109 protein-coding genes, 1 tRNA gene and 1 riboswitch (2 of these 111 running past the window's edge) are annotated in these 110942 nt (G+C 72.0%); of the genes, 57 read left to right on the forward strand and 53 right to left on the reverse strand.

The genetic code is table 11. The annotated features are described in order from the left end of the window. From ACGH7X_RS11820 to ACGH7X_RS11835, 4 genes are all read left to right on the forward strand, one after another. Positions 1-50, forward strand: the final stretch of a protein-coding gene (locus tag ACGH7X_RS11820; protein WP_399884431.1) for an ABC transporter ATP-binding protein. It extends 922 nt beyond the left edge of the window; 50 of the gene's 972 nt are visible here — the last part of the coding sequence; its start codon lies beyond the left edge, outside the window; the stop codon is at positions 48-50. A gap of 8 nt (positions 51-58) precedes the next feature. Beyond that, positions 59-778, forward strand: coding sequence for an ABC transporter permease (locus ACGH7X_RS11825; protein ID WP_399896952.1), 720 nt, complete (start codon positions 59-61; stop codon positions 776-778). A 68-nt stretch (positions 779-846) separates the two neighbouring features. Further along, complete coding sequence (locus ACGH7X_RS11830; RefSeq protein ID WP_399884433.1) at positions 847-2061, forward strand: sensor histidine kinase; 1215 nt, start codon at positions 847-849, stop codon at positions 2059-2061. Positions 2062-2139: 78 nt separating this feature from the next. Further along, positions 2140-2772, forward strand: a complete 633-nt coding sequence (locus ACGH7X_RS11835; RefSeq protein WP_399884435.1) for a response regulator transcription factor — start codon at positions 2140-2142, stop codon at positions 2770-2772. 244 nt (positions 2773-3016) lie between these two features. Here ACGH7X_RS11835 and ACGH7X_RS11840 read toward each other — a convergent pair whose 3' ends face one another. Beyond that, a complete protein-coding gene (locus tag ACGH7X_RS11840) occupies positions 3017-4480 on the reverse strand; it encodes an MFS transporter (protein ID WP_399884437.1) in 1464 nt (487 codons plus the stop codon). A 242-nt stretch (positions 4481-4722) separates the two neighbouring features. Between ACGH7X_RS11840 and ACGH7X_RS11845 the strand changes: the two genes are divergently transcribed. The 5 genes from ACGH7X_RS11845 to ACGH7X_RS11865 all read left to right on the forward strand — a co-directional run bounded on the left by ACGH7X_RS11845 (position 4723) and on the right by ACGH7X_RS11865 (position 9720). After that, positions 4723-6480 (forward strand): MFS transporter, encoded by a 1758-nt coding sequence (locus ACGH7X_RS11845; RefSeq protein WP_399884439.1) that lies wholly within the window; start codon positions 4723-4725, stop codon positions 6478-6480. Between the two features lie 118 nt (positions 6481-6598). Continuing rightward, entirely contained in the window at positions 6599-7267 is a 669-nt protein-coding gene (locus ACGH7X_RS11850) for a class I SAM-dependent methyltransferase (protein ID WP_399884441.1), read from the forward strand. Between the two features lie 23 nt (positions 7268-7290). Further along, positions 7291-8286, forward strand: a complete 996-nt coding sequence (locus ACGH7X_RS11855) for an N-acetylmuramoyl-L-alanine amidase (protein WP_399884443.1) — start codon at positions 7291-7293, stop codon at positions 8284-8286. Between the two features lie 158 nt (positions 8287-8444). Beyond that, positions 8445-9317 (forward strand): hypothetical protein, encoded by an 873-nt coding sequence (locus ACGH7X_RS11860; protein ID WP_399884445.1) that lies wholly within the window; start codon positions 8445-8447, stop codon positions 9315-9317. Positions 9318-9426: 109 nt separating this feature from the next. Beyond that, complete coding sequence (locus ACGH7X_RS11865) at positions 9427-9720, forward strand: hypothetical protein (RefSeq protein ID WP_399884447.1); 294 nt, start codon at positions 9427-9429, stop codon at positions 9718-9720. A 49-nt stretch (positions 9721-9769) separates the two neighbouring features. Here the strand turns inward: ACGH7X_RS11865 and ACGH7X_RS11870 are convergent, their stop codons facing one another. Genes ACGH7X_RS11870 through ACGH7X_RS11880 form a run of 3 tightly spaced genes read right to left on the reverse strand, consistent with a single transcriptional unit; the run spans position 9770 to position 12989 of the window. Beyond that, positions 9770-10867: a prenyltransferase/squalene oxidase repeat-containing protein gene (locus tag ACGH7X_RS11870; RefSeq protein ID WP_399884449.1), complete on the reverse strand. Its 1098-nt coding sequence runs from the start codon at positions 10865-10867 to the stop codon at positions 9770-9772. After that, positions 10864-11598, reverse strand: coding sequence for a methyltransferase domain-containing protein (locus ACGH7X_RS11875; protein WP_399884451.1), 735 nt, complete (start codon positions 11596-11598; stop codon positions 10864-10866). Before ACGH7X_RS11875 ends, ACGH7X_RS11870 begins: the two co-directional genes overlap by 4 nt. Then, a complete protein-coding gene (locus ACGH7X_RS11880) occupies positions 11592-12989 on the reverse strand; it encodes a glycosyltransferase family 4 protein (RefSeq protein ID WP_399884453.1) in 1398 nt (465 codons plus the stop codon). Before ACGH7X_RS11880 ends, ACGH7X_RS11875 begins: the two co-directional genes overlap by 7 nt. Before the next feature lie 188 nt (positions 12990-13177). Between ACGH7X_RS11880 and ACGH7X_RS11885 the strand changes: the two genes are divergently transcribed. Next, positions 13178-13882 (forward strand): TetR family transcriptional regulator, encoded by a 705-nt coding sequence (locus tag ACGH7X_RS11885; RefSeq protein WP_399896955.1) that lies wholly within the window; start codon positions 13178-13180, stop codon positions 13880-13882. Between the two features lie 13 nt (positions 13883-13895). Here the strand turns inward: ACGH7X_RS11885 and ACGH7X_RS11890 are convergent, their stop codons facing one another. Continuing rightward, entirely contained in the window at positions 13896-14567 is a 672-nt protein-coding gene (locus tag ACGH7X_RS11890) for a phosphotransferase (protein ID WP_399884455.1), read from the reverse strand. Positions 14568-14665: 98 nt separating this feature from the next. Further along, positions 14666-14755, forward strand: a riboswitch (cobalamin riboswitch). A gap of 128 nt (positions 14756-14883) precedes the next feature. Between ACGH7X_RS11890 and ACGH7X_RS11895 the strand changes: the two genes are divergently transcribed. The 5 genes from ACGH7X_RS11895 to ACGH7X_RS11915 are packed head-to-tail and all read left to right on the forward strand — an operon-like array spanning position 14884 to position 20542. Beyond that, positions 14884-16155, forward strand: a complete 1272-nt coding sequence (locus tag ACGH7X_RS11895) for a prenyltransferase/squalene oxidase repeat-containing protein (protein ID WP_399884457.1) — start codon at positions 14884-14886, stop codon at positions 16153-16155. Further along, positions 16152-16808 carry an SCO2322 family protein gene (locus tag ACGH7X_RS11900; RefSeq protein ID WP_399884458.1) on the forward strand — a complete coding sequence of 219 codons (657 nt, stop codon included), beginning with the start codon at positions 16152-16154 and terminating at the stop codon, positions 16806-16808. The genes ACGH7X_RS11895 and ACGH7X_RS11900 overlap by 4 nt, the downstream gene beginning before the upstream one ends. Beyond that, on the forward strand, positions 16795-17979 hold the full coding sequence (locus ACGH7X_RS11905; RefSeq protein ID WP_399884460.1) for an energy-coupling factor transporter transmembrane component T: 1185 nt from the start codon (positions 16795-16797) through the stop codon (positions 17977-17979). The genes ACGH7X_RS11900 and ACGH7X_RS11905 overlap by 14 nt, the downstream gene beginning before the upstream one ends. Next, positions 17976-19664 carry an ABC transporter ATP-binding protein gene (locus tag ACGH7X_RS11910; protein WP_399884462.1) on the forward strand — a complete coding sequence of 563 codons (1689 nt, stop codon included), beginning with the start codon at positions 17976-17978 and terminating at the stop codon, positions 19662-19664. Before ACGH7X_RS11905 ends, ACGH7X_RS11910 begins: the two co-directional genes overlap by 4 nt. Then, a complete protein-coding gene (locus tag ACGH7X_RS11915; RefSeq protein ID WP_399884464.1) occupies positions 19661-20542 on the forward strand; it encodes an ECF transporter S component in 882 nt (293 codons plus the stop codon). Before ACGH7X_RS11910 ends, ACGH7X_RS11915 begins: the two co-directional genes overlap by 4 nt. Positions 20543-20644: 102 nt before the next feature. On the opposite strand, the gene ACGH7X_RS11920 is transcribed toward ACGH7X_RS11915, so the two are convergent. The 4 genes from ACGH7X_RS11920 to ACGH7X_RS11935 form a co-directional block, all read right to left on the reverse strand. Beyond that, positions 20645-21031, reverse strand: a complete 387-nt coding sequence (locus tag ACGH7X_RS11920; protein ID WP_399884466.1) for a hypothetical protein — start codon at positions 21029-21031, stop codon at positions 20645-20647. Next, a complete protein-coding gene (locus tag ACGH7X_RS11925) occupies positions 21028-21291 on the reverse strand; it encodes a hypothetical protein (RefSeq protein WP_399884468.1) in 264 nt (87 codons plus the stop codon). The genes ACGH7X_RS11920 and ACGH7X_RS11925 overlap by 4 nt, the downstream gene beginning before the upstream one ends. Positions 21292-21413: 122 nt before the next feature. Next, a complete protein-coding gene (locus tag ACGH7X_RS11930) occupies positions 21414-22316 on the reverse strand; it encodes an aldo/keto reductase (RefSeq protein ID WP_399884470.1) in 903 nt (300 codons plus the stop codon). A 14-nt stretch (positions 22317-22330) separates the two neighbouring features. After that, positions 22331-23269 (reverse strand): NAD-dependent epimerase/dehydratase family protein, encoded by a 939-nt coding sequence (locus ACGH7X_RS11935; protein WP_399896958.1) that lies wholly within the window; start codon positions 23267-23269, stop codon positions 22331-22333. 79 nt (positions 23270-23348) lie between these two features. Here ACGH7X_RS11935 and ACGH7X_RS11940 point away from each other — a divergent pair, with 79 nt between their 5' ends. After that, positions 23349-24269 (forward strand): LysR family transcriptional regulator, encoded by a 921-nt coding sequence (locus ACGH7X_RS11940; protein ID WP_399884472.1) that lies wholly within the window; start codon positions 23349-23351, stop codon positions 24267-24269. Positions 24270-24343: 74 nt separating this feature from the next. Here ACGH7X_RS11940 and ACGH7X_RS11945 read toward each other — a convergent pair whose 3' ends face one another. Continuing rightward, entirely contained in the window at positions 24344-24760 is a 417-nt protein-coding gene (locus tag ACGH7X_RS11945) for a MarR family winged helix-turn-helix transcriptional regulator (protein WP_399884474.1), read from the reverse strand. Positions 24761-24826: 66 nt separating this feature from the next. Between ACGH7X_RS11945 and ACGH7X_RS11950 the strand changes: the two genes are divergently transcribed. Continuing rightward, positions 24827-25612 carry an alpha/beta fold hydrolase gene (locus ACGH7X_RS11950; protein ID WP_399896961.1) on the forward strand — a complete coding sequence of 262 codons (786 nt, stop codon included), beginning with the start codon at positions 24827-24829 and terminating at the stop codon, positions 25610-25612. An 89-nt stretch (positions 25613-25701) separates the two neighbouring features. Then, positions 25702-27420: a hypothetical protein gene (locus tag ACGH7X_RS11955; RefSeq protein ID WP_399884476.1), complete on the forward strand. Its 1719-nt coding sequence runs from the start codon at positions 25702-25704 to the stop codon at positions 27418-27420. Here ACGH7X_RS11955 and ACGH7X_RS11960 read toward each other — a convergent pair. Beyond that, positions 27374-29512, reverse strand: a complete 2139-nt coding sequence (locus tag ACGH7X_RS11960; protein ID WP_399884478.1) for a bifunctional glycosyltransferase 87/phosphatase PAP2 family protein — start codon at positions 29510-29512, stop codon at positions 27374-27376. The genes ACGH7X_RS11955 and ACGH7X_RS11960 overlap by 47 nt on opposite strands. Before the next feature lie 409 nt (positions 29513-29921). Here ACGH7X_RS11960 and proP point away from each other — a divergent pair, with 409 nt between their 5' ends. Beyond that, the gene (gene proP, locus ACGH7X_RS11965; RefSeq protein WP_399884480.1) at positions 29922-31322 is read left to right on the forward strand and encodes a glycine betaine/L-proline transporter ProP; all 1401 of its coding nucleotides are present in this window, start codon (positions 29922-29924) and stop codon (positions 31320-31322) included. Between the two features lie 97 nt (positions 31323-31419). After that, positions 31420-32091 (forward strand): O-methyltransferase, encoded by a 672-nt coding sequence (locus ACGH7X_RS11970; protein ID WP_399884482.1) that lies wholly within the window; start codon positions 31420-31422, stop codon positions 32089-32091. A 16-nt stretch (positions 32092-32107) separates the two neighbouring features. Here the strand turns inward: ACGH7X_RS11970 and ACGH7X_RS11975 are convergent, their stop codons facing one another. Continuing rightward, positions 32108-32500, reverse strand: coding sequence for a hypothetical protein (locus tag ACGH7X_RS11975; RefSeq protein ID WP_399884484.1), 393 nt, complete (start codon positions 32498-32500; stop codon positions 32108-32110). Positions 32501-32606: 106 nt separating this feature from the next. Between ACGH7X_RS11975 and ACGH7X_RS11980 the strand changes: the two genes are divergently transcribed. Continuing rightward, positions 32607-33014, forward strand: coding sequence for a DUF1992 domain-containing protein (locus tag ACGH7X_RS11980; RefSeq protein ID WP_399884486.1), 408 nt, complete (start codon positions 32607-32609; stop codon positions 33012-33014). A gap of 248 nt (positions 33015-33262) precedes the next feature. Here the strand turns inward: ACGH7X_RS11980 and ACGH7X_RS11985 are convergent, their stop codons facing one another. Both ACGH7X_RS11985 and ACGH7X_RS11990 read right to left on the reverse strand, forming a co-directional pair. Further along, entirely contained in the window at positions 33263-33724 is a 462-nt protein-coding gene (locus tag ACGH7X_RS11985) for a hypothetical protein (RefSeq protein WP_399884488.1), read from the reverse strand. Between the two features lie 5 nt (positions 33725-33729). Next, a complete protein-coding gene (locus tag ACGH7X_RS11990) occupies positions 33730-34431 on the reverse strand; it encodes a hypothetical protein (RefSeq protein ID WP_399884489.1) in 702 nt (233 codons plus the stop codon). 165 nt (positions 34432-34596) lie between these two features. Between ACGH7X_RS11990 and ACGH7X_RS11995 the strand changes: the two genes are divergently transcribed. Further along, positions 34597-35097, forward strand: a complete 501-nt coding sequence (locus ACGH7X_RS11995; protein ID WP_399884491.1) for a GNAT family N-acetyltransferase — start codon at positions 34597-34599, stop codon at positions 35095-35097. A 28-nt stretch (positions 35098-35125) separates the two neighbouring features. Here the strand turns inward: ACGH7X_RS11995 and ACGH7X_RS12000 are convergent, their stop codons facing one another. Beyond that, positions 35126-37192 (reverse strand): DHA2 family efflux MFS transporter permease subunit, encoded by a 2067-nt coding sequence (locus tag ACGH7X_RS12000; protein WP_399884493.1) that lies wholly within the window; start codon positions 37190-37192, stop codon positions 35126-35128. A 213-nt stretch (positions 37193-37405) separates the two neighbouring features. Between ACGH7X_RS12000 and ACGH7X_RS12005 the strand changes: the two genes are divergently transcribed. Then, complete coding sequence (locus ACGH7X_RS12005; RefSeq protein WP_399884495.1) at positions 37406-38662, forward strand: peptidoglycan-binding protein; 1257 nt, start codon at positions 37406-37408, stop codon at positions 38660-38662. A 384-nt stretch (positions 38663-39046) separates the two neighbouring features. On the opposite strand, the gene ACGH7X_RS12010 is transcribed toward ACGH7X_RS12005, so the two are convergent. Together ACGH7X_RS12010 and ACGH7X_RS12015 are read right to left on the reverse strand one after the other, a co-directional pair. Then, a complete protein-coding gene (locus ACGH7X_RS12010) occupies positions 39047-39721 on the reverse strand; it encodes an HAD-IA family hydrolase (RefSeq protein ID WP_399884497.1) in 675 nt (224 codons plus the stop codon). 207 nt (positions 39722-39928) lie between these two features. Continuing rightward, complete coding sequence (locus ACGH7X_RS12015; protein WP_399884499.1) at positions 39929-40510, reverse strand: TMEM165/GDT1 family protein; 582 nt, start codon at positions 40508-40510, stop codon at positions 39929-39931. A gap of 421 nt (positions 40511-40931) precedes the next feature. Here ACGH7X_RS12015 and ACGH7X_RS12020 point away from each other — a divergent pair, with 421 nt between their 5' ends. The 4 genes from ACGH7X_RS12020 (at position 40932) to ACGH7X_RS12035 (ending at position 44974) form a co-directional block, all read left to right on the forward strand. Next, a complete protein-coding gene (locus ACGH7X_RS12020) occupies positions 40932-41576 on the forward strand; it encodes an HNH endonuclease family protein (protein WP_399884501.1) in 645 nt (214 codons plus the stop codon). 90 nt (positions 41577-41666) lie between these two features. Then, entirely contained in the window at positions 41667-43301 is a 1635-nt protein-coding gene (locus ACGH7X_RS12025; protein WP_399884503.1) for an alkaline phosphatase D family protein, read from the forward strand. 304 nt (positions 43302-43605) lie between these two features. Then, on the forward strand, positions 43606-44061 hold the full coding sequence (locus tag ACGH7X_RS12030; protein ID WP_399884505.1) for a DoxX family protein: 456 nt from the start codon (positions 43606-43608) through the stop codon (positions 44059-44061). 274 nt (positions 44062-44335) lie between these two features. Further along, complete coding sequence (locus ACGH7X_RS12035) at positions 44336-44974, forward strand: DedA family protein (protein WP_399884506.1); 639 nt, start codon at positions 44336-44338, stop codon at positions 44972-44974. A gap of 263 nt (positions 44975-45237) precedes the next feature. On the opposite strand, the gene ACGH7X_RS12040 is transcribed toward ACGH7X_RS12035, so the two are convergent. Both ACGH7X_RS12040 and ACGH7X_RS12045 read right to left on the reverse strand, forming a co-directional pair. Then, positions 45238-45471, reverse strand: a complete 234-nt coding sequence (locus tag ACGH7X_RS12040; RefSeq protein WP_399884508.1) for a DUF2277 domain-containing protein — start codon at positions 45469-45471, stop codon at positions 45238-45240. Between the two features lie 4 nt (positions 45472-45475). Beyond that, positions 45476-46009: a GNAT family N-acetyltransferase gene (locus tag ACGH7X_RS12045; protein ID WP_399884511.1), complete on the reverse strand. Its 534-nt coding sequence runs from the start codon at positions 46007-46009 to the stop codon at positions 45476-45478. Between the two features lie 115 nt (positions 46010-46124). Between ACGH7X_RS12045 and ACGH7X_RS12050 the strand changes: the two genes are divergently transcribed. Continuing rightward, positions 46125-46481, forward strand: coding sequence for a hypothetical protein (locus tag ACGH7X_RS12050; protein ID WP_399884513.1), 357 nt, complete (start codon positions 46125-46127; stop codon positions 46479-46481). 103 nt (positions 46482-46584) lie between these two features. Here the strand turns inward: ACGH7X_RS12050 and ACGH7X_RS12055 are convergent. Then, a tRNA-Val gene (locus ACGH7X_RS12055) sits at positions 46585-46659 on the reverse strand. Positions 46660-46880: 221 nt separating this feature from the next. Here ACGH7X_RS12055 and ACGH7X_RS12060 point away from each other — a divergent pair. From ACGH7X_RS12060 to ACGH7X_RS12070, 3 genes are all read left to right on the forward strand, one after another. Continuing rightward, positions 46881-47651 (forward strand): DUF4097 family beta strand repeat-containing protein, encoded by a 771-nt coding sequence (locus ACGH7X_RS12060; RefSeq protein ID WP_399884515.1) that lies wholly within the window; start codon positions 46881-46883, stop codon positions 47649-47651. Positions 47652-47722: 71 nt separating this feature from the next. Continuing rightward, entirely contained in the window at positions 47723-49126 is a 1404-nt protein-coding gene (locus tag ACGH7X_RS12065) for a hypothetical protein (RefSeq protein ID WP_399884517.1), read from the forward strand. Between the two features lie 22 nt (positions 49127-49148). Next, positions 49149-49373: a zinc ribbon domain-containing protein gene (locus tag ACGH7X_RS12070; RefSeq protein ID WP_399884519.1), complete on the forward strand. Its 225-nt coding sequence runs from the start codon at positions 49149-49151 to the stop codon at positions 49371-49373. A 22-nt stretch (positions 49374-49395) separates the two neighbouring features. Here ACGH7X_RS12070 and ACGH7X_RS12075 read toward each other — a convergent pair whose 3' ends face one another. Next, a complete protein-coding gene (locus tag ACGH7X_RS12075) occupies positions 49396-50040 on the reverse strand; it encodes a response regulator (protein WP_399884521.1) in 645 nt (214 codons plus the stop codon). Next, positions 50031-51173, reverse strand: a complete 1143-nt coding sequence (locus tag ACGH7X_RS12080; RefSeq protein WP_399884523.1) for a histidine kinase — start codon at positions 51171-51173, stop codon at positions 50031-50033. Before ACGH7X_RS12080 ends, ACGH7X_RS12075 begins: the two co-directional genes overlap by 10 nt. Positions 51174-51305: 132 nt before the next feature. Between ACGH7X_RS12080 and ACGH7X_RS12085 the strand changes: the two genes are divergently transcribed. Beyond that, entirely contained in the window at positions 51306-52145 is an 840-nt protein-coding gene (locus tag ACGH7X_RS12085; RefSeq protein ID WP_399884525.1) for a DedA family protein, read from the forward strand. Here ACGH7X_RS12085 and ACGH7X_RS12090 read toward each other — a convergent pair. From ACGH7X_RS12090 to ACGH7X_RS12100, 3 genes are all read right to left on the reverse strand, one after another. Continuing rightward, positions 52063-52875 (reverse strand): HAD family hydrolase, encoded by an 813-nt coding sequence (locus tag ACGH7X_RS12090; RefSeq protein ID WP_399884527.1) that lies wholly within the window; start codon positions 52873-52875, stop codon positions 52063-52065. The genes ACGH7X_RS12085 and ACGH7X_RS12090 overlap by 83 nt on opposite strands. Beyond that, positions 52875-55370: a phosphoribosyltransferase gene (locus ACGH7X_RS12095; protein ID WP_399896964.1), complete on the reverse strand. Its 2496-nt coding sequence runs from the start codon at positions 55368-55370 to the stop codon at positions 52875-52877. Before ACGH7X_RS12095 ends, ACGH7X_RS12090 begins: the two co-directional genes overlap by 1 nt. Positions 55371-55434: 64 nt before the next feature. After that, entirely contained in the window at positions 55435-56601 is a 1167-nt protein-coding gene (locus tag ACGH7X_RS12100) for an HpcH/HpaI aldolase/citrate lyase family protein (protein ID WP_399884529.1), read from the reverse strand. A gap of 208 nt (positions 56602-56809) precedes the next feature. Here ACGH7X_RS12100 and ACGH7X_RS12105 point away from each other — a divergent pair, with 208 nt between their 5' ends. After that, a complete protein-coding gene (locus ACGH7X_RS12105; RefSeq protein ID WP_399884531.1) occupies positions 56810-57736 on the forward strand; it encodes a TerD family protein in 927 nt (308 codons plus the stop codon). A gap of 60 nt (positions 57737-57796) precedes the next feature. Here the strand turns inward: ACGH7X_RS12105 and ACGH7X_RS12110 are convergent, their stop codons facing one another. The 6 genes from ACGH7X_RS12110 to ACGH7X_RS12135 form a co-directional block, all read right to left on the reverse strand. Then, positions 57797-58534, reverse strand: a complete 738-nt coding sequence (locus tag ACGH7X_RS12110; protein WP_399884533.1) for a Tellurium resistance — start codon at positions 58532-58534, stop codon at positions 57797-57799. Between the two features lie 152 nt (positions 58535-58686). Further along, positions 58687-59829: a DUF475 domain-containing protein gene (locus ACGH7X_RS12115; protein WP_399884535.1), complete on the reverse strand. Its 1143-nt coding sequence runs from the start codon at positions 59827-59829 to the stop codon at positions 58687-58689. Positions 59830-59878: 49 nt separating this feature from the next. Continuing rightward, the gene (locus ACGH7X_RS12120; RefSeq protein WP_399884537.1) at positions 59879-60454 is read right to left on the reverse strand and encodes a TerD family protein; all 576 of its coding nucleotides are present in this window, start codon (positions 60452-60454) and stop codon (positions 59879-59881) included. 137 nt (positions 60455-60591) lie between these two features. Beyond that, the gene (locus ACGH7X_RS12125) at positions 60592-61167 is read right to left on the reverse strand and encodes a calcium homeostasis/redox stress adaptation protein (protein ID WP_003976436.1); all 576 of its coding nucleotides are present in this window, start codon (positions 61165-61167) and stop codon (positions 60592-60594) included. 165 nt (positions 61168-61332) lie between these two features. Beyond that, positions 61333-61791, reverse strand: coding sequence for a peroxiredoxin (locus tag ACGH7X_RS12130; RefSeq protein WP_399884539.1), 459 nt, complete (start codon positions 61789-61791; stop codon positions 61333-61335). 124 nt (positions 61792-61915) lie between these two features. Next, on the reverse strand, positions 61916-62353 hold the full coding sequence (locus ACGH7X_RS12135) for a DUF3052 domain-containing protein (protein ID WP_007449195.1): 438 nt from the start codon (positions 62351-62353) through the stop codon (positions 61916-61918). Positions 62354-62729: 376 nt separating this feature from the next. Here ACGH7X_RS12135 and aceE point away from each other — a divergent pair, with 376 nt between their 5' ends. Further along, the gene (gene aceE / locus ACGH7X_RS12140; RefSeq protein WP_399884541.1) at positions 62730-65477 is read left to right on the forward strand and encodes a pyruvate dehydrogenase (acetyl-transferring), homodimeric type; all 2748 of its coding nucleotides are present in this window, start codon (positions 62730-62732) and stop codon (positions 65475-65477) included. 84 nt (positions 65478-65561) lie between these two features. Here the strand turns inward: aceE and ACGH7X_RS12145 are convergent, their stop codons facing one another. After that, positions 65562-65870 carry a small hydrophobic protein gene (locus tag ACGH7X_RS12145; RefSeq protein ID WP_399896967.1) on the reverse strand — a complete coding sequence of 103 codons (309 nt, stop codon included), beginning with the start codon at positions 65868-65870 and terminating at the stop codon, positions 65562-65564. Between the two features lie 240 nt (positions 65871-66110). Beyond that, complete coding sequence (locus tag ACGH7X_RS12150) at positions 66111-67721, reverse strand: MFS transporter (RefSeq protein WP_399884543.1); 1611 nt, start codon at positions 67719-67721, stop codon at positions 66111-66113. Between the two features lie 104 nt (positions 67722-67825). Here ACGH7X_RS12150 and ACGH7X_RS12155 point away from each other — a divergent pair, with 104 nt between their 5' ends. From ACGH7X_RS12155 to ACGH7X_RS12165, 3 genes are all read left to right on the forward strand, one after another. Then, positions 67826-68482 carry a TetR family transcriptional regulator gene (locus ACGH7X_RS12155; RefSeq protein ID WP_399884545.1) on the forward strand — a complete coding sequence of 219 codons (657 nt, stop codon included), beginning with the start codon at positions 67826-67828 and terminating at the stop codon, positions 68480-68482. An 83-nt stretch (positions 68483-68565) separates the two neighbouring features. Next, on the forward strand, positions 68566-69786 hold the full coding sequence (locus tag ACGH7X_RS12160; RefSeq protein ID WP_399884547.1) for an alpha/beta hydrolase family protein: 1221 nt from the start codon (positions 68566-68568) through the stop codon (positions 69784-69786). A gap of 66 nt (positions 69787-69852) precedes the next feature. Beyond that, positions 69853-70740: a DUF4429 domain-containing protein gene (locus ACGH7X_RS12165; RefSeq protein WP_399884549.1), complete on the forward strand. Its 888-nt coding sequence runs from the start codon at positions 69853-69855 to the stop codon at positions 70738-70740. A gap of 17 nt (positions 70741-70757) precedes the next feature. On the opposite strand, the gene ACGH7X_RS12170 is transcribed toward ACGH7X_RS12165, so the two are convergent. Further along, positions 70758-71774 carry an aldo/keto reductase gene (locus ACGH7X_RS12170; protein ID WP_399884551.1) on the reverse strand — a complete coding sequence of 339 codons (1017 nt, stop codon included), beginning with the start codon at positions 71772-71774 and terminating at the stop codon, positions 70758-70760. Then, positions 71771-72259, reverse strand: coding sequence for a MerR family transcriptional regulator (locus ACGH7X_RS12175; protein WP_399884553.1), 489 nt, complete (start codon positions 72257-72259; stop codon positions 71771-71773). Before ACGH7X_RS12175 ends, ACGH7X_RS12170 begins: the two co-directional genes overlap by 4 nt. A gap of 110 nt (positions 72260-72369) precedes the next feature. Here ACGH7X_RS12175 and ACGH7X_RS12180 point away from each other — a divergent pair, with 110 nt between their 5' ends. Continuing rightward, positions 72370-72840: a GNAT family N-acetyltransferase gene (locus ACGH7X_RS12180; protein ID WP_399884555.1), complete on the forward strand. Its 471-nt coding sequence runs from the start codon at positions 72370-72372 to the stop codon at positions 72838-72840. 19 nt (positions 72841-72859) lie between these two features. Continuing rightward, positions 72860-73681, forward strand: coding sequence for a serine hydrolase domain-containing protein (locus ACGH7X_RS12185; protein WP_399884557.1), 822 nt, complete (start codon positions 72860-72862; stop codon positions 73679-73681). Between the two features lie 6 nt (positions 73682-73687). On the opposite strand, the gene ACGH7X_RS12190 is transcribed toward ACGH7X_RS12185, so the two are convergent. Further along, on the reverse strand, positions 73688-74347 hold the full coding sequence (locus ACGH7X_RS12190; protein ID WP_399884559.1) for a pirin family protein: 660 nt from the start codon (positions 74345-74347) through the stop codon (positions 73688-73690). 62 nt (positions 74348-74409) lie between these two features. On the opposite strand from ACGH7X_RS12190, the gene fasR reads away from it, so the two are divergent. From fasR to ACGH7X_RS12215, 5 genes are all read left to right on the forward strand, one after another. After that, a complete protein-coding gene (gene fasR, locus ACGH7X_RS12195) occupies positions 74410-75615 on the forward strand; it encodes a fatty acid biosynthesis transcriptional regulator FasR (RefSeq protein ID WP_399884561.1) in 1206 nt (401 codons plus the stop codon). Positions 75616-75704: 89 nt separating this feature from the next. Then, on the forward strand, positions 75705-76631 hold the full coding sequence (locus ACGH7X_RS12200; protein WP_399884563.1) for an ACP S-malonyltransferase: 927 nt from the start codon (positions 75705-75707) through the stop codon (positions 76629-76631). Between the two features lie 16 nt (positions 76632-76647). Next, complete coding sequence (locus tag ACGH7X_RS12205) at positions 76648-77679, forward strand: ketoacyl-ACP synthase III (protein ID WP_399884565.1); 1032 nt, start codon at positions 76648-76650, stop codon at positions 77677-77679. A 103-nt stretch (positions 77680-77782) separates the two neighbouring features. Beyond that, a complete protein-coding gene (locus ACGH7X_RS12210) occupies positions 77783-78031 on the forward strand; it encodes an acyl carrier protein (RefSeq protein ID WP_052842858.1) in 249 nt (82 codons plus the stop codon). A 100-nt stretch (positions 78032-78131) separates the two neighbouring features. Next, positions 78132-79421 (forward strand): beta-ketoacyl-[acyl-carrier-protein] synthase family protein, encoded by a 1290-nt coding sequence (locus tag ACGH7X_RS12215; RefSeq protein ID WP_399884567.1) that lies wholly within the window; start codon positions 78132-78134, stop codon positions 79419-79421. A 74-nt stretch (positions 79422-79495) separates the two neighbouring features. On the opposite strand, the gene ACGH7X_RS12220 is transcribed toward ACGH7X_RS12215, so the two are convergent. Further along, positions 79496-79990: a DUF3145 domain-containing protein gene (locus ACGH7X_RS12220; RefSeq protein ID WP_399884568.1), complete on the reverse strand. Its 495-nt coding sequence runs from the start codon at positions 79988-79990 to the stop codon at positions 79496-79498. Positions 79991-80256: 266 nt separating this feature from the next. Between ACGH7X_RS12220 and ACGH7X_RS12225 the strand changes: the two genes are divergently transcribed. From ACGH7X_RS12225 to ACGH7X_RS12235, 3 genes are all read left to right on the forward strand, one after another. Continuing rightward, positions 80257-81168, forward strand: coding sequence for an SGNH/GDSL hydrolase family protein (locus tag ACGH7X_RS12225; RefSeq protein WP_399884570.1), 912 nt, complete (start codon positions 80257-80259; stop codon positions 81166-81168). A gap of 62 nt (positions 81169-81230) precedes the next feature. Then, positions 81231-82211: an aldose epimerase family protein gene (locus ACGH7X_RS12230; protein ID WP_399884572.1), complete on the forward strand. Its 981-nt coding sequence runs from the start codon at positions 81231-81233 to the stop codon at positions 82209-82211. A gap of 397 nt (positions 82212-82608) precedes the next feature. Further along, the gene (locus ACGH7X_RS12235; RefSeq protein WP_399884574.1) at positions 82609-83904 is read left to right on the forward strand and encodes a pyroglutamyl peptidase; all 1296 of its coding nucleotides are present in this window, start codon (positions 82609-82611) and stop codon (positions 83902-83904) included. Here the strand turns inward: ACGH7X_RS12235 and ACGH7X_RS12240 are convergent. After that, a complete protein-coding gene (locus tag ACGH7X_RS12240; RefSeq protein ID WP_399884576.1) occupies positions 83876-84712 on the reverse strand; it encodes an EI24 domain-containing protein in 837 nt (278 codons plus the stop codon). The genes ACGH7X_RS12235 and ACGH7X_RS12240 overlap by 29 nt on opposite strands. A gap of 134 nt (positions 84713-84846) precedes the next feature. Between ACGH7X_RS12240 and ACGH7X_RS12245 the strand changes: the two genes are divergently transcribed. Further along, positions 84847-85998, forward strand: a complete 1152-nt coding sequence (locus ACGH7X_RS12245) for a serine hydrolase domain-containing protein (protein WP_399884578.1) — start codon at positions 84847-84849, stop codon at positions 85996-85998. Between the two features lie 59 nt (positions 85999-86057). Here the strand turns inward: ACGH7X_RS12245 and ACGH7X_RS12250 are convergent, their stop codons facing one another. Together ACGH7X_RS12250 and ACGH7X_RS12255 are read right to left on the reverse strand one after the other, a co-directional pair. Next, on the reverse strand, positions 86058-86477 hold the full coding sequence (locus tag ACGH7X_RS12250) for an organic hydroperoxide resistance protein (protein ID WP_399884580.1): 420 nt from the start codon (positions 86475-86477) through the stop codon (positions 86058-86060). Positions 86478-86582: 105 nt separating this feature from the next. Further along, positions 86583-87605 (reverse strand): NADP-dependent oxidoreductase, encoded by a 1023-nt coding sequence (locus ACGH7X_RS12255; protein WP_399884582.1) that lies wholly within the window; start codon positions 87603-87605, stop codon positions 86583-86585. A gap of 100 nt (positions 87606-87705) precedes the next feature. On the opposite strand from ACGH7X_RS12255, the gene ACGH7X_RS12260 reads away from it, so the two are divergent. Further along, positions 87706-88152: a MarR family winged helix-turn-helix transcriptional regulator gene (locus ACGH7X_RS12260; RefSeq protein WP_399884584.1), complete on the forward strand. Its 447-nt coding sequence runs from the start codon at positions 87706-87708 to the stop codon at positions 88150-88152. A gap of 150 nt (positions 88153-88302) precedes the next feature. Here ACGH7X_RS12260 and ACGH7X_RS12265 read toward each other — a convergent pair whose 3' ends face one another. After that, the gene (locus ACGH7X_RS12265; RefSeq protein ID WP_399884587.1) at positions 88303-89010 is read right to left on the reverse strand and encodes a hypothetical protein; all 708 of its coding nucleotides are present in this window, start codon (positions 89008-89010) and stop codon (positions 88303-88305) included. A gap of 214 nt (positions 89011-89224) precedes the next feature. On the opposite strand from ACGH7X_RS12265, the gene ACGH7X_RS12270 reads away from it, so the two are divergent. The 8 genes from ACGH7X_RS12270 (at position 89225) to ACGH7X_RS12305 (ending at position 99643) form a co-directional block, all read left to right on the forward strand. Next, positions 89225-90391, forward strand: coding sequence for a mandelate racemase/muconate lactonizing enzyme family protein (locus ACGH7X_RS12270; protein WP_399884589.1), 1167 nt, complete (start codon positions 89225-89227; stop codon positions 90389-90391). Between the two features lie 5 nt (positions 90392-90396). After that, positions 90397-91413, forward strand: coding sequence for a zinc-binding dehydrogenase (locus ACGH7X_RS12275; protein WP_399884591.1), 1017 nt, complete (start codon positions 90397-90399; stop codon positions 91411-91413). Positions 91414-91533: 120 nt separating this feature from the next. Beyond that, the gene (locus ACGH7X_RS12280) at positions 91534-92505 is read left to right on the forward strand and encodes a hypothetical protein (RefSeq protein WP_399884593.1); all 972 of its coding nucleotides are present in this window, start codon (positions 91534-91536) and stop codon (positions 92503-92505) included. Between the two features lie 139 nt (positions 92506-92644). Beyond that, the gene (gene chvE, locus ACGH7X_RS12285; protein WP_399884595.1) at positions 92645-93754 is read left to right on the forward strand and encodes a multiple monosaccharide ABC transporter substrate-binding protein; all 1110 of its coding nucleotides are present in this window, start codon (positions 92645-92647) and stop codon (positions 93752-93754) included. A 32-nt stretch (positions 93755-93786) separates the two neighbouring features. After that, the gene (gene mmsA, locus ACGH7X_RS12290; RefSeq protein ID WP_399884597.1) at positions 93787-95355 is read left to right on the forward strand and encodes a multiple monosaccharide ABC transporter ATP-binding protein; all 1569 of its coding nucleotides are present in this window, start codon (positions 93787-93789) and stop codon (positions 95353-95355) included. Continuing rightward, the gene (gene mmsB, locus ACGH7X_RS12295) at positions 95352-96596 is read left to right on the forward strand and encodes a multiple monosaccharide ABC transporter permease (protein WP_399884599.1); all 1245 of its coding nucleotides are present in this window, start codon (positions 95352-95354) and stop codon (positions 96594-96596) included. The genes mmsA and mmsB overlap by 4 nt, the downstream gene beginning before the upstream one ends. Positions 96597-96663: 67 nt before the next feature. Then, a complete protein-coding gene (locus ACGH7X_RS12300) occupies positions 96664-97812 on the forward strand; it encodes an aldose epimerase family protein (protein WP_399884601.1) in 1149 nt (382 codons plus the stop codon). 157 nt (positions 97813-97969) lie between these two features. Then, on the forward strand, positions 97970-99643 hold the full coding sequence (locus ACGH7X_RS12305) for a pyridoxal phosphate-dependent aminotransferase (RefSeq protein WP_399884602.1): 1674 nt from the start codon (positions 97970-97972) through the stop codon (positions 99641-99643). Between the two features lie 18 nt (positions 99644-99661). On the opposite strand, the gene ACGH7X_RS12310 is transcribed toward ACGH7X_RS12305, so the two are convergent. The 12 genes from ACGH7X_RS12310 to ACGH7X_RS12365 form a co-directional block, all read right to left on the reverse strand. Beyond that, the gene (locus ACGH7X_RS12310) at positions 99662-100897 is read right to left on the reverse strand and encodes a lytic transglycosylase domain-containing protein (RefSeq protein WP_399884604.1); all 1236 of its coding nucleotides are present in this window, start codon (positions 100895-100897) and stop codon (positions 99662-99664) included. A 63-nt stretch (positions 100898-100960) separates the two neighbouring features. Beyond that, positions 100961-101776, reverse strand: a complete 816-nt coding sequence (locus ACGH7X_RS12315; RefSeq protein WP_399884606.1) for a hypothetical protein — start codon at positions 101774-101776, stop codon at positions 100961-100963. Positions 101777-101825: 49 nt separating this feature from the next. Then, entirely contained in the window at positions 101826-102374 is a 549-nt protein-coding gene (locus ACGH7X_RS12320) for a nuclear transport factor 2 family protein (protein WP_399884608.1), read from the reverse strand. Positions 102375-102400: 26 nt separating this feature from the next. Then, entirely contained in the window at positions 102401-103096 is a 696-nt protein-coding gene (locus ACGH7X_RS12325; RefSeq protein WP_399896970.1) for a hypothetical protein, read from the reverse strand. Between the two features lie 173 nt (positions 103097-103269). Further along, on the reverse strand, positions 103270-103785 hold the full coding sequence (locus ACGH7X_RS12330) for a hypothetical protein (protein WP_399884610.1): 516 nt from the start codon (positions 103783-103785) through the stop codon (positions 103270-103272). Further along, a complete protein-coding gene (locus tag ACGH7X_RS12335; protein ID WP_399884612.1) occupies positions 103782-105056 on the reverse strand; it encodes an MCE family protein in 1275 nt (424 codons plus the stop codon). The genes ACGH7X_RS12330 and ACGH7X_RS12335 overlap by 4 nt, the downstream gene beginning before the upstream one ends. Then, a complete protein-coding gene (locus tag ACGH7X_RS12340) occupies positions 105053-106264 on the reverse strand; it encodes an MCE family protein (RefSeq protein WP_399884614.1) in 1212 nt (403 codons plus the stop codon). Before ACGH7X_RS12340 ends, ACGH7X_RS12335 begins: the two co-directional genes overlap by 4 nt. Beyond that, positions 106261-107283 carry an MCE family protein gene (locus tag ACGH7X_RS12345; RefSeq protein ID WP_399884616.1) on the reverse strand — a complete coding sequence of 341 codons (1023 nt, stop codon included), beginning with the start codon at positions 107281-107283 and terminating at the stop codon, positions 106261-106263. Before ACGH7X_RS12345 ends, ACGH7X_RS12340 begins: the two co-directional genes overlap by 4 nt. Next, positions 107283-108335 (reverse strand): MCE family protein, encoded by a 1053-nt coding sequence (locus tag ACGH7X_RS12350; RefSeq protein WP_399884618.1) that lies wholly within the window; start codon positions 108333-108335, stop codon positions 107283-107285. The genes ACGH7X_RS12345 and ACGH7X_RS12350 overlap by 1 nt, the downstream gene beginning before the upstream one ends. Then, positions 108332-109396: an MCE family protein gene (locus tag ACGH7X_RS12355; RefSeq protein ID WP_399884620.1), complete on the reverse strand. Its 1065-nt coding sequence runs from the start codon at positions 109394-109396 to the stop codon at positions 108332-108334. Before ACGH7X_RS12355 ends, ACGH7X_RS12350 begins: the two co-directional genes overlap by 4 nt. After that, positions 109393-110676 carry an MCE family protein gene (locus tag ACGH7X_RS12360; RefSeq protein WP_399884622.1) on the reverse strand — a complete coding sequence of 428 codons (1284 nt, stop codon included), beginning with the start codon at positions 110674-110676 and terminating at the stop codon, positions 109393-109395. Before ACGH7X_RS12360 ends, ACGH7X_RS12355 begins: the two co-directional genes overlap by 4 nt. A gap of 1 nt (position 110677) precedes the next feature. Next, positions 110678-110942, reverse strand: partial view of an MlaE family ABC transporter permease gene (locus ACGH7X_RS12365; RefSeq protein WP_399884625.1) — the end only. The gene runs 542 nt beyond the window's last position; the window shows 265 of its 807 coding nt (coding positions 543-807); its start codon lies off the right edge, out of view; the stop codon is at positions 110678-110680.

The raw sequence follows: 110942 nt of genomic DNA on the forward strand, positions 1-110942 counted from the left end.
TGGACGTGATCGACGTGATGGACGTGAGGGACGGGGAGAGCGTGCGATGAAGGGCGCGATGAGGGACTATCTGCGGCTGGAGACCCGCCGTACGCTGCGCGATCCCGGCTTCGTCGTCGGGGGCGTCGCGATGCCGGTGCTCATGTACCTGCTGTTCACCAACCTCGGGGGCGGCGACGTGGGCGAGTGGAAGACCGGCGCGATGGTCGGCATGGCCGCGTACGGCGCGGTCGGCTCGGCCCTGAACACCGGGGGCGGGGTCGCCGAGGACCGGGCGATCGGCTGGCTGCGGCAGCTGAGGGTGACGCCGATGCCCTCGCACCAGGTGGTGATAGGCCGGGCCCTGACCGCCTCGGTCACCGTGCTGCCCGCGATCGCGGCCGTACTCGCCGCGGGCGGTCTGATCAACGGCGTACGGCTGGCGGCCTGGCAGTGGGCGGCGCTGGCGCTGCTGCTCTGGCTGGGGTCCGTCCCCTTCACGCTGCTGGGGCTCGGCAACGGCTACCGGCTGACCGGGCAGACCACGGGCGTGGCGAACATGGTGGCCAATCTGGGTCTCGCGGTGCTCGGCGGGCTGTGGTTCCCGCTCGCGCTGTTCCCGGAGTGGCTGCGCGCGGTGTCGGCGTACACCCCGACCAACCGCTTCGCCCAGCTGGGCACCTCGGTCGCCACGGGGCACGCGCCCCCGGCGGGTGGGATTCTCGTACTGACCGCGTGGCTGCTGGTGTTCGGGGCGTACGCCGTCCTGTCCTACCGCCGGGGCGCGGGCACCGGGTGAGCGACGGACGAGCGACGAGAGACGAGAGACACGGAAGTGGGAGTGGACGTGGAAGGGAGGCGACGGTCATGACCGGGACCCGAGGGCGGCTGCGCAGGATCTCGTGCCGTCTGGACGCGTGGCAGCTGGCGCGGCAGTCCGAGCCGGCCGGGGACGGCGAGCGGCCGGAGCGGGCCGGTCCGCCGCCCACCGGCTTCACGCTGCTGCCGTGGCTGCTGATGGGCCTGGGCAGCCTCGCGAACATCTTCCAGGGGAACAGCGCCAACCCCTGGATCGGCGGCGCGGGCCTGCTCGTCTTCAACTCGCTGTACGTCTACGTCACCTTCCGCTCCTTCCACAAGGAGTTGCGCGAGTCGCTCTCGACGCGGCTGGCGCTGGCCACCATGGCAACGGTGACCGGCGGTCTGGCCCTGGCGTACGGCGGCAGCTGGCTGCTGTTCTTCCCGCTGCTCGGCCTGGCGGCGGGGGCGGCGCTGCGCGGCCGGTGGCTGGGGCGGTGGGGCTGGTCGCTGGCGGTGGTGGCGGGTGCCGTGGCCGGGGTCAAGGACGGCTGGACCGGCCTGAACATCGCCTACGGGACGTTCCTTTCGACGATGGTGACGGCCGCGATCCTGAGCCTGTCCGACGCCGTACGGCAACTGCGCACGGCGCGGGAGGAGCTGGCCACGCGGGCGGTGGCGGAGGAGCGGCTGCGGTTCTCCCGGGACCTGCACGATCTGCTGGGGCACACCCTGTCGGTGATCGTGGTCAAGTCGGAGGCCGCCCGCCGGCTGGCGCACCGCGACCTGGACGCGGCCCTGACCCAGATCACGGACATCGAGTCGGTGGGCCGCCAGGCGCTGACCGAGGTTCGCGAGGCGGTCACCGGCTACCGGGAGGGCAGCCTCGGCACCGAACTGGACCGGGCCCGTTCCGCGCTGAGCGCGGCCGACGTGGAGCCGGTGGTCCGCCGGTCGGGACCGCCGCTGCCCCCGCAGGCCGAGGCGCTGCTGGGGTGGGTGGTGCGGGAGGCGGTCACCAACGTCGTACGGCACAGCGGGGCGAGCCGGTGCGAGATCGCGGTGTCGGGCAGCGGGGAGCGGGTCCGGCTGACGGTCACGGACAACGGCACGGGCGTCGCCGGCCCCACCCAGGGCCCGGGCACGGGCCTGACCGGCCTCACGGAACGCCTCGCCACGGCGGGCGGTTCGCTGAGGGCTGGGGTGGAGCCGCGGGGCGGCTTCTCGGTGACGGCGGAGCTGCCGGTACGGGAGGAGGGGGCGCCGGTGGGCGCACCGGCGTAGTCCCCGCGTCGCGCCGTTCCGCCTCAACGCTGCGCCGTTCCGCCTCAACGCTGCGCCGTTCCCCCCTAATCTTGCCCCGTGACCGACGAGAAGCCCCGCGCCCGCCCCGTCCGCGTCCTGCTCGCCGAGGACCAGGGCATGATGCGGGGCGCGCTCGCGCTGCTGCTCGGGCTGGAGGAGGACATCGAGGTCGTCGCGCAGGTGGCGGCCGGGGACGAGATCGTCGGCGCCGCGCTCGCGCACCGCCCGGACATCGCTCTCCTCGACATCGAACTGCCGGGCCTGAGCGGCCTGGACGCCGCCGCCGAGCTGCGGGAGCGGGCGCCCGGCTGCCGGGTGCTGATCCTGACCACGTTCGGCCGCCCCGGTTACCTCCGGCGGGCCATGGAGGCGGGTGCCGCGGGTTTCCTGGTGAAGGACGGCCCGGTGGAGGGGCTGGCCGAGGCGATCCGACGGGTGCTGGACGGCGAGACGGTCGTCGACCCGGCGCTCGCCGCCGCCGCGCTCAGTGCGGGTCCCAGCCCGCTCACCGCCCGGGAGTGCGACGTGCTGCGGGCCTCGGCGGACGGCGCGACCGTCGCCGACGTCGCGGCGGCCCTGCACCTCTCCGAGTCCACGGTCCGCAACTACCTCTCCGCCGCCATCGGCAAAACCGCCACCCGCAACCGCACGGAAGCGCTCCGCGCGGCGCGGGGGCAGGGGTGGCTCTAGACCGGCCCCGGCCGAGGGGGGTCCGTCGGCCGCGGGCCGGAGCGGGACCGTTCGTCGGCTGCGGGCCGGTGGGGGTTGCTCGCGCAGTTCCCCGCGCCCCTGAGGGGCGCTCTGGCGAGCCCCGGGGGAACGGAGATGACGCAAGCCGCTCGCGCCCCCGCGGCGGAGCCGCGCATGAACACCGCCCCGCGCCCCTGAGGGGCGCTCCGGGAACCCGGTGGCAGAGGGTGTCCCCTTGGGGCGATCAGTCCGTGCTGCCGGCTGTCGGGGTGGGCTTCGGGCGTCCTGCCGGGAGCCACGTCCGCATCAGCAGGGCCGCGGCGACCAGGACAACCGCCGCCGTGCGGAAGACCAGCGCGTAGCCGTCCGTCAGGGCCACCGGGCCCGCGTCCTCGCCCCCGGCCCTGGTGGCCGCGATCGTCGACAGCACCGCGAGTCCCAGCGAACCGCCCATCGTCCGGGAGGTGTTGATCAGCCCGGAGACCAGTCCGGCGTCCCCGGGCGCAGCGCCGGAGATGGCCAGCGACGCCAGCGGGGTCGCCGCCATGCCCGCGCCCAGCATCATCAGCACGCCGGGGATCATGATCGCGGCCAGATAGCCGCCGTCCGCGGTCATCGTCGACTGCCAGCCGAAGCCGACGGCCGCCACGACCGTGCCCAGTACGGCCACGTTCCGCGCCCCGATCACCGGCATGAAGCGCGGTGCCGCCTTCGACCCGAGGATCACCGCCAGCGAGCTGGGCACGAGGGCGAGACCGGCCTCGAAGGGGGAGTAGCCCAGGACGTTCTGGGCGTACAGCGTCATGAAGTACCACATCGAGAACATCGACGAGCCGGACACCAGCATCGCCACGTTCGCCGACGCCACCGACCGCAGCCGCAGCAGCCCCAGCGGCATCAGCGGTGTCTTCGTGCGCATCTCGACGAGGAGGAACAGCGCGAGCAGGGCGAGCCCGGCCGCCAGCGGCACCAGCGTCGCGGTCGCCCACCAGCCCTCCGACTCGGTCTGCGAGATGCCGTAGGCGAGGGTGGCAAGACCGACGGTCACCAGCAGCGCGCCCGGCAGGTCGAGGCGCCGCCGCCCCTCGCCGCGGCTCTCGGTCAGCCACAGCGCGGCGCCGGCCAGCACGACCGCGCCCACCGGCACGTTGATCAGCAGCACCCAGCGCCAGGACAGCCCGTCCACCAGGGCGCCGCCCACCAGTCCGCCCGCGGCCCCGCCACCGGCGCCCACGGCGGTCCAGGTCGCGATCGCCCGGGCCCGCGCCGCGCCCTCCGGCACCGCCGCGGTGAGGATCGTCAGCGTCGACGGCGCAAGGACGGCCGCGCCCAGCCCCTGCACGGCCCGCGCGGCCAGCAGCTGCCAGCCCTCCTGGGCGAGACCGCCGCCCAGCGAGGCCAGCGTGAAGAGCCCGAGCCCGATCAGGAACATCCGCTTGCGCCCGTACAGGTCGCCGGCCCGCCCGCCCAGCAGCATGAACCCGGCGAAGGCGATGGCGTAGGCGTTGACCACCCACTGCAGCCCCTGCGCGCTCAGCCCGAGGTCGGTCCGCATCGACGGCAGGGCGACGTTGACGACGGACACGTCGAGCACGACGAGGAACTGTCCGGCGCAGGCCAGCGCCACGACGAGCCAGGTCGGTGGTGTGCGGGGCGGGGATATTCGGGCGGCGGTGGAGGTACCGGGGGCTTCGAGCATGAGCGTCATGGTCTCAACCCGGCGGCGCCCCTTGCATCGGAATTTGGTCCCGGCCCAGTCCCAGTCCGTCCTAGGACCAGCGACCTAGGGGGTGTCGGCCGGTGAACCGCACGTAGGCGCCTCCCCAAGAGAAGGTCAAGAATTAGTTAGGGACTCGAAGCAACGGAATAGTTGCCCGGGCGCACGAGGTTCAGCCTGCACACACCACGACACACACGCATTCGCCGACTCCGGCCTGGAGGCCCCACCCCATGTCCCACACGACGACCGACGAACCCGTCCGGAAAGCGAGCGGGGCCACCGTCCCGGTGCTCGCCTTCGCGGGCATCGTCGTCGCGGTGATGCAGACCCTGCTCGTCCCGGTCATCAAGGACCTGCCCCAACTTCTGGACACCACGCCCAGCAACGCCACCTGGGTCCTGACCTCCACGCTCCTGTCCGGAGCCGTGGCCACGCCGATCATGGGCCGCCTCGGCGACCTGTTCGGCAAGCGCCGCATGCTGATCGCCAGCCTGTCGGTGATGGTGGTCGGCGCGCTGGTCAGCGCGTTCACCGACGCCCTGCTTCCGATGATCGTCGGCCGTACGCTCCAGGGCTTCGCGATGGGCGCGATACCCCTCGGCATCGGCCTGATGCGCGACATGCTGCCCCGTGAGCGGCTCGGCTCGGCGATGGCGCTGATGAGTTCCTCGATCGGCGTCGGCGGCGGCCTGGCGCTGCCCGCCGCGGCCCTGGTCGCGCAGCACGCCGACTGGCACGCCCTGTTCTACGGAGCCGCCGGCCTCGGTGTCCTCTCCATCGCCCTGACCCTGCTGGTCGTACCGGAGTCCCCGCTGCGCGCCAAGGGCTCCTTCGACCTGCCGGGCGCACTCGGCCTGGCCGCCGGTCTGATCCTCTTCCTCCTGCCGATCACCAAGGGCAGCGACTGGGGCTGGTCGTCGCCCACCACGCTCGGCCTGTTCGCCGCCGCCGTCGTGGTCCTGCTGCTGTGGGGCCTGATGGAGCTGCGGGTCAAGGCTCCGCTGGTCGACCTGCGCACCACGGCCCGCCGCGAGGTGCTGCTCACCAACCTCGCCTCGATCATGGTCGGCGTCTCCTTCTACGTCATCTCCCTCGTCCTGCCGCAGCTCCTCCAGCTGCCCTCCGAGACCGGCTACGGCCTCGGTCAGTCGATGGTCGTCGCCGGCCTGTGCGTGGCCCCGCTGGGCCTGACGATGATGTTCACCGCGCCGGTGTACGCGCGCCTGTCGGCCCGCTACGGCCCGCGCACCACCCTGATCCTCGGCCTGGTGATCATCGGGATCGGCTACGCCGGCGGCCTCGGCCTGATGAGCGCCGCCTGGCAGACCATCGTCACCTCGGTGCTGATCGGCGCGGGAATCGGCCTCGCCTACTCCTCCCTGCCCGCGCTGATCATCGGCGCGGTCCCGGCCTCGGAGACGGGCGCGGCCAACGGCCTCAACACCCTGATGCGGTCCATCGGTACGTCGGTGTCGAGCGCCGTCATCGGCATGGTGCTCGCCAACTCGGCGAACGACGTCGGCGGCGTCGCCGTCCCCACCATGCACGGCTTCCGCGTCTCCTTCCTGATCGCGACCGCCGCGGTCGCCGTCGGCCTGGCGCTGGCCTTCTTCCTCCCCCGCCGCACCCCGTCGACCGTCACCCAGCTGCGCGCGAGCAGCGAGGAGGACGCGAACCTGGCCCGTGCCGAGCAGGCGCTCGCCGGTGTTGCGGAGGGGCCGCACGGCTTCCGCGGCCGGGTGCTGGCCGCCGACGGCGCCCCCGTCGCCCGCGCCAAGGTCACCCTGATCGACCGGCACGGACGCCAGGCCGGCGCGACCCTGTCCACCGGCGACGGCAGCTACATCCTCGCCGTCCCCACCGAGGGCCCGTACGTGCTGGCCGCCCGGGCCGCCGGCCACGGCCCGCTCGCCCACTCGGCGACCCACGGCGGCGACCGCCCGGTCGACCTGGACCTGTTCCTGCCGGGCGAGACGGTCCCCGCCTGACGGGTCCTGCCCGACGCTCCGGCCCCGGCCGGTCCCGCACCCCCCTGTCGCACCCACGCGGCGGGGGGTGCGGCAGCATGGGGCGCCGGCACACCCGCACCACCACCGAAAGGCCCCCATGACCGCGGCCCCCGCCCCCGACCCCGCTCCCGCCCCTGACGTCCTGGCCGCCTTCGAGGCCGCGAAGGGGTTCATGCCCGCGCACGAGGGCCGCGCGCTGTACGCCGCCGCCGTGGCGGCCGGCGGGCTCGGGCTGCCGCTGCTGGAGGTCGGCACGTACTGCGGGCGCTCCACCGTCCTGCTCGCCGACGCGGCCCGCCGCTGCGGGGTGACCGCGCTCACCGTCGACCACCACCGGGGCAGCGAGGAGCAGCAGCCGGGCTGGGACTACCACGACCCGGAGACCGTCGACCCCGAGCTGGGCGTGATGGACACCCTGCCCACCTTCCGCCGCACCCTGCACCGGGCCGGCCTGGAGGAGCACGTGGTGGCCCTGGTCGGCCGCTCCCCCCAGGTCGCGGCGGTCTGGAACTCCCCGCTCGGCCTCGTCTTCGTCGACGGCGGCCACACCGACGAGCACGCCAACGCCGACTACGAGGGCTGGGCCCCGCACGTGGCCGACGGCGGCCTCCTGGTGATCCACGACGTCTTCCCGGACCCGGCCGACGAGTTCACCGGCCAGGCCCCGTACCGCGTCTACCTCAAGGCCCTCGCGTCCGGCGCGTTCACCGAGGTCTCCGCGACCGACTCGCTGCGCGTCCTGCGGCGAACGGGCGCGGGGATCTGAGGGCGCGGTTTAGAGTCGCTGACGTGTCGTACACAGGCCCGGACTTCGAACCTCCCCAGCCCCGCCGCTCCCCGCTGCGCCGCCCCCTGACCGTGGCGGTCGCCGCGCTCGTGCCCGGGGCGCTGCTCGGGTGGGGGGTGTACGCGGCGGTCGGCGGCTCGGACGACGGAGGCGGGAGCGGCACCGACCGCGCGGTCGGCGTACGGACGTCGGCGGCGCCGTCCTCCGGTGCTCCCGCATCCCGCGCTCCCGCGTCCCCGGGCGGCGACGACGCCAAGAAGCCCGCGGGCTCCTCCCCCGCCCCCACGTCGAAGAAGCCGTCCGCCTCCCGACCCGCTGTCTCGGGCGCCCTCAAGGGCAAGGTCGTCGTGATCGACCCGGGACACAACACGGCCAACTTCCAGCACGCCGCCGAGATCAACCGCAAGGTGAACGTCGGCACGCACTGGAAGGAGTGCGACACGACCGGCACCGCCACCAACGCGGGCTGGGCCGAGGCGAAGTTCACCCTCGACGTGGCCCACCGGCTGCGCACCCTGCTGGAGAAGCAGGGCGCCACGGTGAAACTGACGCACGACGGCGACCGTTCGTTCGGCCCCTGCGTGGACGAGCGCGCCCGGATCGGCAACGAGGCGAAGGCGGATGCCGCGATCTCGATCCACGCCGACGGATCGGGGGCGGGCAACCGGGGCTTCCACGTGATCATGCCCGGCCCGGTGCACGACGGGGCCGCCGACACCCGCGCGATCGTGGCGCCCTCCGCCGAACTGGGCGAGCGCGTCGCGGGCAGCTTCGTGCGCGTCACGGGCACCGCGCCCTCCAACTACCTCGGCGACGGCACCGGCCTGGTCACGCGCACGGACCTGGGCGGTCTCAATCTGTCAACGGTTCCCAAGGTGTTCATCGAGTGCGGCAACATGCGCGACGCCAAGGACGCGGCGCTGCTGACCAGCGGCAGTTGGCGGCAGAAGGCGGCGCAGGGAATGTCTGAGGGAATCGTGAGTTTCCTGCGCGGGTAGCGATCAGCGCCCCGATCCCTGCGGACAGCGCCGAGGTACGGACGATAGTGTCGTCCGTACGATGAGGGGCCACCCCCGCGCTTCACACCGGAACCTTTCGGCGCCATCGTGACAGCGACGCCTCTACCGACGACGAGACGACCTACGAAGGACCTGAAGTGAATATCCGCTCCCTCACTCGAGGCGACGGCGTGGTGATCGGAGCAGCGGTGTTGCTGTTGATCGCGTCGTTCCTCGACATCTACTCGATCGACGGTGCCCCGGACAGCGCCGAAATCCCCAGCCTGTGGGGCAGTGGCTCGGTCGTGCTCGGTGTCGTCCTGGCGGGCGTCATCGGGGCCGCGCTCATCGTCGTGGCGCGCACCCTGCCGCAGCCCAAGAAGGTGGCGGGTCTCGACCTCGGCCCGTTCGGCATCGCGTTCACGGTCTTCGCCGCGTGGTGCGCGCTCGGCAACATCTTCGACCCGGCGGGCGCCTTCGACAACGACGGCGGCGTGGAGGGCATCGGCGCAGGCCTGGGCCTGATCCTCGCTCTGATCGCCACGCTGGTCATGGCCGCCGCGGCCGTGGCCACCCCGCTGCTCCCGGCCCTCAAGGGGTCCCTGATCCCGGCCTCCCGTCCGGCCGCGCCGCAGCCCTACGGCGGCCAGCCCCAGGGTGGTTACGGCTACCCGGGCGCCCAGCAGCAGCCGTACGGCGCCCAGCCCGGACAGCCGGGTCAGCCCGGTCAGCCGGGTCAGCCGGGTCCGTCCTTCGGCGGCCAGCCGCAGCCCGGTCAGCCGCAGGCGCCGCAGCCGCAGGCCCCGCAGCAGGCGCAGGCCCAGCCGGCCGGGGACTTCTCGCCGTTCTGGTTCGCCGTGCCGGTGCCGCGTCCGCTGTTCGCGGAGGACGGCTCCCCCACGCCGATCGCCGAGCTGGCGCCGGGCACCTGGTACCTGGCCGTGGAGCAGCGCGGCGCCAACCTGGTGGCCCAGACTCAGGACGGCCGCCGCGGCGTCCTCCAGGACACCTCGGGCATCCAGCGCGGCTGACCGCGTCCGCCCACCCGTTCAACGGCAACGGCCCCTCGCCCACCGGTACTTCCGGGCGGGGGGCCGTCGTCGTTGGTTTCAAACAGGCATCCGGGGCCAGACGGAAGGCATGTCCCCTCGAACGCGCAGTGGGTCCAACTCCGCCGGAACGGCCGTCGCGGTGATCGCGGACATCATGGCCTTCATCCTCGGACTGTGGATCCTGATGTACCTGTTGGACGCCAACCGGGCCAACGACCTGGTGCAATTCGTCCATGACGCGGCCGACTGGCTGGCCGGCTGGTCGCACGACCTGTTCACGTTCGACGAGGCCTGGGCCCGGGTCGTCGCCGGCTACGGTCTGGCCGCGGTCGTCTACCTCTTCATCGGCCACGCCATCGCCAACCGCCTGCACCGGCACTGATCCGGCGCCGGGCCCCGCCCGGCGGCCCGGCGGCCCTGCGACCCCGCGGTCAGACGCAGCAGTCCGGGTCGAGCCCGCTCGGCAGCCGGTCACCGGCGAAGACCCGGCAGGTCGCCTCGTGGCCGCCGAGTGCCGCGACGGCGAGCAGCAGGGACCCTGCCGTCCAGGTGGTGAGCTCCCGCGGCCATATGGCGTCGTCCTCGAAGACGTAGCCCGTCCAGTACAGGCCGCTGTCCGGATCCCGCAGGTGCTGGATGGACTGGAGGACGGCCAGGGCGTGGTCGGACTCGCCCACCGCCCACAGGGCGAGCGCGAGTTCGGCCGACTCGCCGCCCGTCACCCACGGGTTGGGGACGACGCAGCGTACGCCGAGGTCCGGGACGACGAAGCGGTCCCAGCTCTCCGCGATGCGGGACCTGGCCTCCGTGCCGGTCAGCGCGCCGCCCAGCACCGGGTAGTACCAGTCCATCGAGTAGCGGCCCTTGTCGAGGAACCGCTCCGGGTGGCGGCGGATGGCGTGCCGCAGCGCGCCCGCCGCCAACTCCCAGTCGGGCTGCGGCTCTTCGCGCTGCTCCGCGATGGCGAGCGCGCAGCGCAGCGCGTGGTGGACGGAGGAGCTGCCGGTGAGCAGCGCGTCCGCGGTGTCCGTGCCGTCGTCGTCGCGGCGCCAGCCGATCTGCCCGCCGGGCTGCTGGAGGCGCAGCACGAACTCGATCGCCGCGTGGACGACGGGCCACATCCGGTCCAGGAACGTGTCGTCGCCGGTGGCGAGGTGGTGGTGCCAGACGCCGACCGCGACGTAGGCGACGAAGTTGGTCTCCCGGCCGCGGTCGGTGACGTCGGCGAAGTCCCCGTCGGCGTAGGCGGCGTACCAGGAGCCGTCCTCGTTCTGGTGCCCGGCCAGCCACTCGTAGGCCCGCTCGGCGGCCTCGTGCTCGTCGGCCGCGTCCAGGGCCATCGCCGCCTCGACGTGGTCCCACGGGTCGAGGTGGTGGCCGCGGAACCACGGGATCGCACCGTCCTCGCGCTGCACCGCGAGGATGCCGCGGACGGTCGCGGCGGCCTGCTCCTCGGTGAGCACTCCGGGCAGGACGAGGTGTTCGGTGCGGGGCGTGCCGGGAGTGCCGGAGGTGCGGGGCGAGGTCACGCGGCGTCCACCGGCGGCAGGTGCGGCTTGGTCGCGTAGGCGACGAAGCTCTTGCCGATCAGCGGGTTCAGTGCCTGCTCGGCGACCCTCGTCGCCAGCGGCTTCTTCATGATGTCCCACACCAGTAGCTTGTGGTACGCCCGCACCGGCAGCGCCTTGTCGTTGTCGACGCCGAACGCGCACTTGAGCCACCAGTACGGCGAGTGCAGCGCGTGCGCGTGGTGGGTGCCGTACGGCTTGAGGCCCGCCTCGCGGATCCGGGCGAGGAGCTGCTCGGCCCGGTAGATGCGGATGTGGCCGCCCTCGACCTCGTGGTAGGCGTCGGACAGCGTCCAGCAGACCTTCTCGGGGCCGTAGCGCGGCACGGTGACCGCGATGCGCCCGCCGGGCTTGAGGACGCGGACCATCTCGGCCAGGACGCCCTTGTCGTCGGGGATGTGCTCCATCACCTCGGAGATGATGACGACGTCGAAGCACTCGTCCGGGAAGGGCAGGGCGAGCGCGTCGCCCTCCATCGCGGTGGCGGTGGCGCCGGCCGGGGCCTCGCCGGCCTCCTTCATCGCCGCGAACCACTTGGCGACCTCGCGGATCTCCTCGCCGTTCTGGTCCAGCGCGACGACCCGGGCGCCGCGCCGGTAGCACTCGAACGCGTGCCGTCCGGCGCCGCAGCCGAGGTCCAGGACGCGGTCTCCCGGGGCGAGCGGGAACCGGGAGAAGTCGACGGTCAGCACGTGGCCCTGCTTTCGGGATAGACGCCGGTGTCACTGGTGGTCGGGGGTGGAGTCGCGGTCGCAGTCCTCGAAGTGGCCGGGTCGGAGGGGCCGATGGCCTCCCGGTAGCGGGCGACCGTGCCCTCGGCGGCGCGGGCCCAGGTGAAGTGCCGCAGCACGCGTTCGCGTCCGGCCGCGCCGAGCCTGGCCCGCAGTTCGCGGTCGCCGAGCAGCCGGTTCAGTCCGGCGGCCAGCGCGTCCGCGTCGCCGGGCGGGACCGCGAGGCAGGTCTCCCCGTCGGGTCCGGCCACCTCCGGGACGGCCCCGCCGGTGGTGGCGAGCAGCGCGGTGCCGGTCGCCATGGCCTCGGCGGCGGGCAGCGAGAACCCCTCGTACAGCGACGGCACGCACGCGACCTCCGCCGACCGCACGAGGCCGACCAGTTCGGCGTCCGAGATGCCCTTGACGAACTCGACGGCGTCCTCGAGGCCGTACCGCTCGATCGCCTGCGCGACGGGTCCCTCCGCGGGCCGCTTGCCGACGACGACGAGGTGGGCCCTGGGGTGCTCGGTGCGCGCCTTGGCCAGTGCCTCGACGAGGAAGACCAGGCCCTTGAGCGGCACGTCGGCGCTGGACGTCGTCACGATCCGGCCCGGCACCCGCGGCACCGACGGGTCGGGCGAGAACAGGTCGGTGTCGGCGCCGATGTGGACGACGTGGATGCGGTCGTCCCGGACGCCGAGGTGGTCGACGATCTCCTGGCGGGAGGTGCCGGAGACGGTGAGCACGGAGGGCAGGCGGCGCGCGACGCGCTTCTGCATCCGGGTGAAGGCGTACCAACGGCGTACCGAGTAGCGGCGCTTGCGGCCTTCGGCGGCGTCCAGCTCGAGTTGCCGGTCGACGGTGATGGGGTGGTGGATGGTGGTGACGAGGGGTGCGCCCACGTCGCCCAGCAGGCCGTAGCCGAGGGTCTGGTTGTCGTGGACGACGTCGAAGTCGCCGCGGCGGGCGCGCAGATGGCGGCGGGCGCGCAGCGAGAACGTCAGGGGCTCCGGGAAGCCGCCGGTCCACATCGTGCCGACCTCGAGCGCGTCGATCCAGTCGCGGTACTCGTCGCGCTTCGGGGTGCGGAAGGGGTCGGGCTGGCGGTAGAGGTCGAGGCTGGGCAGCTCGGTGAGGGACAGCCGGTTCCCGACGAGGGGGCCCTCGTCGAGCACGGGGTAGGGCTGGGCGCCGATGACCTCGACCCGGTGGCCGAGGCGGGCCAGTTCGCGCGAGAGGTGGCGGACGTAGACGCCCTGGCCGCCGCAGAACGGGTTTCCCTTGTACGTGAGGAGTGCGATGCGGAGCGGTCGCAAGCCGTCGGCGGCGGGCTCCGGACGGGGACCCGTCTGACTGGCCTCGGCGGTCACTCTGGGCCCCCTTCTCACTGCGCTCCCGTGACACTACGTCGGGACGTTAATCTAGAACAAGTTTCAGACTTGATCGTCAGAGGCTCCGAATCTACCGGCAGGTAGGGAAGCTGTGACGAGTGGATCAGGTGATTCACGCCACGGCGCGACACGCCGCCGGGCCGGGTGAGGGGGAGAAGGTGACCAAGGTGGCCAACGGGGACAGGGCAAAAGCAGAAGCGGAAGCGGAAGCGGCCGGTTCCGCGCCCCGCTCCGCCGCCCCGCCCCTCACCGAGCGGCAGCGGGAGCGCCGCCGCCGCATCCTGCACGCGACCGCCCGGCTGGCCTGCCGGGGCGGCTTCGAGGCGGTGCAGATGCGGGAGGTCGCGGAGTCCTCGCAGGTCGCCCTCGGCACGCTGTACCGCTACTTCCCGTCCAAGGTGCATCTGCTGGTCGCGACCATGCACGACCAGCTGGAGCGGCTGCACGGCACCCTGCGCAAGAGCCCGCCCACCGGTGCGACGGCCGCGGACCGGGTGGCGCAGACCCTGATGCGGGCCTTCGGCGCGCTCCAGCGCGAGCCCCGGCTGGCCGAGGCGATGGCCCGTGCCCTGACCTTCGCCGACCGCGGCGTCTCCGCCGAGGTCGACCAGGTCTCCCGGCAGACCACGGCGATCATCCTGGACGCCGTCGGCGGCCTGGAGAACCCGACGCCCGAGCAGCTGTCGGCCGTCCGGGTGATCGAGCACACCTGGCTCTCGACCCTGATCACCTGGCTCGCCGGCCGCACGTCCCTCGCCCAGGTGCGGGTGGACATCGAGACGGTGTGCCGGCTCATCGACCTGACGGACGCCGGCACGGTCGACGTGACGGAACCCGGGGCGGTCGCGGGAGGGGACGCGGCGCACCTCTGAGGGCGGCCCGTGTTCAGCCCAGGTGGGAGCGGATCAGCTCCGCTGCGGCGGGCAGCAGCTCCACCTCGTCGCGGCTCATGGTCGGGTTGGCCGCCCGTCGCCGCAGCGCCTGGGCGAGCCCGTCCGGCGTGAGGGCGGACGGGTCGGCCAGCAGCGCGGCCAGCATGACCGCGGCGGGCCCGGCCATCGCCCCGTCACCGGCCGCCACCTGGGCGAGGATCACCGCGGACGTGCCCCAGTCGAGGCCGGGGTCGCCCTCCTCGGCGTTGGACCAGTCGATGACCCGGGGCCCGTCGGCCGTGAGGATCACGTTGTCCGGGTGCAGGTCCAGGTGGAGGACGCGCACACCCGGGTCGGCGGACCGGAACGCGGGCACCTCGTGCAGCTGCCGCAGCAGCCGGGCGAGCACGGCGCCCGCCTCGTCCGGCGTCAGCGCGCCGTCCTCCCACGCCCGCAGCATCGTCGGCCCGGACAGCCGCTCCATGACCAGGTCCGTACGCGGTCCCCCGGGCCCGCCGGGCCGCACCCGGGGCACCGGATAGCCGTGCGCCCGTACGTGCTCCATCACCGCGGCCTCGGCCGCGGCGTCCCCGAAGCCCTCCCGGTCGCGCCGCAGCACCCACCCCGCGTCGGCCTCGTACACGTCGGCCGTACGCCCCGTCCCGATCAGTCTCCCCGTCCGCATGCCCGGAACGTATCCCCCGGCCGCCCCTGCCGTCCGGCCACCCCTCGGCCCGGACCCGGGGGGCGGGTAAAGTGGCGGCGTCGTCATCACCCGTACGGGGGGAAGCCGGTGCAATTCCGGCGCTGACCCGCAACCGTGAGCCGCCCGCCGAGCCCTTCGAGGCTTCGCGACGGTGAGCCGGACTGCCCCGCACGGATGTGACCGGCTCACGTGCCCGGCGCCGCCGGCGCACGGGCACCGTCGAGGCATACGGGGCCGAGCCGCCGGGGGTGCCCCGTGCTGCCCGGCCCCGCACAGGGAAAGGCACCCGCCGATCATGAACGTCCGCCGTCGCAGCAGCGCCGCGGCTCTGGCCGCCATAGCCGTGATCGGCGCCGCCGCCGCGCCCGCGGTCGCCGCCGATCCGTCGCCGTCCGCCTCCGCACCGTCCGCGCCGTCCTCGGCGCCCTCGTCTTCCGGGCTGTTCGGCACCACCGATCCCCAGTACGACGGCGTCTGGCGCCAGTCCCTCGCCCTGCTCGCCCAGAAGACGGCGGGCGTGATCCCGTCGTCGAAGGCCGTGGAGTGGCTCACGGACCAGCAGTGCGACAACGGCGCCTTCGCCCCCTTCCGCGCCGACCCGGCCAAGGCCTGCGACGCCAAGACCATGGTCGACACCAACAGCACGGCCGCCGCCGTCCAGGCGCTGTGGGCCGTCGGCGGGCACGGCGAGGTCCTCGAGGACGCCCTCGGCTGGCTGAAGTCCGTGCAGAACAAGGACGGCGGCTGGGGCTACAGCCCCGGCGGCCCCAGCGACGCCAACTCCACCTCCGTCGTCATCGGCGCGCTGACCGCCACCGAGACCGACCCCGAGCAGGTCGTCAAGGACGGCAAGTCCCCGTACGACGCCCTGCTGACGTTCGCCCTGCCCTGTGCCGAGGACGAGGGCGAGGGCGCCTTCGCCTTCCAGCCCGACAAGGACGGCAAGCTGCTCGCCAACGCGGACGCCACCGCCGCAGGTGTCCTCGGCGTGCTCGGCAAGGACCTGGTCGCCGAGGCGGGGAAGAAGGCCGACGCCGCCACCTGCGCCGACGCGAAGAAGCCGACCCGCGAGCAGGCCGCCGCCAACGGCGCCGCGTACCTCACCGCCGCCCTCGCCGAGGACGGCCACCTCAAGTCCGCCCTCGGCGGCTCCGCCGACCAGCCCGACTACGGCAACACCGCCGACGCCGTCGTCGCCCTCGCCGCACGGGGCGGCGCGGACCGGGCGGCGAAGCCGCTGGCCTGGCTGGAGAAGAACGCCGCGAAGTGGGCCGAGGAGAGCGGCCCCGCCGCCTACGCCCAGCTGATCTTCGCCGCCCACGCCACGGGCACCGACCCGCGCGACTTCGGCGGCACGGACCTGGTCGAGTCGCTGAACGCCACGGGTCCCGCACCGCGGGGAGTGACGGCGAGCGACACCGCGACCGCCGGCGACAAGGCCGCGGACGAGGACGAGAAGAAGGACGACTCCCCCTTCGGCGTCTGGTGGTTCGTCGGCGTCTGCCTGGTCTTCGGCATCGGCATCGGTTTCCTGCTCAGCAACCGCAACAAGAGGCAGCAGCCGTGACCCGCCGCGTCGCCCTCCTCTTCCTGGCCGCGTTCCTGCTGATCGGGAGCGCGGGCCAGGCGCAGGCCGCCGGTTACCGCTACTGGTCCTTCTGGGACCGCGACGGCGACCACTGGGTCTACGCCACCCAGGGCCCCTCCCTGGTCCGCCCCTCCGACGGCGACGTGCAGGGCTTCCGCTTCGCGGTGAGCGAGGACTCGGGCGACGCGGCCCAGCCGCGCGGCGGCGGTGCGGACTTCGACTCGATCTGCGCGAGGACGCCGCCTAAGGACGGCAGCAAGCGGGTGGCCCTGGTCCTCGACTTCGGTACGGCCTCCGACGCCCCCTCCGGCGAGACCCCGCCGGCCCCGCGCACGGCCTGCGCCCAGGTCTCCCCCGACGCGACGACGGCCGACGCCCTGGCCGCCGTCGCGGACCCCCTGCGCTACAACACCAACGCCCTGCTGTGCGCGATCGCGGGCTATCCGAAGACGGGGTGCGGGGAGCAGGTGTCACAAAAGGCCGACCCGACGGCCTCCGCCGCCCCGGACCAGAAGTCCGCACAGGACGACGACGGCCCGTCGGTCGGCCTCTACGCGGGCATCGCCGTCGTCGCCGCCCTGGGTGCGGCAGGAGCCTGGCAGGCAAGGCGGCGCAGAAATGCCCCCAACTGAGCCCGCGGGCAGTCGTGCCGCCGGGGCGGCGCCCGTCCCACCGAGCGGCGGCACCCCGCCGGCGCGGGCCGGCGCCCCCACCCCCCGCCGGCGCCGCGAGACCGTACACCCCGGCGCCTGGTGGCTCTGGGCGCTGGCCCTCGGCACCGCCGCCACCCGCACCACCAACCCCCTCCTCCTCGCCCTCCTCATAGCGGTCTCCGCCTACGTCGTGGTCACCCGCCGCCCCCACGCCCCCTGGTCCCGCTCCTACGGCGCCTTCGTCAAACTCGCCCTGGCCGTCCTCGTCATCCGCCTCCTCTTCACCACGGTCCTCGGCTCTCCCATCCCCGGCACCCACACCCTCCTCACCCTCCCCGAAGTCCCCCTCCCCGACTGGGCGCAGGGCATCCGCCTCGGCGGCCGGGTCACCGCCGAGGGCCTCACCTTCGCGCTGTACGACGCGATGAAGCTGGCCACCCTCCTCATCTGCGTCGGCGCCGCGAACGCCCTCGCCAACCCCTCCCGCCTCCTCAAGTCCCTCCCCGGCGCCCTGTACGAGATGGGCGTGGCCGTCGTCGTCGCCCTCACCTTCGCCCCGAACCTCATCGCCGACGTCCAGCGCCTGCGCGCCGCCCGCCGCCTGCGGGGCCGCCCGGACAGGGGCCTGCGCGGCCTGCTCCAGGTCGGGCTCCCGGTGCTGGAGGGCGCCCTGGAACGCTCCGTCGCCCTCGCCGCCGCGATGGACGCCCGCGGCTACGGCCGTACCGCCCAAGTCCCGGCCCGAGTACGCCGTACCACCGCCGCCCTCACCCTGGGCGGCCTGCTCGGCGTCTGCGCGGGGACGTACGGGCTGCTGACGGCCGCGGGCGGCACGTACGGCGTCCCCGTCCTCGTCGCCGGTGTCGCCGCCGCGCTCGCGGGCCTGTGGCTCGGCGGCCGCCGGACGGTCCGCACCCGTTACCGCCCGGACCGCTGGGACGGCCGCGCCTGGCTGGTCACCGCGTCCGGCGCGGCGGTCGCGGCGCTGCTGTTCCTGGCCGCCGCCCGCGACCCGGCGGCGCTGCACCCGGGCGTGGTCCCGCTGGTCGCGCCGTCGCTGCCGCTGTGGCCGGCGGCGGCCGTACTCGTCGGCCTGCTCCCGGCGTTCGTCACCCCCGCACCCGAGACCGCTGTGAAGGAGCCGTCGTGATCCGCTTCGAGAACGTGTCGGTCACGTACGACGGCGCCGCCGAACCCACGGTCCGAGGCGTGGACTTCGAGGTCCCGGAGGGCGAACTCGTCCTGCTCGCCGGCCCGTCGGGGGTCGGCAAGTCCACCGTCCTCGGCGCGGTCGGCGGCCTGGTCCCGCACTTCACCGGCGGCACGCTGAGCGGCAGGGTCACCGTGGCCGGCCGCGACACCCGCACCCACAAGCCGCGCGAACTCGCCGACGTGGTCGGCACCGTCGGCCAGGACCCGCTCTCCCACTTCGTGACGGACACCGTGGAGGACGAACTCGCGTACGGCATGGAGTCCCTGGGCCTGGCCCCGGACGTGATGCGCCGCCGCGTCGAGGAGACCCTCGACCTGCTCGGCCTGGCCGACCTCCGGTCCCGTCCCATCGCGACGCTGTCCGGCGGTCAGCAGCAGCGGGTCGCCATCGGCTCGGTCCTCACCCCGCACCCCGACGTACTGGTCCTGGACGAGCCGACCTCGGCCCTGGACCCCGCCGCCGCCGAGGAGGTCCTGGCCGTCCTCCAGCGTCTCGTCCACGACCTCGGCACCACGGTCCTGATGGCCGAGCACCGTCTGGAGCGCGTCGTCCAGTACGCCGACCAGGTCGTCCTGCTCCCGGCCCCGGGCGCGCCCCCGCTCCTCGGTCTCCCGGCGGACGTGATGGCCGTGTCCCCGGTGTATCCGCCAGTGGTGGGCCTGGGCAGGCTGGCGGGCTGGTCCCCGCTGCCGCTGACGGTCCGCGACGCCCGACGCCGCGCCGCCCCGCTGCGGGAGCGGCTGGCCGACCGGGAGATCCCGGACCGCACACCGCCGGCGTCCACGCTGCCGACGCCGCCGCCGCTGCGGCCCGCCGCCCGCCGTTGGCGGTTCCGTACTCGGGCCGCGGAGCCGGGCGCCGCCCCCTCCCCGTACGCCGCCGAGGTCCGTTCGCTCGCCGTCCGCCGCGACCGCGTCCAGGCCCTGCGCCACGTCGACCTGACCGTGTCCCCCGGCGAGACGGTCGCCCTGATGGGCCGCAACGGTGCCGGGAAGTCGACCCTCCTCTCCGCGCTCGTGGGCCTGGTCGAACCGTCCGCCGGTTCCGTGCGCGCCGGTGACGCCGTGCCGCACCGCACCGCCCCCCGTGACCTCGTACGCCGCGTCGGACTGGTCCCGCAGGAGCCGCGCGACCTGCTGTACGCCGACACGGTCGCCGCCGAGTGCGCGGCCGCCGACCGGGACGCGGACGCGCCGCCCGGCACCTGCCGCGCGGTGCTGACTGAGCTGCTCCCCGGCATCGCGGACGACACGCATCCCCGGGACCTCTCGGAGGGCCAGCGCCTGACTCTCGCCCTGTCCGTCGTCCTGACGGCCCGTCCTCCGCTTCTCCTCCTGGACGAGCCGACGCGCGGCCTGGACTACGCGGCGAAGGCCCGGCTGGCCCGCGTCCTGCGCGAGCTGGCGGCGGCGGGCCACGCGATCGTGCTGGCCACGCACGACGTGGAACTGACCGCCGAACTGGCCCACCGGGTCGTACTGCTCGCCGAGGGCGAGGTGATCGCCGACGGTCCGGCGGCGGACGTGGTGGTGGCCTCCCCGTCCTTCGCCCCGCAGGTCGCCAAGGTACTGGCGCCGAGGAAATGGCTGACGGTGGCGCAGGTGAAGGAGGCCCTGTCATGACCGGAAGCCGCGTCACTCCCGCTCCCGCTGCCGCTGTCGCTCCCCGCGACCGCCAGGTCCGCGCGGTCCGCCTCGGTCCCCGCTCGGTCGCCGCCCTCGTGCTGGTCAGCGCCGTGGGCGTGGCGGGTTTCGGCTGGCCCTTCCTGGCCCCGCCGGACGCCTCGCTGAACGCGCACGCGCAGGACGCGCCGTGGCTGTTCGCGGGCGTGCTGGTGCTGCTGGTGGCCGTGGTGGCGGCGACGATCTCGGAGTCGGGCCTGGGGCCGAAGGCGGTGGCGATGCTCGGCGTGCTGGCGGCGGCGGGCGCGGCCCTGCGGCCCATCGGCGCGGGGACGGCCGGCCTGGAGCCGATGTTCTTCCTCATGGTCCTCAGCGGCCGGGTCCTGGGCCCCGGCTTCGGCTTCGTCCTCGGCTCCATCACGATGTTCGCGTCCGCGCTGCTCACGGGCGGGGTGGGGCCGTGGATGCCGTTCCAGATGCTGGCGATGGGCTGGTTCACGATGGGCGCGGGCCTGCTGCCGGGCCCCGACCGCCTGCGCGGCCGCGCGGAGTTGCTCATGCTGGCCGCCTACGGCTTCCTGGCCGCCTTCGCCTACGGCACGGTCATGAACCTCGCGGGCTGGACCTTCATGAACACGCTCGCCTCGAACATCGCCTTCGACCCGGACGCGTCGATCCCCGCCAACCTGGCCCGCTTCGCGGCCTACTGCCTGGCCACGTCCCTCGGCTGGGACGGAGGCCGCGCCGCCATGACGGTCGTCCTGACCCTCGCACTCGGCACCCCCGTCCTCAAGGCCCTCCGCCGCGCGACCCGCAGAGCGGCCTTCGAGGCCCCGGTCACGTTCGAGAAGGCCGACGAGGTGAGCCGCCCCAGGTGACGGGGTTCACCTACGAAGCGGCCTTCGTAGCCGACGGACGGCGGCGACCCCTGATCCCCCGGGCCACCGCCTTCGCGTGTCCGGGCGGTGGTGTTCCTGGCGTCAACGGTTCAGGTCCAGCACCGGAAGACCGCGCCCCTCGTACGCCTTCGGATCCACCGTGGCGATCAGCGCGTCTGCACCCCACTCGGGCAGATGACGAGCCGCGTGGACGGCCGCGCCGATTCCCGACGGCACACCGTCGCGACTCATCCGTGCAACCGCGAGCATTGCGGGGTAATCGAGGTCAACGGTGTGCACCACGTCCAGCTGTCCGACGTGCTCGGCGATGCCGAGAAGTTCGTTCTCCGCCTCCAGAACGGACAGGGTCGGCACCCACAAACGGGTCTCCGTCTCGAAGTGGGCCCGGTGGATCAGGGCGGACACCTGCCGATTGCCCGACAGCGCCACGAGCGTGGGCGTGTCGAGGACCAGGTGGTGCAGGATCACGCGGGCTCACCCTGCTGCCGGGCGAACGCCTCCCGGAGCCTGCGTCCCATCACCGCGCTCTCCTCGTCACCCACCTCGACTCCGAAGTTGTCGGCGAGATAGGCGCGCGCCCGCTCGGCCCGCTCCCGACGCTCCTCCTCTGTCAGCGTCGACTCCGCGAACTCCTGCACCAGGGACCGGATCGACGTCCCCCGCGCCTCCGCGATCACTGCCAACCGGTCCCGCACCTCGGCCTGAACCCTGATCATCGCATCGCTCATGCCCGGAGTATACGCCTGCGTATACGCTCGGGTCCGCGAAGAGCCGACAACGCTCAGGCCGCGGTGAACTCGTTCTCCCGACCCCGCTTCAGCCCGGAATCGCGGCGCACCGGTGCGTCGGCTCAGCCGGGCAGTGCGTCGTCCAACTGCGCCCGCTCCGCCTCGCTCAGCTTCAGCTCGGCCGCCTTCGCGGAGTCCTGGATCGATGCCGGGCGGCTGGCTCCCGGCACCGGGATTATCGCCGGGGAGCGGGTCAGCAGCCAGGCCAGGGCGATCTGCTGCGGGCTGGTGCCGTGCTCGGCCGCGATGCGGTGGAAGGCGGTGCTCGCGGAAGCTGGTCCGGCCGGTCCGGAGGGTCCGGAGGGTCCGTCGAGGGAGCTGCGGGAGATGCCGCCCAACGGGCTCCAGGGCAGGAAGGCCAGTCCCAGCCGCGTGCTCAGCCGCAGCTCGGGCTCGCTTTCGCGCACGGCGGGCGAGTACTGGTTCTGTACGGAGACGAGCCCGTCGCCGAGGATCGCGTGCGCCTCGTGGATCTGGCCGGTGGTGACGTTGGAGATCCCGGCGGCACGGATCGTTCCGGCGTCGAGCAACTCGCGCAGCGCGCCCACTGAATCCGCCCAGGGCACGGCCGGGTCCGGCTTGTGCAGCTGGTACAGGCCGATGGCGTCGCCGCCCAGGCGCTTCAGGGAGTCCTCGGCGGCCCGCTTGAGGTGGGCGGGGCCGGCGGTGACGGTCCAGCTGCCGTCGCCGGGGCGTCCGCGGCCGCCCTTGGTGGCGACGAGGATCTGCGAGGTGTCGCCGCCGTAGGAGGCCAGGGCGCGGGCGACGAGGAGTTCGTTGTGGCCCCTCTCGTCGGCGTGCCAGTGGTAGCTGTCGGCGGTGTCGATGAGCGTGACCCCGGCGTCCAGGGCGGCGTGGATGGTGGCCGTCGCCCGCTCTTCGTCCGGGCGGTGCTCGATGGAGAGCGGCATGGCGCCCAGGCCGACGGCACTGACGGTGGTGTTTCCGATCGTGCGGTATCGCATGGTCCGTCCGTTCCTCAGGCGTGGGCGCCGGATGCGTCGAGGGCTTCGGTGACGGCACCGGGAAGCCAGTCGGTCGTGTGGGAGAAGCGGAAGCCGAGGGCCTTCGCGCGGGCGTTGCTCATGGCGTAGTGGCGGTCGAAGGAGAACGGGGAGGCCGGCTCGCCCGCGGCGACGCTGTGGAACACGGCTTCCCGGCCGGTCCGCGCGGCGATCACGGCGGCCAGGCCGCGGACGTCGAGCGGGCCGTCGGAGCAGGCGTTGACCGGGCCCACGGCGTCGGTGCCCGTGGCCGCCCACACCAACAGGTCCGCCAGCTCCTCGTAGTGGACGAAGACCGTGGGCAACGCCTCGGCGTGCACCAGGATCCGCGTGCCCCGGACGATGTGACCGACGTAGTGCGCCAGTCGGCCGGTGAACTCCTGGGCGCCGCCACCGAGCACGTGGGCGCTGCGCACGGAGGCGAAGTCGAACCCGTGATGCCGGGCGAAGACGGCCTCCGCCTGGCGCTTGCCCTCGGCGTAGTGCGCCTCCAGGTACGCCGTGTCGTGCCAGGGCAGGTCGGTGCGCACCAGCCACGCGGCGGGGTCCACGATCGTCTCCGGCACCAGGGTGTCGTGCGGGACGGCGGGCAGGGCGGCGGTCGCCGGATCGTAGACCTCGATGGTGGAGGTCATGACGTAGCGCCGGGTGCGGCCGCCGAAGACCCGGGCGGCGACGGCGGCCTGCACGGGGGTGTAGCAGACCTGGTCGACGACGACGTCGAAGGTGCGGGAGCCGAGCGCGGCGGTCAGGGCGGCCTCGTCGTCGCGGTCGACGACGAGGTGCTCCACACCGGGCGGCGGCGGCACCGAACCGCGGTTGATGACTGTGACCCGGTGACCGGCGGCCTGAAGGCGCGTCACCAGGAGCTTCCCGAAGTACCGGCTTCCGCCGATCACGCAGATCTTTCTGATCTTTCGCATGCGCCCATCCTGGGCATCTACGGTCGACAGCAGAAGTGCCCATCTACTGGATACGTATGAAGGAAAACTGTTGATCGATGTGCAGCGGCTGCGGGTCCTGCGGGCCGTGGCGGAACACGGCAGCTTCAACCGGGCGGCGGCCGCCCTCCACCTCACCCCCTCGGCCGTGTCCCAGCACGTCGCCGCACTTGAGCGCAGCCTCGGCGCCCAGGTCGTGGCGCGCAGCACCCGTGGCGTCACGCTCACCCCGGCCGGCCGGATCATGGTCGGGGCCGCGGAGTCGGTCGCCGCGGAGCTCGTACACGCCAAACAGCAGGTCGACCGGCTCGGCAGCGGTCGCACCCGGCTTACCGTCGCCACCTTCACCAGCGGCGGCAGACTCCTCCTGCCCGGCGCGCTCACCCACCTCGCCGCGGCCCATCCCGACACCGTGGTCCACGTCAGGGAGGCCGAGCCGGAAGAGAGCCTGCCGCTGGTCCGCCAGGGCGCCGTGGACCTCGCCCTCGCCTACCACTTCGACGGCCCGCTGCCCGGCCGGCCGGGCCAGAGCTCCAGCCTGGAGTGGACGGCACTCATGGACGACCCCCTGCACGTCGTCCTGCCCGAGGCCCATCCCCTGGCCGGCCGCGAGGCGCTCTCCCTCGCCGAACTGGCCGCCGAACCCTGGGTACTCGGCTGCCTGAAGACCGAGGCCTACCTGCGCCGCCACGCCGAACGCGCCGGGTTCGACCCGCAGGTGCGCGGCACGACGACCGACTACTTCTTCGCCCGCTCGCTCGTCGCCGCGGGCATGGGGATCTCGCTGATCCCCTCCATCGCGCAGACCCCGCCGACACCAGGACTGCGCACCGTCCCGATCACACCGCCGACTCCGACCCGGCACCTCGGCATCGCCACGATCCACCGCCGCGACCACCCCCAGGCCGGCACCCTGATACAGGCCCTCCAGGACCAGGCCCGTCGGCTCGGTCGGTGGACCAGCGCGATGTGAGGGTGGTCCGGGGTGCCGGGGCAGACGTGGAGTTGCAGGTTGTTGCCGCCGGCCATGTCGATCAGGGTGACGGCTCAGTGCGTGCCCTCGGTGAGATCCCGGAGCGCTCGAAGCAGTTGCGCTCGTTGCGCCTCGTCGAGAGGTGCGAAGAGGTCCCGCAGGACACCCGTCGCCAGCTGCCGGCCTTCCGCGAGTGCCGCCTGCCCCGACTCGGTGAGCGCGTGATCGAGGCGTCGTCCATGGCCTGCGGACCGGGTGATGAGCCCGCGATCCACGAGCCGGTTCGCGAGGGTGCCGAACGCCTGGTCGCTCTGGAACGTCGCGACGGCGAGTTCGTGCCCGGAGGCTCCGGGCATCCGCTCGATGGCGCGCAGCGCGTCCCACTGGACGAGGCTGACCCCGGTCTCGCGCAGCGCGGCGTCCATCGTGCGGTGGTTGCGGTACTGGGCACGCTTGATGGCCTGCCCGAGGGCTTCCAGGTCGGTCGTCATGGTGGTACCGTATCAACACTCGTATATAAACATGTTGATTCACAGCGGAGCGCCATGAACAACGCCATGAACCTCTCTCTCCTCGAAGACCTTCCCGCCCTCCAGGCCGGCTCCCCCGCGTCACGCACGGCACTCGTGCTGCACGGCGGCGGTGGACCCCGGACCGTCGCGCCCGTCGTGGGGCACCTCGCCGCCACCATGCACGCGTGCGCGCCCACGCATCCCGGCTGGGAGGGCACGGCGCGCCCCGACTCCATCGCCTCGGTCGCCCAGCTCGCGGCCGCCTACCTCGCGCGCCTGCGCGAGCAGGAAGAGCGCGACGTCGTGCTGATCGGGTCCTCGATCGGCGGGTGGGTCGCTCTCGAGATGGCGGTCCAGGCCGCGGCGGCCGACGACCGCTACGCAGGCGTGATCGGGGCCGTGGTCGTCATCGACGGCGTCGGTGCGGTGGTGGACGGCGAACCCGTCGCGGACTTCTTCGCCCTCGACGCCCGCGGACTCGCCGAGGCCGCCTGGCACCACCCGGAGCGCGGTTACGTCGACCCGGCCGGCCTCACCGACGAGCAGCGCGCGACCCAGCGGGCGAACGGACGCGCCATCGCCGCCGTCGCGGGCCGGAGCATGAGCGATCCGACGTTGCTCGGCCGGCTCGGCGCGGTGGACGTCCCGGCACTCGTGGTGTGGGGCGAGAGCGACCGCATCGTCACGCCGGCCCATGGACGGGCCGTCGCACGCGCGATACCCGGCGCGCGGTTCGTCGAGGTCCCGGAAGCCGGACACCTCCCTCACCTCGAAGCTCCGGACGCGACCTGGGCGGCGATCGACCCCTTCCTCGCAGAGCTCAGGATCTGACCGGTCCAGGTCAACGTTTCTGTTCGATTTATCGTCTTCGCACGTGTCCCTGCCGTGCACCCCGATGACGCCGAACGGAAACCGCGACCGTGGTCCCTGCCGAACTGACCGTCCCCCGGCCCGAACGGCGTCGGGAAAGACGTCCGAGCGAGGCCCTGCGTGCCTTCGGGCACCGGCATCGTGTGCCGCTGCTCGCGACGCTGCCCACCATTCCGCTGTACGTGGTGTGGTGGGCGTTTCTCGCCACGGGCGGCGGTGACCTCGCCGCGCAGCAGGCGTGGGCCGACTTCGCGTCGCGGCACGGCGGTTCGGCGTACGGGCTGTTCTGGTACGGCGGGATGCACACCGCCAACTACAGCGTGATCTCGCCGTACTTGATGGCCGTGCTCGGGGTGCGCACGGTCACCGTGGTGTCCGGTCTCGCCGCCTCCTGGCTGGCGGCCGTGCTGATCGTGCGGGGCGGGGTGCGCCGGCCGCTGTGGCCCGCGCTGCTCGCGTCGCTCGCGCTGTGGTGCAACGTCGCCTCGGGCCGGACCACGTTCGCGCTCGGCGTCGCCTTCGCCCTGGCCGCCTGCGTGCCGCTGGTCCGGGAGCGGCGGCTGTATCTCGCCGCCGGGTACGCGGCGCTCGCCACCATGGCCTCGCCGGTGGCCGGGCTGTTCCTGGCCGTCGTGGGGGCCGCGTTCCTGCTCGTACGGGACTGGCGGCGCGCCCTCGTCCTCCTGATACCCCCGGCCGGCGTCGTCGGACTGACGACGCTGCTGTTCCCCTTCACGGGGGAGCAGCCGATGCCGGCGGGCCGCATATGGCCGCCGGTCGTGCTCGGCCTCGCCCTCACCCTGTTCGCCCCGCGCACCTGGCGGGTCGCCCGGTGGAGCGGGGCCGTCTACGCGACCGGGACCGTACTGACGTACCTCGTCGCCTCGCCGGTCGGCACGAACGTCGAACGATTCGCGGAGCTGTTCGCGCCCGCCGTGCTGCTCGCGGCCCTGCTCACCGCTTCCCCGCTTGCCGCTTCCCCGCTTGCCGCTTCCCCTTCCCCGCTCGCCGCTTCCCCGCTTGCCGCTTCCCCGTTCACCGCGGCCCGGCTGCGGCGGCTCGCGCGCGGTCTGCTGGTCGTCGCGCTCGTCTTCTCCGTCGGGTGGGTGGGGAAGAAGACCGCCGACGATCTCAAGGAGTACACCGTCGTGCCCGCCTGGGCCGCGGAGACGGACGGTGTCGTGCACGCGCTGGAGGGGCTCGGCGCCGACCGCTCGCGGGTCGAGGTGGTGCCCGCCCGCAACCACCGCGAGGCGGCCCGGCTCGCCCCGCACGTCAACCTGGCCCGGGGCTGGAACCGGCAGCTCGACGTGGAACGCGCCCGCCTCTTCTACGACGGCACCTTCTCCGCCGCCACCTACCGGGAGTGGCTTGACCACTGGGCGGTCGGCTTCGTCGTCCTCCCTCTCGGCAAGCCGGACGGCCCGGCCAGGGCCGAGGCGGCGCTCGTGCGGGACCAGGAGCTGCGGCCCGGGTGGCTGGAGCCCGTGTGGCAGGACGCGCACTGGCGGGTCTACCGGGTGCGGGACGCCGTACCGCTCGTCTCCGCGCCGGGCACCGTCGTGACCGCCACCGGCGCCGACCTCGTGCTGCGCGTGGACCGGCCCGGCGCGGTCACCGTACGGGTCGCCTGGTCGCCATGGCTGCACAGCGACGGCGGATGCCTCGCCCAGGACGGCGAGTTCACCCGGCTGACCGTCGAGGCGCCAGGTGAGTACCGGCTCAGCTCCCGGTACGGTCCGTCGCCGGGTGCGGGGGATCACTGCTGAGGCCTTCGGCGGCGGTGGCGCCCTCCTTGGTCGGCGCGGGCGTCGGCTGAGGGGCCGGGGCTTGCGCGGCGTTGGCGGCCTCGGCCGCAGCCGTGACCGTCCGGGCCCTCGGGCCCTGGAACAGGTACGTCAGGCCGAAGCCCGCGGCGACCACGGCCGCGCCGCCCACCGCGTCCAGGACCCAGTGGTTGCCGGTCGCCACGATCGCCGAGACGGTGAAGAGCGGGTGCAGCAGGCCCAGGGCCTTCATCCACACCCTCGGCGCGATGAGCGCGATCACCACCCCGCACCACAGCGACCAGCCGAAGTGCAGCGACGGCATCGCCGCGTACTGGTTGGTCAGGTGCGTCAGCGTGCCGTAGTCCGGCTTCGTGAAGTCCTGCGCGCCGTGCACCGTGTCGATGATCCCGAGCCCCGGCATCAGCCGCGGCGGGGCCAGCGGGTAGAGCCAGAAGCCGACCAGGGCCAGCAGCGTGGCGAAGCCGAGGGAGGCGCGGGCCCACCGGTAGTCGACGGGGCGGCGCCAGTACAGGATGCCGAGGACGGTCAGCGGGACGATGAAGTGGAACGACGTGTAGTAGAAGTCGAAGAAGTCCCGCAGCCAGCCGACTCCGACCACCGCGTGGTTGATCGCGTGCTCGATGTCGATGTGCAGGAACCGCTCGAGGTCGAAGATCTGTTGGCCGTGCTCCTCCGCACGGGCCCGGCCCGCCGAGTTGCTGCCGCCGGTCGCCGCGAGGCGGACCTGGGAGTAGGCGGCGTAGGTGACCCGGATGAGGAGCAGCTCCAGGAGGAGGTTGGGGCGGGTGAGGACCCGGCGCAGGAACGGCAGCAGGGGGACGTGCTTGAAGCGGGTGGGGACCGGCGGCGCGGCACTCGTCGGGACCGGCGCGTCGAAGTGCGGCGACGTGCGCGGCAGGAACGGCACGGCGACGGCGGCGGCCAGGGCCGCGAGCAGGACGACGTTGTCGCGCAGCGGGTAGAGGGCCGACATGTTCGGCAGCATCATCTTCGCGGGCAGCGTCATGACCAGGACGACCGCGACCGGCCACACGTACCGGTCGGAGGCCCGTCTGCCGACCCGGCCGACGACCGCGGGCAGCACCCACAGCAGCTGGTGCTGCCAGGTCGCCGGGGACACGACCACGGCCGCGCAGCCGGTGACGGCGACCGCGAGCAGCAGCTGGCCGTCGCGGGCGTAGCGCACGGCGCGGCGCAGGGCGAGGACGGCGACGGCCGCGCCGAGGGCGAGGAAGAGGACGATCTCCAGGGGGCCGGAGAGGCCCAGTCGCAGCAGGACGCCGTGCAGCGACTGGTTGGCGAGGTCGTCGGCCTCCCCGCCCAGGCCCACGCCGGCCATGTGGTGGACCCAGTACGTGTACGAGTCGTGCGCCATGGCCGCCCAGGCGACGGCGGTGCAGGCGACGAACGTGAGCCCCGTCGTCGCGGCCGCCCGTCTGCGGTCGGTGAACCACAGCAGGGGAACGAAGAGGAGGACGGTCGGCTGGAACGCGGCGGCGACGCCGATCAGCACGCCGCCCACCCGGTCGCCGTGCTCTCCGCGTACGGCGAAGCAGCCCAGCAGGACCAGGAGGACCGGGATGATGCTGGTCTGGCCGAGCCAGAAGGCGTTGCGCACCGGGAGGGACAGCATCAGCAGGCTGATGGCGACCGGCGCCGCCAGCAGCGCCGTACGGCGTCCGACCGGCTTGGGCAGGGCGCGGGCGGCGACCAGGCCGAGGGCCACGACCAGCAGCAGCGAGCCGAAGGTCCAGCCCCAGCCGAGGGCCTGCTCGGCGGCGCGGGTGAACGGTTTGAGGACGAGGCCGACGAAGGGGGTGCCGGTGAACTGCGTGGAGTCGTAGAGGGATCCCTCCACGTGCAGGACGCCGTGCTCGCCGACCCAGGTCTCCAGGTCCGTCAGGCGTTCCCCGCGCGGCGTGGCGAGGACCGCGGCCACCTGTCTGACGGCGAGGACGGCGGCGACCAGCCACAGGCCGAGGCGCGCGACCCGCAGTCGTGCTCTGGTCGCGTCGGCGGCCGAGGCTCCGAAGGACTCCGCCGGTCGCCCACTGTGCTCCGCATTCGCCACGCCTCGTCGGCCTCCCGCCCCGTTCGTACCGTCCGCACGTACCCTACGTACCGCGCTCGTGTACGCAGTGTGTCGTCCCTGCGAACCCTATGAGGCTCGCACCACCCCCGGAGGAAGACGCGAGCGACCCCCACTCAACCTGACTGCCGCCCGCTTTTCGATTCGGGGAGCGAGAAGGATCACAGCTCGCGGGTGGGGGCACGGCGCGCGGCTCGCGCATGTCCCCTGCGTGCATGCCACTTTGGTGCACTGTGCAACGAAAAGCATACCGGGCGTAAGCGGCGCATCAACGCCTATGGTCGTTTTTCCGCCCGTGGCCGAGTGCCGCGGGCTCTTTCCGGCCCGGCGACAGTGCCGCCGTGCGGGTCGTGGCGTCCCTGTTCCCGTCGAAAGGTAGGCGAGCGAAGTCTTGTCGGCCGCCCCCGTCGCCACTCACCCGTCCCGCACGACCCCCGCGCCCGTCCCCCCGCGTGCCGTCGCCGCGCCCACCGCCACCGATCCCGCGCTCGTCCGGCGTGCCGTCAAGGCGGCGGCGCTCGGCAACGCGATGGAGTGGTTCGACTTCGGCGTCTACAGCTACATCGCCGTGACGCTGGGCAAGGTCTTCTTCCCCTCGGGCAACCCGACCGCGCAGTTGCTCTCCACGTTCGGCGCCTTCGCCGCCGCGTTCCTGGTCCGACCCCTTGGCGGCATGGTCTTCGGGCCGCTCGGGGACCGGGTCGGACGGCAGAAGGTGCTCGCCGTGACGATGATCATGATGGCGGCGGGCACGTTCGCCATCGGGCTGATCCCCTCGTACGCGACGATCGGCGTCTGGGCGCCGGTGCTGCTGCTGGTCGCGCGGCTGGTGCAGGGGTTCTCCACGGGCGGCGAGTACGCGGGCGCGTCCACCTTCATCGCCGAGTACGCGCCGGACAGGCGACGCGGGTTCCTGGGGAGCTGGCTGGAGTTCGGCACGCTCGCCGGGTACATCGGCGGCGCGGGCCTGGTGACGCTGATGACGGCGCTGCTGTCGGACGGCGACCTGACGTCCTGGGGCTGGCGCATCCCCTTCCTGATCGCCGGGCCGATGGGCATCGTCGGACTGTATCTGCGGATGCGGCTGGAGGAGACGCCGGCGTTCGCGGCCGAGGTCGAGAAGGCGGAGGCGACGCGGAAGAAGGTGCCGCTGCGGGAGATGGTCACCGGGCAGTGGCGGGCCCTGCTGCTCTGCGTCGGTCTGGTGCTGGTCTTCAACGTCACCGACTACATGCTGCTGTCGTACATGCCGAGCTACCTGACCAGCGAGCTGAAGTACGACGAGACGCACGGGCTGCTCGTGGTGCTGGCCGTGATGGCGCTGATGATGGTCGTCCAGCCGTTCGCGGGCGCGCTGACCGACCGGGTCGGGCGGCGGCCGGTGATCGCGGCGGGCTGCGCGGGCTTCCTGCTGCTGTCCGTCCCGGCGCTGCTGCTGATCCGCGAGGGCAGCCTGCTCGCGGTGGGGCTCGGCATGGCCGCGCTGGGGATGCTGCTGGTCTGCTTCACGGCGTCGATGCCGTCCGCGCTGCCGGCGCTGTTCCCGACACGGGTGCGGTACGGCTCGCTGTCGATCGGCTTCAACGTCTCGGTGTCCCTGTTCGGCGGGACGACTCCGCTGGTGGTGACGGCGCTGATCGGCGCGACGGGCGACATGATGATGCCCGCGTACTACATGATGGCCGCGGCCGTGGTCGGTGGCGTGGCGGTGTGGTTCATGACGGAGTCGGCGGGCCGGCCGCTGCCGGGTTCGGCTCCCGCGGTGGAGGCCACCCCCGGAAAACGCCTCTGAAAGAACCTGCGGTGCCCGCACCCCGAGTCTATATTCGTTAGCGCAACTACTTAGAAGAGCTAACTAGACCGACTGGAGACACGGGGTGCACACCGGCATGAGCGAGTCGCAGCTCTGGGACGACGTCGACACCTACTTCATCACCCACCTCGCACCCGACGACGACGTCCTGACGGCCGCCCGCAGGGAGAGCGACGCCGCCGGACTGCCCCCGGTGAACGTCGCCGCCAACCAGGGCAAGCTCCTCCAGCTCCTCGCCCAGATCCAGGGCGCCCGCACCATCCTGGAGCTCGGCACCCTCGGCGGCTACAGCACCATCTGGCTGGCCCGCGCCCTGCCCGCCGACGGCCGCCTGGTCACGCTGGAGTACAGCGCCCGGCACGCCGAGGTCGCCACCCGCAACATCGCCCGCGCCGGCCTCGACGCCCTCGTCGACGTACGCGTGGGCCCGGCCCTGGAGTCGCTGCCCAAGCTCGCCGACGAGAACCCGCCGCCCTTCGACCTGGTCTTCATCGACGCCGACAAGGGCAACAACCCGCACTACCTCGAGTGGGCCCTGAAACTCACCAGCACCGGCAGCCTGATCGTCATCGACAACGTGGTCCGCGGCGGCCGCGTGGCCGACGCCGACGACACCGGCGACGACGTACGCGGCACCCGCGCCGCCATCGAGCTGATCGGCAGCCACCCGCGGCTCAGCGGCACCGCGCTCCAGACGGTCGGCACCAAGGGCTACGACGGGTTCGCACTGGCCCGCGTGCTCGCCTGAACGACGGCTGCGGGCGCTACACCTCGTGGTAGAAGCCGACGTTGACGCTGCGCGGCTCCGTGCGGTCCTGCACCACGACCTCGCCGCTGCCACCCCGCGGCAGCGGCACCGTGCCGCCGTACGCCAGGGACTGCGCGTGGCCGCCTACGGTGAGCCGGACCTCGCAGGAGGGGTCCTGCTGCGAGCCGCGCAGCCAGGTCAGGCCCCACGTGCCGTCGGGGCCGCACCGGAACTCCAGGTGGGCCCGGGAGACGAACAGCCAGTCGTCCGGCGTCGACAGCCGGCACACGGACTTGTCCCTGCCCACCCGCAGCACCGCGTCCGGCTCGCTGGGGGCGTCCGCCATCTGCATACCGGCCGTGGCACCCGCGTCCGCCGCGGTGACGGCGGCCATGGTGAGTTCGAGCACGTGCGCTCCTTCGAGGTCCCCGAGACGTCCGTCGCCGGCGTGTCGCCGGCGTGTCGCCGCAGAATGATAGATCGACCGGTGGTGCGGTGTCCGGCACAATGGGGTCATGACCGAGCGAAAGCCACCCGGCGTCGACTTCGAGTCCTGGGTCGACAAACAGATTCGCGATGCGGACGCGCGCGGCGAGTTCGCCCAGCTGCCCGGTGCGGGCAAGCCCCTGCCCAGCGAAGTCGACAGCACCTACGACGAACTGTGGTGGGTCAAGCGGAAGATGGCCCGCGAGGGCTTCTCCGTGCTGCCGCCCACGCTGGCCCTGCGCAAGGAGGCGGAGGACGCCCTGGAGGCGGCGTCGAAGGCACCGTCGGAGCGGGTGGTGCGGCGCATCGTCGAGGAGATCAACGTCAAGATCCGCGACGTCATGTTCAAGCCGCCGCCCGGCCCCCCGCTGGGTCTCAAGCCCTACGACGTCGAAGAGGTCGTACGGCAGTGGCGGGAGCGCCGGGCGGAGCGGTAACGCCCCTCGTTCACGGGCGCGTCAGGGTCGTTCATCGTTCACCGGCTACCTCCGAGGATGCCCCGTTGCGAGAACCAAGCGCGTACACCGTGCTGATCGAGAACCAAGACAGCACATGCACCTCCACGCTTGTGGTCCCAACCGGGCTGGTTTCAACCCGGCTGGTGTTGACCGTGGAAGACCTGCCTGGCCGCTGACCCGGCAGGCAGCGTGAGCCAGGAATCTCCCTGCTTCAGCCGGGAGAGGATTCAAAGATGCATCAGGCGGTCCGCCAGCTCGCGGTAGTCCCGCAGGGCCAGGCGGAGTTGTTCGGTGTCCGTGCTCGGCGCGCCGCTGTCCTCCGGGACGTCCTGCCATGACGTGCGCAGGGCCCGGCGCCGGTGCGTCACGGCGTCCGTGAAGCGGGCGGTGATCTCCTCGAGGACCCGGTCGGCCTCCTCGACGGAGGCGCGGGGCGCGTCGACGAACCCGGCCACCGCATGGTGCAGCCGCTGACCGAGCTTGTCCCACTCGTCGCGCGGGAGGGCCGCCGCGCCCTCGCCGTGGGTCGGTGTCGGTGTCCGGGTCCCGGTCTGGGTCCCGGTCGGTGTCTGGGTCCCGGTCGGTGTCTGGGTCCCGGTCGGTGTCTGGATCTCGGTCTGGGTCTGGGTCTGGGTCTGCCTGTCCGGCTCGACGGGGGTGCCGCCGACCTGCCGGGTCACATCGGACATGTGCCTCAACTCTCCTTCGGCTGACGCTTGTTGAAGGACCAGGTGCGGGTGCGGTGCGCGCGGGCGGGTGCCGGCCCGTGGCCGTCGGTTCCGGGACGGCGCCGACCCGCGTCGTGCCGGGTGCCGTCGTGCCGGGTGCCGTCGTGCCGGGACGGGCGCATGAGGGCCTCGAACAGCGCGCGGGCCTCGACCATGGACTCGCGCATCTCCTCCGTGCCCGCGCCCCCGTCCTGCGCGCCGTCCACGCGCGCGTGCGTCACGCGGTGCACGCGGCGGTAGCCCTCGACGTGGTGGGCGTGGTGCACGGACAGCGCCGTGAGCTGCTCTTCGTACTGTCCGCCGTCCGGGAAGCCCCGGGCGCCGGCGAGTTCCGCGAGCAGCCGGTCCGCCTCGCTGACCGCCTCGCGCGGGGAGTCGACGAAGCGCTCCTGGGCGGCGGTCCAGCGGGCCTCGAAGCGCTCGCGCTCGGCGGGCTCCAACGACCGTTCGCGCAGCGATCCGTGCCGCTCCACCCGTTCGGTCAGTTCGCGTTCGGCGGCCTTGGTGTCGCCGTCGTGCCGGGCCACGGCACGGTCGTACTCGGGCCCGAAGCGCCGCTTCAGGCTTCCGCCGTGCTGGGGGCCCCGTGCGCGCAGGGCAAGTACGGCCGCGACGACGAGCACGACCGCCACGATCACGATCAAAGCGATGATCACGCCTGTGGACATGAGTGCCTTCCGGGTTTTCGGCCCTGCCGGCTCTCCGAGCGGGCCGGTTCGCCCTTCGGGTTGCCCCGCAGTCCGCGCTCAAACGGCGCACGGCGCGCGCCGACCGCGTACCGGTGGGAAAATACGCTTGCGCACCGAGCCGGTCCCCTCCCGACAATGCCGGACATGACCTGGACCGTCGCCCCGGAACCGTACGACTCCCCCGTCGCCGCCGCCCTGTGGCGCGCGTACTACACGGAGGTGAGCGACCGCTGGTACCAGCTGCACGAGGGGCGGCCCACCGACCCCGGCGAGCTGGAGCGGGAGATCGCCGCACACTCCGGTGCCGACCTCGTGCCGCCCCGGGGGCGCCTGCTCGTCGCGCGGTACGGCGGTGAACCGGCCGGCACCTCCGGCGTACGGCTGCTGGACGACACCACCGCGGAGCTGACCCGGGTGTTCCTGTACGACGGGCTGCGCGGCCGGGGCGGCGCCGCGCTGCTGGTGGCGGCCGCCGAGGACGTGGCACGGTCGCTCGGCGCCGGGCGCATCGTCCTCGACACGCGCGGCGACCTCGTCGAGGCCCGTGCCCTGTACGCGCGCCTCGGCTACACCGAGACCGAGGCGTACAAGGAAGATCCGTACGCCGAGCACTGGTTCGTCAAGGAGCTGCGGCGCGAGGGCTGACGGAGCCGGGGGCCACGGAGCACGGGGCTCAGCCGGCCCGCGCCGGGGTGCGCCCCTCGTGCGGGCGTTCCCGCTCCGAGCCGCACAGTTCGCCGGTCAGCTCCCGCACGAGGCGCACCAGGTCGGTCGGGCGGTCCGGGCCCCACCAGTCGCCGAGCAGCTCGGCGAGCGACTCCTCCCGGGCCAGCGCCAGCCGCTCGGCGACTTCGCGGCCCCGGGCGGTGAGGACCAGGTCGGGGCCCTCACGGACGGCGAGGTGCCGCTCCTCCACCTCGCGGGCGGCCGCCATCACGGTGGCCAGCGGGACGGGGCTGCGCTCCGCCAGTACGGCCGGCTCGACCCGGCCGTACTTCCTGACCCGCAGCAGCATCCAGCTCGACGCCGGCAGCAGATCGTAGCCCGCCCGCGCGGTGATCCTGCGGTAGATCTCCCGGCGGCCCTCACGGGTGCCGAGGACCGACAGGGCGCGGCACACCTCGTCGTGGGAGGACCGTTCCACCGGGTTGCTGGCGAGGGTCTGGGTGGCGTCCGGGGCCGTGACCGAGCCGCGCAGCCGGTCCTCCTTCAGGAACCAGGCCAGCAGGAAGGCGAGGAGGGCGACGGGGGCGGCGTACAGGAACACCTGGGTGATGGAGGAGGCGTAGGCGTGGATCGCCTCGGGGCGCAGCGCGGGCGGCAGGGCGCCGATGCCGCGCGGGTCGGCCTTGAGGGTGTCCACGGAGATGCCGGGCGGCAGGGCGGTGCCCCGGAAGGCGTCCGCGAGCTGGTCGCCGAGGCGGCTCGCGAAGATCGTGCCGAAGATGGCCACGCCGAACGACGCGCCGATGGACCGGAAGAAGGTCGCGCCGGACGTGGCGACGCCCAGGTCCTCGTAGGGCACGGCGTTCTGCACGATGAGGACGAGGACCTGCATCACCAGGCCGAGACCCAGGCCGAAGACGAAGAAGTAGACGCTCATCTCGGCGGTGGCGCTGTTCTCGTCGAGCTGGTGCAGCAGGAGCAGCCCGAGGGTGGTGACGGCGGTGCCCGCGACGGGGAACACCTTCCAGCGGCCGGTACGGCTGACGATCTGCCCGGAGACGGTCGACGCCAGCAGCAGGCCGAACACCATCGGCAGCATGTACACACCGGAGATGGTGGGGCTCACGCCCCGCACGACCTGGAGGAACGTCGGCAGGTACGTCATCGCGCCGAACATCGCGAAGCCGATGACGAAGCTGATGACGGCGGAGAGGGTGAAGGTGCGGACGCGGAAGAGCTTGAGGGGCAGGACGGGTTCGGCCGCCCTGCGCTCCACGGCCACGAAGAACACGGCCAGGACGACCGCGGCCACCGCCAGCCCGATGATCTGCGGGGAGCCCCAGGCCCAGGTCGTGCCGCCGAGCGAGGCCACCAGTACGAGGCAGGTGGCGACGGAGGCGATGAGGAGGGTGCCGAGGTAGTCGATGACGTGCCGGGCGGCCCGGCGCGGGATGTGCAGGACCGCCGCGATCACGGCGAGCGCGACGATGCCGATGGGCAGGTTGATGTAGAAGACCCAGCGCCAGCTGAGGTGTTCGGTGAAGACTCCGCCGAGCAGGGGCCCGAGCACGCTGGTGGCACCGAAGACCGCACCGAACAGCCCCTGGTAGCGGCCTCGTTCGCGGGGCGGGACCAGGTCGCCGACGATCGCCATCGACAACACCATCAGCCCGCCGCCGCCCAGGCCCTGAAGGGCGCGGAAGGCGATCAGCTCCGGCATGCTCTGCGCCACGCCGCACAGCGCGGAGCCGACCAGGAAGATCCCGATCGCCAGCTGGAACAGCTTCTTGCGTCCGTACTGGTCGCCGAGCTTGCCCCACAGCGGGGTCGCGGCGGTCGCCGCCAGCAGGTACGCGGTGACCACCCAGGACAGGTGCTCGAGGCCGCCCAGATCGCTGACGATGGTCGGCAGCGCCGTCGACACGATGGTCTGGTCGAGTGCGGCGAGCAGCATGCCGAGGAGCAGGGCTCCGATGGAGACGAGCACGCCACTGGAGACCTGCTCCCGGCCCTCCCCCGACCCCTCGGACGCGGGACCCGCCGGGTCCGTCGCCTCGCGCACATCTCCGGCCATGTGGACCTCCACAGGTGTCTCGTGCGGGTCCCACCCGTGGCCCACGGCGGACACGGGTGCGGTCGCGCACGTCCATCCTGGCCGGTGTGACCGAATTTGGCCCTTTCAGTCCTGCGGAAGTCCGCATTCCGGGGGCGTGTGCGCGGAAGTGTGGAGAAGATCTGCATAATCTCTGGAGTTCGCGAGGGGAGTCGCGAGGGGAGGGACGAACGCGTGGAACAGCAGAATGAGCCGTCGCAGGAGCAGCCTGCGGGGGCATCGTGCCCGGAGTGCGGCACACCCAGGGCGGCGGACAACACCCCGTCCTGCGCCTGCGGAACCCGGGCGTCCGACGCCCTGCGCGACGCGCGTACGGCCCAGGCGGCCGCGGCGGAGGACTTCGATCCGCTGCGCATACGGCCGTACGTCGAGCTGGACGGGGCGGCCGGGGAGCCTTCGGAGTCGGCAAAGGCGACGGAGGCGGCTGAGGCGGCTGAGGCGGCTGAGGCGCTGGATTCGCCGGGTGACTCGGCGGACGAGGGGCCCTCGCCGGCGACCCCGGCTGCGGCTGCGGCTGCGGCTGCCATAGAGGCCGGGACGCCCGCGCCGGACCCGGACGCCACGATGACGCTGCGCGCGGTCGATGCCGGTGCCGATCCGTCCGTAGCGGCACCCGGAGCGGCATCCGGCGAAGGCACGGAGGCGGACCCCGTACTGCCGACGCCCCTCGCTCCCTCGACCGGCTCGCCCAGCGCGCACGACCTGCGCCTGTTCGAGTCCTCCGCCACCGCGCCCCTCCCGTCCGTGACTCCGGACCCGGACGGTGCGCGCGGTGCGGACGGCGGCGGACGGCCGCCGCGCAGGCGGCGCAAGGGCGTACTGCTCAGCGCCGCGGGAGCGGTCGTGGTCGTGGTGGGCGCGGCGGGATTCGCGAGCGGGCTGTTCTCGTACGAGACGCCGTCGCGGGACGGGGCGATGCCGGACGAGGTCCGGGCCGGCGTGCCGGCCCCGTCGACCGGCGCGGCCTCGCGGAGCGCCGAACCGAGCGCGTCCTCCGCCCCGTCGTCCCCTTCCGCCTCCCCGTCGCCCTCCGCCTCCGTGTCCCCGTCCGCGTCCGTCGGCGCGAGCGCCTCGGCCTCGCCGTCCCCGTCGGCATCGAGCGCCTCGCCCACACCGTCCCGGTCGGCCGAGCCGACGCAGACCACCACCGCGCCGGCCGAGGACGCCCCGCAGGAGACCGAGGACGACGATCAAGACCGTGACGGGGGCCCCACGCTGCACCGCGGCGACCAGGGTCCGGAGGTCGTCGAACTCCAGCAGCGCCTCGCCGAGAAACGCTTCTACAGCGGCGACTTCAACGGCGACTACAACCGCCAGGTCGAGGACTCGGTCCGCCATTACCAGTGGTACCGCGGCATCTACTCCGACGACCTCGGCGTCTACGGCTCGGACACCCGCCGCAGACTCGAGTCGGAGACGCGGGAGCCGTAGCCGCAGGGGCCGTGGACGCGGAAGCCGTAGCCGCAGGGGCCGTAACCGCAGGGGCCGTAACCGCAGGCGCCGTGGACGCGGAAGCCGTAACCGCAGGCGCCGTAACCGCAGGGGCCGTGGACGCGGGAGCCGTAACCGCAGGAGCCGTGGACGCGGGAGCCGTAACCGCAGGAGCCGTGGACGCGGGAGCCGTAACCGCAGGAGCCGTGGACGCGGGAGCCGTAACCGCAGGAGCCGTGGACGCGGGAGCCGTAACCGCAGGAGCCGTGGACGCGGGAGCCGTAACCGCAGGAGCCGTGGACGCGGGAGCCGTAACCGCAGGAGCCGTGGACGCGGGAGCCGTGGGCTCCGGAAGGGTGGGCGCCGGAGCCCGTAGCGCGGCCGTCAGCCGATGTGCAGACGCAGCCCGCCGTCCCCGCCGTCCGGGTCCGCCTCGACCCGCACCCGGGTCAGGTCCTCCACGACCACGTCCGGCCCGTGGAACCCGGCGCGCGGTCCGACCCCCACGACGCGCATCCCGGCGGCGCGCGCGGCCGCGATGCCGGCGCCGGAGTCCTCGAAGGCGATGCAGTCGGCGGGGGCGATGCCCAGTTCGGCGGCGCCCTTGAGGAAGCCCTCGGGGTCGGGCTTGCTGGCGCCGACCGACTCGGCGGTGACCCGGACGTCGGGCTGTGCGAGCCCGGCGGCGGCCATCCGCGCGGTGGACAGCGCCACGTCGGCCGACGTCACCAGGGCGTGCGGCAGGCCGCGCAGCGAGGCGAGGAAGCCGGCCGCCCCGGGGATCGCGACGACGCCCTCGGTGTCGGCGGTCTCCTCGGCGAGCATGCGCGCGTTGTCGGCGTGGTTGTGCTCCATGGGCCGGTCCGGCAGCAGCAGCGCCATCGAGGCGTAGCCCTGGCGTCCGTGGACGACCTTCATGACCTCGTCGCCGTCCAGCCCGTGCCGGCCGGCCCAGCGCCGCCAGACGCGCTCGACGGCGGCGTCCGAGTTGACGAGGGTGCCGTCCATGTCGAGCAGCAGGGCACGGGCGGGCAGAACGGTGGTGGCGGTGGCCGTCATCGGCAGACTCCAAGGCGCGGGGAGGAAACAAGGCGGCCCCGCCCGCCGGTCAGGGAGAACGGGCGGGAGCCACTTTGTTCACCCACGGTACAAAACCAACCGGGGATCGCGCCACCGGGCCGCCCGGTCGTTCACCCGCCGTTCAGCCCCGACGCCGTCCCGCACCCGCCAACGGGGCTCATCGCCGGGGCCGCCACGTGCCGGCGCTCAGCCGGCGATCGCCTCCCACAGGCTCCACACGCCCAGGCCCAGCATGAGCAGCGCCGCGACCTTCGTGATCAGCCGCAGCGGCACCCGCTTCATCAGGGCCTTCCCGCCGACGATGCCGAGCCCGGCCACCGCCCACAGCGCGAGCACCGCGCCGAGGCCGACGGAGAGCGGGTCGTCGTAACGGGCCGCGAGGTTGGCCGTCATGATCTGCGTCAGGTCACCGAACTCGGCGACGAGGATGAGCATGAAGCCCGCCCCGGCGACCTTCCAGAAGGACTGGTCCTCCGGCTTGCGGACCTCCTCGTCCTCGTCGTCCTTCTTCATCAGCAGCACGGCGGCGCCGCCCAGGAACAGCACACCGGTCAGCGCGTGCACGATCTGCTGGGGCAGCAGGGTCAGCACACTGCCGGCCGCGACCGCGAGCACGACGTGCAGGAGGAAGGCGGCGGCCACACCGGCGAAGACGTACGAGGCGCGGTAGCGGGTGCCGAGGACGAGGCCGGCGAGCGCGGTCTTGTCCGGCAGTTCGGCGAGGAAGACGACACCGAAGACGAGCGCCGTCACGGTCAGGCTGATCAAGATTCCTCAATCGGTCGGGGCCGCCCCACCGAGAGTGCTGGTTCCCGCGGACTTCACCACGTCCGCGTCGCGTGACACCTCGGCACGGCAGCACACGGTCCACCCCTGCCGTACGGCACGGGCGTGCACTGCTTGCCGAAGGTCTCGCTGGCCGGCCCCGCGTGCGAGGTCTGCCTCCGGGCGCCGGCTCAGACGAGCTGAGCAGTATGTCGACGGTCCCGGCGAAGAGCTACTCCCCTTCTGCGCCGTCCATAGTACGCGAGCCGGCGACCGGTCCCGCGGGCCGAAAGTCCCGTCGCGCGTATAGACGTGCCATGCACACGTCACTAGCTTCTTACCGACCGCACATCTGTGCGCCATGCGGCGTCGCGAGCATTCCCCTGCCCGCGTCCCAACACCCCCACACCCAAAGGGAGTTCGCATGCCGAAGTTCTACGCGCGTCGACGCCTCGGTTTCCTCGCCGCGTTCACCGGGCTCATAGCCTCCGCCGGGCTCCTCAACGGCCCGGCCGCCTCCGCCGCCCTCCCCACGCCGGTCAGCGCCGCCACCGCCCGCACCTACCTCGCCTCCCTCACCGTGAAGACGGAGAGCCGTACCGGCTACGACCGCGACCTCTTCCCGCACTGGATCACCCAGTCCGGCTCCTGCAACACCCGCGAGACCGTCCTCAAGCGCGACGGCTCGGGCGTCGTCACCGACTCCTCCTGCGCCGCCACCAAGGGCAGCTGGTACTCCCCCTACGACGGCGCCACCTGGTCCGCCTCCGGCGACGTCGACATCGACCACCTGGTCCCGCTCGCCGAGGCCTGGGACTCCGGCGCCGGCTCCTGGACCACCTCGCGGCGCCAGTCCTTCGCCAACGACCTGACCCGCCCCCAGCTCCTCGCGGTCACCGACAACGTCAACCAGTCCAAGGGCGACCAGGACCCGGCCACCTGGATGCCCTCGCGCAGCGCCTACCGCTGCACGTACGTCCGCGCCTGGGTCCAGGTGAAGTACTACTACGACCTCTCGGTCGACTCCGCCGAGAAGTCGGCCCTGCAGGGCTACCTCGCGAACTGCTGACGCCCCGTCCAACAACTGTTCGGTGCGGAACCTCCCCGCCGGCCTCCGTCGTTCCGTACCGTACGGGGCGACGGAGGAGGGAATCACACCGTGGCCGATCTGCGCCTGGGACCACTGCTGAGGTACACCGACGGTTCGTGCGCGACCGTCTGGGTCGAGACGAACCGGCCCTGCACCGCCGAGGTGCGCTGCGCCGACGGCGCCCGGGGCACGGCCCGCACCTTCCAGGTCGCGGGTCACCACTACGCCCTGGTCCCGGTGAGCGGCCTGACCCCGGGCACGGCCACGGAGTACGAGGTGCTGCTCGACGGGGCGGGCGTGTGGCCACCGCCCGACTCGCCGTTCCCGCCCTCGGTGATCGCCACGCCCACGGAGGAGGACGGCATACGCGTCGCCTTCGGCTCCTGCCGCTGGGCCGCACCGCCCGCCGGCGGCAAGGACGAGGTGGGCCCCGACGCCCTGGACACCCTCTCCGCCCGCATGGCGGCCGACCCCGGGGGCGCGCGGCCCGACGTACTCCTGCTGCTCGGCGACCAGGTGTACGCCGACGAGGTCTCCGACGCCACGCGCCACTGGATCGCCGGCCGCCGCGACCTGGCCGAGCCTCCCGGCGAGCAGGTCGCCGACTACGAGGAGTACACCCGCCTCTACTACGAGTCCTGGCTCGACCCCGAGGTGCGCTGGCTGCTGTCCACCGTGCCCAGCTGCATGATCTTCGACGACCACGACGTCATCGACGACTGGAACACCTCCGCGGCCTGGCTCGCCGACATGCGGGCCACGGAGTGGTGGCAGGAGCGGCTGCTGAGCGGGCTGATGTCCTACTGGGTGTACCAGCAGCTGGGGAACCTCTCCCCGGACGAGCTGGCCGCCGACCCGCTCTACGCCGCCCTCCGCGAGACCCCGGACGGCACCGACGCCCTGCGCGCCTTCGCCAAGCAGGCCGACGCCGACCCGGCCTCCGTCCGCTGGAGCTACCGGCGCGACTTCGGCCGCACCCGGGTGCTGATGGTGGACTCCCGCGCGGCCCGCGTGCTGGAGGAGGACCGCCGCACGATGCTCGATCCGGGCGAGGCCGCCTGGCTGCGCGAGCAGATCCTGGACGAGCGGGACTCCTACGACCACCTGCTGATCGGCACCTCCCTGCCCTGGCTGCTGCCCCACCTGGTGCACGACGTGGAGACGTGGAACGCCGCGATGTGCGGCGGCGAGCGGGGGGCACGCTGGGCGCGGCGCGGGGAGCGGATCCGGCGCGGGGCCGACCTCGAGCACTGGGCCGCCTTCCCGTCGTCCTTCGACGCCCTCGCCGACCTGATCGCCGAGGCCGGTTCCGGGCCGGGGGCGCCCGCGACGGTGAGCGTGCTGTCGGGCGACGTGCACCACGCCTACGTGGCCGAGCCGTCCTGGCCGGGGCGTGCGCCCGACGCGCGGGTGGCACAGCTGACCTGCTCCCCCGTCCACAACTCCGTGCCGCTCTCGATCCGCCTCGGCTTCCGCTTCGGCTGGAGCGCTCCGGCGCGCGCCCTCGGGCGGCGCGTCCTCCGGCACGGACGCTGCACACCGTCGGCGGTGAGCTGGCGCAGGACGGGCGGCCCCTGGTTCGGCAACCAGATCATGACGCTGACCCTGCGGGGACGGTCGGCGCGGCTGCGCCTGGAACAGGCCCGGACCGACCGCGACGGGACGACGACACTGCGGACGGCCACGGATCGCGAGCTGGCGTAGGCCGGCACGGCATCGGGCCGGTGTCGACCGGCATCGATCCGCATCGATCTGCATCGACCGGCATCGACCGGCATGGAACGGCATGGGTCCCGGGTATGAATTGAGACACATCCGTGGCCCGCGCCGCGGGCGTGGGAGCGCTCCCACCTGGAACGGCGACGGCGGCGGGAAGGTGACTGCACGTCAGCCTATGGCTAAATGTTGAACTTGCAAGTACTCATTAGGCGCACCTAACGTGGGCAGCCCACTCGGTTCCGTCCCCCACCGGCCCACCCCGGCCGGTCGACCGAAGGAGCACCCCCACATGTCCGGACGCCTCAACAGCGCCCAGCCCTACGTATTCGGCTTGTTCCGCATAGTCGTCAGCCTGCTCTTCGCCTGCCACGGCGCCGCCTCGCTCTTCGGCGTCCTCGGCGGCGCCGCGGGAAGCGGCGGCACGATCGACGCCGGTACCTGGCCGGGCTGGTACGCGGCGGTGATCCAGCTGGTCGGCGGCGGCCTCGTCCTGCTGGGCCTCGGCACCCGCCCGGCAGCGCTCATCTGCTCCGGCTCGATGGCCTACGCGTACTTCAAGGTGCACCAGCCGGGCGCCCTGTGGCCGATGGAGAACGGCGGCGAGGCCCCCGCCATGTTCTGCTGGGCCTTCCTGCTGCTCGCCTTCACCGGTTCCGGCGCCTTCGGCCTGGACCGGCTCTTCGCCCGGCGTACGGCCGAGCAGGAGCGCACCGCTCCGGAGCGGCAGACGCCGGTCGCGGCCTGACCGGACCGCCACAGCGGTGCCCAGCGCGGTGGGCGGTGCTCTCCCGGCCGGGGGCACCGCTGGCGCGCTTCGCGCGCAGGTGCTTCACCGTCAGGCGTTTTGCGAGCAGGTGTGAAGACATCACCGGGGTGAACGCCCCGTGCCGAACACACAAGCCCCCTGTGAACCCACTGTCACACCCCGGGCGTACGCTGTATGGCTGTCATAGGCCGCTCCTGCCGTCCCCGCGTCTCGCGGCATGGTCTGGCCCACGGGGGAGTTACGGGGAGTTGTGGTGGCCGAGAGTCTGGGAAGTATCGCGTCGCTGGTCAGCAGCCCATGGATCTATGCGCTGGTGGCTGTTTCGGTGCTCCTCGACATCTTTCTGCCGGTGCTGCCGAGCGGTGTCCTGGTGATCACGGCGGCCACGGCGGCGGCCGCGGGTTCGGGAGCAGCGGCTGCCGGACGGGTGCCGCAGGACGTCCCCGACATCCTGGTCCTCACGCTCTGCGCGGCGACCGCCTCCGTCCTCGGCGACCTCGCGGTGTACCGCCTCGCCTGGCGCGGCGGGGCACGGCTGGACCGCGCGATCGCCCGTTCCCGGCGGCTGACCACCGCGCAGGAACGTCTCGGCGGTGCCCTCGCCCGCGGTGGCGGCGCCCTCGTCGTCCTGGCCCGTTTCGCCCCGGCCGGCCGATCGGTCGTCTCGCTGGTCGCCGGCTCGGCCCATCGCCGGATCCGCGAGTTCCTCCCCTGGTCGGCCCTCGCCGGGCTCGCCTGGGCCGCCTACAGCGTCGCCCTCGGCTACTTCGGCGGCCAGTGGCTGGGCGCGACCTGGCTGGCGACGGCCGTGTCGCTGGTGGCGCTCTTCGGCGCCGGGGCGGGCGCGGCCTACCTGATGCGACGCCAGCCCCGGACGACTGAGGCGTCGTAGCGACGGAGGCCTCGGGGCGCGCGCGTAGAGCCGCGAGCGGCGGGCGTCACTCGGCGAGTGGGAGACGGGCGACGGGCGGGACGGGTCGCAGCACGACCGGCGACCGGCGCCATTGTCACGCGGCCCGGGTGAAGCCACCGGTGCGCCCAGGGGCCGACGGCGCGCGGAAGCATGCCAAGACAGGGACAGGGACAGGGAGGGGGACGGGCACGAGGACGACGGCGAGGACCCGGGGACCGGAGGCGCGGCGGCACCGGTTGGCGTCAGGACGCCCGGCGTGCGGCGGCGCCTCCTCGTATCTCCAGGCCGGCCAGCAACTCGGCCGTGGCCTCGGCGACGGCCTCGACGGCCTGCTCGAAGACCTCCTGATTGTGCGCGGCGGGCGCGCGGAATCCGGAGACCTTGCGCACGTACTGAAGGGCGGCGGCCCTGATCTCGTCCTCGGTGGCCTCCTCGGGCAGCGCGGGCGGACGCAGTGTCTTGATGCTGCGGCACATGACGTCAGTCTCCTCTCTCCAGGTCGACCCGCCAGTCGTTCGACCTGATCCAGTGGCCCTTCGGATACTCGAAGTCGGCCTGTCCGAGCAGGGTGAACCCGGCCCCTCGGCAGACCGCGTTGGATGCGGCGTGGTCGACGCTCGGGAACGCGTGCAGATACCGGTGGGACCCGGCGGCTCGGGCCGCCTCTCTCAGGGCGAGGGCCGCCCGTACGGCCAGCCCTCTCCCCTGGAACTCGGACAGGACCGCCCACCCGGTCTCCCAGACCTCGGTGTCCTGCCAGGTCCGCTGCCAGTACCCGATGGAGCCGACGGTCTCGCCGCCGTCCGCAAGCGTCACCCGGTACATCCGCCCCGACCGCAGCTCCACGTAACGCCGGTGCCGGGCCGTGAGCTGCTCCTCTGTCTCCGGGCCGCCGAGGTGCGCGGTCATCTCCGGGCTGTTGGTCCTGCGCAGCAGCCACAGATCCCCCTCCGCCCAGGGGACCAGGCACACCCGCTCCCCGCCCGCTCCGGTCCGCTCGTCCACGCCGTCCATGTCTTTCACCGTAGGGCAGGGGTCTGACAGTGGGTCCTGGTCCCAGCGCCATCCTTTCGCGTGAACCGCCGAAGGGAACGCGCGCCTCAAAATCGAACAGGCGTATCATTGGAACGTGGCTACGACCTATGATTTCCCCAGTGATCTCCTCGCCGGTCAGGAGGAACTGCATCAGGTCCGGGCCGAGCTGTCGGTCCTGCTGAAGAGGCTTCCCTGGTCCGTCGAGCCCCTCGACGGATTCAGCGACGACAACGGCTGGCGCAAGATCGAGCGCCCGGCCTCGCCCGGCTGGTCCGCGGACGAACAGGCGGAGGTCGAGAAGCTCCGACAGCGCGAGCGCGAGCTGGCCGTGTTCGTCAGCACGCATCGGTACTGGTCGGAGATGACCGGCCCCGACCAGGTGAGCGCCAGATCGGAACTGAAACGCGCCCACGAGGTCCCGCTTCCCCAGCCCTCGCCCGGGGACGCCTGAGGCGTGCAGGAGAGGTGTCCGGGGAAGTCGCGAACGGGCGGCACGCGAAAGGCCCCCGGAAGAACTCCGGGGGCCCTCGCACCGACGACGACGGCGCCGGTCCTGGTGGGCGCGGACGGTTTCGAACCGCCGACATCCTGCTTGTAAGGCAGGCGCTCTACCCCTGAGCTACGCACCCAGGACGAGTCGACAGCCTACATGGCCCCGAGCACTGCCCGGCAAACGTGTGGGCGCCGTGCTCCGGCCGGGGGTTAACCCCACCTTCGTTCCGGTAGTGGCCCGGATCCCCGCGGGCGCCCGTGCTCCGTACGGTCGAAGAGCCTCGTCGAAAAGGGTGTCTCCGGTACTGCGGAGAGTCCCTGGCGCGGCCCTCGTCGTCCGCTCCAGGGGGAGACCGTCATGCCCGCCCGTACCGTTCCCGTCCGCGCGTTCGCCGCCGCCGGCACCGTCGCCGTTCTCGTCGCGGGCCTGAGCGCCTGCGCCTCCGCCTCGGACGACAAGGACCCCGAGCACCGGTCGTTCGCACTCCAGGGCAGCACGCTCACCGTCGACTCCGACGACTCCGCCCTGGAGATCGTCGCCTCGGACGACCAGGCGTCCGGGAAGATCGAGGTCACCCGGTGGTTCTCCGGGTCGGTCGCCGTCGGCTCGGATCCCGAGGTGACCTGGAAGATGGACGGCGACAAGCTGGTGCTGCGGATGCACTGCTCCGGCGTGGTCGCCGACTGCGCCGCCAAGCACCGCGTCGAGGTGCCGCGGGGCGTCGCCGTCAAGGTGAAGGACGGGGACGGCAGCGTACGGGCGCGAGGGTTCCGGGACGCCCTGAACATCCACACCGGCGACGGGTCCGTGCACGTCACCGACTCGACCGGACCGCTCGAGCTGCGCACCGGTGACGGTTCCGTGCGCGCGGAGGTCTCCTCCCGCCGGGTGAGCACCCACACCAACGACGGCTCCGTGCGTCTCGAACTCGGCACCGTTCCCGACCTGGTGGAGTCCCGCAGCGGCGACGGCTCCGTGACGATCACCCTGCCCCGGGCCACGTACAAGGTGTCGACGAAGACCGGTGACGGCGGGGTCGACGTGTCCGTGCCGCGGGACGACGTGAGCGCCCACGTGGTGAACGCCCGGACCGGTGACGGCAAAGTCACGGTCCGAACCGCGAACTGACTGGCCCGTGTGTTCGTTCCTTACGGGTGGGAGAATGAACCCGGGCAGGACGGACGACACGGGAGAGGGATGTGACGGGCACACCATCGCAGCCGTACTCGCCGATGGTGGCGCGCGCCCAGCGCCTGCCGCACCGCCCCCACCGCCGCCCGCCCGGGGCGGTCCGTGACACGCTCACCCTGATGGGCCTGCCGCTCCTCGCCGTGCTCGCACTGCCCGCCGCGTTCGCCGGGGGCGGTACGCGGCGCTGGTTCGGCGGGCGGGCCGAGAGCCAGCGGGCCGAGGCACAGACCGCGAAGGACGACGCGGCGGCCGCGTTCTACGAGCTGGACACCGCGCAGCGGGACCTGCGGATCTCGATAGAGACGATCGCGGCCGTCGACTCCTCCCCAGCCGCCCGGCGCGCGGTCACCGATTTCGAGGCACTCGGCCGGCGCATCGACGAGGCCAGCCATCAGTACATCAGCGCCGTCGACGCCCACGACCTGGACCGGGACGACCTGGAGGCCTCGGCCGCCGCCCACGCCCGCACCGAACTGTCCGCCGCGAAGAACGAGCTGGGCCGGGTCAAGCAGGAACTGGACCGCTTCGCCGAGGGCCTGGGCCCGCTGCTCGGCAAGGCCGAGACCCAGCTGGCTCGGCTGGCGCCCGCCGTCGAGCGCGCCCGGCAGGCCCTGCTCGCCGCCTCCAACGCCCTGGACGCCGCGCGTGGATCCGGGCTGCAGGCGGACGACCTCGCCGCCCGTCTCGCCACCCTCGGCCCGGAGCTGACCCGGCTGAACCAGGGCGCGGGACAGCACGGAGTGCCCCAGACCCTCGAGCGTGCCGAACGGGTCACCCGCGAGGCCGAGGCCGTACGCACCGAGGCCGATCGGCTGCCCGAACGCGCTGCCGAGATCGGCCACCGCCTGGTCTCCCTGCGCACCCGCGCCCAGGCCCTGACCACCCGGACCGAGCAGGTCGAGCCGGTACTGAGCGAACTGCGGCGCAGGTTCACCGCCGCCTGCTGGCAGGACCTCCAGCAGGTGCCGGACCAGGCCACCGAATCGGTCCGGCAGGCCGAGCGGAAACTCGCCGAGGCGCAGACCGCCCGCGACGAGCAGCGCTGGCCCGACGCCACCGCCCTGCTGTCGACGGTGCGAGCCCTGCTGAACTCGACCGACGAGGCCGTCTCGGCGGCCGGTGACCGGCTGCGGCAGCTCAACGCCGTGCAGAAGGACCCGCAGCAGGAGATCGAGCGCACCCGCTTCGCGATCCGCGACGCCCAGCGCCTGGCCATGGCCGGACGCAACACCCCCGACCCCCGTGACGCGCGCCCGCTCGACGAGGCGGTGGCCCGGCTGGAACGGGCGATCACCACGCTGGAGGGCCGGCACCCCGACTACTGGCACTTCCTGACGGAGACGGAAGCGGTCCGGCAGACGGTGGCCCACGTGGTCACCCAGATCCGTGAGGAGCGCGGGGCCGGTCACTGACCCTGCCGGTTAACCTGTGCGCATGCCTCGTTACGAGTACCGCTGCCGAAGCTGTGGCGACACCTTCGAACTGAGCCGTCCCATGGCCGAGTCCTCCGCTCCCGCCGCCTGTCCGGCCGGCCACGACGACACGGTGAAGCTGCTGTCGACGGTCGCGGTCGGCGGCTCGGCCTCCGCATCCGCGCCGACCCCCTCGCCGGGAGGCGGAGGCGGTGGCGGCTGCTGCGGTGGCGGCTGCTGCAGCTGAGATCAGCTCCCCTCAGCCCCCTTCAGCTCCCGAGATAGCGCAGGACCGCCAGCACTCTGCGTGAATAGCCCTCACCTCCGGTCAGCTCCAGCTTGTCGAAGATCGCGTTGGTGTGCTTTTCCACCGCGCTCTGCGAGATGTGCAGCCGACGGGCGATCGCCGCGTTGGTGTGGCCCTGCGCCATCTCGGCCAGCACGTCCCGCTCCCGCACGGTGAGCCGGGCGAGCAGGTCGGTGTGCGTCGTGCGGCCGAGCAGCTGACGGACGACCTCCGGATCGAACGCGGCGCGCCCGGCGGCCACCCGCTCCAGCGCGTCAAGGAACTCGTCGACCTGGACCACCCGGTCCTTGAGCAGATATCCGACTCCTTCCGTCTCCCCGGTGAGCAGCTCGGTCGCGTACCGCTTCTCGACGTACTGCGAGAGCACCAGCACCCCGACCTGCGGCCAGCGCTCGCGTATCTCCAGGGCCGCGCGCAGGCCCTCGTCCGTGTGCGTGGGCGGCATCCGGACGTCGGCGACGACCACGTCCGGCGGATCTTCGGCGACCGCCTTCAGCAGCAGCTCGGCATTGCCGACAGCCGCGAGCACCTCGTGACCTTCTTCCGCCAGCAGCCGCACCAGCCCCTCCCTGAGCAGGGTCGAGTCCTCGGCGAGGATCACCCGCATGGCAGCTCCGCGGCCACGATGGTGGGCCCGCCCGGCGGGCTGAGCACGCTGAGGCTGCCGTCGAGGGCGGCGACGCGCCGGGCGAGCCCGAACAGTCCGCTGCCGGCGGCGTTCGCCCCGCCGCAGCCGTCGTCCTGCACGCTCACGTACATCCGTTCCTCCTCCGCTCTGACGGCGACGCTTATACGGGTCGGCGCCGCGTGCTTGACCGCGTTCGTGACCGCCTCGCAGACCACGAAGTATGCGACGGTCGCCACGGCCTGCTCGGGCTCCTCGGCGAGGTCGTACTCCACCCCCACCGGCACGGAGGCCCGCTCGGCGACCGTCTCCAGGGCCGCGCGCAGCCCGGCCTCGTCCAGCGTGGTCGGATAGATCCGCCAGGCCACCTCGCGCAGCTCGTCCAGGGCACGGCGGCTCTCGTCGTGGGCCTGGCCCAGCAGCCGGTCCCGGCGGTCGGCGTCCTGACTGCGGCGGGCCCGGCCGAGCAGCATGCCGAGGGCGACGAGACGCTGCTGTACACCGTCGTGCAGGTCCCGCTCGATGCGGCGCCGTTCGTCGTTCACCGCGTCGACCACCGCGGCGCGGCTGGCGGACAGCTCGGCGATCCGTCGCTCCAGCTCCTCCTGGTGGCGGGGACCGAGAAAGTGACGGGCCAGCTGCCCCTCCAGTCCGACCACGCCGAATATTCCCTGTACGGCGAGGAACACGAGGAAGAAGCCGCCCAGACTGCCCAGGACGAACGAACCGGGGTCGCGTATGCCGTCCAGCAGGAGCCAGCCGTATATCCCGAAGGTGCCGTACCCGAGGCCGATGGCGGCCGTCAGCATCACCACCCCGCCGAGGACGCCCAGCGCCCAGTGGCAGGCCACGTACCGCAGCGCCCGCACGTCTTCGTACGCGGGTGTGACGCGCAGGTCGAGCCACATCCCCAGCCGGGCCCGCTCCAGCTCCGCCAGTATCCGCGCGCCCGCGAGGACCGGGCGCAGCACGGTACGGCGTCCTTCCGGCCAGGCCGCCACCGGCAGCAGGGCCGCGCCGGCCAGCAGGGCGAAGAGCAGCTCGACGGCGGCCGCGGCGGTCCCCATGATGAGGCCCACCCCGCACCGCACTACTCGTCGCGCCATGTCTCGCATGATCGCGAGGCTAGTCGGGCGCGGTGGTGGCGCACACTGCGGAAAACCGCAATTCCCGCTTGCGGTTCACCGCAGTCGATCCTGCGGTCTTCCTCAGGGTCCCTTCAGCCGGGATTTTCTAGCGTGGTCGTCATGACAGCCATCGCAGCGCAGCCGGCCGTGGACAGCGGTGCGGCACCGCAGTGGATCAACGACCTCATGGACGCGCTCGGCGCGCCGGGCGCCGGCCTCGCCATCGCTCTGGAGAATCTCTTCCCTCCCCTGCCGAGCGAGGTGATCCTGCCGCTCGCCGGGTTCGCGGCGAGCTCCGGCCGGATGAACGTGATCGCCGTCCTGCTGTGGACGACGGCGGGGTCGGTGATCGGCGCGCTCGCCCTGTACGGGATCGGCGCCCTGCTCGGCCGGGACCGCACGGTGGCGATAGCGGGGAAGCTGCCGCTGGTGAAGGTGTCCGACATAGAGAGGACGGAGGCGTGGTTCCTCAAGCACGGGACCAAGGCCGTGTTCTTCGGCCGGATGATCCCCATCTTCCGGAGCCTGATCTCCGTGCCGGCGGGTGTCGAAAGGATGCGGCTGCCGGTCTTCCTCGCCCTGACCACGCTGGGCAGCGCGATCTGGAACACCGTCTTCGTCCTCGCGGGCTACGCGCTGGGGGACAACTGGTCCCAGGTCTCGGGCATCGCCTCCACGTACTCGAAGGTGATCCTCGCGATCGCCGCTCTGGCTCTGCTGGTCTTCATCGGGTTGCGTCTGCTGCGGCCGGGAGCCGGCCACCGCAGGCGGGGCCGCGGACCCGACGGGCGGCAGGACATACGACCGCCCGCCGACGGCACCGGCACCGGCACCGGCACCGGCACCCGGGACGATGCCGGTGATCCGCACGGCCGGGTCAGCGAGCCGGGCTCACCGCACGCTGGAACTCCCGCAGGATCCGCTCACCGGCCAGGACACCGCGCTCGGGCAAGGCGTTGATCGTCGGAGCGGACCAGCCGGAGTCGGCCAGCTCGCCGTGGCCGGGGCGCCAGCCGCGGTCGGCGGCGAGGAGCAGGTCGGCGTCCAGGAGCGAGTCGCCTGCGGCGAGGGTGAGTTCGGCACCGGTGCGGCGGGCGACCTCGTGCACGGCGGCGCTCTTGGTGAGCGGCTTGGGGACGGCGTAGATCTTCCGGCCCTGGAGGGACACGGTCCAGCCGCGGTTCTCGGCCCACACGGCGAGTTCCTTCACCCAGTCCTCGGGCAGGAGTTCGCGCTCGACCACGAGGTAGGCGAAGAGGTCCTCGGCGACCCGGTGCTTGCGCACCCACAGCGGGTCGGCGGTGTTCATCAGGTGGTCGCGGACCTCGGCCAGCGAGGCGCATTCGTCGGCCAGCCGTGCGGTCACCCGCGCGTGCCACTCGGGGTCGGACACGCCGTCCACCAGCAGGTGGCCGCCGTTGGCGCAGATCGCGTACTTCGGTTCCGGGCCGGGGAGGTTGATGCGCTGGTACTGCTTGCGGGTCCGGGTGGTGGTCGGCACGAAGACCGCGGTGTCGCCCAGGTCGGTCAGCAGTTGGGCGGCCGTCTCGGTCATGTAGGAGAGGGGTCTGCTCTCGTAGACCTCCACGCACAGCAGGCGTGGTGCCCTCAGATCGGGCATGGTCAGCCCGAGCGCGGCCGCCGAGTAGATCAGCGTGCGGTCGAGGTCGCTGGCGACGAGCACCGGCATCACAGCGTCACCGCCGTGCCGTCGGCGCCGGTCGCGCCCCGCGTGTACTGGGGGTGGATCAGCCCGACACAGGTGTAGGGCAGGTCGGCGACCTCCTCGACGGGTACGCCCCGCTGTTCGGCCAGCAGGCGCACATGGTCCAGGTCGGTGCCGGCACCGGCCCGGGCCAGCACCTTCCAGGGGACGCGGCGCAGCATCACGCGGGTGGTCTCGCCGACGCCGGGCTTGACGAGGTTCACGTCGTGGATGCCGTATTCCTCGCTGATGCGCTCGACGGCGGCCCAGCCCTCCCAGGTGGGGGCACGGTCGGCGGAGAGCAGCTCCTTCGCCTGGGCGTCGACCGTGTCGGTGACGTCCGCGAAGCGGGCGGAGACGGCGTCGAGGAAGGCCGGCGAGAGGTCGGCGCCGGCGAGTTCGCGGTAGAACTTCGCGCCGTGGAAGTCGTGCGGGCCGACCAGGTCGTCGCGGAGCACGGTGCGGGATATCAGGCCGGAGACGGTGGAGTTGAGGCAGGCGGAGGGGATGAGAAAGTCGTCACGAGTGCCGTAGGTGCGTACGCAGGAACCGGGGTCGGCCAGTACGGCGATCTCCGGGTCGAAGCCGGTGACGCCGTCGGAGGCCTCGAAGTCGCGCAGGGCGGCGGCGAGTTCGCGGGTGATGGCGCCCTTGCCGGTCCAGCCGTCGACGAAGACGACGTCGGCGGGGTCATGGTGGTCGGCCAGCCAGCGCAGCGCGTTGGCGTCGATGCCGCGGCCCCGGACGATCGACACGGCGTAGTGAGGGAGGTCGAGATTATGACGGAACTGCGCCCAGCGGCGCATCAGAACGCCTACGGGGGTGCCCGCGCGGGCGAGGGAGACCAGGACGGGGCGGGGCGATCGTTCCGCGAGCACGATCTCGGTGACGGCGCCGACGGCGCGCGCCAGCCGGGCCGCGGACGTCTCCAGCGCCGCGTGGAACAGGTCCTGGTACTGCTCGCTGGGCTGGTACTCCACGGGCAGCGACTCGGCGTAGTGTGCGCCGCCGCTCTGGATCGCCTCCTCGCGCTCCTCGGTAGGCGCCTCCAGCGTCACGTCCGAGAGGTCCTGGAGCAGCCAGCCGACCTCGTCGGGCTCGTACGAGGAGAAGTCGGGGCCGCGCAGGGGCTCGGGCAGCATGGAGGGCCTTTCGGGGGCGTGCGGGTGGTGCGGGACGTACGACGGGACGACCGCGAGCAGGACGTGGGGGACGTGGGCGGCGAGCCGGGCCGGCAGTCCGTCCGGGGCGTGCAGCGCGGGGGTGTCGGCGACCGAGTCGACGACGGCGACGACGGCGTCGAAGCCGACGCCCGCGACGTTGTAGGCGTAGCGCTCGCCGGGGCCGTCGGCCGGGTCGTCGTGCGCGGGGAAGACCAGGCGGGTGCGTATGGCGTAGCCGGGGTCGTCGACGGCGAGGACGGGAGAGCGGGTGGTGGTGGAGTAGCGCACCTCGATGTCTGGGGTCTGCTCCAGCGCGTGGGCCAGCCGCAGGGGGGCGTACATGAGTTCCTCGAAGCCGAGGACGAGCACGCGGCGGGCCCCGGCGGGCAGCGCCTCGGCGATTCGCGCCGCCATGCCGGGCAGGGCGCCCTCCAGCCGGTCGCGGTGGGCGGCGGTGAACCCGTGCCGCCCGCCGTCGGGGATCCCGGCGGGCCAGTCCAGTTCGACCCGTGCGACGGAGCCGGACGGTTGCGGGTCGGACGCCTTGGCGGGTGCTGCGGCGTTCGGCGCGCCGTCCGTGCCGCGCGCCTCGTGGCGGGCGACCAGTTCCTGCCCCTTCTCCAGTACACCCGGCGGCAGTTGGACCGTGCCCGAGGCGGTTGCCACCAGGTCCACGCGGGCGCCGATCTCCCGGGCGAAGTCCTCAAGTCGGCCGGCGTCCGCGGGCGAGCGCATGTCGACCAGGGCCACCACGACGTACCGCTTGCGGGGATAGCGCTCGTGCAGGGCGCGAATGGTGTTGAGCACCGTGTTGCCGGTGGAGAACTCGTCGTCGACGAGGACCAGCGGCCCGTCGCCGGCCAGCAGCGCCGGATCCTCCGGCAGCAGGAGGTGGGAGGTCGCGTGCGAGTGGGACTCCTCGAAGCCGCCCGCCCGGGCGACACCGGTGACCGGACGGCGGGTGGAGTGCAGATAAGGGGCGGGGCCCAGGCCGTCGGCGACGGAGTGGCCGAGTCCGGTGGCGGTCTCCGCGTAGCCGAGGACGACGGCGTGTCCGGCCGCCTGCGCGCCGAGCAGTTCACGGACGCGCCGGCCGAGGGCGACGCCGTGGCCGTAGACGACGGAGGGCGACTGCGGAACGTGTTTGCCGAGCACGTTGGAGACGAGCAGGTGCGCCCGCTTGGGGTTGCGGCGCAGGGCGACTCCCAGCAGACCGGTCAGTGTGTCGTCGCCGGTCAGTTCGACGCCGAGCCGCTCGGCGACCCAGCTGCCGGACCACACTCCGGCGCGCCCCTCGGCGTGCGCCCTCTCGGTCATGTACTCGTGCCTCCCGTTGTCCGTCGCGGCATGGGCCCTGGCGTCGGTCATGGATTCCTTGCGTTCAGTCGGACAGGCCGGCGGCGAGGAGCTCCACGAAGCCGATGTCCTCGTTCGCCACCCCGAAGATCTCGGCGCGCAGCAGTGTCCGCTCGGCCCAGGCGCGGTGGGGCTTCACCTCGTTCATCTTGTTCGTGTAGGCCGACCGCATCACACCGCCGCCGCACCGTTCGGGCCGCAGGATGTCCTGGGCGTCGCTGAACTCCTCGTGGCTGACCACGGACAGCGCGTGCACGGGGAGCACGTGCGAGGGGTGGATGCAGGTCTTGCCCAGCAGGCCGTTGGCACGGTCGAGGGAGATCTCCCGCAACAGGCCGTCCATCGAGTGCGCGATGAGCTTCTGACGGAGTTCGACGGCCTGTCCTTCCAGGAAGGGGCTCTGGCGCAGTTGCGGTTTGAACATCCTCTCCTGGACGCGGAAGTACTCCCACACCGGTCCGGTCACCGTGAATCCGGTGCCGTCGGCGCGGGCGAGCATGTTCACCACGTCGGCGATCACGGAGGCGACGATCTGGACGTCGTAGGCCGTCATGTCGGGGCCTCTGCGCAGCCCGTAGGAGGAGCAGAAGTCGGTCACGCCGAGCCGCAGGGCGAGTACGCGGTCGCGGTACTTGTCGACCGCGCGGAAGATGCCCTCCAGCGTCTGCACCCGGGACTCCCGGTACAGCAGGTCGGGGGACTCCAGCACGGGCATGGCGAAGAGTCTGTGGCCGCTGGCGGCCTCGGAGGCGGAGAGCGCCTCCAGGAAGGGCATGCCGCGTTCCTCGGTGAACTTCGGCAGCACGAATCCGGACAGCAGCCGCGCGGCGGGGCCGAGGCGCCGTACGAGGTCGGGTATCTGCTCGGGGGTACGGACCCGGACGAACAGCAGGGGGAGGTCGGAAGGGGAACGTTTCGCCAGGTCCGCGAGCTGACGGACGAGGTTCGCCTCGCCGAGGGGTACGTCGGCGTCGCCGATCGAGTCCTCCAGGCAGAGCACCATCGACACCAGGCCGCGCGCGCTCTGCTTCAGGATGTCGTCGGCGAGGCCGGGTCTGGTGGCCGGGCTGTAGAGCGTGGCACCCAGGGCCGCGGACAGCAGCCGGGCCGGGGAGTCCGCCGTGAAGGAGCAGGGCTCCTGATGAAAGAGACGCTTCCGCACATCAGGGGCTATCTGTCCGAAATGACGCATTTAAACTCCCCCGTGGTGTCTGGGCGACCTGTGATTCGTCGAAAGGTGGCCGGTAATAGTACGTACGTATCCATGTCGGAGGTTCCCACCGGGCATGAATTCCAGGTAACCCGGCCATGTCGGCGATGGCCACCCGGGGTGAGCGGACACGAGCCGAGTACCCGCCCCCGCATTGTCGTGACCAGGACCGAGAGGGCAGGATGACGGCATGACGCACGCGATGCTGAAGGGGTCGAACGTCCCGCTGCAAGCCACCACGGTACGCGCCGTGCTGCGCTGGACACCCGGGCAGGGGGTTCCCGACGTCGACGCCTCCGCGTTGCTGCTGGGACCGGACGACCGCGTGCGTTCCGACGAGGACTTCGTCTTCTACAACCAGCCCCGGCACCCCTCCGGGCAGGTCTGGCGGCTCGGCAAGAAGCGGGTCGCCGAGGGCCTGACGGACACGATCCAGACGGATCTCTCCGGGGTCGAGCCCTCGGTGGGCCGGATCCTGCTGGTCGCGTCGGCGGACGGCGTCACCTTCGACCGGGTCCAGTCACTGCGCATCCTGGTGCACGACGCCTCGGCCGACGCGGAGCCGCTGGCGTACTTCGACGTCACACCGGAGACCGGCCAGGAGACGGCGCTGATCTGCGGCGAGCTGTACCGGCGCGGGGACGGCTGGAAGTTCCGGGCGCTGGGCGAGGGGTACTCCAACGGGCTCAAGGGCCTGGCCACCGACTTCGGCATCTCGGTGGACGAGTCGGAGGGGGCGGACGACCCCATGTCGGCCTCCCGGCCCCAACCGGTGCCGTCCGCTCCCTCCCAGTCCGCACCCGACCAGCCGACGCCGGCCCAGTCCGTGCCCTCGGCCGTGGTGGTCGGACCCGACCACCCGACGACGGTGCAGCCCCTCCCGGAGGCCTCGCGGCCGCTGCCGCCGGAGCAGCCCGCCGGCGTACCGGCGCAGCCCGCCTACGGCTATCCGCAGCAGCCTCCCGCGACGCAGCCCGCCTACGGCTATCCGCAGGCGCCCGCAGCGGCCGGGGTGGCCGGAGCGCAGTCCGGCTACGGCTATCCGCAGCCGGTCACGGGCGCACCCGATCCGGACTTCAGGCTGCCTCCGCAGGGACCGCAGTTCGTCGGACGGTAGTCGGGGCGGCGGCGGCCCGGCCGCGTGGCGGCTCTCCAGCTCAGCGGCTCGGGCCGGGACTCATCGCTCGGCCTTGCTCTTGTGTCCGCGGCCCCATTGCAGGCCCCACCCGTACAGCCGGTCCAGCTCTCCCTGGAAGCCGTACACGAACTTCACCTCGCGGCGGACGAAGATCTCGTCCTTGATGTTCTCGATCATCACCACGGCGCAGGACCGGGCCTGCGGATGGCGCTCGTCGAGGCCTATCTCGATGCGGGGACCGTTGCTCGGGTAGAGCGTGACGATGGCGTGGGTCCGGTCGAAGGCGGGGGTCTGGTCGTAGATGTAGGCGAAGAGCAGCAGGCGCTTGATGGCGTCCTTGTGGTCGAGGTTGACGTAGATCGTCTCGCCGGAGGCCGAACCGAAGCGGTCGTCGCCGCTGAGTTTGACGTACGGCGGGGCGTTGACGTCGCCCAGGAAGCCGCCGAGCGGCTGGACGACCCCGCGGGTGCCGTCCTTGAGTTCGTAGAGGCAGCCGAGGTCGAGGTCGACGTTGACCATGCTCTGGCTGTGGCCGACGACCTCGGGGGGCTTGAGCGCCTTGAAGGGATGCCGCAGCAGGCTCTCCCGCTGGACGCCCATGATGTCGGAGGTCCGCATCCGCCAGGAGAGGTTGATGCGCAGATTGCCGGTCGCCGCGCCCTGCTTGGTCAGGGAGACCTGGCTGTGCCGTTTGGTCAGCTGGATGGAGTTGGTCGCCGCACTGCCCGAGTCGAACTCGGACTCGCGACCGCGCCACAGTCCGTCCAAGAAGCCCATTGCCGCCCCCACCTTCACTCGACCGCCGACGGGGCGGCCCCGAGGAGTCGTCCTCGTCGGCCGCCCCGCACAGAGCGTTCCTCACCCGGGCCGTGTTCACACCAGTGGTACGGGCGCACCGGGGGCGCACCCTGCCCGGGAACGAAAGGGTTTCACACCCCGGAGGAGACCTCCGCCTTTTCCTGGTCGCCGTCTCCCCCGGCCGCCGCGATCGCGCGGTTGCGCCGTACCGAGGACCAGAAGGACCAGGCGATGAGGACGACGCCGACGAGGCCGGTGATGATCTCGTGGATCTGGTACTGGATGGTGACCAGGAGGATGATCGCCAGGGCGCCGATGGCGTAGTGGGCGCCGTGCTCCAGGTAGACGTAGTCGTCGAGGGTGCCCTGGCGGACCAGGTAGACCGTGAGCGACCGGACGTACATGGCGCCGATGCCCAGGCCGAGGGCCATCAGGACGATGTCGTTGGTGACGGCGAAGGCGCCGATGACACCGTCGAAGGAGAAGGACGCGTCCAGGACCTCCAGGTAGAGGAACATGAAGAACGCGGCCTTGCCGGCCAGCTTGACGGCCGACTTGGGCTTCCCGGCGCGTTCGGCTGCCTCTTCCTCCTCGTGCTCCCGCTCCTCCTCCTCTTCGAGTTTGTCCTCGAAGTAGCCGGAGAGGCCGCCGACGATCATGTAGGTGATCAGACCCGCGATGCCCGCGAGCAGGACGGTTTCCGCCTTGTCGGCGTGGGCGCCGCCGTGCTGGTGGGCGTGGGCGCCGAAGGTGATCGCGGAGACCAGCAGCACGACCAGGGCGATGCAGACCGACAGCATGTCGACCTTGCCGAGCTTGGCCAGCGGGCGCTCCAGCCAGGCCAGCCACTTGATGTCCCGGTCTTCGAAGATGAAGTCGAGGAAGATCATCAGAAGGAACATGCCGCCGAAGGCGGCGATCGACGGATGGGCGTCCGTCACCAGCTCCTGATAGCGGTCCTTGTTGTTGAGCGCGAGGTCGACGGCCTCGATCGGTCCGAGCTGGGCGCTGATCGCCACGATCACGACGGGGAACACCAGGCGCATGCCGAACACGGCGATGAGGATGCCGATGGTGAGGAAGATCTTCTGCCAGAAGGCATTCATCTTCTTCAGGATCCCGGCGTTGACCACCGCGTTGTCGAAGGACAGCGAGATCTCCAGGATGGAGAGGATCGCCACGATGCCGAAAGCGGTCCACCCCCCGTAGAAGACCGCCGCGACCAGGCCGAGCGCGGTGACCGCGAACGACCAGCCGAAGGTTTTCAGAAGCACTGGCTACCCAATCGTGTGTGTACGGGGCTCCCCCGCGCCGTACTCGGCTTTACGAAACGTTGACTCCGAAGTCTAGAGCGATGCCCCGAAGCCCCGACGCGTACCCCTGCCCCACTGCACGGAACTTCCACTCGCCCTGGTAGCGGTAGAGCTCGCCGAAGATCATCGCGGTCTCCGTGGAGGCGTCCTCGCTCAGGTCGTACCGGGCGAGTTCCTGGCCGTCGGCCTGGTTGACGACCCGGATGAAGGCGTTGGCGACCTGGCCGAAGGTCTGGCCGCGCTCGTCGGCCGCGTGGATCGAGACCGGGAAGACGATCTTGTCGCACTGGGCGGGCACCTTGGAGAGGTCGACGAGCAGCGACTCGTCGTCGCCGTCGCCCTCGCCCGTGAGGTTGTCGCCGGTGTGCTCGATCGAGCCGTCCGGGCTCTTGAGCTGGTTGTAGAAGACGAACCACTCGTCGCCGAGCACCCGGCCGCTGCTGCACACGAGTGCGCTCGCGTCGAGGTCGAAGGGTGCTCCGGTGGTGGAACGCGCGTCCCAGCCGAGCCCGACCAGTACCTGTGTGAGGTTCGGTGCGGCCTTGGACAGGGAGACGTTGCCTCCCTTGGCAAGCGTGACGCCCATGGTGATGGTCCCTCCCCGGGTGATGGTTCTTGGGTTTCCTGCGCGTCCGGCGCCGCACGTAAACCGTGCGGCGCCGGACGTATCGAGACCGTGGCCTCGCCGGACGTTCGAGGCCGTCGCCCCGGTGGTCGGGTCGCTCAGACGTTCACGCCGAAGTCCTGGGCGATGCCGCGCAGGCCGGAGGCGTAGCCCTGGCCGATGGCGCGGAACTTCCACTCCGCGCCGTGGCGGTACAGCTCGCCGAAGACCATGGCGGTCTCCGTGGAGGCGTCCTCGCTCAGGTCGTAGCGGGCGATCTCGGCCTCGCCGGCCTGGTTGACGACGCGGATGAACGCGTTGCGCACCTGGCCGAAGGACTGCTGACGGTTCTCGGCGTCGTAGATCGAGACCGGGAAGACGATCTTCTCGATGTCGGCGGGGACCGTGGCGAGGTTGATCTTGATCTGCTCGTCGTCGCCCTCGCCCTCACCGGTGATGTTGTCGCCGGTGTGCTCGACGGATCCGTCCGGGCTCTTCAGGTTGTTGAAGAAGATGAAGTGCGCGTCGCTGGCGACCTTGCCGCCGCTGTTCAGCAGCAGCGCGCTGGCGTCGAGGTCGAAGTCGGTGCCGGTCGTGGTGCGGATGTCCCACCCCAGACCGACGATGACCGCGGTCAGGCCGGGGGCCTCCTTGGTCAGCGAGACATTGCCGCCCTTACTGAGGCTGACTCCCACGAGTCCTCCATTGGTGTCCAGGGGCGGGGTGCCCCGTAGTGCGTGGATATCGGATCAACGATTCGATCCTAGTGACGGGTTCCCGCCCCCCGCAGTCCCCGGCGTCGACAAATCACGTGGTGTCGACAGGTGATGCCGACCCGTGATGCCGCCCGGGGGCGCCGGTCACAGAGTGTCGAGCGCCTTCACGTACTCGGTCAGGTCACGGGCGTCCGGCAGGCCGTTGACCACGGTCCAGCGCACGACGCCCTCCCGGTCGACGATGAAGGTGCCGCGGACGGCACAGCCCTTGTCCTCGTCGAAGACGCCGTAGGCGCGCGAGACGTTGCCGTGCGGCCAGAAGTCGGACAGCAGCGGGTACTCCAGGCCCTCCTGCTCGGCGAAGACGCGCAGGGTGTGGATGGAGTCGTTGGAGACGGCGAGCACCTGGGTGTCCCGGTCGGAGAACTGCGGCAGGTTGTCGCGCACCTCGCACAGCTCGCCGGTGCACACGCCGGTGAAGGCGAAGGGGTAGAAGAGCACCACGACGTTCTTCCGGCCGCGGAAGTCGGACAGCCGGACGGTCCTGCCGTGGTTGTCCTTGAGTTCGAAGTCGGGGGCCTTGTCGCCGACCTGGATCGCCATGTCCTGTTTCGTCCCTTCCGAGGATGGTTCGCTGGAAACACCCTACGCAGGGACGATCGCGAACCCGCGGACGGGCCGACCGCGGTCGGCCCGTCCGGAGTCCGTGGTGGTGCGGAGCCTGGGGCTACCGCTTGGACTTGGCGGCCTTGGGCGTAGCCAGCCGGCTGCCGCTCCAGTCCTTGCCGACGCTGACACTCTTGGACGCCGTCAGTCCGGCGGTCGTCGACGCCTCCGAGATGTCACTGGCCTCGACGTACCCGTCACGGCCGGTCTTCGGCGTGAGAAGGAGGATCGAGCCGCCTTCTTCGATGTACGTGGTGGCATCCACCAGCGCATCCGTCAGGTCGCCGTCGTCGTCACGGAACCACAGCACGACGGCATCGGCCACGTCCTCGTAGTCCTCGTCCACCAGCTCGCCCTCGACGGCGCCCTCAATGGCCTCGCGGAGCTCCTGGTCGACGTCGTCGTCGTAGCCGATCTCCTGGACCACCTGCCCGGGCTGGAACCCCAGCCTGGCGGCAGGGTTCGTCCGCTCCTCCGCGTGGTCCGCGGTCGCGCTCACGGGTTGCCTCCTGATCATGTTTCGGTAGATGTCTTCAGCCACGCGCGTGCGCGAAGCTTGGCCGTAGTCCACACGGGCGGGACGGATCGCGCAAGTACCCGGCGTCTGGGACCGCCGAAACGGTGACGATCCCGGCCGTGTCGCCGCAACTCCAGCCATGCCCTCCAGCCCGAAGGTGACGTACACCACACCTATCTGCCCCGTTTGCGTATTTGGGAACCATGTGTGGGTACGAGACTCGAATGAACGTGCCCCCCGATTCTCACGGGAGAACCGGTTACCCCACGGTACAGATGACGATTGCCCCCGTGAGGTACACGATGGGGAATCGGCGCAGACACCCGGAAAAGTGGCCCTCTGACAGCGAAGGAACAGCGTGGCTTCCGCATCCGATCGCAATCCGATCATCATTGGCGGCCTTCCGAGTCAGGTTCCTGACTTCGATCCCGAGGAAACCCAGGAGTGGCTCGACTCCCTCGACGCCGCCGTCGACGAGCGCGGCCGGGAGCGGGCCCGCTATCTGATGCTGCGGCTGATCGAGCGGGCCCGCGAGAAGCGCGTGGCCGTGCCCGAGATGCGCAGCACGGACTACGTCAACACCATCCCGACCAAGAGCGAGCCGTTCTTCCCCGGCAACGAGGAGATCGAGCGCAAGATCCTCAACGCCACCCGCTGGAACGCCGCCGTGATGGTCTCCCGCGCGCAGCGGCCCGGCATCGGCGTCGGCGGCCACATCGCGACCTTCGCCTCCTCCGCGTCGCTGTACGACGTGGGCTTCAACCACTTCTTCCGGGGCAAGGACGAGGGCGACGGCGGTGACCAGGTCTTCTTCCAGGGGCACGCCTCGCCCGGCATCTACGCGCGCGCGTACCTGCTGGACCGGCTCAGCGAGCAGCACCTGGACGGCTTCCGGCAGGAGAAGTCGAAGGCGCCGCACGCACTGTCGTCGTATCCGCATCCGCGGTCGATGCCGGACTTCTGGGAGTTCCCGACGGTCTCGATGGGCCTCGGCGCGATCGGCGCCATCTACCAGGCGCGGATGAACCGCTACATGCACGCGCGCGGGATCACGGACACGTCGCGTTCGCACGTGTGGGCCTATCTGGGTGACGGCGAGATGGACGAGCCGGAGTCGCTGGGCCAGCTCTCCATCGCCGCCCGCGAGGGCCTGGACAACCTGACCTTCGTGATCAACTGCAACCTCCAGCGCCTCGACGGCCCGGTGCGCGGCAACGGCAAGATCATCCAGGAGCTGGAGTCGGTCTTCCGGGGCGCCGGCTGGAACGTGATCAAGCTGGTGTGGGACCGCACCTGGGACCCACTGCTCGCCCAGGACCGCGACGGCCTGCTGGTCAACCGCATGAACACGACCCCGGACGGCCAGTTCCAGACGTACGCCACCGAGTCCGGCGCCTACATCCGCGACCACTTCTTCGGCGACGACCACCGGCTGCGCGCGATGGTCGAGAACATGACCGACGACCAGATCCTGCACCTGGGCCGCGGCGGTCACGACCACCGGAAGATCTACGCGGCGTACAAGGCGGCCCAGGAGCACAAGGGCCAGCCGACGGTCATCCTCGCCAAGACGATCAAGGGCTGGACCCTGGGCCCGAACTTCGAGGGCCGCAACGCCACGCACCAGATGAAGAAGCTGACGGTCGACGACCTCAAGCGCTTCCGCGACCGGCTGCACCTGCCGATCTCCGACAAGGAGCTGGAGTCCGGCCCGCCGCCGTACTACCACCCCGGCCGGGACACCGAGGAGATGCAGTACATGCACGACCGGCGCCTGGGCTGCGGCGGCTACGTGCCGACCCGGGTCGTGCGGTCGAAGCCGCTCGCGCTGCCGGAGGAAAAGACGTACGCGACCGTGAAGAAGGGGTCGGGGCAGCAGTCCATCGCGACGACGATGGCCTTCGTGCGCCTGCTGAAGGACCTCATGCGGGCCAAGGAGATCGGCAAGCGCTTCGTGCTGATCGCGCCGGACGAGTACCGCACGTTCGGCATGGACTCGTTCTTCCCGAGTGCGAAGATCTACAACCCGCTCGGGCAGCAGTACGAGTCCGTGGACCGCGATCTGCTGCTCGCCTACAAGGAGGCGCCGAACGGGCAGATGCTGCACGACGGCATCTCCGAGGCGGGCTGCACGGCCTCGCTGATCGCGGCCGGATCGGCGTACGCCACTCACGGCGAGCCGCTCATCCCGGTCTACGTCTTCTACTCGATGTTCGGTTTCCAGCGCACCGGCGACCAGTTCTGGCAGATGGGTGACCAGCTGGCGCGCGGTTTCGTACTGGGCGCGACCGCGGGGCGTACGACTCTGACCGGTGAGGGACTGCAGCACGCAGACGGGCACTCGCAGTTGCTGGCCTCGACGAACCCGGCGTGCGTGGCGTACGACCCGGCCTTCGGGTTCGAGATCGCGCACATCGTCAAGGACGGGCTGCGCCGGATGTACGGCGGGGACGAGCAGCACCCGCACGGCGAGGACGTCTTCTACTACCTCACCGTCTACAACGAGCCCATCCGGCACCCGGCCGAGCCCGAGAACGTCGACGTGGAGGGCATCCTCAAGGGCGTCCACCGCTTCAGCGAGGGCACGGGCGGCTCCGTCCCGGCGCAGATCATGGCGTCCGGCGTCGCGGTGCCGTGGGCCGTCGAGGCCCAGCGGATCCTCGCCGAGGAGTGGAACGTGCGCGCCGACGTCTGGTCGGCGACCTCCTGGAACGAGCTGCGGCGCGAGGCCGTGGCCTGCGAGGAGCACAACCTGCTGCATCCCGAGGAGGAGCAGCAGGTGCCGTGGGTCACGCGGAAGCTGGCGGGCGCTCAGGGGCCGTTCGTGGCGGTGTCCGACTGGATGCGGTCGGTGCCGGACCAGATCGCGCGGTGGGTGCCGGGGACGTACCAGTCGCTGGGCGCGGACGGCTTCGGCTTCGCGGACACGCGGGGGGCGGCGCGGCGGTTCTTCCACATCGACGCGGAGTCGATCGTGGTGGGCGTGCTGAGCGAGCTGGCGCGGGAGGGGAAGGTCGACCGGTCGGTGCTGAAGCAGGCGATCGACCGGTACCGGCTGCTCGACGTGAGCGCGGCGGACCCGGGGGCGGCCGGCGGGGACGCGTAGGGCGTACGCGGGTGTACGTGGCTCACCCCCGTCCGTGGCGGGCGGGGGTGGGAACATCTGGGCGACGGGTGATGCCGCGGGCGGCTAGAACATGCCGTAGCCCGGGCTTGCCGCGCCGACGAGCCAGATGAGCGCCAGGAGCGTGTCGATGGCTCCCAGGACCAGGGCGACCACGGCCGGTACCGGGCGGGACCCCGCCCAGCTTCGGCCCATGGCGAGCCAGCCGCAGACGATCGCCACGGGGCCGAGGACGATCCCCAGCACGAAGAACCCGGCGACCGCGCAGACGACTCCGACGATCGCGAGCGTCGCGCGGTCCGGCCCGGTCCGTGACCACGTCCGGCCACGTGAGCGGGGGTGCCTGCGCGATCCCTGTCCGAAGCTCGCCATCATCAACTCCCTGAACTCCTCGTGAAGTTCGGGTACCCGCGTGTGGCGTGTCATGCCTGCTTCGAACGTGCTGCCTGCGCGCCGCCCCCCTCCGGCAGCGCGCCGCAGCCTCTGGCCCTCCGTGCCCTGCGGAGGACTTGACCCACTGTGACCTGCGCTGTCCCGCCGAGGGGAGGGTTCGCGCGCCCTGTCACCCTGATGGACGAATCGAGTGACAGGGCCCGCGGACTTCGTGGGCGCGGATCAGATGTGGCCCGCGCCCGCGCCCGCCTCCGCGTTGGCACCGCGCTTGGTGAGGAAGGCGACGAACACCGCCACGACCGCGATGCCGGCCGCGACGAGCGAGGCCAGGCTCATGCCGGAGATGAAGGTGTCGTGGGCGACGTCCGCGATCTTTCCGGCGACCTGGGCCGGGGTGCCCTCGGGCACCGGCGGGACGCCGACCTGGACCGCCTCGGAGGCCTTGTGGGCCTGTTCCGGCGTCAGCTCGGGAAGCCCCGCGTCCGCCCAGTTGCCGGCCAGGTCGCTGTCGACCTTGGAGGCCATCACGGCGCCCAGCACGGCCGTGCCGAGGCTGCCGCCGATCTGCATCGCCGCCTGCTGGAGACCGCCGGCCACGCCCGACAGCTCCATCGGCGCGTTGCCGACGATGACCTCGGTGGCGCCGACCATGACGGGCGCGAGGCCGAGGCCCAGCAGGAGGAACCAGATCGACATGACGGCGGTGCCGGTGCCCGTGTCCAGCGTGGAGATGCCGTACATGGCGAGCGCGGTGAAGGCCATGCCGCCGGCCAGCGGGATGCGCGGGCCGACCTTGGTGATCATCACGCCGGCCAGCGGCGAACCGACGATCATCATGCCGGTGAGCGGCAACAGGTGCAGACCTGCGTCGACCGGGCTCATGCCGTGCACGTTCTGCAGGTAGAAGGTGACGAAGAACAGGCCGCCCAGGAAGGCGATGGCCATCAGGACCATGAGGACCACACCGGCCGACAGCGCCACCGAGCGGAACATCCCCAGCGGGATCAGCGGTTCCTTCACCCGGGTCTCCCACAAGGAGAACAGGACGAAGCCCACCACCGCCCCACCGATGTACAGCCAGGTCTGGCCGGAACCCCAACCCCACTCGGGGGCCTTGATGAGGGCCCAGACGAGAGCGAACATCGAGGCCGACAGCAGCACGATCCCGACGACGTCGAAGGAGCGCGGCGCGTTCTCGGCCCGGTGGTCCAGCAGGATCAGGACGCCGAGCACGACGGCGAGGATGCCCACCGGCACGTTGATGAAGAAGACCGACTGCCAGTTGACGTGCTCGACCAGCACACCGCCGAGGATCGGGCCGCCCGCGGTGGAGGCGCCGATGACCATGCCCCAGATGCCGATGGCCATGTTGAGCTTCTCGGCCGGGAAGGTGGCCCGCAGCAGGCCGAGCGCGGCCGGCATCAGCAGCGCGCCGAACAGGCCCTGGAAGACACGGAAGACGACGACCGCCCCGATGCTGCCGGACAGTCCGATGGCCCCGGAGGCCGCGGCGAAGCCGGCCACACCGATGATGAAGGTCTGCCGGTGGCCGAAACGGTCACCGAGCTTGCCCGCGGTGATCAGCGCGACGGCGAGGGCGAGGAAGTAGGCGTTGGTGATCCACTGGACGTCCGCGAGACTGGCACCCAGGTCGTTCTGGATCGCCGGGTTGGCGATCGCCACGATGGTGCCGTCCAGGGCCACCATCATGACCCCGACCGCGACGGTGACGAGGGTGACCCACGGATGGCCGCGCAGTCCCCTGGTGGACGCGGAACCCGACGGGGCACCGTCGCCCGGTCCCGACTTGTCGAGCGTGGTCTGACTAGTCATACCGTGAGGCTAATGACAGCCTCTGACAGTTGACAAACCAATTCACGAGTCAGTAACTGACATTTTAAATTGCACCTGTGTCACCTGTGTGAAGGAGTGAACTCTTGGGCGGCCTGCGCGAACTCAAGAAGCAGCGCACCCGGGACCTCCTGCTGCGCTCCGCCCTCGAACTGTTCACCGAGCGCGGTTACGAGGAGACGACCGTCGACGACATCGCGGAGGCCGCCGCCGTCTCGCAGCGCACCTTCTTCCGCTACTTCGCCTCCAAGGAGGACGCGGCGTTCTTCGTGTCGCGGCTCGCGGAGTCGCGCTTCGTCGAGGCCGTACGCGCCCGCCCGCCCGAGGAGGCGCCCCTGGACGCCCTGCGCCTGGCCCTCGTGGAGAACTGGAGCACCATCGGCGAGGCCGTCGGGCAACTGGTCCCGCTCGAGCTGCACATGCGGTTCTACCGGGTGATCGAGTCGACACCCGCACTGCTAGCCGCCCATCTGCGGCGCGCGACGGAGCTGGAGGAGGAGATCGCCCGCGTCGTCGCCCGCCGCGAGGGCCTGGACGTGGACACGGACCCGCGGCCCCGTGTGGTCGTGGCCGTCTTCGGAGCGGTGATGCGGGTGACCGAGCGGATCTGGTCGGCACGGGACGACGCCAGTCTGGCGGCGCTGCGGGACCTGACGGCGTCCTACCTCGACCAGGTGGCGCCCGCGCTCACCGGGAACTGGCGCGACCGCCCCCTGGCCGGACCCGCGGATCCAACTCCGTAGCCGAGCGCCGGCAGCGCACCGAAACGTGATCCGTGTCACTGGATTCACGCGAGACCGTGCCGTTCTCCTAGTGTGTCCTCCCAGTGACTTCCTTCGACACCTCCCCGCAGCTGAACGTCTGGCGCGCACTGCTCGCCCTGGCCGTGGTGTTCGTGATGCTGGCGACCACCGGCTGGACCGCCCTGCGCAACCAGCGGGGCCCCACGGCCCTCGAAGCGTCGGTCACGGCCTGGGAGCACGGCCGGATCGACGGACGGCGGCTGCCCGACGCGCAGGCGGCACCCGCCCGGCTGGCCCGCTTCTTCGCCTCGCTCTCCGAGTGGCAGCGCGGGAGCCTGGCCCGCCGCTATCCGCTGGCCGTGGGCAACATGAACGGCGCCCCCGTCCAACTGCGCTACCTCGCCAACCGCGCCGCGCTGCACAAGGCGCGGACGGTGGAGCGGGAGCGCATGCACGACGAGCGGCTGTCCCCGGCCGGGCAGCGCGAGGCCGGCCGACGCATGCGCAACTACGAGTCGCTGCTCGACCCCGACCGGCACGTCCTCGCCTTCGACCCGGCGGGCTCCGGCAAGGTCGCCGAGGTGTTCGGGAACCTGAACCGCGCCGACCGCGTGTCCGTCGTCGTGCCCGGCGTGGACACCGAACTGCTCACCTTCCAGCGCACCGACCGCAAGAAGTACTCGGCGCCCGTCGGCATGGCCGAGTCGCTGTACGCGGCCGAGCGCGCGACGAGCCCCGGCACCGGCACGGCCGTGATCGCCTGGGCCGACTACACCTCCCCCAGCGGGCTCGGCATGGAGGCGGCCACGGCGAACCGCGCCGAGCACGGGGCGGTGCGGCTGAACGCGCTGCTGCGGGCGCTGCCCGGCCGCGCCCCGGTCTCGCTGTTCTGCCACAGCTACGGCTCGGTGGTGTGCGGCCTCGCCGCCGACGCGCTGCCCGCCCGGGTGACCGACATAGCGGTGGCGGGCAGTCCCGGCATGCGCGCCGAGAACGCCTCCCACCTGGACACCTCCGCCCATGTGTGGGCGATGCGGGACGCCGACGACTGGATCCAGGACGTGCCGTACCTGGAGGTCGGCGGCCTCGGGCACGGTGCCGACCCGGTGTCCGCCGCGTTCGGTGCCCGGGTGCTGTCGGCACGGGGCGCCGAGGGGCACGCCGGCTACTTCGTACCGGGCACGGACAGCCTGCGGAACTTCGCGGAGATCGGGGTTGGCGCATACCGCACGGTGGCCTGTGCCGCCGAAGACGACACATGCCGGGCGGGTTTGTCCGTGGCGACGGCGGCCGGACGCGCGTAGAGGCGCAGAAACTCCGGTTTGCACGGGGAGGGGACGGAGAGGCTCGTGCCGCATACGATGAGCCGCATGGGTGACGTACTGGCCGGATTTCATGCCGCCTGGGAGTTCGAGTCCGACTCCGTGCTCATCCGCTACGAACGGGGGATTCGAACACCCAAGCTGTTCCAGGCCCTGGGGGAGCGCCGTGTCCCCCTGGAGGCGATCGCCGGCGTGACGCTCACGCCCGGCCGGCGTGGCACCGTCGTGCTGCGCGTCGAACCACGTGCGGGCGCCGACCCGCTGATCGAGGCGGCGGCCGGACAGCTGAAGGAGAGCGGCGACCCCTACCGCCTGGTGCTGCCCGCCGAACGCGAGACGCTCGCGGAGTACTACGCCGACGAACTGCGGGCGCTGCTGACCGAGTCCGGCGAGACCGAGCGGTACCTGGTCGCCGCGCCCGAGGCACCGCTGCACTTCAAGGCGTACGACGGGAAGGCGTCCTTCGACGGGAAGGCGGTGTCCTTCCGGTGGTCGTGGACGGGCGCGTCGTCGGCGAAGTGGAAGGCCGGCGACCAGAGCTTCCCGGTCGGCGACCTGGGCGGCGTGGAGTGGCGGTCCCCCGAGGTGTTCGAGGGCTACCTGCGGCTGCTGCCGCGCGACCTCGCCGCCTCCTCCGTCTCCGCCGTCTCCTCCGCCCCCGCCGCACCGGCCGTCCCGCAGGCCGACCAGGACCCGGCGGCGGTCGTGTTCGGGCTCGGGTACGGGCCGGTGCACGAGTCGCTGCCGTTCGCCGCCGCGGTGCTGGCGGCGGTGCGGGACCGGGGCCCCGCCGTGCCGGTTCCGGTGCCGGCGCCCAGGCGCGACCCGGCGGACATCGCCGAGCGGATCCGGCACCTGGGCGAGCTGCACCAGCAGGGACTGGTGACGGACGAGGAGTTCTCCTCGAAGAAGGCGGAGTTGCTGGCGGAGCTTTAGCGCACCCCCGGGTGTCCCTACTCCCGTCCGGCTGAGGTGAACGTCATGTCCGCGTACCGGTCCCCCGCCACCTTCTCCGCGATCGGCTCCAGCAAGGACAGCTCGTCCTCCGTCAGGACGATCCGGGTGGCCGCCGTGTTCTCCTCCACCCGCGCGGGCTTGCGCGTGCCGGGGATCGGGACCACCGGCAGACCGTGGACCCGGGCGCGCTGCTGGACCCAGGCCAGCGCGATCTGGCCGGGGGTCGCGCCGTGGGCCTCGGCGAGCGTGCGGACCGGGTCGAGCAGGGCCGCGTTGGCCGCCGCGTTGTCGCCGGTGAAGCGGGGCTGGCGGCGGCGGAAGTCGTCGGCGGTGAGCTCCTGGTCGGCGTTGGCGAAGGAACCGGTGAGGAAGCCCCGGCCGAGGGGCGAGTACGGGACGAGGGCCACGCCCAGTTCGCGGGCGGCCGGCACGACGCCCGCCTCGATGTCCCGGCTGAACAGCGACCACTCCGACTGCACGGCGGCGATCGGATGCACCCCCTGCGCCGACCGCAGCTCGTCGCCCGTCACCTCGCTCAGGCCCAGGTGCTTGACCTTGCCCTCGCGCACCAGGTCGGCCATGACGCCGACGGTCTCCTCGACCGGCACGTTCACGTCGCGCCGGTGCATGTAGTAGAGGTCGATCACGTCGACGTCCAGGCGGCGCAGGCTCGCCTCGACCGCCTCGCGGATGTAGGGCGCGTCGTTGCGGATGATCCGCCTGTCCGGGTCGTCCGGCGGGATCGACAGGGCGAACTTGGTCGCGACGACGACCTCGTCGCGGTGGGCCTTGAAGAAGGGGGCCAGGAACCGCTCGTTCTCCCCTGCGCCGTACGCGTCGGCCGTGTCGTAGAGCGTGACGCCCAGCTCCAGCGCCTTTTCCAGGGTCGCGCGCGACGCCTCGGCGTCCGAGGGGCCGTAGCCGAAGCTGATGCCCATGCAGCCGAGGCCCTGGACGCCCACCTCCGGGCCGTGCACGCCCAGCCGTGCCGTCGGGATCCTGCTCTCGGTCATCGCGTCCTCTTCTCCGTCCCACGGGCGCGTCCGGCGTCCCCGTAGAAGCTGATCTTCCGGTCGAGTACGGCGACGGTCTCCTGGAGCTCGGCGATCCGCGTCAGCACGTCGCGCCGGGTGGACTCCAGCAGTTCACGCCGGTCGAGGTAGGTGCTCTCGCCGTCGCGCACCATCTCGGCGTACCGGACCATGTCGGCGACCGGCATGCCGGTCATGCGCAGCTTGCCGACGAAGTCGAGCCAGTCCAGGTCGCCGTTGCTGTAGCGGCGCTGCCCGGTGTGGGAGCGGTCGATGTGGGACATCAGGCCGATCCGCTCGTACCAGCGCAGCGTGTGGGCCGTCAGTCCGGTGAAGGCGACGACCTCGCTGATCGTGTAGTGGTCCTGTCCGTCGGGGCGCGGGTGGCGCCGGGGCGGAGCGGCGCAGATGTCTGTTCTGGTGGCGTTCGGCCCGAGGGTCTCGGCCGTGGTCTGCATCACCGTCATGTGCTCCACGCTATGACCTTGGAGTGCACTCCAGGCAAGCGGCCGCGGCAAGAAACCGGCGGTGGGAAATACGCAGGACACAAGCCGCGGCCGGTCACTAGCGTGCGGGCATGAGTCTTGTACGCCGTGCCGGGGCCGAGGACGTGGCGGAAGTGCTCCGTCTGCGTCAGGTGATGATCGATTCGCTGGGCCGGGCGCCCGCGCCCACCGACTGGCACGCCGAGTCCCTGCCGACATTGCGGGCGAGGCTCGCCGACCCGGACGGGGAGTTCGCGGCGTTCGTCGTCGAGCACCCGGAGCGGCCCGGCGCGCTGGCGGCCCTGGTGGCGGGCACGCTGGAGTACCGCATCGGGCGGTCCGGCAACCCGCACGGCCTCATCGGGTACGTCTTCAGCGTCGCGACCGACCCGTCGGCCCGGCGCCGCGGCTACGCCCGCGCCTGTATGGAGGAGCTGCTCGAGTGGTTCCGCGAACGCGACGCCGGATACGTCATGCTCACGGCGTCCGCGGACGCCGAGCCCCTGTACGCGTCGATGGGCTTCACCCGGGACTCGGACCCCTCCATGCGGCTGCACCTCTGAGACGCTTAGGCTCGACGGCATGTCCTTGAAGAGCCTCGCGTCGATCGAGAACTGGCCGGTCCCCACCGCGGCGGCAGGCGTCGTACGGGCCGACGGCACGGTCCTCGGCACCCACGGCCCGGCCGCGCACCGCTTCCCGCTCGCCTCGGTCACCAAGCCGCTCGCGGCGTACGCGGCGCTCGTGGCGTACGAGGAGGGCGCGATCGAGCTGGACGAGCCCGCCGGTCCGCCCGGGGCGACGGTCCGCCACCTGCTCGCACACACCTCGGGCCTGGCCTTCGACGAACACCGGGTGACCGCCCCGCCCGGGGACCGCCGGCTGTACTCCAACGCCGGCTTCGAGCAGCTCGGCGACCACATCGCGAAGGCGGCGGACATGCCGTTCGCCGAGTACGCGCGCCAGGCGGTGCTGGAGCCGCTGGGCATGACGGCGACCTCGCTGGAGGGCTCCCCGGCGAAGGACGGCGTGTCCACGGTCGAGGACCTGCTCCGCTTCGCCGCCGAGGTGCAGGCCCCGCGGCTACTGGACCCGCGCACGGTCGCCGAGGCGATGACCGTCCAGTACCCGGGCACGAAGGGCGTCCTGCCGGGCTACGGTCACCAGAGCCCCAACGACTGGGGCCTCGGCTTCGAGATCCGCGACTCCAAGTCCCCCCACTGGACGGGCTCCGCCTCCTCCCCCCGCACCTTCGGCCACTTCGGCCAGTCCGGCACCTTCCTGTGGATCGACCCGGACGCGGCCGTCGCCTGCGTGGCCCTCGCCGACCGGGCCTTCGGCCCCTGGGCGGTCGAAGCCTGGCCGCCCTTCACGGACGGGGTGCTCGCGGAAGTACGAGGCTGACGCGCCTCAAGACTGCGCCGCCATCTCCCAGACCAGCACCTCGGCCGGCGTCACCGCCACCGCGTCCACGCCCTCCGCGTCCGTGATGCGGGCCGCGTCGCCCGGGCCCAGCTTCTCGGTGTCCAGGCGGACCTCGCCGCGTACGACGTGGACGTACACGTACGCCCCGTCCGGCACCGCCGTGCGCTCCCCCGCGGCCAGGCGGCGTACGTGGAGCATCGCGCCGGCCTCGGGGACGGCGTACGGGGTGGAGTCGGCGATGCCGCGGACGATCTCGTAGGCGGGGTCGCCGCCGGGGTCGAGCGGGGCCAGCCACATCTGGACGAAGGTGAGGGGAACGGCGCCGTCGTTGCGTTCGACGTGGCGGACGCCGACCGCCGAGCTGAGGCGTTGCACGTCACCGGCGCGGACCACCGTCTCGTGGCCCGTGCTGTCGCGGTGCGTCAGCTCGCCCTCCACCACCCAGGTGACGATCTCCGTGTGGCTGTGCGGGTGCTCGTCGAAACCCGAACCGGGCGCGAGGCGTTCCTCGTTGCAGGCGATCAGCGCTCCGAAGCGGAGGTTGTCGGGGTCGTAGTGGGGGCCGAAGGAGAAGGCGTGGCGGGAGGCGATGCCCGCCGCCTCGTCGCCTCCGGGGTAGCGCTCGTCGGCGCGCCGTAGGTCCATCACGTCGTCCACCGTAGACCCGGCGGCACCCCCGCCCGTTCCGATAAGGCAGTCTTGTCCCCGTGCCCGAACCCGAGACCGGCAAGCCTGACGCCCCCGCCCAGCCCGCCCACCCGCATACCGCGACCCTGAAGCGGCTGGAGCAGTCCTCCGGGTCGCTCGCCGCGCAGGCCATCGCGCGCATGGACGAGACCCTGCCGTGGTACCGGGCCATGCCACCGGAGAACCGTTCCTGGATCGGGCTGGTCGCCCAGGCCGGCATCGCCGCGTTCACCGAGTGGTTCCGGCAGCCGGACGCGCCCCAGGCCATCTCCACCGACGTCTTCGGCACGGCGCCCCGGGAGCTGACCCGGGCGATCACGCTGCGGCAGACCGTGGAGATGGTGCGGACGACCATCGAGGTGATGGAGTCCGCCATCGACGAGGTGGCCGCGCCGGGCGACGAGTCGGTGCTGCGCGAGGCGCTGCTCGTGTACGCCCGGGAGATCGCCTTCGCGACCGCCCAGGTGTACGCGCAGGCCGCCGAGGCACGCGGTGCCTGGGACGCGCGGCTGGAGTCGCTGGTGGTGAACGCCGTGCTCAGCGGCGAGGCCGACGAGGGGGCGGTGTCCCGGGCCGCCGCGCTGGGGTGGAACTCGCCCGAGCATGTCTGTGTGGTGCTGGGCACCGCTCCCGACGGGGACTCCGAGCTGACCGTGGAGGCCATTCGGCGCGCGGCGCGGCATGCCAAGCTCCAGGTGCTGACCGGGGTGCTCGGGGACCGGCTCGTGGTCATCGCGGGGGGCAGTGACAATCCGCTCGCGGTGGCCAAGTCGCTGATCGGGCCGTTCGCGCAGGGGGCGGTCGTCGCCGGGCCCGTGGTGCCCGACCTGCTGGCCGCGACCCGGTCCGCGCAGGCCGCCGCGGCCGGGCTCAAGGCCTGTACCGCCTGGCCGGACGCTCCGCGCCCCGTGCTGGCGGACGATCTGCTGCCGGAGCGCGCGATCGCCTCCGACCCTTCGGCCCGCGAGCAGCTGGTGGAGGAGATCTACAGACCGTTGGAGGAGGCCGGGGCGGCGCTCCTTGAGACGCTCAGCGTCTATCTCGAACAGGCGAGCAGTCTGGAGGGCGCCGCCCGGATGCTCTTCGTTCACCCGAACACCGTGCGCTACCGGCTCCGACGTGTGACTGACGTCACCGGATGGTCACCCTCTGATGTACGGTCTGCGTTCACACTGCGGATCGCGCTCATCCTGGGGCGTCTGGCCGATGGAGATCCGCAACTCTAAGCTTTTGTCGAGGGTCCACAAAACCCCTTCGTGTTCTTCGTCCCTGTCCCCACGGGCGGTCTTGGCCGTCCTCAAGAGAGAGTGTGAGAGTGCTCGTACTCGTCGCTCCCGGCCAGGGCGCCCAGACGCCCGGCTTTCTGACTGACTGGCTCGCCCTCCCCGGTGCCGCCGACCGTGTCGCCGCGTGGTCGGACGCCATCGGACTCGATCTCGCCCACTTCGGCACCAAGGCCGACGCGGACGAGATCCGTGACACGTCCGTCGCCCAGCCGCTGCTCGTCGCCGCCGGAATCCTCTCCGCCGCGGCACTCGGTGACATCGCCGACCTCGCGCCGGGCGCGGTCGCGGGTCACAGCGTCGGCGAGATCACCGCCGCCGCGTTCGCGGGCGTCCTCGACGACACCGCCGCGCTGACCCTCGTACGCCGTCGGGGCCTGGCCATGGCCGAGGCCGCCGCGGTCACCGAGACCGGCATGTCGGCGCTGCTCGGCGGCGACCCCGAGGTGAGCGTCGCGCACCTGGAGAAGCTCGGCCTGACCCCGGCGAACGTGAACGGCGCGGGCCAGATCGTGGCGGCCGGCACCATGGAGCAGCTGGCCGCGCTCAACGAGGACAAGCCCGAGGGGGTGCGCAAGGTCGTCCCGCTGAAGGTGGCCGGCGCGTTCCACACGCGGCACATGGCGCCCGCCGTGGACAGGCTCGCCGAGGCCGCGAAGGCGCTGACCCCGGCCGACCCGAAGCTGACGTACGTCTCCAACAAGGACGGGCAGGCCGTCGCCAGCGGCGCCGAGGTGCTGGAGCGGCTGGTCGGCCAGGTGGCCAACCCGGTCCGCTGGGACCTGTGCATGGAGACGTTCAAGGAGCTGGGCGTCACCGCGATCGTCGAGGTGTGCCCGGGTGGCACGCTGACCGGACTGGCCAAGCGCGCGCTGCCCGGCGTGAAGACGCTGGCCCTGAAGACCCCCGCCGACCTCGACGCGGCTCGCGAGCTCGTCGCCGAGCACACCCAGGCCTGACAAGGAGCGCGAGAGCATGTCGAAGATCAAGCCCAGCAAGGGCGCCCCGTACGCGCGCATCCTCGGCGTCGGCGGATACCGTCCGACCCGGGTGGTGCCGAACGAGGTGATCCTCGAGACGATCGACTCGTCCGACGAGTGGATCCGCTCGCGCTCCGGCATCGAGACCCGGCACTGGGCCGGCCCCGACGAGACCGTCGCCGCGATGTCGGTCGAGGCGTCCGGCAAGGCCATCGCGGACGCCGGCATCGACGCCGCTCAGATCGGCGCCGTGGTCGTCTCGACCGTGTCGCACTTCAGCCAGACCCCGGCCATCGCCACCGAGATCGCCGACCGGCTCGGCACGGACAAGGCCGCGGCCTTCGACATCTCGGCGGGCTGCGCCGGTTTCGGCTACGGTCTGACCCTGGCCAAGGGCATGATCGTCGAGGGCTCCGCGGAGTACGTGCTGGTCATCGGCGTGGAGCGGCTGTCCGACCTGACCGACCTGGAGGACCGGGCCACGGCCTTCCTGTTCGGCGACGGCGCCGGCGCGGTCGTGGTCGGCCCGTCGAAGGAGCCGGCGATCGGCCCGACGGTCTGGGGCTCGGAGGGCGACAAGTCCGAGACGATCAAGCAGACCGTCCCCTGGGACCGGTTCCGGATCGGCGACGTCTCCGAACTGCCCCTCGACCGCGAGGGCAACGTCAAGTTTCCTGCGATCACGCAGGAGGGCCAGGCGGTGTTCCGCTGGGCCGTGTTCGAGATGGCGAAGGTCGCACAGCAGGCGCTGGACGCGGCCGGGATCAGCCCGGACGACCTGGACGTCTTCATCCCGCACCAGGCCAACGTGCGGATCATCGACTCGATGGTGAAGACACTCAAACTGCCGGAACACGTCACGGTCGCCCGTGACATCCGCACCACCGGCAACACCTCGGCCGCCTCGATTCCGCTCGCGATGGAGCGGCTCCTGGCGACCGGCGACGCGAAGAGCGGCGACACCGCACTCGTCATCGGCTTCGGGGCGGGTCTCGTCTACGCCGCGACGGTCGTTACCCTCCCCTAGGCACTCCGTGCCGGATCACCCGGTCCGGGACGGAGACCAGCAGTACCTGCCGCCGACGCGGCGGGCCGCCACACCCTCTGGACAACAAAGAAGGAGCGCCATCATGGCCGCCACTCAGGAAGAGATCGTCGCCGGTCTCGCGGAGATCGTGAACGAGATCGCCGGCATCCCGGTTGAGGACGTCCAGCTGGACAAGTCCTTCACCGACGACCTGGACGTCGACTCCCTGTCCATGGTCGAGGTCGTCGTCGCCGCCGAAGAGCGCTTCGACGTCAAGATCCCGGACGAGGACGTCAAGAACCTCAAGACGGTCGGCGACGCGACGAAGTACATCCTCGACCACCAGGCCTGATCCGCCGATACTCGGGCCATGTCCGAGTGTCCGGGCAGACTGCCCCGCCACCCGGCGGTGGCGCCGTACGAATCCGTATCCCGTTGGAGAAAGAATTCCCGTGAGCTCGACCAATCGCACCGTGGTCGTCACCGGTATCGGCGCAACCACACCGCTGGGTGGCGACGCAGCCTCGACCTGGGAGGGCCTGGTCGCCGGCAAGTCCGGCGTCAAGCCCCTGGAGCAGGAGTGGGCCGCCGACCAGGCGGTCCGCATCGCCGCGACGGCCGCCGTGGACCCCTCCGAGGTCATCCCGCGGCCGCAGGCCCGCCGGCTGGACCGCTCGGCGCAGTTCGCGCTGATCGCGGCCCAGGAGGCCTGGAAGGACGCCGGGTACTCCGGCAAGGCGGGCGAGAGCCCCGTGGACGACGGGGCGGCGCACGTCGACCCCGACCGTCTCGGCGCGGTCATCGCCTCCGGCATCGGCGGCGTGACGACCCTGCTCGACCAGTACGACGTGCTGAAGGAGAAGGGCGTCCGCCGCGTCTCCCCGCACACCGTCCCCATGCTGATGCCGAACGGCCCCTCCGCCAACGTGGGCCTGGCCGTGGGCGCCCGTGCGGGCGTGCACACGCCGGTCTCCGCCTGCGCCTCGGGCGCCGAGGCCATCGGCTACGCCATCGAGATGATCCGCACCGGCCGCGCCGACGTCGTCGTCGCGGGTGGCACGGAGGCGGCGATCCACCCGCTGCCCATCGCCGCGTTCGGCAACATGATGGCGATGTCCAAGAACAACGACGACCCGCAGGGTGCCTCGCGCCCCTTCGACACGGGCCGGGACGGCTTCGTCCTCGGTGAGGGCGCCGGCGTCCTCGTCCTGGAGTCCGCCGAGCACGCCGCCGCGCGCGGTGCCCGCGTCTACGCGGAGGCGGTCGGCCAGGGCATCTCCGCCGACAGCCACGACATCGTGCAGCCGGAGCCGGAGGGCCGCGGCATCTCCAACGCCCTGCAGAACCTGCTGGACCGCAACGACCTGGACCCGGCCGAGATCGTGCACGTCAACGCGCACGCCACCTCGACGCCGGCCGGTGACATCGCCGAGCTGAAGGCGCTGCGCAAGGTCCTCGGCGACGACGTCGACCACATGGCGGTCTCCAGCACCAAGTCGATGACCGGTCACCTCCTCGGTGGCGCGGGCGGCGTGGAGTCGGTCGCGACCGTCCTCGCCCTGTACCACCGGGTGGCGCCGCCGACCATCAACGTCGAGAACCTCGACCCGGAGGCCGAGGCCAACGCGGACATCGTCCGCGGCGAGGCCCGCAAGCTCCCGGTAGAGGGCCGTATCGCCGCTCTGAACGACTCGTTCGGCTTCGGCGGCCACAACGTGGTCCTGGCCTTCCGGACGATCTGAGCGACCGCCGTACGTACGTGAAGGGCCCCCACCGGTCGGTGGGGGCCCTTTGCGTGTGCCGGGGCGGGGGAAAGTCACACCACCTGGTGCAGCCAGCGGACCGGGGCGCCCTCGCCCGCGTAGCGGAAGGGCTCCAGTTCGTCGTCCCAGGGCTTGCCGAGGAGCTTGGCGATGTCGGCCTCCAGGTCACTCTCGCCGCGCTGGGAGCGGACCAGGGCGGCGCGCAGCCGGTCCTCGGGGATCATGATGTCGCCGTGGATGCCGGTGACGGCGTGGAAGATGCCGAGGTCGGGGGTGCAGCTGTAGCGCTCGCCCTCGGCGTTCGCGGACGGTTCCGCGGTGACCTCGAAGCGCAGCAGCTGCCAGCCGCGCAGCGCGGAGGCGAGCTTGGAGGCGATGCCGGCCTGGCCCTGCCAGGAGAACTCCGAGCGCCAGGTGCCGGGCGCGGCAGGCTGCCGGATCCAGTCCAGGCCGACGCGCGTGCCGAGCACCCCGGCGATGGCCCACTCGACGTGCGGGCAGAGCGCGCGCGGCGCGGAGTGCACGTACAGGACTCCACGTGTCGTCACCGGAACCTCCGGGCTGAGCGGGACATCTCGGAACGGGTGGAACGGGTGGAACGGCCGTGACCGGGCGGGTCACGTTGATGGCGAGGCTACCGTGCGACGGCGCAAGGAGTGTGACGTACCGTCGGTCCCGCCGCCGACAAACCTCCGCCATTCACCCGGCAGGACGCTTGTACGGGTGTGAGCCGTTGCATCGCCGCCCTCGGGAACCCTGGCGCGGTGTCATGGGTTGAGGACGTTGGAGGCACGAGGCGAGGGGTGGGACCGGTATGGGGCGAGCGACGGACCAGGGGACGCGGGACGGCCGGCACCGTGCGCGTGCCGCGCTCGCCGTCCTGACCGCCGCCGTCCTGGGCGCGGCGGGCTGCGACGCGGCGGGCGGCGACTCCCCCGCCCCCTCCCCCAGCGCGTCGAAGCCGTCGAAGACCGCCCCGGCCTGGGACACGAGCCCGGCGTCGGTCGCCGCCGTGGGCGACTCCATCACGCGCGGCTTCGACGCCTGTACGGTCCTGTCGGACTGCCCCGAGGTGTCGTGGGCGACCGGCAGCAGCGCCGAGGTCGACTCCCTCGCCGTACGGCTGCTGGGCGAGGCGCAGGCGCCCGGGCGGAGCTGGAACTACGCGGTCACCGGGGCCCGGATGGCGGACCTGAACGCCCAGGTGACCCGGGCGGCGGCGCGCAAGCCGGAGCTGGTGGCGGTGATGGCGGGGGCGAACGACGCCTGCCGTGCCACGACCTCGGCGATGACCCCGGTGGCGGACTTCCGGGCCCAGTTCGAGGAGGCGATGACCACCCTGCGCGAGAAGCTGCCGAAGGCGCAGGTGTACGTGTCGAGCATCCCGGACCTGAAGCGGCTGTGGTCCCAGGGGCGCACCAACGCGCTGGGCAAGCAGGTGTGGAAGCTGGGCCTGTGCCCGTCGATGCTGGGCGACGCGGACTCCCTGGACTCGGCGGCGACCCTGCGGCGCAACACCGTGCGGGACCGGGTGGAGGACTACAACGAGGTGCTGCGGGAGGTCTGCGCGAAGGACCGGCGGTGCCGCACCGACGACGGCGCGGTCCACGCGTACCGGTTCGGCACCGACCAGCTGAGCCACTGGGACTGGTTCCACCCGAGTGTCGGCGGCCAGGCCCGGCTGGCGGAGATCGCCTACCGCGCGGTGACCGCGAAGACGCCCTGACCGGGGTGACCGACCTGCCCGGCCTGACCGGCCTGACCTGGGCATGTCCTAGAGTTCCGCACATGAGCGAACTCTTCGGCACACTTTCCGACGGCACCCCGGTACACCGCTGGACCCTGGAGCGGGCCGGCGTACGCGTACGGGTCCTGTCGTACGGCGGGATCGTGCAGTCGGCCGAGGTCCCGGACCGGGACGGGAACCTGGCCGACGTGGTGCTGGGGTTCGCGGACCTCGACGGCTACGTGACGCACCCGGAGCCCTACCTCGGCGCGCTCGTCGGGCGCTACGCCAACCGGATCGCGGGCGGACGCTTCCCGCTGGACGGGCGGACGTACGCGCTGGCGCTCAACGACGGGCCGAACTCGCTGCACGGCGGCGAGCGCGGCTTCGACAAGCACGTGTGGGACGTGGAGCCCGTCGGGGACGCGGGGCACGGCATCCGGCTCGCCCGGGTCAGCCCGCACGACGAGGAGGGCTTCCCGGGCCGGGTGGAGATCTCGGTGACGTACACGCTGGAGGAGACGGGAGCGCTGCGGATCGCCTACGAGGCGGTCACGGACGCGCCGACCGTGCTGAACCCGACGAACCACAGCTACTTCAACCTGGGCGGCTCCGGGCACGCGGGCGGCCACGAACTGCGGCTCGCCGCCTCCCGGATCACGCCGGTCGACGGCGACCTGATCCCGACGGGCGGCTTCGAGGACGTGACGGACACCCGCTTCGACTTCCGGCGGGCGCGCAAGGTCGGCTCGGGCTACGACCACAACTTCGTCCTCGACAAGAGCGTGAGTGCCACCGCCGAGGAGGTCGCCGAGCTGTACGACCCGGCGTCGGGGCGCGTGCTCACGGTGGCGACGACCGAGCCGGGCATCCAGCTGTACACCGCCGACCACCTGGGCGAGCCCCTCGCCCCCGGTGACGGAGTCGCGCTGGAGACACAGCACTTCCCCGACTCCCCGAACCGGCCGGAGTTCCCGAGCACGGTGCTGCGGCCGGGCGAGGTGTTCCGCTCGGAGACGGTGTACGGCTTCTCGGTGCGCTAGCGAGTACGCGGTGCGCAGGGCGGCGGCGGAGGCCGCGCGCCCACCGCTCAGCCCCGGCCCGGCCGTCAGGTCCCGGACCGGGGCTGTCCGCGGGGGCACGCCCTCGCGGGCGTCCCGGAGTCAGACGTTAATCGTCGCGGTGATCCGGCGGTCCGCGATCGAGCGTCCGATCTGGAGTTCGTACGAACCCTTCACAAACACCCACGAGCCGGTCGCCCGGTCTCAGCTCTCGACCCCGGCGAATCCGGCCAGGCGCCGCGGGGGCGGGCGGCCTCACGTTCGCATCGGGTGAGGGCGAGCGTCCACCCGTCCGTGCCGTAGCGCGCGCCCCTTCCGTCACGCGATACTTCCGCCGTCCGGCAGCGCACCCCACGGCGACGGAAGGACCTGGACTCCCTTGACACCCATACGCGTTCGGATCGGCCTACTCGGACTGGCCCTGGTGGCGGGGCTCGCCACCCCCGCGACGGCCGCGGCGGCACCCCTGGCGGGCACCGCACCCGCACCGACCGTCGAGGAGCGGCGGCTCGACGGGGACGTGCCCCGGGAGATCCTGCGGCGCTCCGGATTCGCCGCGACGGCACCCGGGTTCGCCCGGGGGCTCGGGCGGGCGGACTCCTATCGCGAGGCGCGTGCCGTCGTGGCGCGCCAGGGCTCGGCGCTGTGGCGGCGGGCGGTGGACCGGGTGCAGGGGCGCGGGCCGACCCGCGGGGACCTCAGCCGGGACGACGACCGGCCGCTGTACTGGGCGCGGCTCGGGATGACGCGGGAACTGCGCACCTGGGAGCCCGGGTTCGGGCTGAGCGGGCGTCAGCGGGCCGCGCTGCTGACGGAGCTGGAGCGCACCTCACGCGGCCAGACCGACCTCCGCCTGCCGCGCGACGGGCATGGCGACCGTGACGGGCACGGCAAGGGCATGAAGCGGGTGCTGCTGACCGGCTTCGACCCCTTCACCCTGGACCGCGACATCAGGATCTCCAACCCGTCCGGCGCCGTCGCGCTCGCCCTGGACGGCACGGTGATCGAGACGGCGGAGGGGCCCGCGCGGGTGGAGACGGCGGTGTTCCCGGTGCGCTGGGGGGACTTCGCGCAGGGGGCGGTGGAGCGGGCGCTGCGGCCGTATCTGCCGGGGGTGGATCTGTTCACCACCGTGTCGCAGGGCCGGGTCGGGCGGTTCGACGTGGAGCGGACCAACGGGGCCTGGCGGGGCGGCTTCCCCGACAACGACGACGTCTCCCGCACGGAGACGGTCCCGGTGGCCGACCCGTCCTCGCAGCCGCAGTGGACGACGACCACGTTGCCGTACGAGGCGATCACAGCTGCGGACACCGGCCGCTTCCCGGTGTACGACAACACCAGCGTGACGGAGATCCCGGCGGGAGGCACCGAGCCGGTCGTCCGGCCGGACGGGCCCACGCCGGGGTCCACGGCCCGTGAAGGGGGCGGCGGGAACTACCTCTCCAACGAGATCGCCTACCGCGCGACCCTGCTGCGGGACCGGCTCGGACTGCACGGCACGCTGCCGGGCGGGCACGTCCACACACCGGTGCTCCAGTTCGGGGCCGGGAACACCGATCCGGCGACGGGTGCGGTCACCGATCCGGCGTTCGTGCGCAACCGGCTGGACATCGTGGCGCAGGCGCGGGCGATCCTGACGGTGGCGGTCAGCGCGTCGGGGACGGACCGGAGCTGACCGCCGGGTCGGCGGAGCCGCCGTCGGCCGGAGGGGCGCCGGCCGGGTCGTCGCCGTCGCGGGTCTCCTCACCCAGCAGCTCGCGGGCGAGGAGCGTGGCGCCCGCGACCGCGCCCGGCATCAGGAACACCGCGACGAACGGCACCAGGAAGGACACGGCCAGCGGGGTGCCGAAGCCCCAGACGAGCATCCTGCGGGAGCGCAGCAGCGCGAGGCGCTCGCGCAGCTCGATGCCGCGGCGCTGGAGGGCGACGGCGGCCAGCTCCTCGGTGAGGAAGAAGCCGGTGACGAAGAAGCCGATCACCGGGACCACCGTCTGGCCGACGACCGGGATGAAGCCGAGGGCGAAGAGCAGCACGCCCCAGACGGCGGCGCGGAGGAGGATGCGCAGGCTGTCGCGGCCGGAGATCCACAGCTCGCGCCAGAGCGGCAGGCCGGACTCGGGAGCGGTGCCGTCCGGGGAGACGTCGCGGTCGACCCGCTCGGAGAGGGCCTCGTAGAAGGGCTGGCCGACGAGCAGGGTGACCGCGGTGAAGGTGAGGACGGCCAGGAGCAGGGCGAGGGCGAACAGCACGGCGGTGAGGAAGCCGCGGAAGAGTCCGAGCCAGGGGCTCGACCAGTCGTCGGCGAAGGGGGTCGCCCAGCCGACGAAGTCGTCCCCCCACAGCGCGAGCGCGATCAGCACGCCCACGTACAGGACGAGGGTGATCAGGCCCGGGACGAGCCCGAAGCCGTAGCTCCTGCCGTGCCGGGCCACCCAGCGCTGGCCCTTCAGGAGATGGCCGAATCCCGCCCCAAGATCACGCATGGGCGGAACTCTACCGGTCGCCGCCCACACCCCCGCGCCACGATTGAGTCGAACCCGCACGTCCCGCCGTACCGATCGGAGGAAGGCCACGGGGAAGTTCCGGGAAGTTCCGGCGAGTGGGTGAGGAGAAGCGGATGACGCAGGGGATCCACGGCACCGTCGCCGACGGCTTCGAGGCGGTACGGGAGGAGTTCGCGGCGGTCGTCGCCGGTGAACGGCCGGACTACGAGGGTCAGTTGTGCGCCTACGTGCACGGGCGCAGAGTCGTCGACCTGTGGGCGGGCGACGGCGCCGGCCCGGACTCGCTGTACGGGGTGCACTCGGCCACCAAGGGCGCCGCGCACCTGGTGGCCGCCCTGCTGGTGCAGGAGGGCACGCTGGAACTGGACCGCAAGGTGACGTACTACTGGCCGGAGTTCGCGGCCGAGGGCAAGGGGGCGCTGACGCTGCGGGACCTGCTCGGGCACCGGGCGGGGGTGATCGGCACGGACACCGGGTTCACCACCGCCGAACTTGCCGACGACCGGGTGATCGCCGAGCGTCTCGCCGACCAGCGGCCGTACTGGCGCCCCGGCACGGCCTTCGGGTATCACGCGCTGGTCCTGGGCGCGCTCGTGGGCGAGGTGGTGCGCCGGGCCACGGGCCACACCCTCCAGGAGGTGTACGAGGAACGGGTGCGCGTCCCGCACCACCTGGACTTCCACCTGGGTCTGCCGCCCGCCCTCGACCCGCGCTTCCGCACGACCCGGCCGGCGGTCCTCACGCCGGTCCAGGAGGCGTCGTCCGCTCCGCTCCCGGAGGGGCCGCGCGCCCTGTCCGCCATCGCCTTCAACCGCAACGCGGCGCACCCCACCGACCTGGCGACCCTGCCCAACGAGCCAGCCGTCCGTGCCGCGGGGCCGGCCTCCGCGGGCGGCGTGGCCTCGGCACGCGGGCTGGCCGGGCTGTACGCGGCGGCCATCAGTGAGCTGGACGGCAAGGCGCCGCTGCTGAAGCCGGACACGGTGGCGGAGTTCGGGCAGTTGCACTCCGTGGGCTACGACCTGGTGACGCGGACGCACCGGTCGTACGGTCTGGGCTTCCAGGCGACGGCGGACATCTGGCACCCGTTCCTCGGCGCCGGGACGATCGGGCACAGCGGCACGGGCGGCAGCCAGGCCTTCGCGGACCCGGCCGGCGGTCTGGCGTACGGGTACACCCGGCGCCGTTTCGCCCACCCGGGCGGGGCGGCGCAGGAGAACCAGCGGCTGGTGGCGGCGGTGCACACGGCGGCGCTCGGCGGGTGAGCACCGCCGTAGCGCCGTAGCGCCGCCGTAGCGCCGCCGTGGCGCCGTGGCGCAGACCGTCAGGCGAGCGTCACCGTGATGTCGCCGCGGGTCGCCTTGGAGTACGGGCAGACCTGGTGGGCCTGCTCCACCAGGGACCGCGCGGTGGCGGCGTCGACCGCCGGGATCTCGGCGGAGATCTCGACGGTGATCCCGAAGCCGTCGTCGTTCTTGCCGATCCCGACCTTCGCGGTGACGGTCGAGCCGGTGATGTCGGCGCCCTGCCGACGGGCCACGACGCCGAGCGCGCCCTGGAAGCAGGCGCTGTACCCGGCGGCGAAGAGCTGCTCGGGGTTGGTGCCGGCACCGGTGCCGCCCATCTCCTTGGGCGGGTTCACGACGACGTCGAGCCTGCCGTCATCGGTGGCCACCCGTCCGTCGCGACCGTTCTCGGCGGTGGCGACGGCGGTGTAGAGGACCTCGGACTGCTGGATGGGCATACGGGTGTCTTCCTCCTCGGTCCGCCGTGACTCGCGCCCACGATCACGACAGATTTCGGAAAGACGCTACCGCATCCCGGAAACTCCGGGAAGATCCCGCCCGGCTCAGAGCTTGACGATCATCTTGCCGGTGTTGTCGCCGCGCAGGACGCCGAGGAACGCCTCCAGGTTGTTCTCGATGCCCTGGACGACCGTCTCGCGGTACTTCAGCTCGCCCGAGCGGACCCAGGGGCCGACCTCCTCGACGAACTTCGGCTGGAGGTCGTAGTGGTCGCCGACCAGGAAGCCCTCGATGCGGCCGCGGGTCTGGATCAGACGGGCGAGGTTCTTCGGGCCGGGCGCGGGCTCGGTGTTGTTGTAGACGGAGATCGCGCCGCAGATGGCGATGCGGCCGTTCAGGTTGAGGGAGCCGATGGCGGCCTCCAGGTGGTCGCCGCCCACGTTGTCGAAGTAGACGTCGACGCCGTCCGGGGCGGCGGCGCGCAGCTGCTCGCTCACCGGGCCCTTCTTGTAGTTGAAGGCGGCGTCGAAACCGTACTCGTCGAGGAGCAGCCTGACCTTGTCGTCCGAGCCGGCCGAGCCGATGACCCGGGAGGCGCCCTTGAGCTTCGCGATCTGGCCGACCTGGCTGCCGACGGCGCCCGCCGCGCCCGAGACGAAGACGGAGTCGCCCTCCTTGAAGGAGGCCGTGCGCAGCAGACCGGCGTAGGCGGTGAGCCCGGTCATGCCGAGCACACCGAGGTACGTCGACAGCGGCGCCGCCTGCGGGTCCACCTTGACGGCGTTCTTCGCGTCCACGGCGGCGTACTCGCGCCAGCCGAAGAAGTGCAGGACGTGGTCGCCGACGGCGATGCCCTCGGCGTTGGAGGCGACGACCTCGCCCACCGCGCCGCCCTGCATGACCTTGCCCAGCTCGTAGGGGGCGGCGTAGGACTTGGCGGCGCTCATGCGGCCGCGCATGTACGGGTCGACGGAGACGAACAGGTTGCGCACCAGTACCTGGCCGTCACGCGGGGTGCGGACCTCCGCCTCGACGAGCGCGAAGTCCTCGGGCTTGGGCCAGCCGACCGGCCGGGTGACCAGGTGCCATTCGCGGTTGACGGCGGGGAGGGCGGGGGAGTCGGTCATGGGGCACCTTTCCTGGGGCTTTCCCGAAATGTTTCAGGGTATGAAACAACCATGCGGCTGAACATTTCAGCTTGTCAAACAAATGGGTACCCTGGATTCCATGGCCACACCACGCGACACCACCCGCCGACCCGACGCTCTCACCCTCGAAGTCGTCGAGCTGATCGGCGAGGTCGTGGCCCGCTTCCACGCCGACTACGAGGAGGCGGCGGCGGAGCGCGCCCTGACCGGGGCCCAGGCCAAGCTGCTCAGCCTGCTGTCGCTGGAGCCGCTGCCGATGCGGAAGCTGGCCCAGAAGCTGAGGTGTGAGCCGTCGAACGTCACGGGGATCGTGGACCGGCTGGAGTCGCGGGGGCTGGTCGAACGGCGGTCCGATCCCGGCGACCGGCGCGTGAAGGTCGCGGCGGCGACGGAGGAGGGGCGGCGGGTGGCGCGAGGGCTGCGGGAGTCGCTGCGGTTCGCGCGGGCGCCGTTGGCGGGGCTGTCGGAGGGGGAACGGGTCGCGCTGCGGGACGCGTTGCGGAGGATGCTGCGGGCGGACGGCTGAATGTCCGCCGTTCAGGGGGTGGGTCACGCGGCCCGGCGTTGGCGGGGTGCCGCTGCGCCCACCCGTGCCGCCTGGGGGTGCCTCCCAGGCCGTTCAGGCACTGGGGGAGGCACGAATGCCCGCGGTTCGGGCTCGGGCTCGGGCTCGGGGCTAGGTGCACCACCACAGGAAGCGGTCGCAGGTTTCCGTCGGGGTCGGGTCCGGGGTGTCCGTGGGGGTGGGGGTGGTGGCCGGGGGCGGGTCGTCGGACTCCGGGGACGACGGGTCCGGGTCCGCGGGACGGGTGGTGTCCGGGGACGGCGCCTCGGGGGTGTCGGGGGTGTCGGAGTCGTCCGCCGTTTCCGACTTCTCGGCGTCCGGGGACTTCGACGCCGACGCGGACGCCGACGGCGAAGCGGAGGCGTCGGGGGACGGGGTGCCCGAGGCCGTGGTCGCCCCCGAGGTCTTGTCGACGGGTACCGCCGACGCCTCCCCCACCTCCCGCGTCGACTCGCCGTCGGCGGTCTCGCCGCCCGCCGCCGCCGGTTTGTCCGGCGAGTGCGGGGCGTCCGTGCCGAGTTCGGCGAGGCTCAGTCCCCCGGCCGCCAGGACGAAGCCCGCGGCGATGAGCAGGGTCCTGCGGCGGCGCCTGCGGTGCGCGGCGGCCTTGCGGTCACGGCGGCTGGACCGGGCGCCCGGTGGGGCGTCGTCGTCGGGGGTGTCGTCGGCCGCATCCGCCTCGTCGGCGAGGCGCGGCGAGGCTTCCTCACTCGCCGTCAGACGGGCGTCGGACGCGGGGGGTTCTCCGGCGGGCGTGCCGCACCCCGGGCAGGCGAGGGCGCCGTTGAGGTGCCGTCGGCACGGGTTGCAGTAGTCCATGACGCGGGAAGGTTAAGTTCCGGGGCGGGTGTGTTCCTAGAGGCGCCTGTGAAGGTTGTGTGGGAAAGCGCTCGCGAGCCCGCCTCCCGCACTTTCGAAACTGTCGAAACCGTTATGTGTCCGACCCATTGACACTCCGAGCACCCCGTCCTTACTGTCACGCCAGCATTTCGAACGAGTGACGAAATTTCGAACAGACCGAAGGGCAGCCGCCGTGCGCATCACCGGAATCAGCACACACGTGGTCGGGACGCCGTGGCGCAACCTGACCTACGTTCAGGTGCACACCGACGAGGGCCTCACCGGAGTCGGCGAGACCCGGATGCTGGGGCACACCGACGCGCTCCTCGGCTATCTGAAGGAGGCCGAGGCCAACCACATTCTCGGTTCCGACCCGTTCGCTGTCGAGGACCTGGTCCGCCGCATGAAGTACGGCGACTACGGCCGCGCGGGCGAGATCGTGATGTCCGGCATCGCCGTGGTCGAGATGGCCTGCTGGGACATCAAGGGCAAGGCCCTCGGTGTCCCCGTGTGGCAGCTGCTGGGCGGCAGGGTCACCGACAAGGTGAAGGCGTACGCCAACGGCTGGTACACGACCGAGCGCACCCCGGAGGCGTACCACAAGGCCGCGCAGGGCGTCATGGAGCGCGGGTACCGGGCGCTGAAGATCGACCCGTTCGGCACCGGGCACTTCGAGCTGGACCAGCAGCAGACGAACTACGCCGTGTCGCTGATCGAGGCCGTGCGGGACGCCATCGGGCCGGACGCCGAGCTGATGCTGGAGATGCACGGCCGGTTCTCGCCCGCCACCGCCGTACGGCTCGCGCACGAACTGGCGCCCTTCAAGCCGGCCTGGCTGGAGGAGCCGGTCCCGCCGGAGAACCTCAAGGCGCTGAAGAAGGTCGCCGAGAAGGTGGACATCCCGGTCGCCACCGGTGAGCGCATCCACGACCGGATCGAGTTCCGCGAGCTGTTCGAGGACCAGTCGGTGGACGTCATCCAGCCCGACGTCGGTCACATCGGCGGCATCTGGGAGACGCGGAAGCTGGCCGCCACCGCCGAGACCCACTACACGCTCGTCGCCCCGCACAACGTGGGCGGACCCGTGCTGACCGCCGCCTCCCTCCAGGTCGGGTTCACCTCCCCGAACTTCAAGATCCTGGAGCACTTCAACGACTTCGCGGACGCGGAGATCAAGAAGGTGGTGAAGGGGGCGCCGCGGGTGGATCCGGAGGACGGGTGCTTCCACCTCTCCGACGCGCCCGGTCTCGGCGTCGAGCTGGACACCGACGCGGCGGCCGAGTTCCCGCAGCAGCAGGCGCGGTTCGACCTGTGGGCCGAGGGCTGGGAGCAGCGCAAGCCCAAGAGGTCAGAGAAATGAGGGGCATGAGCGGCGCGGTCGTCGTCGAGGCGCCGGGGGTGCACCGGCTCGTGCCGCACGAGCCGCGTGAACCGGGACCCGGCGAGGCACTGGTGCGCGTGCACGCGGCCGGGATCTGCGGCAGCGACCGCGAGGTCTACCAGGGCAACCGGCCCGAGGGGTACGTGCGTTACCCGCTCACCCCCGGGCACGAGTGGTCCGGGACCGTGGAGCGGACCGGCGCCGGGGTGCCGGTCTCGCTCGTCGGCCGGAAGGTCGTGGGTGAGGGCTTTCGCAACTGCCAGGTGTGCGACCGCTGTCACGCGGGCGAGACGACGCTGTGCACGGCCGGGTACGAGGAGACGGGGTTCACCCAGCCGGGCGCGATGGCCCCGACGCTGACCCTGCCCGCCCGGCTCCTGCACGTCCTGCCCGACGACGCCGACCTCACCGCCGCCGCCCTCCTCGAGCCCGCCGCCTGCATCGCCGCCGCCGCGCTGAAGGCGAACGCGCGCCCCGGCGAGCGGGCCGCCGTCGTCGGCACGGGCACGCTCGGCATGTTCGCCGTGCAGTTCCTGCGCGCCGCGTCCCCGGCCGAACTGCTGGTCGTCGGGACGCGCGGGGACCGGGAGGCGCTGTCGCGGCAGTTCGGCGCGACCGACTTCCGTACGAAGGACCGGCCGCTCCCGGACGACTTCGACGTGGTGATCGAGACCGCCGGGTCCGCGGACGCCGCCCGCACGGCCGCCGCGCTGCTACGCAGGGGCGGCCGGCTGGTGCTGACCGGCATCCCGGCGCCGGGTGCCGACGGTCTCGACCCCACCGACCTGGTCGTACGGCAGCTGGAGGTGCACACCGTCTTCGGGGCGCCGCCGGACGCCTGGGCGCACACGGTGCGGGTCTTCGCGGCCGGCCTGCTGGACCCGCGGCCGCTGGTGACGCACGAACTGCCGCTCGAGGAGTTCCCCGAGGCCATCGAGCTGGTGGGCTCGGGCGACCCGAAGGTCGGGAAGGTGCTGCTGCATCCGGACGCCCATCCCTGAGCCGTACGCCGGTGCGGGGGCGACCTGACGGCCTCCGTACCGGCGTACACCCACCGGACGGACCGTCTCGCACCCAAAGCCGCGAACTTCGTCCGACATACCGAACACTAAGGACAGCTTGTGACCGACGCTTCCGCCACGGCCGCCGCCCGCAGGCCCGGTGAGCAGGCGCTCACCGCCCTCGGCCTGGCCGCGCCCGCCCCCGATCCCGCCGACGCCTCGCCGCACTCCTTCCCGGGCGGTGGCCGCTGGCGCACCGAGATCCCCTCCTGCGAGGGGCCGGAGGCGCTGGGGGTGGTCCTCAAGGAGTCCTCGCGGCTGGACGTGCCGATCCACCGGATCAGCCAGGGCAGCGGCGTGTGGATGCTGACCGACGCCGAGATCACCGAGATGGTCGAGGCCACCGCCGAACGCGACATCGAGCTCTGCCTGTTCACCGGCCCGCGCGGCACCTGGGACATCGGCGGCTCCACCCGGACCGACTCGGGCGGCGCGGGACTTCGGGCACGCGGCCACGACGCGGTCGCCGGATGCGTCGAGGACGCCGTGCGCGCGACCGAGTTGGGCGTCACGTGCCTGCTGGTCGCCGACGAGGGCGTGCTGTGGACGCTGCACCGGGCCCGCAGTGCCGGCATCATCCCGGCCGACACCACGCTGAAGGTCTCGGCGCTCGTCGGGCCGGTCAACCCGGCCTCGTACGCGGTGTACGAGCGGCTCGGCGCCGACTCCATCAACGTCCCCAGCGACCTGACGCCGGATCACCTGACCGAAATACGGCGGGTTTCGGCCGCGCCCATGGACATGTACATCGAGGCTCCCGACGACCTCGGCGGCTATGTGCGGATGTACGAGGTCGCCGAGCTGGTCCGGCGCGGCGCGCCGATGTATCTGAAGTTCGGCCTCTCCAAGGCGCCCGGGATCTATCCGTACGGGCACCACCTGCGGGAACTGACCCTGGCCACGGCCAAGGAGCGGGTACGGCGCGGCCGGCTCGCCCTCGACCTGCTCGCCCGGCACGGAGCGGACGGGGAGATGGCGCCGCTCGGTACGCGGTTGCCGGGGTCGCTCAACCGGTTCGAGATCTCGTCATAACGTTCCGGAAACTCCCTTCACAAAAGAAGACATGACCGCGCACAATCCCACACACCTGTCTCTCGGTCGATCCACCCTCAGCTATTCGCGTGCCGGCACCACCGGACCGAGGCCCTGACCCACATCAAGGATGATGACCATGCGCAACCGCAGAGCCGCAATCGCCGCCATAGCCACCGCCGCCTCGCTCGCCCTCACGCTGTCCGCCTGCGGCCAGAACAGCGAGGGCGGCAGCGAGGACGACAAGGGAGGCAGCGACGGCGCCACCGTCGGCATCGCGATGCCGACCAAGTCCTCCGAGCGCTGGATCACCGACGGCGCCAACGTCGAGAAGGAACTCAAGTCCAAGGGGTTCAAGACCAAGCTCGTCTTCGGCGAGGACGACCCGGACCAGCAGGTCTCGCAGATCGAGAACATGATCACGCAGGGTGTGGACGCCCTGATCGTGGCCGCGATCGACAACAAGTCCCTCGGCAACGTCATGCAGCAGGCCAAGGAGGCCGACATCCCGGTCATCTCCTACGACCGGCTGATCCTCGGCACGGAGAACGTCGACTACTACGCCTCGTTCGACAACGAGAAGGTCGGCGAGCTGCAGGGCGGTTACATCGTCGACAAGCTCGGTCTGAAGGCGGGCAAGAAGGGCCCCTTCAACATCGAGCTGTTCGCCGGCTCCAACGACGACAACAACACCCGGTACTTCTTCCAGGGCGCGATGAACGTCCTGAAGCCCTACATCGACAAGGGCCAGCTGGTCGTCCGCTCCAAGCAGACCGACCTCAACCAGGTCACCACCCTGCGCTGGGACGGCGGCACCGCGCAGCGGCGCATGGACGACCTGCTCACCTCCAGCTACCGCAGCGCCCGGGTCGACGCCGTACTCTCGCCGTACGACGGGATCTCCATCGGCATCCTGTCCGCCCTGAAGTCGGACGGCTACGGCTCCGGCAGCAAGACCATGCCGGTCGTCACCGGGCAGGACGCCGAGATCGCCTCGGTGAAGTCGATCAAGGCCGGCCAGCAGACCCAGACCGTCTTCAAGGATCTGCGCGAGCTCGCCAAGGTCGCCGCGAACATGGTCGACGCGGTCCTGAACGACAAGAAGCCCGAGGTCAACGACACCAAGTCGTACGACAACGGTGCCAAGGTCGTCCCCGCCTACCTGCTGCAGCCGGTCAGCGTCGACAAGAGCAACTACGAGAAGATCCTCGTCGACGGCGGCTACTACTCCGCGGACCAGCTCAACTAACCGGGCCCCCTCAAGGATTGGAAGGCACGACCATGGCGGGACCCGTCCTGGAAATGCGCTCGATCGTCAAGACCTTTCCCGGTGTCAAAGCGCTGTCGGACGTCACGCTGACCGTTCGCCAGGGCGAGGTCCACGCCATCTGCGGAGAGAACGGCGCCGGCAAGTCGACCCTGATGAAGGTGCTCTCCGGAGTCCATCCGCACGGCAGCTACGAGGGGGACGTCCTCTTCGAGGGCGAGACCTGCCGGTTCAAGGACATCCGGGCGAGCGAACAGCACGGCATCGTGATCATCCACCAGGAGCTGGCGCTGGTGCCGTATCTGTCCATCGCGGAGAACATCTTCCTCGGCAACGAGCACGCCAAGCGCGGACTGATCAACTGGAACGACACCCTCAAGCACGCCACGGAGCTGCTGCGCCGGGTCGGTCTCGACGAGCACCCCGAGACCCGGGTCGCCGACATCGGCGTGGGCAAGCAGCAGCTGGTGGAGATCGCCAAGGCGCTGTCGAAGAAGGTGAAGCTGCTCATCCTCGACGAGCCGACGGCGGCGCTGAACGACGAGGACAGCGGCAAACTCCTCGACCTGATCCTTCAGTTGAAGGCGCAGGGCATGACCTCGATCATCATCTCGCACAAGCTGAACGAGATCCGCCGGGTGGCCGACTCGGTCACGATCATCCGCGACGGGAAGTCCATCGAGACGCTCGACGTGAAGGCGGCGGAGACCACCGAGGACCGGATCATCAGCGGGATGGTCGGCCGCGACCTGGAGAACCGCTTCCCGGACCGGACACCGCACCAGCCCGAGGAGGGCGCCGCCCCGGCCCTGGAGATCCGCAACTGGACCGTGCACCACCCCATCGACCAGCAGCGCAAGGTCGTCGACGACGTCTCCGTCGAGGTGCGGCGCGGCGAGATCGTCGGCATCGCCGGACTGATGGGCGCCGGCCGCACCGAGCTGGCGATGAGCGTCTTCGGCCGCACCTACGGCCGGTACGCGGGCGGCACGGTCCTCAGGGACGGCACCGAGATCCGTACCAAGACCGTCCCGGAGGCGGTCAAGCACGGCATCGCGTACGTCACCGAGGACCGCAAGCACTACGGTCTCAACCTCATCGACACCATCAACCGGAACATCTCGCTGACCGCGCTCGGCAAGGTATCCAAACGGGGGCTCGTCGACGAGCACGGGGAGCGGCAGGTCGCCGAGGACTACCGCAAGTCCATGAACATCAAGGCGCCGACCGTCTTCGAGCCGGCGGGCAAGCTGTCCGGCGGCAACCAGCAGAAGGTCGTCCTCAGCAAGTGGATCTTCGCGGGTCCCGAGGTGCTGATCCTGGACGAGCCCACACGCGGCATCGACGTGGGCGCCAAGTACGAGATCTACACGGTCATCGACCGGCTGGCAGCCCAGGGCAAGGCGGTCGTCTTCATCTCCTCCGAGCTGCCGGAGCTGCTCGGCATGTGCGACCGCATCTACACGATGGCCGCGGGACGGCTCACGGGTGAGTTCTCGCGGGCCGAGGCCTCGCAGGAAGCGCTGATGCGTCGGATGACGAAGGACAAGATGGACCAGAAGGACAAAGAGGTAACCCGATGAGCACGGACGTGACCGCCAAGACCCCGGCCCCGGCGCCACCCGGCAAGGACGGAGCGGGTTCCGGCGACGGCCTGCTGCAGCTGATGCTCGACGGCATGCGCCGCAACATGCGCCAGTACGGCATGCTGATGGCCCTCGGCCTGATCGTGGTGCTGTTCGCGGTGTGGTCCGACGGCGACCTGCTGCTGCCGCGCAACGTCTCCAACCTGGTGCTGCAGAACAGCTACATCCTGATCCTCGCCATCGGCATGATGCTCGTCATCATCGCGGGCCACATCGACCTGTCGGTCGGCTCACTGACCGCGTTCATCGGCGCGACGGCAGCCGTACTGATGGTCAACAACGACCTCCCCTGGCCCCTCGCGGTGGTGCTGTGCCTGGCCATCGGCGCCGTCGCGGGCTCCGTGCAGGGCTTCTTCATCGCCTATCTCGGCATACCGTCGTTCATCGTGACCCTTGCGGGCATGCTGCTCTTCCGCGGTCTGACGGAGATCTTCCTGAAGGGCCAGACCCTCGGCCCCTTCCCGAAGGACCTTCAGAAGATCGCCAACGGCTTCCTGCCCGAGGTCGGCCCGAACACCAACTACCACAACCTCACCCTGCTGCTGGGCTTCGCCCTGATCGCCTTCGTGGTGTACCAGGAGGTCCGCGACCGCAAGCGGCAGCAGGAGTTCGCCCTCGAGGTGCCGCCGGTCAAGCTGTTCCTGCTGAAGCTGGTCGCGCTGGTCGCCGCCGTCCTCGCCGTCACACTGCTGCTCGCCAGCTACAAGGGCGCCCCGGTCGTGCTGCTCATCCTGGGCGTGCTGGTCGTCGGCTTCGGCTACCTGATGCGCAACGCGATCATCGGCCGCCACATCTACGCCATCGGCGGCAACCTGCCCGCGGCCAAGCTGTCGGGCGTGAAGGACAGGAAGGTCACCTTCCTGGTCTTCCTGAACATGGGCATGCTCGCGGCCCTGGCGGGTCTGGTCTTCGCCGCCCGCTTCAACGCGGCCTCGCCCAAGGCGGGCCTCAACTTCGAACTGGAGGCCATCGCCGCCTCCTTCATCGGCGGCGCGTCGATGAGCGGCGGCGTCGGCACGGTCCTCGGCGCGATCATCGGTGGTCTGGTCCTGGGCGTGCTGAACAACGGCATGAACCTCGTCGGCATCGGCACCGACTGGCAGCAGGTCATCAAGGGCGCGGTCCTGCTGGCGGCGGTCGGGTTCGACGTGTGGAACAAGCGCAAGGTCGGTTCGTAGGTCACCAGGGGCCCCGTCCGCCGTGGCGGACGGGGCCCGCTTCTGTCACGGAAGTAGGAGCCCGCACATGGAACTGAGCAGACGAACGGTCATCGCGTCAGCGGCCGCGGCCGGCATCGCCGCCGCCACGGTGGGCGGCACGGCACACGCCACGGGAGGCAGGAAGCCGGTGAAGGAGCTCTTCGGCAAGCTCGCCGACGGCACGAAGGTGTACCGCTGGTCGCTGGAGAACGGCGGCACGCGGATGAAGGTGCTGTCCTACGGCGGCGTCGTGCAGTCCCTGGAGATCCCCGACCGCCGGGGCCACCACGAGAACGTCTCCCTGGGCTTCGACAACCTCGACGACTACGTGGCCCGCAGCCCGCACTTCGGCGCCCTGATCGGGCGGTACGGCAACCGCATCGCCAAGGGCCGCTTCACCCTGGACAGCAGGCAGTACCAGCTCTCCGTCAACGACGGCGAGAACTCCCTGCACGGCGGCGCCCTGGGCTTCGACTACCGGGTGTGGGACGTCGAACCGTTCACCGACGGCTCCGACGTCGGGCTGCTCCTGCACTACACCAGCGTCGACGGCGAGATGGGCTACCCGGGCACGCTCAGGGCGAAGGTGACGTACACACTCACCCGGCGCGGCGACTGGCGCATCGACTACGAGGCCACCACCGACAAGGCCACCGTCGTCAACCTCACCAGCCACGTGTACTGGAACCTGGCCGGGGAGGGCAGCGGCACCGTCGAGGACCACGAGCTGTCGATCGAGGCGTCCCGCTACACCCCCACCGACGCCGGCCTGATCCCGACCGGCGAGCTGGCGCGGGTCTCCGGTACGCCCTTCGACTTCCGCCGGGCCAAACCCGTCGGCCGGGACATCCGGGACGCCCACCCGCAGCTGGTCACCGCCAAGGGCTTCGACCACAACTGGGTCCTCGACAAGGGGATCACCGACCGCCCCGAGCACATCGCCACCCTGCGCGACCGCGCCTCGGGCCGCACCCTGCGCATCGCCACCGACCAGCCCGGCCTGCAGTTCTACTCGGGCAACTTCCTCGACGGCACCCTGACCGGCACCGGCGGCGCCCTCTACCGCCAGGGCGACGCGCTGTGCCTGGAGACGCAGCACTTCCCGGACTCGCCGAACCAGCCGTCGTTCCCGTCGACGGTGCTGCGGCCCGGGCAGACGTACCGGACGTCGACGGTGCACTCCTTCGACGCGTGAAAACCGACGCGTGAGGACCGACGCGTGAGGACCCCCGGTCCGGGGAAGGCACACTTTCTTCACACCCTTTGAACGGCGCCCCGTCCGCCTCCGTATGTAGGGGCGGCCCGTGTCCCCCGCGCGGGCCGCCCGCCTACGGAGACCTACGGAGGTCCACTTGTCCGGCAACGTCACCTCGTTGTTCCGCAGCACCGCGGCGCACAGCCCGTCGATGGCGGCGCTGACGCGGGAGAGCGGCGAGGCGGCGGGCGCGGGACCGGTGGACTTCTGCATCCCCTGCAACCCGTACTTCCCCACCCCGGCGATGTTCGACGAGATGGCCGGGCGGCTGCGCGACATCATCACGTACTACCCGAGCAGCGCCGACACCATCACCGCCGAACTGTGCAGTCTGCTCCAACTCCCGCCGCAGTGCGTGGCGATGGGCAACGGCTCCACGGAGCTGATCACCTGGATCGACCACCTGCTGGTCCGGGAGTCCCTCGCCGTCCCCGTCCCCACCTTCGGCCGCTGGACCGACCAGCCCATGGAGACCGGCAAACGGGTCGACATGTTCCCGCTCCAGGAGGCCGGCGGCTTCGCCCTCGACCTCGCCCGGTACGCCGAGTTCATCCGGGCCAGGGGCACCCGGGCCGTGGTGATCTGCAACCCCAACAACCCCGACGGCGGCTATCTGCACAAGCAGGCGCTGGTGCAGTTCATGGACGCGATGGCCGACCGGGACCTGGTCGTCGTCGACGAGTCCTTCCTGGAGTTCGCCGACGCGGAGGCCGACGCCAGCGTGGTCCAGGAGGCGATGCTGCGCCCCAACGTCGTCGTCCTGCGCAGCCTCGGCAAGAACTTCGGGCTGCACGGCATCCGCTTCGGCTACCTCGTCGCCAACCCGGCGCTCGCGGGCCGGGTGCGCGCCATGCTCCCCAAGTGGAACCTCAACTCCTTCGCGGAGTACGTGGTGTTCATGCTGCGCGACCACGGCGCCGAGTACGCGCAGAGCCTGCACCAGGTGCGCCGCGACCGCCTGGAGATGACCGGCCAGTTGTCCACGCTGCCCGGCCTGACCGTCTACCCCTCCCAGGGCAACTTCCTCTTCGTCCGCCTTCCCGTGGGCGCGGAGGGCACCGCCGTGCGGGACCGCATGCTCACCGAGCACCGGGTCCTGGTGCGGGAGTGCGGCAACAAGATCGGTTCGTCCAGCCGCTTCCTGCGTCTCGTGGTGCGCCCCCAGGTGGACGTGCGTCGTCTGGTGTCCGGCCTGGAGCAGGTGCTCTACGGGTCCAGGAGGGGAGCCGCCGTGCCCGAGCCCGCCACCGGGACCGGCTACAGCTCGGGCACGGCGGCGGTGGACCGCCTGATGTACGAGACCAACGGGTCCGGCATGCGCGCGATCACCGCTCAGACCGCCGGTGCCGGTACCCCGGGGCTCGCCGCCGCTCCGGCCGCCGTCGTCGGCACCGGCACCGGCATGCCGCTCCCCGCCGCGGTGCCCGTCGCTCCGGCGGCGGCCACCGTCGGCCCGGTGCCGGTGCCGACGGCACCCCAGCAGGTCCCGCAACCGGCGCCGGTCCCCCAGCCGGCGCCGTATCCCGGCACGGTGCCGTATCCCGGAGCGGTGCCGGTCCCCCAGCCGGCACCGCTCCCGCAACCCATGCCCGCCCCGGTTCCGGCGCCCGCACCGGTCGCACCGGCCGCCTCATACCCGCCCGGCCCCACGCCGCCCGGTGTCCCGGCCCGCGGGGGTCTCACGGCGGCCCAGGTCAGGGGCACCAACGGCCTGGAATCGGTCCCGGCGACGGGCTGGCCCAACGCGGCGGGGATGGGCCGGGCTGGCTGAGCCCTCCGCCGGCCGTCCCTACCCGGTCGAGGTGGACGAGGTGGGTGACGGGCTCGGGCAGGGTGCGCCGGTCGGGGAGGCCGTGGGGTCGGGGGACGGTGTTTCCGGTCCCGGGGAGCAGTCGTCCGGGTCGCTCGGCGAGGGGCCCGGGTCGGTCGGGTCCGGCGAGGGTGCCGGGCTGTCGGTGGGGGTCTCGGTCGGGGTGTCCGTGGGCGGCTGGGAGGGGTCGGGGCTCGTCGGAGGGTCCGTCGGGGAGGAGGGGTCCGGGGCCGGTGACGTGGAGGGCGCGGAAGGGGACGGTCCGGGGCTGCCCGGCGTGGTACTCGGGTCCGGGCCGATGACGATGCCGCCGCCCCCGTCCCCGCCTCCCCGGCCGCCGCTCTCGCCGTCGACGGGCTCGGTCGCCGGGGTGTCGCCGCCCGCGCCGGGGCTCTTCGGGACGACTCCCTTGCCGTCGGGGACGGTGTGGACTCCCCGGCTGTAGAACTCCAGCCAGTATCGGACCAGTTCCAGGTAGGAGCGGGAGTTGTTGTAGCTGAGGATCGCCCGGTCCAGGTCGGCCGCCCGGCCCAGATCCCGGTCGCCGGCGCACAGGTAGTGCCCGGCCGCCAGCGCCGCGTCGAAGACGTTGTTCGGGTCGGCGCGGCCGTCGCCGTTGCCGTCCGCGCCCCAGCGGGCCCAGGTGGAGGGCAGGAACTGCATCGGGCCCACCGCCCGGTCGTAGACCGTGTCGCCGTCGTGGGCGCCCCCGTCCGTGTCCCGGATCAGGGCGAAGCCCCGGCCGTCGAGGGGCGGCCCGGTGATGCGGCCCCGCGTGGTGCCGTTCCGGTCGACCGCACCGCCTCGCGCCTGGCCGGACTCGACCTTGCCGATCGCCGCGAGCAGTTCCCAGGGCAGCCGGCAGCCGGGGTCCGACCTGCCGACGGAGGTCTCGGCGGCGCGGTAGGCGCGCAGCACGGTGGCCGGAATGCCCGACTGGGTGCGGACGTCCCGGGCGAGGGCGGGGGAGGCCGGCGTGCCGTTCCGCGTCGCCAGGGGCGGGAGTTCGGTGTGGTAGGAGCCGTCACCCGGTGGGGCGAGCCCGGCGAACGGACCGTCCGCGGTCGGCGGTGCGAGGTCGTCGGCGGCCGGTCCGGTGTGGGAGTCCTTCGCGTCCGGGGTGAGGCCGGGGGCCTGGGAAGCGGTGAGGGCCGCCATGGCCGCCACGGCGAGGGCGGTCGTCCGCAGTCCCCTGCGGGCACGGCGTACGGACATGGTCGTCACTCCTGTCGGATCCGTCGGAGGTGCGGGGCGGGGCGGGGCGGGGGCCTGGTGCGCTCAGCGGCCGAAGGTGTCGATGCCGGAGACGAGCCAGCGTCCGTCGCGGCGCACGACGTCGACGGCGACCATGGCCGCGGCGTACACGCCCTCGTCCTTCGCGGCGTCGTCCCCCTCGCTCGCCTTGCCGTCCTTGTCGTCCTTGTCGTCCTTGTCGTCCTTGTCGGCCGGGGTCTTGCTCCCGTTGGTGGCGACGCTGCTCTGGTCGGCGTAGACGAGGACCCGGGCCCGGTCGCCGTCGATCCGTTCGACCGCGCTCTCGGTGACCGTGGTGGTGATCACCGCCTTCTGTGCGTCGGCCCGTTTCCGGACGTCGGCGAGCAGCTCCTCATGCTGGCCGACGGCCTTGCCCGTCAGCAGCTCCTTGGCTGCCTTCTCGAGGGCACCGGGGTCGGCGTGGTCGTAGGAGAAGAGCCGGTCGACGGCCTTGGCCGCCTGGCCCTTGATCTCGCTGGTGCGGGCGAGGTCGGTCAGGGCGGTGTTGCTCCGCGCGGGCTCGGTCCTGAGCGCCTCGGCCTCCGAGTGCGCCCAGCCCGCGAAGCCGCCGAGGAGCACCGTCAGGGCGCAGAGCACCACGAGGCCCACGGGGCGGCGGGTCCGGGCCCGTGCCGTCTTCTCCCCGGCCGTGGCCGGTTCGGTCCTCCGCGGCGAGGGCGTGGGCGGGGCGTCGGCGGTGTCCGAGCGGGGCAGGACGGCCGTGCCGCGCGCACCGGTGCGGGCCGGCGTGCCCGGCGGGCTCCCGGCGGAGGCGGCGGGCCGGGTCTCACGGGCCTGACGGCGTCGCTGGCGGTTGATGTGGTGTCGGGTCGTCGACATGGTGCGGTGTCCTCCTCGCTGCGGCCGGCTTGTGCGGTACGGGACCGGGTCAGCCGGCCGATGTGCCGCCCACGGGTGCCTGGCCGAGGGCGCTCAGCTTCCACCGGCCGTCGGTGCGGGTGAGTTCGCCGAGCATGCGGCTGTCCTTGTCGGTCTTCGCGCCGTCGGCCGCCTTGACGGTGACGCGCAGGGCGACCAGCACCCGGGCGCGGCCGGCCCGGTCGTCGAGTTCGGTGACGGCGCCCGACAGCACCCGGGCCGTGCTGACCGTCTTCGCCTCCTTCACCTGCTCGGCGAACTCGGTGCGGCCGGACGTCAGTTGTTCGTGCAGTTCGCCGGTGGTCGACGACTCCCAGAGGTCGAGGTCCTGTTTCAGGTCGCGGTGGTCGAGCGTGTTCAGGTTCTGCACGGCCTGCTCCCCGGCGGAGAGCGCCTTGTCCCGCTGCGCCGCGTACGCGGCCTGCTCGTCGTGGGCCGCCCGGTACCAGTCCTGGCCCGCCCACGCGGCGAAGCCGCCCGCGACGAGGGTGAGGGCGAGGGCCAGGGCGGGCAGCGGCCGGGAACGGCTCGTGGTGAGGACGCGGACCGCGCGTTTCATGGGGTACTCCCGTCTGCCGCGCATGTTCAGCGGGCCTTGATGTCGACGATCCGCCACCGGTCGTCCTCGAACCGTGCGGTGACGCTGAGCTGGGCTGCCACGGTGGTGGCCGCGTCCTTGCCGCGGCGGGAGGTCTGGTCGAGGAAGACCAGCAGGCGGGCCTTGTCGCCGTCGAGTTCGACCACTCCGGTGCGGACGGCGCGGGTGCTCAGCGTGACGCGCTGGTCGGTGAGGTCGTCGCGCACCCGGGCGAAGAGGGTTTCGTACTGGCGGGCGGCGCGGCCGTCCAGGACGGTGTCCGCGGAGCGCTCGGCGGCCGCGGTGCCGTCCGGTGTGTAGGAGAAGACGCGGGCGAGGGCGTTGCCGATGTCGCCGGCGACCCGGGTGGTGGCCTCGGTGTCGGTGAGCGCGTGGTTCTGTGCGGGCGCGGCCGACCTCAACTGGTGGGCCGCGTAGAAGAAGCCGCAGCCGCCGAGGACGAGGAGCGCCGCGCTCCCGGCCAGCGCGGCCCGCCGCAGCCGCCCGCCCGTCCGGCGCCCGGCGTCCCCGGGGCCCTCCGTCTCGGCGGGCGCGGTCTCGGAGTCCGCGGTCTCGGCGGGCGCGGTCCCGGCGGGCGCGGCCCCGGAGTCCGCGGCCCCGGAGTCCGCGGTCTCGGCGGGCGCGGTCTCGGAGTCTGCGGTCCCGGCGGGCGCGGCCCCGGAGCCTGCGGCCCCGGAGTCCACGGTCCCGGCCTCCGCAGTCCCGGCGGCCGCGGCCCCGGAGCCCGCGGTCCCGGAGTCCGCGGTCCCGGAGTCCGCGGTCCCGGCGGGCGCGGTCTCGGCGTCCGATTCCGGGGCCGGGTCCGCCGCCGTGCCGGGTTTCGGGGGGGCGCCCTTGCGCAGTGTCCACGTCGGTGTCATCGGTCCCCGCCCTCCTTCTCCCCCTCGACCGGTACGGCGCTCAGCGCCCGCACCTTCCACTCCCCCTCGCCGGTGCGGGTCAGGACCGCCTCCAGGCGCTTGCGGTCGGTGGACGGCTTCTTCGTCGCGGCGGGTGTGACCTCGACGCGGACGGTGGCGATGAGCTTGGCCGTGCCGGAGCGGGTGTCGAGCGCGGTGACGGCGGCCTCGGTGACCGTGGCGCGCGCCGAGGCCCCGGTCTTCGCCTCGGTGCCGCCGAGTTCCTTGCGCAGCGGGCCGGTGGAGACGTCCCGCCAGTCCCGGATGCTCCGCTCGGCCCGCTGCCGGGTGGAGGCGTCCAGCGTGGTGAGTACGGCGATGCCCTCGCGCCCGTCGGCGAGCGCCTCGTCCCGCTCCCGGCCGTACGCGAGCGAGTCGTCGGTGCGGGCCTGCGCGTACGTCCACGCGCCGGTGCCGCACAGGGCGAGGGCCAGCGCGAGCCCCGCTCCGGTGAGGACGCGGGCCCGCCTCATCGCGTGCCCCCGGCCGGGGCGAGGAGTCCCGACAGGTCCGCCGGTGCCTCGCCGCTCTGCCCGGGCAGGGCGAGGGCGCCGGGGAGTGCCGGGGACCCGGCCCGCGGTGTCCCGCCGCTGCCCGAGGGCAGGGAGCCGGGTTTGGCCGGGTCGGGCACCGCGCCGCCCTCGGGCGCGTTCGCCGAACCGCGCACGTTCGAACCGCTGGAGGCCGGGGCGGTGCAGGACGCGCCGGTGTTGAGGGCCGGGGCGGTGCCGAGGTCGAGACCGTTGCGGTAGCGCGTGCCGCCGTATCCGTCGGTGCAGGGCAGGGGGGTGAAGAAGGTGACGGCCATGCCGAGGTTCAGCTTCCCTCCGTCGACGGCGGTGGCACCGGCGGCGACGGCCGCCGGGTACTTCACGAGGAGTTCCTCCATGCCGCGCTGCCGGGTGACGGCGACCTCCGAGGTGGTGAGCAGGTTGGCGAGGACCACGCCGAGGCTCGGGTCGAGGTCCCGCAGCAGGCCGCTGACCTGGGTGGCGGCGTCGGGGGTGACCGCGAGGAGGCGGCGCAGGTCGGCGTCGGAGCCCTTGAGGGCGACCGCCAGGTCCTTCGCCCCGACGGCGAAGTCGCGGATGGCCTTCGACTCCTGGGCCTGGGTGCGCAGGACGGTCTCGCCGTCGTTGATGAGCAGGGTGGTGGACGGCAGGGCGCGGTCGGCGGCCTCGACGAAGTCGCTGCCGCTGTCGAGCAGCACCTGGAGGTCGTCGCCGTGTCCTTCGAAGGTCTTGCCGAACTCGTCGACGACCGTGCGCAGATCCTCCAGCGGGACCGAGCTCACGAGGTCGTCGACGCTGGTGAGGACGTCGGTGACGGGTGCCGGCACCTGGGTGTCGGCCTGTTCGATGCGGGTGCCGTCGGCGAGGTAGGGCGAGCCGTCGCTCTCGGGCCGCAGGTCGATGTACTGCTCGCCCACGGCGGAGAGCCCGGCGACCACGGCCTTGGTGTCGGCGGGGATGCGGGGCGCGGACTTCTTGATGCGCAGTTCGGCGACGACTCCCTCGGCGGTGAGGCCGATGGGGCCGACGCGGCCCACCGAGACGCCCCGGTAGGTGACGTCGGAGTGGGTGAACAGGCCGCCGGTGCGCGGGAGTCGTACGTCGACGGTGTAGTAGTCGGCGACGCCCACATACCGGCCGAGGTCGGCGTAGCGGATGCCGAGGAAGGAGAGGGCGAGGACGGCGATGAGGAGGAAGGCGAGGTTCTTCAGCCGTACGGCGAGGGTGATCACCCGCGTTCACCCCCGGACGCGGCCCCGGCTTCGGACACCGAGGGCAGTGGCAGCGGCGAGGAGGGGCTCCGCTTCCCCGAGGACCGCTTCTTCGCGGCCGGGCCCGCTCCGGCGTCCAGGGTCATGGAGGGGGACGGAGCGGGGGTGCCCTCGGACACGAGCGGCGGGATCACCTCGGTCCCGGGCACGGCGACCATGGTCAGGTACGTGTTGAGGTAGTCGCCCTTGACCCCGCGCAGCACCTCGTCGGTGAACGGGTACGTCAGCAGCACCTGGAGCGAGTCGGGCAGGTCCGTACCCGCGTCGGCGAGCGCCTTCAGCGTCGGCGCGAGGGCCTTGAGGTCGGCGATCATGTCGTCCTTGCTCGCGTTGATGGTGGTGACGGCGACGCCGGAGAGCGTGTCGAGGGAGCGCAGCATGGTCAGCAGGGAGCCGCGCTGCCTCTCCAGCGTCTTCAGTCCGGGCGAGAGGTCGGTGAGGACGGTGCCGACGTCGTCCTTGCGGGTGGCGAGGGTGGAGGAGAGCCGGTTGACGGCGTCGAGGGCGTCGGTGATGTCTCCCCGGTGGTCGTCGAGGTCGCTCACCAGGGTGTTGACCCGCTTCAGCATGGAGCGGACCTCGGGTTCGCGGCCGCCGAGCGCCGAATTGAGCTCCTGGGTGATGGTCTTGAGCTGGTTGACGCCGCCGCCGTTGAGGAGCAGGGACAGGGCGCCGAACACCTCCTCGACCTCGGTGTTGCGGCTGGTGCGGGCCAGCGGGATGACGCTCCCGTCCGTCAGCCGGCCGGTTCCGGTCTCCTTGGCGGGCGCGACGAGCTGGATGTACTTCTCGCCGAGCAGGCTGGACTGTTCGAGCCGTGCGGTGGCGTCGGCGGGCAGTCGCACCGCGCCGTTGATCTCCATGGTGACGCGGGCCGACCAGTCGTCCTTGCCGAGTTCGATGTCGGTGATCCGGCCGACGGCGACGTCGTTGACCCGCACCGCGGAGTGCGGGACGAGGCTGAGCACGTCCTGGAGTTCCGCGGTGACGGTGTAGGGGTGGTCACCGAGGTCGGCGCCGCCGGGCAGCGGCAGGTCCTCGATGCCGTCGAAGCCGCTCGGCACGACGGTGACCCCGCCGAGGGTCAGGGCGAAGGCGAGACCGACGGCGATCAGTCCGCCGGCGGTGAGGCCCGCGGCCCGGCCCGCGGTGAGCGTGCCGCGCTTCATCGGCCGTCCCCCTTCTCCTCGTCGGCCGCGCCCGTCACGGGCAGCGGCAGCAGCGGGCCGCCGATGCTGATCTCGTTGAGGTTGGCGCGGCCGTCGAGGGTGCGGGTGTCGGGGTTGTAGGCGTTCACGACGTTGCCCGCGGCCAGTGGTGCCACGTCCAGCGCCTCGGCCAGCGAGGCGCGTTGCTCGACCAGGGTCCGGGTGATGGGGACGAGCCGGTCGACGTTCTTCTTCAGCTCGCCCCGGTTGTCCTCGATGAAGGTCTTGACCTGGCCGAGGGCCGTGCCGAGTTCCTCGAGCGCGCCGGTGAGGTCGTCCTTGTTGTCGGCGAAGAAGCTGACGACCTCGTCCAGGCGCTCCTGCGCGGTGCGCACGTCGGTGTCCTTGTTCTTCAGCATGGTGGTGAAGGTCTGGAGGCTGCTGAGCGTCTTGAACAGGTCTCCGCTGCTGCCGTCGAGGGTCTTGGCCGCCTTGCCGAACTGCTCGACGCTGTCGCCGATGACCTCGCCGTTGCCGTCGAGGTTGGCGGCGCCGGTCCGCAGCAGTTCGGACAGGGCGCCCTCGGAGTTGGCGCCGTCCGGGCCGAGGGCCTCGCCGAGTTCGGTGATGGAGTCGTAGATCTGGTCGATCTCCACGGGGACCTGGTTGCGCGAGGCGGGCAGTACGGCACCGTCGGCGAGGGCGGCGCCCGCGCTGTAGGCGGGGGTCAGCTGCACGTAGCGGTCGGCGACGACACTCGGCGCGACGACGAGGGCCCGGGCGCCCTTGGGGACCTTCACCCCTTCGTCCAGGAGGAGGCCGACGCGGACCGTGGTGCCCTCGGGCCGCACCGACTCCACCTCGCCGACCCGTACGCCGAGGATGCGCAGGTCGGACCCGGCATAGACGCCGATGGCGCGGTCGAAGTAGGCGGTGATACGGGTGCCGTCGGCTTCGAGGGCCCGGGCGGTGACGAGGCCGCCGGCCGCGAGCACCACGAAGGCGAGTACACCGGTGAGGATCTTTCGGCGTCGGTTCATCACTCACCGCTCCCCTGGGCCGCCGCGGGCTGTTTCGGCGGCAGGCATCCGGTCTCGGGCTGGGAGGTCTCGGGCAGGTAGTCGCGGGGCACGACGCCGCACAGATAGCTGTCGAACCAGCGGCCGTTGCCGAGGGTGTTGCCGACCAGGCGGTAGTACGGGCCGACCAGTGCGAGGGTCTTGCCGAGCTGGGTGTTGTTCTTCGCCAGGACGCCGGTGACGCGGCTGAGGGCCTTGAGGGTGGGGCCGAGTTGCTTCTCGTTGTCCTTGACGAGGCCGCCGAGTTCGGTGCCGAGGTCCTGGCTGCCCTTGAGCAGGGCGCTGATGGCGGCGCGGCGGTCCCGCAGTTCGCCGAGCAGGGAGCCGCCGTCCTCGATGAGGGTCTCGAAGCTGGACTTCTTGTTCGCCAGGGTCTTGGTGAACCGGGCGCTGCCCTTGAGGAGTTCGGAGAGTTCCGAGTCGCGCTTGGAGACGGACCGGGAGAGGTCGGACAGGCCGGTGGCGGCCTTGCGTACGTGGGGCGGGGAGTCCTTGAAGGTCTCGGAGATGGTCTCGAAGCTCTCCGCGAGCCGCCGGGTGTCGATGTCGTCGACGGTGCCGCTGAGGTCCTGGAAGGCCTGCGTCACGTCGTAGGGGGAGGTGGTGCGGGCCAGCGGGATGCGGCTGCCGGGGTCCTGCCGGCCGGAGCCGAGCGGGTCGAGTGCCAGGTACTTGTCGCCGAGGACCGTCTTGATCGCGATGGCGGCGGTGGTGCGGTCGCCGAGCCAGGCGTCCTCGACCTCGAAGGTGACCTTGACCTTGGCACCGTCGAGGGCGACGCCGGTGACCTTGCCGACCTTGACGCCCGCGATGCGCACCTCGTCGCCCTCGTCCAGGCCCGCGGCCTCGGAGAAGTCGGCGCTGTAGGAGGTGCCGCCGCCGAACGGCAGCCGGTCGACGTTGTAGACGAGGAGGGCGAGCACGGCGAGGACGAGCAGCCCGACGACGCCGACGGCGACGGGGTTGCGTTCCTTGACCGGCTTGAAACGCGGCCTTCCGCGCGGGCGCCTCATCCCCGGCACCTCGATTCGGTGATCGCGATGCCGGTCGGCGGCTTCGAGCCGTCGGAGGTGGTCACTCCGCTCACGCGCGCCTCGCAGAGGTAGAGGTTGAACCACGATCCGTAGGAGGACAGGCGGGCCAGGGCGGTCATCTTGGCGGGGGTCTTCTCGAGGAAGTCCTCGATCTGCGGGGTGTGTTCACCGAGGTTCGTCGAGAGCCGGCCCAGTTCGCGGATGTCCTTCTTGAGGGGCTCCCGCCCGTCCTTGAAGAGGTCGGCGGTGACGGTGGTCAGGTCGCCCATGGCCGCGACGGCCTTGCCGAGGGGTTTGCGGTCCTCGTTGAAGCCGGTGACGAGTTCCTGGAGGGTGACGACGAGGTCGTCGAAGCTGTCCTCCCGGTCGTTGAGGGTGTCCAGGACGGTGGTGAGGTTCTCGACGACCTGGCCGATCACCTTGTCCTTGGCGGCGACGGTCGTACCGAGCGAGCCGATGTGGCGGATCAGGCTGTCGACGGTGGCGCCCTCGCCCTGGAGCACCTGCACGATCGATCCGGCGAGTTCGTTGACGTCCTTCGGGGAGAGCCCTTCGAACAGCGGCTTGAAGCCGTTGAAGAGCAGGGTCAGGTCGAGCGCGGGCGTGGTGCGGTCCAGCGGAACGGTGCCGCCCTCCTCGAGGGTGCCGGTGAGGTCGCCGCTGCCGCGGTCGAGGGAGACGTAGCGCTGGCCGACCATGTTGAGGTACTTCACGGCGGCGGTGGTCGACCGGGGCAGCCTGCGGTCCTCGCGGACGGTGAAGGTGACCTGCGCGGTGCGCCGCCCGACGACACGCACGTCGGTCACCTCGCCGACCTCCACCCCGGAGATGCGCACGCTGTCTCCGTCGACGAGTCCGGTGACGTCGGTGAACAGGGCCTTGTAGGTGGTGGTGCCGGTCCCGGAGTCGACACCGGTGCCGGCGACGCTGAGGCCGAGCACGGTGGTGGCGAGGGCGGTGACCACCACGAAGACGAGGGACTTGAGCAGCGGTCCGGTCAGCGGGCGGCGCCGGGTGTGCGCGTTGTCGGACCTGGTCATCGAAGCGTCACCTCCGTACCGCGGTAGACGGGGCCGACGAGCAGGCTGCTCCAGTCGGGCAGGTCACCGGGGCTCTTCCCGGCGGCGGGGGCGAGGAGTTCGTTGACGAGGTCGTTCTCCTGCGGGGAGTTGGCGGGCCCGAGGTCCTGGTCGGCCGCGGCGGAGGCGGCCCGCACGGTGGGCCTCGGCAGCGTGCCGACGTAGGGCACGGAGGGGCAGCGGGGCCCGCCGCCTGCGTCGTACACCGGGGTGTCGCGGCCGGGGCGGTAGGCGCCGCGCGAGGCGACGGTGGTGACGTCGACGTGGACGCCGGGCCGGTCGGTGCCCTTGCCGAGCGCCTTGTCCATGGCCGGTACGAACTCGGCGAGGGTGCGCAGGGTGCAGGGGAAGGCGGAGGAGTACTCGGCGAGCAGTTCAAGGGTGGGCCGGCTCGTGGCGCCGAGCCGGATGATGTTGTCCTCGTTCTTGCGCAGGAAGGCCGTCACGTCCTCGGCCGTGCGGGTCGTGGCGCCGAGGGTGGAGGCGAGTTGGGCCTCCTGCTCGGCGAGGGTGCCGCTGGTGGTGGTGAAGTCGGTGAGCGCCGTGATGATGTCGGGCGCGGCGTCCGCGTAGACATGGCTGACCTTCACGAGTTCCTTGAGGTCACGGTTGAGGGCGGGCAGGTTGGGGTTGAAGTCCTTCAGGTGCGCGTCCAGCAGGGTGAGCGTGTCGCCGAGCCGCTCTCCGCGCCCTTCCAGGGCCTGCGAGACGGCCGAGAGGGTCGAGGACAGCTTCTGCGGCTGGACGGCGGTGAGCATCGGCAGGACGTTGTCGAGCACCTGCTGGAGTTCGATGGCGTTGGCGGAGCGGTCCTGGGGGACGACGGCGCCGGCGGCCAGGGGCTCGGCCGAGGCGTTCCGAGGCGGTACGAGGGCCACGAACCGCTCGCCGAACAGGGTGGTCGGCAGCATCTGGGCGCGTACGTCGGACGGTACGTCGTCCAGCGTGCCGGGCTTCATGGCGAGGGTGAGCCGGGCCCCCTCGCCGGTGGCGTCGATGGCGCGGACCTCGCCGACGACGACGCCGCGCAGTTTCACCTCGGCGCCGGGGTGCATCTGGTTGCCGGCGCTGCCGGTCTCGACGACCACCGGGTCGGAGTCGGTGAACTCCTTGTCGTAGACGGCGACGGCCAGCCAGATCAGCAGGGCGGGCACCAGCACGAACACCACTCCGGCCAGCCGGTGGCGCAGCTTCTGTCCGCGGAGGCCTCGGGGGCCGCCGGTTCCTCGGGGTCCGCTCATCTCACCCCGCCACCTTCACGGTCGTGGTCGCGCCCCACAGGGCCAGCGACAGGAAGAAGTCGGTGACGCTGATCAGCACGATGGCGTTGCGCACCGACCGGCCGACGGCGACACCGACGCCGGCGGGGCCGCCCGAGGCGCGGTAGCCGTAGTAGCAGTGGGCGACGATCACCATCACGCTGAAGATCAGCACCTTCAGTACGGAGAGCAGCACGTCCGTCGGGGACAGGAAGAGGTTGAAGTAGTGGTCGTAGGTCCCCCGGGAC

The organism is Streptomyces sp. BBFR51, assembly GCF_044591655.1.
Lineage (GTDB): Bacteria > Actinomycetota > Actinomycetes > Streptomycetales > Streptomycetaceae > Streptomyces.

Bases quoted from the DNA above. Each gene is read 5' to 3' on its own strand.
- ACGH7X_RS11840 (WP_399884437.1), bottom strand. From the start codon at position 4,480: ATGACGCTCATGCTCGAAGCCCCCGGTACCTCCACCGCCGCCCGAATA.
- ACGH7X_RS11905 (WP_399884460.1), top strand. From the start codon at position 16,795: ATGCCCCCAACTGAGCCCGCGGGCAGTCGTGCCGCCGGGGCGGCGCCC.
- ACGH7X_RS12310 (WP_399884604.1), bottom strand. From the start codon at position 100,897: ATGTCCGTACGCCGTGCCCGCAGGGGACTGCGGACGACCGCCCTCGCC.
- ACGH7X_RS12315 (WP_399884606.1), bottom strand. From the start codon at position 101,776: ATGTCGACGACCCGACACCACATCAACCGCCAGCGACGCCGTCAGGCC.
- ACGH7X_RS11950 (WP_399896961.1), top strand. From the start codon at position 24,827: ATGAACCTCTCTCTCCTCGAAGACCTTCCCGCCCTCCAGGCCGGCTCC.
- ACGH7X_RS12100 (WP_399884529.1), bottom strand. From the start codon at position 56,601: ATGCGTCATTTCGGACAGATAGCCCCTGATGTGCGGAAGCGTCTCTTT.
- ACGH7X_RS12300 (WP_399884601.1), top strand. From the start codon at position 96,664: ATGGAACTGAGCAGACGAACGGTCATCGCGTCAGCGGCCGCGGCCGGC.
- ACGH7X_RS12265 (WP_399884587.1), bottom strand. From the start codon at position 89,010: ATGGACTACTGCAACCCGTGCCGACGGCACCTCAACGGCGCCCTCGCC.
- ACGH7X_RS12345 (WP_399884616.1), bottom strand. From the start codon at position 107,283: ATGAACCGACGCCGAAAGATCCTCACCGGTGTACTCGCCTTCGTGGTG.
- ACGH7X_RS12340 (WP_399884614.1), bottom strand. From the start codon at position 106,264: ATGAAGCGCGGCACGCTCACCGCGGGCCGGGCCGCGGGCCTCACCGCC.
- ACGH7X_RS12260 (WP_399884584.1), top strand. From the start codon at position 87,706: ATGGCCACACCACGCGACACCACCCGCCGACCCGACGCTCTCACCCTC.
- ACGH7X_RS12045 (WP_399884511.1), bottom strand. From the start codon at position 46,009: ATGGACGGCGTGGACGAGCGGACCGGAGCGGGCGGGGAGCGGGTGTGC.
- ACGH7X_RS12110 (WP_399884533.1), bottom strand. From the start codon at position 58,534: ATGGGCTTCTTGGACGGACTGTGGCGCGGTCGCGAGTCCGAGTTCGAC.
- ACGH7X_RS12360 (WP_399884622.1), bottom strand. From the start codon at position 110,676: ATGAGCGGACCCCGAGGAACCGGCGGCCCCCGAGGCCTCCGCGGACAG.
- ACGH7X_RS12255 (WP_399884582.1), bottom strand. From the start codon at position 87,605: ATGACCGACTCCCCCGCCCTCCCCGCCGTCAACCGCGAATGGCACCTG.
- ACGH7X_RS11895 (WP_399884457.1), top strand. From the start codon at position 14,884: ATGAACGTCCGCCGTCGCAGCAGCGCCGCGGCTCTGGCCGCCATAGCC.
- ACGH7X_RS11995 (WP_399884491.1), top strand. From the start codon at position 34,597: ATGACCTGGACCGTCGCCCCGGAACCGTACGACTCCCCCGTCGCCGCC.
- ACGH7X_RS11825 (WP_399896952.1), top strand. From the start codon at position 59: ATGAGGGACTATCTGCGGCTGGAGACCCGCCGTACGCTGCGCGATCCC.
- ACGH7X_RS12145 (WP_399896967.1), bottom strand. From the start codon at position 65,870: ATGATGGCGAGCTTCGGACAGGGATCGCGCAGGCACCCCCGCTCACGT.
- ACGH7X_RS11845 (WP_399884439.1), top strand. From the start codon at position 4,723: ATGTCCCACACGACGACCGACGAACCCGTCCGGAAAGCGAGCGGGGCC.
- ACGH7X_RS12130 (WP_399884539.1), bottom strand. From the start codon at position 61,791: ATGGCGATCCAGGTCGGCGACAAGGCCCCCGACTTCGAACTCAAGGAC.
- ACGH7X_RS12350 (WP_399884618.1), bottom strand. From the start codon at position 108,335: ATGAGGCGCCCGCGCGGAAGGCCGCGTTTCAAGCCGGTCAAGGAACGC.
- ACGH7X_RS12245 (WP_399884578.1), top strand. From the start codon at position 84,847: ATGACGCAGGGGATCCACGGCACCGTCGCCGACGGCTTCGAGGCGGTA.
- ACGH7X_RS11865 (WP_399884447.1), top strand. From the start codon at position 9,427: ATGTCCCCTCGAACGCGCAGTGGGTCCAACTCCGCCGGAACGGCCGTC.
- ACGH7X_RS11850 (WP_399884441.1), top strand. From the start codon at position 6,599: ATGACCGCGGCCCCCGCCCCCGACCCCGCTCCCGCCCCTGACGTCCTG.
- ACGH7X_RS11945 (WP_399884474.1), bottom strand. From the start codon at position 24,760: ATGACGACCGACCTGGAAGCCCTCGGGCAGGCCATCAAGCGTGCCCAG.
- ACGH7X_RS11970 (WP_399884482.1), top strand. From the start codon at position 31,420: ATGAGCGAGTCGCAGCTCTGGGACGACGTCGACACCTACTTCATCACC.
- ACGH7X_RS12070 (WP_399884519.1), top strand. From the start codon at position 49,149: ATGCCTCGTTACGAGTACCGCTGCCGAAGCTGTGGCGACACCTTCGAA.
- ACGH7X_RS12170 (WP_399884551.1), bottom strand. From the start codon at position 71,774: ATGACCGAGAGCAGGATCCCGACGGCACGGCTGGGCGTGCACGGCCCG.
- ACGH7X_RS12000 (WP_399884493.1), bottom strand. From the start codon at position 37,192: ATGGCCGGAGATGTGCGCGAGGCGACGGACCCGGCGGGTCCCGCGTCC.
- ACGH7X_RS12205 (WP_399884565.1), top strand. From the start codon at position 76,648: ATGTCGAAGATCAAGCCCAGCAAGGGCGCCCCGTACGCGCGCATCCTC.
- ACGH7X_RS11980 (WP_399884486.1), top strand. From the start codon at position 32,607: ATGACCGAGCGAAAGCCACCCGGCGTCGACTTCGAGTCCTGGGTCGAC.
- ACGH7X_RS12150 (WP_399884543.1), bottom strand. From the start codon at position 67,721: ATGACTAGTCAGACCACGCTCGACAAGTCGGGACCGGGCGACGGTGCC.
- ACGH7X_RS12080 (WP_399884523.1), bottom strand. From the start codon at position 51,173: ATGCGAGACATGGCGCGACGAGTAGTGCGGTGCGGGGTGGGCCTCATC.
- ACGH7X_RS12040 (WP_399884508.1), bottom strand. From the start codon at position 45,471: ATGTGCCGCAGCATCAAGACACTGCGTCCGCCCGCGCTGCCCGAGGAG.
- ACGH7X_RS12240 (WP_399884576.1), bottom strand. From the start codon at position 84,712: ATGCGTGATCTTGGGGCGGGATTCGGCCATCTCCTGAAGGGCCAGCGC.
- chvE (WP_399884595.1), top strand. From the start codon at position 92,645: ATGCGCAACCGCAGAGCCGCAATCGCCGCCATAGCCACCGCCGCCTCG.
- ACGH7X_RS12330 (WP_399884610.1), bottom strand. From the start codon at position 103,785: ATGAGGCGGGCCCGCGTCCTCACCGGAGCGGGGCTCGCGCTGGCCCTC.
- ACGH7X_RS12105 (WP_399884531.1), top strand. From the start codon at position 56,810: ATGACGCACGCGATGCTGAAGGGGTCGAACGTCCCGCTGCAAGCCACC.
- ACGH7X_RS12355 (WP_399884620.1), bottom strand. From the start codon at position 109,396: ATGACCAGGTCCGACAACGCGCACACCCGGCGCCGCCCGCTGACCGGA.
- ACGH7X_RS12020 (WP_399884501.1), top strand. From the start codon at position 40,932: ATGCCGAAGTTCTACGCGCGTCGACGCCTCGGTTTCCTCGCCGCGTTC.
- mmsA (WP_399884597.1), top strand. From the start codon at position 93,787: ATGGCGGGACCCGTCCTGGAAATGCGCTCGATCGTCAAGACCTTTCCC.
- ACGH7X_RS12320 (WP_399884608.1), bottom strand. From the start codon at position 102,374: ATGAAACGCGCGGTCCGCGTCCTCACCACGAGCCGTTCCCGGCCGCTG.
- ACGH7X_RS11915 (WP_399884464.1), top strand. From the start codon at position 19,661: ATGACCGGAAGCCGCGTCACTCCCGCTCCCGCTGCCGCTGTCGCTCCC.
- ACGH7X_RS12165 (WP_399884549.1), top strand. From the start codon at position 69,853: ATGGGTGACGTACTGGCCGGATTTCATGCCGCCTGGGAGTTCGAGTCC.
- ACGH7X_RS12095 (WP_399896964.1), bottom strand. From the start codon at position 55,370: ATGACCGAGAGGGCGCACGCCGAGGGGCGCGCCGGAGTGTGGTCCGGC.
- ACGH7X_RS12030 (WP_399884505.1), top strand. From the start codon at position 43,606: ATGTCCGGACGCCTCAACAGCGCCCAGCCCTACGTATTCGGCTTGTTC.
- ACGH7X_RS12180 (WP_399884555.1), top strand. From the start codon at position 72,370: ATGAGTCTTGTACGCCGTGCCGGGGCCGAGGACGTGGCGGAAGTGCTC.
- ACGH7X_RS12190 (WP_399884559.1), bottom strand. From the start codon at position 74,347: ATGGACCTACGGCGCGCCGACGAGCGCTACCCCGGAGGCGACGAGGCG.
- ACGH7X_RS11925 (WP_399884468.1), bottom strand. From the start codon at position 21,291: ATGAGCGATGCGATGATCAGGGTTCAGGCCGAGGTGCGGGACCGGTTG.
- ACGH7X_RS12230 (WP_399884572.1), top strand. From the start codon at position 81,231: ATGAGCGAACTCTTCGGCACACTTTCCGACGGCACCCCGGTACACCGC.
- ACGH7X_RS12060 (WP_399884515.1), top strand. From the start codon at position 46,881: ATGCCCGCCCGTACCGTTCCCGTCCGCGCGTTCGCCGCCGCCGGCACC.
- ACGH7X_RS12175 (WP_399884553.1), bottom strand. From the start codon at position 72,259: ATGACGGTGATGCAGACCACGGCCGAGACCCTCGGGCCGAACGCCACC.
- ACGH7X_RS12185 (WP_399884557.1), top strand. From the start codon at position 72,860: ATGTCCTTGAAGAGCCTCGCGTCGATCGAGAACTGGCCGGTCCCCACC.
- ACGH7X_RS12275 (WP_399884591.1), top strand. From the start codon at position 90,397: ATGAGCGGCGCGGTCGTCGTCGAGGCGCCGGGGGTGCACCGGCTCGTG.
- ACGH7X_RS11930 (WP_399884470.1), bottom strand. From the start codon at position 22,316: ATGCGATACCGCACGATCGGAAACACCACCGTCAGTGCCGTCGGCCTG.
- ACGH7X_RS11985 (WP_399884488.1), bottom strand. From the start codon at position 33,724: ATGTCCGATGTGACCCGGCAGGTCGGCGGCACCCCCGTCGAGCCGGAC.
- ACGH7X_RS12085 (WP_399884525.1), top strand. From the start codon at position 51,306: ATGACAGCCATCGCAGCGCAGCCGGCCGTGGACAGCGGTGCGGCACCG.
- ACGH7X_RS12090 (WP_399884527.1), bottom strand. From the start codon at position 52,875: ATGCCGGTGCTCGTCGCCAGCGACCTCGACCGCACGCTGATCTACTCG.
- ACGH7X_RS12250 (WP_399884580.1), bottom strand. From the start codon at position 86,477: ATGCCCATCCAGCAGTCCGAGGTCCTCTACACCGCCGTCGCCACCGCC.
- ACGH7X_RS11830 (WP_399884433.1), top strand. From the start codon at position 847: ATGACCGGGACCCGAGGGCGGCTGCGCAGGATCTCGTGCCGTCTGGAC.
- ACGH7X_RS12225 (WP_399884570.1), top strand. From the start codon at position 80,257: ATGGGGCGAGCGACGGACCAGGGGACGCGGGACGGCCGGCACCGTGCG.
- ACGH7X_RS11890 (WP_399884455.1), bottom strand. From the start codon at position 14,567: ATGCGGACGGGGAGACTGATCGGGACGGGGCGTACGGCCGACGTGTAC.
- ACGH7X_RS11990 (WP_399884489.1), bottom strand. From the start codon at position 34,431: ATGTCCACAGGCGTGATCATCGCTTTGATCGTGATCGTGGCGGTCGTG.
- ACGH7X_RS12210 (WP_052842858.1), top strand. From the start codon at position 77,783: ATGGCCGCCACTCAGGAAGAGATCGTCGCCGGTCTCGCGGAGATCGTG.
- mmsB (WP_399884599.1), top strand. From the start codon at position 95,352: ATGAGCACGGACGTGACCGCCAAGACCCCGGCCCCGGCGCCACCCGGC.
- ACGH7X_RS12010 (WP_399884497.1), bottom strand. From the start codon at position 39,721: ATGACGGCCACCGCCACCACCGTTCTGCCCGCCCGTGCCCTGCTGCTC.
- ACGH7X_RS12120 (WP_399884537.1), bottom strand. From the start codon at position 60,454: ATGGGCGTCACGCTTGCCAAGGGAGGCAACGTCTCCCTGTCCAAGGCC.
- ACGH7X_RS12075 (WP_399884521.1), bottom strand. From the start codon at position 50,040: ATGCGGGTGATCCTCGCCGAGGACTCGACCCTGCTCAGGGAGGGGCTG.